This is a genomic window from Microbacterium allomyrinae, from assembly GCF_020682705.1.
Classification (GTDB): Bacteria; Actinomycetota; Actinomycetes; order Actinomycetales; family Microbacteriaceae; genus Microbacterium; species Microbacterium allomyrinae.
In genome coordinates, this window is sequence record NZ_JAGTTN010000001.1 from 1024833 (window position 1) to 1140175 (window position 115343).

At 68.4% G+C, this 115343-nt stretch carries 90 protein-coding genes (2 of these 90 cut by a window edge); 38 read left to right on the plus strand and 52 right to left on the minus strand.

The genetic code is table 11. The features are described 5' to 3' along the window. Positions 1 to 153, plus strand: the 3' end of a protein-coding gene (locus tag KEC57_RS04820; protein WP_229383382.1) for a GNAT family N-acetyltransferase. It extends 456 nt beyond the left edge of the window; only the last 153 of its 609 coding nucleotides appear in the window; the start codon falls outside the window, past its left edge; it ends in the stop codon at positions 151 to 153. A 79-nt stretch (positions 154 to 232) separates the two neighbouring features. Then, entirely contained in the window at positions 233 to 1312 is a 1080-nt protein-coding gene (locus KEC57_RS04825) for a DNA polymerase IV (protein ID WP_443676947.1), read from the plus strand. 65 nt (positions 1313 to 1377) lie between these two features. Here the strand turns inward: KEC57_RS04825 and KEC57_RS04830 are convergent, their stop codons facing one another. The 4 genes from KEC57_RS04830 to KEC57_RS04845 are packed head-to-tail and all read right to left on the minus strand — an operon-like array spanning position 1378 to position 10702. After that, complete coding sequence (locus tag KEC57_RS04830) at positions 1378 to 2553, minus strand: serine hydrolase domain-containing protein (protein ID WP_229383383.1); 1176 nt, start codon at positions 2551 to 2553, stop codon at positions 1378 to 1380. Positions 2554 to 2566: 13 nt separating this feature from the next. After that, positions 2567 to 5203: a family 78 glycoside hydrolase catalytic domain gene (locus KEC57_RS04835; RefSeq protein WP_229383384.1), complete on the minus strand. Its 2637-nt coding sequence runs from the start codon at positions 5201 to 5203 to the stop codon at positions 2567 to 2569. Beyond that, on the minus strand, positions 5203 to 7509 hold the full coding sequence (locus tag KEC57_RS04840) for a beta-galactosidase (RefSeq protein ID WP_229383385.1): 2307 nt from the start codon (positions 7507 to 7509) through the stop codon (positions 5203 to 5205). The genes KEC57_RS04835 and KEC57_RS04840 overlap by 1 nt, the downstream gene beginning before the upstream one ends. A gap of 37 nt (positions 7510 to 7546) precedes the next feature. Beyond that, positions 7547 to 10702, minus strand: a complete 3156-nt coding sequence (locus KEC57_RS04845; protein ID WP_229383386.1) for a family 78 glycoside hydrolase catalytic domain — start codon at positions 10700 to 10702, stop codon at positions 7547 to 7549. Between the two features lie 242 nt (positions 10703 to 10944). Between KEC57_RS04845 and KEC57_RS04850 the strand changes: the two genes are divergently transcribed. The 4 genes from KEC57_RS04850 to KEC57_RS04865 all read left to right on the plus strand — a co-directional run bounded on the left by KEC57_RS04850 (position 10945) and on the right by KEC57_RS04865 (position 15449). Then, on the plus strand, positions 10945 to 11958 hold the full coding sequence (locus KEC57_RS04850) for a carbohydrate ABC transporter permease (RefSeq protein WP_229383387.1): 1014 nt from the start codon (positions 10945 to 10947) through the stop codon (positions 11956 to 11958). After that, complete coding sequence (locus KEC57_RS04855; RefSeq protein ID WP_229383388.1) at positions 11955 to 12812, plus strand: carbohydrate ABC transporter permease; 858 nt, start codon at positions 11955 to 11957, stop codon at positions 12810 to 12812. The genes KEC57_RS04850 and KEC57_RS04855 overlap by 4 nt, the downstream gene beginning before the upstream one ends. 60 nt (positions 12813 to 12872) lie before the next feature. Continuing rightward, complete coding sequence (locus KEC57_RS04860) at positions 12873 to 14315, plus strand: ABC transporter substrate-binding protein (protein WP_229383389.1); 1443 nt, start codon at positions 12873 to 12875, stop codon at positions 14313 to 14315. Between the two features lie 120 nt (positions 14316 to 14435). After that, on the plus strand, positions 14436 to 15449 hold the full coding sequence (locus tag KEC57_RS04865; RefSeq protein ID WP_229383390.1) for a LacI family DNA-binding transcriptional regulator: 1014 nt from the start codon (positions 14436 to 14438) through the stop codon (positions 15447 to 15449). Positions 15450 to 15537: 88 nt separating this feature from the next. Here the strand turns inward: KEC57_RS04865 and hxlA are convergent, their stop codons facing one another. Together hxlA and hxlB are read right to left on the minus strand one after the other, a co-directional pair. Continuing rightward, positions 15538 to 16164 (minus strand): 3-hexulose-6-phosphate synthase, encoded by a 627-nt coding sequence (hxlA, locus tag KEC57_RS04870; RefSeq protein ID WP_229383391.1) that lies wholly within the window; start codon positions 16162 to 16164, stop codon positions 15538 to 15540. Between the two features lie 46 nt (positions 16165 to 16210). Beyond that, positions 16211 to 16792, minus strand: a complete 582-nt coding sequence (gene hxlB, locus KEC57_RS04875; RefSeq protein ID WP_229383392.1) for a 6-phospho-3-hexuloisomerase — start codon at positions 16790 to 16792, stop codon at positions 16211 to 16213. A gap of 91 nt (positions 16793 to 16883) precedes the next feature. Here hxlB and KEC57_RS04880 point away from each other — a divergent pair, with 91 nt between their 5' ends. Beyond that, on the plus strand, positions 16884 to 17765 hold the full coding sequence (locus tag KEC57_RS04880; RefSeq protein ID WP_229383393.1) for a LuxR C-terminal-related transcriptional regulator: 882 nt from the start codon (positions 16884 to 16886) through the stop codon (positions 17763 to 17765). Between the two features lie 273 nt (positions 17766 to 18038). On the opposite strand, the gene KEC57_RS04885 is transcribed toward KEC57_RS04880, so the two are convergent. Next, on the minus strand, positions 18039 to 20975 hold the full coding sequence (locus KEC57_RS04885) for a beta-xylosidase family glycoside hydrolase (RefSeq protein ID WP_229383394.1): 2937 nt from the start codon (positions 20973 to 20975) through the stop codon (positions 18039 to 18041). 95 nt (positions 20976 to 21070) lie between these two features. Beyond that, positions 21071 to 23494: a family 43 glycosylhydrolase gene (locus tag KEC57_RS04890; RefSeq protein ID WP_229383395.1), complete on the minus strand. Its 2424-nt coding sequence runs from the start codon at positions 23492 to 23494 to the stop codon at positions 21071 to 21073. A 502-nt stretch (positions 23495 to 23996) separates the two neighbouring features. Between KEC57_RS04890 and KEC57_RS04895 the strand changes: the two genes are divergently transcribed. Genes KEC57_RS04895 through KEC57_RS04905 form a run of 3 tightly spaced genes read left to right on the plus strand, consistent with a single transcriptional unit; the run spans position 23997 to position 26986 of the window. Next, a complete protein-coding gene (locus KEC57_RS04895; RefSeq protein WP_229383396.1) occupies positions 23997 to 25235 on the plus strand; it encodes an ABC transporter substrate-binding protein in 1239 nt (412 codons plus the stop codon). A gap of 21 nt (positions 25236 to 25256) precedes the next feature. Beyond that, positions 25257 to 26153, plus strand: a complete 897-nt coding sequence (locus KEC57_RS04900; protein WP_229383397.1) for a carbohydrate ABC transporter permease — start codon at positions 25257 to 25259, stop codon at positions 26151 to 26153. After that, complete coding sequence (locus tag KEC57_RS04905) at positions 26150 to 26986, plus strand: carbohydrate ABC transporter permease (protein ID WP_229383398.1); 837 nt, start codon at positions 26150 to 26152, stop codon at positions 26984 to 26986. Before KEC57_RS04900 ends, KEC57_RS04905 begins: the two co-directional genes overlap by 4 nt. 59 nt (positions 26987 to 27045) lie before the next feature. On the opposite strand, the gene KEC57_RS04910 is transcribed toward KEC57_RS04905, so the two are convergent. After that, positions 27046 to 28101, minus strand: a complete 1056-nt coding sequence (locus KEC57_RS04910; RefSeq protein WP_229383399.1) for a LacI family DNA-binding transcriptional regulator — start codon at positions 28099 to 28101, stop codon at positions 27046 to 27048. 156 nt (positions 28102 to 28257) lie between these two features. On the opposite strand from KEC57_RS04910, the gene KEC57_RS04915 reads away from it, so the two are divergent. From KEC57_RS04915 to KEC57_RS04925, 3 genes are all read left to right on the plus strand, one after another. After that, entirely contained in the window at positions 28258 to 29322 is a 1065-nt protein-coding gene (locus tag KEC57_RS04915) for a LacI family DNA-binding transcriptional regulator (RefSeq protein ID WP_229383400.1), read from the plus strand. 76 nt (positions 29323 to 29398) lie between these two features. Then, positions 29399 to 29989 (plus strand): carboxymuconolactone decarboxylase family protein, encoded by a 591-nt coding sequence (locus KEC57_RS04920; protein WP_229383401.1) that lies wholly within the window; start codon positions 29399 to 29401, stop codon positions 29987 to 29989. Between the two features lie 9 nt (positions 29990 to 29998). Next, the gene (locus tag KEC57_RS04925) at positions 29999 to 30892 is read left to right on the plus strand and encodes an RNA polymerase sigma-70 factor (protein WP_229383402.1); all 894 of its coding nucleotides are present in this window, start codon (positions 29999 to 30001) and stop codon (positions 30890 to 30892) included. A 13-nt stretch (positions 30893 to 30905) separates the two neighbouring features. On the opposite strand, the gene KEC57_RS04930 is transcribed toward KEC57_RS04925, so the two are convergent. From KEC57_RS04930 to KEC57_RS04955, 6 genes are read right to left on the minus strand one after another with little or no spacing between them, the layout of a single operon-like run. Further along, positions 30906 to 32078 carry an enterochelin esterase domain-containing protein gene (locus KEC57_RS04930; protein WP_229383403.1) on the minus strand — a complete coding sequence of 391 codons (1173 nt, stop codon included), beginning with the start codon at positions 32076 to 32078 and terminating at the stop codon, positions 30906 to 30908. Beyond that, entirely contained in the window at positions 32075 to 32875 is an 801-nt protein-coding gene (locus KEC57_RS04935) for an ABC transporter ATP-binding protein (RefSeq protein WP_229383404.1), read from the minus strand. The genes KEC57_RS04930 and KEC57_RS04935 overlap by 4 nt, the downstream gene beginning before the upstream one ends. Before the next feature lie 19 nt (positions 32876 to 32894). Continuing rightward, the gene (locus KEC57_RS04940) at positions 32895 to 33929 is read right to left on the minus strand and encodes a FecCD family ABC transporter permease (RefSeq protein WP_229383405.1); all 1035 of its coding nucleotides are present in this window, start codon (positions 33927 to 33929) and stop codon (positions 32895 to 32897) included. Next, on the minus strand, positions 33926 to 34966 hold the full coding sequence (locus tag KEC57_RS04945; protein WP_229383406.1) for a FecCD family ABC transporter permease: 1041 nt from the start codon (positions 34964 to 34966) through the stop codon (positions 33926 to 33928). The genes KEC57_RS04940 and KEC57_RS04945 overlap by 4 nt, the downstream gene beginning before the upstream one ends. Beyond that, positions 34963 to 35952: a Fe2+-enterobactin ABC transporter substrate-binding protein gene (fepB, locus tag KEC57_RS04950; RefSeq protein ID WP_229383407.1), complete on the minus strand. Its 990-nt coding sequence runs from the start codon at positions 35950 to 35952 to the stop codon at positions 34963 to 34965. Before fepB ends, KEC57_RS04945 begins: the two co-directional genes overlap by 4 nt. A gap of 47 nt (positions 35953 to 35999) precedes the next feature. Then, the gene (locus KEC57_RS04955) at positions 36000 to 36812 is read right to left on the minus strand and encodes a siderophore-interacting protein (RefSeq protein ID WP_229383408.1); all 813 of its coding nucleotides are present in this window, start codon (positions 36810 to 36812) and stop codon (positions 36000 to 36002) included. 118 nt (positions 36813 to 36930) lie between these two features. On the opposite strand from KEC57_RS04955, the gene KEC57_RS04960 reads away from it, so the two are divergent. Then, complete coding sequence (locus KEC57_RS04960) at positions 36931 to 37644, plus strand: AraC family transcriptional regulator (RefSeq protein WP_229383409.1); 714 nt, start codon at positions 36931 to 36933, stop codon at positions 37642 to 37644. An 83-nt stretch (positions 37645 to 37727) separates the two neighbouring features. Here the strand turns inward: KEC57_RS04960 and KEC57_RS04965 are convergent, their stop codons facing one another. The 4 genes from KEC57_RS04965 to KEC57_RS04980 form a co-directional block, all read right to left on the minus strand. Continuing rightward, entirely contained in the window at positions 37728 to 38702 is a 975-nt protein-coding gene (locus KEC57_RS04965) for a DUF4862 family protein (protein WP_229383410.1), read from the minus strand. Between the two features lie 156 nt (positions 38703 to 38858). Continuing rightward, positions 38859 to 39866: a 1-phosphofructokinase family hexose kinase gene (locus tag KEC57_RS04970; protein ID WP_229383411.1), complete on the minus strand. Its 1008-nt coding sequence runs from the start codon at positions 39864 to 39866 to the stop codon at positions 38859 to 38861. A gap of 3 nt (positions 39867 to 39869) precedes the next feature. After that, the gene (locus KEC57_RS04975; protein ID WP_229383412.1) at positions 39870 to 40805 is read right to left on the minus strand and encodes a transketolase family protein; all 936 of its coding nucleotides are present in this window, start codon (positions 40803 to 40805) and stop codon (positions 39870 to 39872) included. Further along, entirely contained in the window at positions 40802 to 41701 is a 900-nt protein-coding gene (locus KEC57_RS04980; protein WP_229383413.1) for a transketolase, read from the minus strand. Before KEC57_RS04980 ends, KEC57_RS04975 begins: the two co-directional genes overlap by 4 nt. Positions 41702 to 41821: 120 nt before the next feature. Here KEC57_RS04980 and KEC57_RS04985 point away from each other — a divergent pair, with 120 nt between their 5' ends. Both KEC57_RS04985 and KEC57_RS04990 read left to right on the plus strand, forming a co-directional pair. Continuing rightward, positions 41822 to 42607 carry an IclR family transcriptional regulator gene (locus tag KEC57_RS04985; protein ID WP_229383414.1) on the plus strand — a complete coding sequence of 262 codons (786 nt, stop codon included), beginning with the start codon at positions 41822 to 41824 and terminating at the stop codon, positions 42605 to 42607. Next, positions 42604 to 43344 carry an IclR family transcriptional regulator gene (locus KEC57_RS04990; RefSeq protein ID WP_229383415.1) on the plus strand — a complete coding sequence of 247 codons (741 nt, stop codon included), beginning with the start codon at positions 42604 to 42606 and terminating at the stop codon, positions 43342 to 43344. The genes KEC57_RS04985 and KEC57_RS04990 overlap by 4 nt, the downstream gene beginning before the upstream one ends. A gap of 58 nt (positions 43345 to 43402) precedes the next feature. On the opposite strand, the gene KEC57_RS04995 is transcribed toward KEC57_RS04990, so the two are convergent. The 8 genes from KEC57_RS04995 to KEC57_RS05030 all read right to left on the minus strand — a co-directional run bounded on the left by KEC57_RS04995 (position 43403) and on the right by KEC57_RS05030 (position 53609). Continuing rightward, positions 43403 to 44878: an NAD-dependent succinate-semialdehyde dehydrogenase gene (locus KEC57_RS04995; RefSeq protein ID WP_229383416.1), complete on the minus strand. Its 1476-nt coding sequence runs from the start codon at positions 44876 to 44878 to the stop codon at positions 43403 to 43405. Positions 44879 to 44946: 68 nt separating this feature from the next. After that, a complete protein-coding gene (gene iolD, locus KEC57_RS05000; RefSeq protein WP_229383417.1) occupies positions 44947 to 46827 on the minus strand; it encodes a 3D-(3,5/4)-trihydroxycyclohexane-1,2-dione acylhydrolase (decyclizing) in 1881 nt (626 codons plus the stop codon). 4 nt (positions 46828 to 46831) lie between these two features. Further along, entirely contained in the window at positions 46832 to 47698 is an 867-nt protein-coding gene (iolB, locus tag KEC57_RS05005) for a 5-deoxy-glucuronate isomerase (RefSeq protein ID WP_229383418.1), read from the minus strand. Positions 47699 to 47835: 137 nt separating this feature from the next. Further along, positions 47836 to 48816 (minus strand): sugar ABC transporter substrate-binding protein, encoded by a 981-nt coding sequence (locus KEC57_RS05010; protein ID WP_229383419.1) that lies wholly within the window; start codon positions 48814 to 48816, stop codon positions 47836 to 47838. Positions 48817 to 48845: 29 nt separating this feature from the next. Further along, positions 48846 to 49868, minus strand: coding sequence for an ABC transporter permease (locus KEC57_RS05015; protein WP_229383420.1), 1023 nt, complete (start codon positions 49866 to 49868; stop codon positions 48846 to 48848). An 8-nt stretch (positions 49869 to 49876) separates the two neighbouring features. Beyond that, on the minus strand, positions 49877 to 50902 hold the full coding sequence (locus KEC57_RS05020; RefSeq protein WP_229383421.1) for an ABC transporter permease: 1026 nt from the start codon (positions 50900 to 50902) through the stop codon (positions 49877 to 49879). Next, complete coding sequence (locus KEC57_RS19060; protein WP_229383422.1) at positions 50899 to 52422, minus strand: sugar ABC transporter ATP-binding protein; 1524 nt, start codon at positions 52420 to 52422, stop codon at positions 50899 to 50901. Before KEC57_RS19060 ends, KEC57_RS05020 begins: the two co-directional genes overlap by 4 nt. Before the next feature lie 155 nt (positions 52423 to 52577). Next, positions 52578 to 53609: a LacI family DNA-binding transcriptional regulator gene (locus tag KEC57_RS05030; RefSeq protein ID WP_229383423.1), complete on the minus strand. Its 1032-nt coding sequence runs from the start codon at positions 53607 to 53609 to the stop codon at positions 52578 to 52580. A 257-nt stretch (positions 53610 to 53866) separates the two neighbouring features. Here KEC57_RS05030 and KEC57_RS05035 point away from each other — a divergent pair, with 257 nt between their 5' ends. Genes KEC57_RS05035 through KEC57_RS05055 form a run of 5 tightly spaced genes read left to right on the plus strand, consistent with a single transcriptional unit; the run spans position 53867 to position 58935 of the window. Then, on the plus strand, positions 53867 to 55084 hold the full coding sequence (locus tag KEC57_RS05035; RefSeq protein ID WP_229383424.1) for a Gfo/Idh/MocA family protein: 1218 nt from the start codon (positions 53867 to 53869) through the stop codon (positions 55082 to 55084). Further along, a complete protein-coding gene (locus tag KEC57_RS05040; protein WP_229383425.1) occupies positions 55081 to 55977 on the plus strand; it encodes a sugar phosphate isomerase/epimerase family protein in 897 nt (298 codons plus the stop codon). Before KEC57_RS05035 ends, KEC57_RS05040 begins: the two co-directional genes overlap by 4 nt. Positions 55978 to 55982: 5 nt before the next feature. Continuing rightward, the gene (locus tag KEC57_RS05045) at positions 55983 to 57035 is read left to right on the plus strand and encodes a Gfo/Idh/MocA family protein (protein ID WP_229383426.1); all 1053 of its coding nucleotides are present in this window, start codon (positions 55983 to 55985) and stop codon (positions 57033 to 57035) included. Between the two features lie 38 nt (positions 57036 to 57073). Then, positions 57074 to 58084 (plus strand): inositol 2-dehydrogenase, encoded by a 1011-nt coding sequence (gene iolG, locus KEC57_RS05050; RefSeq protein ID WP_229383427.1) that lies wholly within the window; start codon positions 57074 to 57076, stop codon positions 58082 to 58084. Beyond that, a complete protein-coding gene (locus tag KEC57_RS05055; RefSeq protein WP_229383428.1) occupies positions 58081 to 58935 on the plus strand; it encodes a sugar phosphate isomerase/epimerase family protein in 855 nt (284 codons plus the stop codon). Before iolG ends, KEC57_RS05055 begins: the two co-directional genes overlap by 4 nt. A gap of 79 nt (positions 58936 to 59014) precedes the next feature. Here KEC57_RS05055 and KEC57_RS05060 read toward each other — a convergent pair whose 3' ends face one another. Next, positions 59015 to 59491 carry a heme-binding protein gene (locus KEC57_RS05060; RefSeq protein WP_229383429.1) on the minus strand — a complete coding sequence of 159 codons (477 nt, stop codon included), beginning with the start codon at positions 59489 to 59491 and terminating at the stop codon, positions 59015 to 59017. Positions 59492 to 59743: 252 nt separating this feature from the next. Here KEC57_RS05060 and KEC57_RS05065 point away from each other — a divergent pair, with 252 nt between their 5' ends. The 3 genes from KEC57_RS05065 (at position 59744) to KEC57_RS05075 (ending at position 63409) form a co-directional block, all read left to right on the plus strand. After that, on the plus strand, positions 59744 to 60784 hold the full coding sequence (locus KEC57_RS05065; RefSeq protein WP_229383430.1) for an ABC transporter permease: 1041 nt from the start codon (positions 59744 to 59746) through the stop codon (positions 60782 to 60784). 63 nt (positions 60785 to 60847) lie between these two features. Continuing rightward, positions 60848 to 61840, plus strand: a complete 993-nt coding sequence (locus KEC57_RS05070) for a sugar ABC transporter substrate-binding protein (protein WP_229383431.1) — start codon at positions 60848 to 60850, stop codon at positions 61838 to 61840. 93 nt (positions 61841 to 61933) lie between these two features. Further along, positions 61934 to 63409: a sugar ABC transporter ATP-binding protein gene (locus KEC57_RS05075; protein ID WP_229383432.1), complete on the plus strand. Its 1476-nt coding sequence runs from the start codon at positions 61934 to 61936 to the stop codon at positions 63407 to 63409. A 45-nt stretch (positions 63410 to 63454) separates the two neighbouring features. Here the strand turns inward: KEC57_RS05075 and KEC57_RS05080 are convergent, their stop codons facing one another. The 9 genes from KEC57_RS05080 to KEC57_RS05120 form a co-directional block, all read right to left on the minus strand. Continuing rightward, positions 63455 to 64195, minus strand: a complete 741-nt coding sequence (locus tag KEC57_RS05080) for an SDR family oxidoreductase (RefSeq protein WP_229383433.1) — start codon at positions 64193 to 64195, stop codon at positions 63455 to 63457. 173 nt (positions 64196 to 64368) lie between these two features. Then, complete coding sequence (locus KEC57_RS05085; RefSeq protein WP_229383699.1) at positions 64369 to 66381, minus strand: FAD/NAD(P)-binding protein; 2013 nt, start codon at positions 66379 to 66381, stop codon at positions 64369 to 64371. Between the two features lie 53 nt (positions 66382 to 66434). Beyond that, positions 66435 to 66692: a glutaredoxin family protein gene (locus tag KEC57_RS05090; protein WP_229383434.1), complete on the minus strand. Its 258-nt coding sequence runs from the start codon at positions 66690 to 66692 to the stop codon at positions 66435 to 66437. A 31-nt stretch (positions 66693 to 66723) separates the two neighbouring features. Then, entirely contained in the window at positions 66724 to 68427 is a 1704-nt protein-coding gene (locus KEC57_RS05095) for a dipeptide ABC transporter ATP-binding protein (protein WP_229383435.1), read from the minus strand. Further along, complete coding sequence (locus KEC57_RS05100; RefSeq protein ID WP_229383436.1) at positions 68424 to 69395, minus strand: ABC transporter permease; 972 nt, start codon at positions 69393 to 69395, stop codon at positions 68424 to 68426. Before KEC57_RS05100 ends, KEC57_RS05095 begins: the two co-directional genes overlap by 4 nt. Beyond that, complete coding sequence (locus tag KEC57_RS05105) at positions 69392 to 70333, minus strand: ABC transporter permease (protein ID WP_229383437.1); 942 nt, start codon at positions 70331 to 70333, stop codon at positions 69392 to 69394. Before KEC57_RS05105 ends, KEC57_RS05100 begins: the two co-directional genes overlap by 4 nt. Before the next feature lie 96 nt (positions 70334 to 70429). Further along, positions 70430 to 72091: a TIGR04028 family ABC transporter substrate-binding protein gene (locus KEC57_RS05110; protein ID WP_229383438.1), complete on the minus strand. Its 1662-nt coding sequence runs from the start codon at positions 72089 to 72091 to the stop codon at positions 70430 to 70432. A 179-nt stretch (positions 72092 to 72270) separates the two neighbouring features. Further along, positions 72271 to 72945, minus strand: coding sequence for an alkylhydroperoxidase domain protein (locus KEC57_RS05115; protein WP_229383439.1), 675 nt, complete (start codon positions 72943 to 72945; stop codon positions 72271 to 72273). After that, the gene (locus KEC57_RS05120; RefSeq protein ID WP_229383440.1) at positions 72942 to 73550 is read right to left on the minus strand and encodes a CMD domain protein; all 609 of its coding nucleotides are present in this window, start codon (positions 73548 to 73550) and stop codon (positions 72942 to 72944) included. The genes KEC57_RS05115 and KEC57_RS05120 overlap by 4 nt, the downstream gene beginning before the upstream one ends. A 278-nt stretch (positions 73551 to 73828) precedes the next feature. Between KEC57_RS05120 and KEC57_RS05125 the strand changes: the two genes are divergently transcribed. Beyond that, complete coding sequence (locus KEC57_RS05125; RefSeq protein ID WP_229383441.1) at positions 73829 to 74551, plus strand: SDR family oxidoreductase; 723 nt, start codon at positions 73829 to 73831, stop codon at positions 74549 to 74551. Positions 74552 to 74585: 34 nt separating this feature from the next. Here KEC57_RS05125 and KEC57_RS05130 read toward each other — a convergent pair whose 3' ends face one another. Next, a complete protein-coding gene (locus KEC57_RS05130) occupies positions 74586 to 75854 on the minus strand; it encodes a MalY/PatB family protein (RefSeq protein WP_229383442.1) in 1269 nt (422 codons plus the stop codon). Continuing rightward, positions 75847 to 77865: an FAD/NAD(P)-binding protein gene (locus KEC57_RS05135; protein ID WP_229383443.1), complete on the minus strand. Its 2019-nt coding sequence runs from the start codon at positions 77863 to 77865 to the stop codon at positions 75847 to 75849. The genes KEC57_RS05130 and KEC57_RS05135 overlap by 8 nt, the downstream gene beginning before the upstream one ends. Before the next feature lie 148 nt (positions 77866 to 78013). On the opposite strand from KEC57_RS05135, the gene KEC57_RS05140 reads away from it, so the two are divergent. The 3 genes from KEC57_RS05140 (at position 78014) to KEC57_RS05150 (ending at position 81615) form a co-directional block, all read left to right on the plus strand. After that, the gene (locus KEC57_RS05140; RefSeq protein ID WP_229383444.1) at positions 78014 to 78997 is read left to right on the plus strand and encodes a LysR family transcriptional regulator; all 984 of its coding nucleotides are present in this window, start codon (positions 78014 to 78016) and stop codon (positions 78995 to 78997) included. A gap of 105 nt (positions 78998 to 79102) precedes the next feature. Beyond that, positions 79103 to 80254, plus strand: a complete 1152-nt coding sequence (locus tag KEC57_RS05145) for a DUF3500 domain-containing protein (protein WP_229383445.1) — start codon at positions 79103 to 79105, stop codon at positions 80252 to 80254. Beyond that, the gene (locus KEC57_RS05150; RefSeq protein WP_229383446.1) at positions 80254 to 81615 is read left to right on the plus strand and encodes a HupE/UreJ family protein; all 1362 of its coding nucleotides are present in this window, start codon (positions 80254 to 80256) and stop codon (positions 81613 to 81615) included. Before KEC57_RS05145 ends, KEC57_RS05150 begins: the two co-directional genes overlap by 1 nt. Positions 81616 to 81648: 33 nt before the next feature. Here the strand turns inward: KEC57_RS05150 and KEC57_RS05155 are convergent, their stop codons facing one another. Continuing rightward, a complete protein-coding gene (locus tag KEC57_RS05155; protein ID WP_229383447.1) occupies positions 81649 to 82392 on the minus strand; it encodes an SDR family NAD(P)-dependent oxidoreductase in 744 nt (247 codons plus the stop codon). A gap of 150 nt (positions 82393 to 82542) precedes the next feature. On the opposite strand from KEC57_RS05155, the gene KEC57_RS05160 reads away from it, so the two are divergent. Further along, the gene (locus tag KEC57_RS05160; RefSeq protein ID WP_229383448.1) at positions 82543 to 83667 is read left to right on the plus strand and encodes a PucR family transcriptional regulator; all 1125 of its coding nucleotides are present in this window, start codon (positions 82543 to 82545) and stop codon (positions 83665 to 83667) included. Between the two features lie 77 nt (positions 83668 to 83744). Beyond that, positions 83745 to 84539, plus strand: coding sequence for an HpcH/HpaI aldolase family protein (locus tag KEC57_RS05165; RefSeq protein ID WP_229383449.1), 795 nt, complete (start codon positions 83745 to 83747; stop codon positions 84537 to 84539). An 80-nt stretch (positions 84540 to 84619) separates the two neighbouring features. Here the strand turns inward: KEC57_RS05165 and KEC57_RS05170 are convergent, their stop codons facing one another. The 6 genes from KEC57_RS05170 to KEC57_RS05195 all read right to left on the minus strand — a co-directional run bounded on the left by KEC57_RS05170 (position 84620) and on the right by KEC57_RS05195 (position 92342). Then, entirely contained in the window at positions 84620 to 86317 is a 1698-nt protein-coding gene (locus KEC57_RS05170) for an ABC transporter ATP-binding protein (RefSeq protein ID WP_229383450.1), read from the minus strand. A 41-nt stretch (positions 86318 to 86358) separates the two neighbouring features. After that, positions 86359 to 87216, minus strand: coding sequence for a carbohydrate ABC transporter permease (locus tag KEC57_RS05175; protein WP_229383451.1), 858 nt, complete (start codon positions 87214 to 87216; stop codon positions 86359 to 86361). Further along, entirely contained in the window at positions 87216 to 88205 is a 990-nt protein-coding gene (locus tag KEC57_RS05180; protein WP_229383452.1) for a carbohydrate ABC transporter permease, read from the minus strand. The genes KEC57_RS05175 and KEC57_RS05180 overlap by 1 nt, the downstream gene beginning before the upstream one ends. Positions 88206 to 88343: 138 nt before the next feature. Then, entirely contained in the window at positions 88344 to 90446 is a 2103-nt protein-coding gene (locus tag KEC57_RS05185) for a glycoside hydrolase family 36 protein (protein WP_229383453.1), read from the minus strand. Continuing rightward, the gene (locus KEC57_RS05190) at positions 90430 to 91161 is read right to left on the minus strand and encodes a FadR/GntR family transcriptional regulator (RefSeq protein ID WP_229383454.1); all 732 of its coding nucleotides are present in this window, start codon (positions 91159 to 91161) and stop codon (positions 90430 to 90432) included. The genes KEC57_RS05185 and KEC57_RS05190 overlap by 17 nt, the downstream gene beginning before the upstream one ends. Next, complete coding sequence (locus KEC57_RS05195; RefSeq protein WP_229383455.1) at positions 91158 to 92342, minus strand: mandelate racemase/muconate lactonizing enzyme family protein; 1185 nt, start codon at positions 92340 to 92342, stop codon at positions 91158 to 91160. The genes KEC57_RS05190 and KEC57_RS05195 overlap by 4 nt, the downstream gene beginning before the upstream one ends. A 149-nt stretch (positions 92343 to 92491) precedes the next feature. Between KEC57_RS05195 and KEC57_RS05200 the strand changes: the two genes are divergently transcribed. Both KEC57_RS05200 and KEC57_RS05205 read left to right on the plus strand, forming a co-directional pair. Continuing rightward, positions 92492 to 93928 (plus strand): ABC transporter substrate-binding protein, encoded by a 1437-nt coding sequence (locus KEC57_RS05200; protein WP_229383456.1) that lies wholly within the window; start codon positions 92492 to 92494, stop codon positions 93926 to 93928. 94 nt (positions 93929 to 94022) lie between these two features. Further along, positions 94023 to 94931, plus strand: coding sequence for an aldose epimerase family protein (locus tag KEC57_RS05205; protein ID WP_229383457.1), 909 nt, complete (start codon positions 94023 to 94025; stop codon positions 94929 to 94931). 2 nt (positions 94932 to 94933) lie between these two features. Here KEC57_RS05205 and KEC57_RS05210 read toward each other — a convergent pair whose 3' ends face one another. Continuing rightward, entirely contained in the window at positions 94934 to 96802 is a 1869-nt protein-coding gene (locus KEC57_RS05210; protein WP_229383458.1) for a penicillin acylase family protein, read from the minus strand. 254 nt (positions 96803 to 97056) lie between these two features. On the opposite strand from KEC57_RS05210, the gene KEC57_RS05215 reads away from it, so the two are divergent. Beyond that, the gene (locus KEC57_RS05215) at positions 97057 to 100869 is read left to right on the plus strand and encodes a hypothetical protein (protein ID WP_229383459.1); all 3813 of its coding nucleotides are present in this window, start codon (positions 97057 to 97059) and stop codon (positions 100867 to 100869) included. 89 nt (positions 100870 to 100958) lie between these two features. Here KEC57_RS05215 and KEC57_RS05220 read toward each other — a convergent pair whose 3' ends face one another. From KEC57_RS05220 to KEC57_RS05240, 5 genes are all read right to left on the minus strand, one after another. Next, positions 100959 to 101804, minus strand: coding sequence for a YhjD/YihY/BrkB family envelope integrity protein (locus tag KEC57_RS05220; RefSeq protein ID WP_229383460.1), 846 nt, complete (start codon positions 101802 to 101804; stop codon positions 100959 to 100961). Positions 101805 to 101923: 119 nt separating this feature from the next. Further along, complete coding sequence (locus KEC57_RS05225) at positions 101924 to 102373, minus strand: MarR family winged helix-turn-helix transcriptional regulator (protein WP_229383461.1); 450 nt, start codon at positions 102371 to 102373, stop codon at positions 101924 to 101926. Between the two features lie 148 nt (positions 102374 to 102521). After that, entirely contained in the window at positions 102522 to 104288 is a 1767-nt protein-coding gene (locus KEC57_RS05230) for a hypothetical protein (protein ID WP_229383462.1), read from the minus strand. Between the two features lie 118 nt (positions 104289 to 104406). Beyond that, positions 104407 to 107697: a right-handed parallel beta-helix repeat-containing protein gene (locus KEC57_RS05235; protein ID WP_229383463.1), complete on the minus strand. Its 3291-nt coding sequence runs from the start codon at positions 107695 to 107697 to the stop codon at positions 104407 to 104409. A gap of 313 nt (positions 107698 to 108010) precedes the next feature. Further along, entirely contained in the window at positions 108011 to 108967 is a 957-nt protein-coding gene (locus tag KEC57_RS05240; protein WP_229383464.1) for a ketopantoate reductase family protein, read from the minus strand. Positions 108968 to 109057: 90 nt separating this feature from the next. Here KEC57_RS05240 and KEC57_RS05245 point away from each other — a divergent pair, with 90 nt between their 5' ends. The 5 genes from KEC57_RS05245 to KEC57_RS05265 all read left to right on the plus strand — a co-directional run. Beyond that, on the plus strand, positions 109058 to 109606 hold the full coding sequence (locus tag KEC57_RS05245; RefSeq protein WP_229383465.1) for a TetR/AcrR family transcriptional regulator: 549 nt from the start codon (positions 109058 to 109060) through the stop codon (positions 109604 to 109606). Positions 109607 to 109786: 180 nt separating this feature from the next. Next, positions 109787 to 110779, plus strand: coding sequence for a LacI family DNA-binding transcriptional regulator (locus tag KEC57_RS05250; protein ID WP_229383466.1), 993 nt, complete (start codon positions 109787 to 109789; stop codon positions 110777 to 110779). 95 nt (positions 110780 to 110874) lie between these two features. Then, positions 110875 to 113307 carry a glycoside hydrolase family 32 protein gene (locus tag KEC57_RS05255; RefSeq protein WP_229383467.1) on the plus strand — a complete coding sequence of 811 codons (2433 nt, stop codon included), beginning with the start codon at positions 110875 to 110877 and terminating at the stop codon, positions 113305 to 113307. 245 nt (positions 113308 to 113552) lie between these two features. Then, the gene (locus KEC57_RS05260; RefSeq protein ID WP_229383468.1) at positions 113553 to 114575 is read left to right on the plus strand and encodes a LacI family DNA-binding transcriptional regulator; all 1023 of its coding nucleotides are present in this window, start codon (positions 113553 to 113555) and stop codon (positions 114573 to 114575) included. Between the two features lie 88 nt (positions 114576 to 114663). Further along, on the plus strand, positions 114664 to 115343 hold the 5' end (the start) of the coding sequence (locus KEC57_RS05265; protein ID WP_229383469.1) for an ABC transporter substrate-binding protein. 970 nt of this gene lie beyond the right edge of the window; the window shows 680 of its 1650 coding nt (coding positions 1-680); it begins with the start codon at positions 114664 to 114666; its stop codon lies off the right edge, out of view.

Consider the following 115343-nt stretch of genomic DNA (forward strand, 5'->3'; position numbering starts at 1 on the left):
ATCGAGCCCGATGTCGACAACGACCGGGCGCTCGCGCGAGTGCGGCTCTTCGGCTTCGAGCACGGCCCGCACGTCGACCTGCCCGGCAAGACCGGCCAGCTCGCGTTCCTCACTCGCCAGCGCTGGGAGACGCTGAGCGCCGCGCTGGGGTAGCGCCGCTCAGCCCGACCGGCACACCGTCGGGGACCCGCACTATCCTCGTCGTCATGCGCAGTCGACGGGGCGTGCGGCGGTGAGCGGCGAGGCCGCCCGCTGGGTGCTGCACGTCGACCTCGACCAGTTCATCGCCGCAGTCGAGGTGCTGCGGCATCCGGAGCTTGCAGGCCGGCCCGTGATCGTGGGCGGGCGAGGCGACCCCACCGAGCGCGCGGTCGTCTCGACGGCGTCGTACGAGGCGCGAGAGTTCGGAGTCGGCTCTGGGATGCCGCTGCGCATCGCCGCGCGGAAGATCCCGGATGCCGTCATCCTGCCGGTCGACGCCGAGACGTATCTCGCGGCATCCGAGCAGGTCTTCGCGACAGTGCGCGCACAGCCCGGAGCCGTGGTGCAGGTTCTCGGCTGGGACGAGGCGTTCGTCGGCATCGTGAGCGACGATCCGGAAGGCTACGCGCGGCGACTCCAGCGCGCGGTGCTCGACGAGACCGCGCTGCACTGCAGCGTCGGGATCGGCGACACCCTCGTGCGCGCCAAGGTCGCGACCGGGTTCGGGAAGCCTCGCGGGGTCTTCCGGCTCACCCGCGGGAACTGGCTCGCCGTGATGGGAGACCGGCCCACCATCGAGCTGTGGGGCGTGGGCTCGAAGGTGTCGAAGCGACTCGTCGGGCTCGGCATCCGCACGGTCGCCGAACTGGCGAGCGCCGACGAGGCTGCGCTCGTGACCGAATTCGGGCCGAAGATGGGCCTCTGGTATCGCCAGCTCGGTCGCGGCGACGGATCATCCGAGGTCGACGACACCCCATGGGTGGCGCGAGGGCACAGCAAGGAGACGACGTTCCAGGTCGACCTCGCCGATCGCGGCGACATCGAGCAGGCGGTGCGCGACCTGCTCGCCCAGGTGCTCGCCGACGTCGCGTCCGATGACCGGCCCGTCGTCGGACTCGGACTCAAGGTGCGCTACGCACCGTTTCTCACCAAGACGTTCACGAAGCGGATCCCCGCAACCCGCGACCACGACGCGGTGCTCGCTCGCGTCATGGAGATGGTCGCCAGGATCGAACCCGACCGTCCGATCCGCCTCCTCGGCATCCGCGCAGAGATGGCGATGCCCGATGACGCTCGCGAAGGACATACGCCCACGCGCGGCGGGTGGTGACGGCAGGCTCCGCGGCGGGCGTCTTCGAGTTGCCCTCGACGTCGGTCACGCTCGCGCTAAGCGTGTCAGTGCCGGGTGCGAGCGTGCACTCGTCCGTACTCGCGCAGCGCGACCTGCTCCAGTTCGCGCGAGGGCGCAGACCCCGCACCGCCGATGTCGCTGCGGTTCACCATCAGCACGAGCGTGGTCCGGTTCACGGAATCGATGACCAGATGGCTGCCCCATGCACCGCTCCAGCCCCAGGCACCCGGCGCCTTCACGTCGTTTCCGACGACCTCGACGATGACTCCCAGTCCCCACTCGAGACCATGCCCCATCGCTCGGGCACCCGCGGACCGCTCGGCTGACATCGCCTCGACGCTGGAGCGTTTCAGGATTCGGGTCCCCTCCAGTTCACCGCCGCCGCCGAGCATCCGGGCGAAGCGATCGAAATCCCAGGCCGTGCCGTAGAGCCCGGCCGCACCGGACGCGAGGCCGACCGGGGTCATCGACAGCGCGTCAGGGGATGCGCTCTCGTCACGCAGCACCCCGTCGACGAGCCCGTACAGCGTGACCAGACGGCGATGCTGCTCTGCGGTGAGGACGAACGTGGTGTCGGTCATTCCCAACGGGTCCAGGATGCCCGCCCGCAGCGCGCTGTGCAGGTCGACGCCGGTGCACACCTCGACGACGCGGCCGAGCACGTCGAATCCCACCTGCGGGCTGTAGCCGGCGCTCTCGCCGGGCTGGGCATCCGCCGGGATCGTCGTGTACGCATCGACCCGCTCGGCGAGAGTCTGGCCTGGCATGCGGACGGCGTCGATCAGGCCCGCACTGTGCGGGCCGTGCCCCAGACCGCTCGAATGGGTCAGCAGGTCTCGAATGGTCACGGGGCGGATGGCGTCGACGATGCGCATGCCCGCTCCGGCTTCGGACGGCGACGACCAGTTCGTCGGCACGCCTTCGGCGACCATCGTCGACGCGTAAGAGGGGATGAAGACTGCGACCGGGTCGTCCAGCCGCACCAGCCCCGTCTCCACGAGCTGCAGGATCGCGACGGCGACAACCGGCTTGGTCAGGGAGGCCTGGCGGAACACCGATCGAGCGGTGACCTCGCGTCGGCGTTCGATGTCGGCCCAGCCGATCACCGCCTCCTCCACGAGTGCGCCCCGCTGACGGAACCGCAGCGCAGCGCCCGCCACCTCCCCTGCGTCGACGAAGCGCCGGAGGGTCGCCGCGAGCGGGCGGTCGTCCGTGTTCATCGGCGTCCCGATGTCATGGAGCCGGCCGGTACGAGAATCGGTGGGTGCCGGAGCCGACCTGCCGCTCCTCACCGGGGAGCACGACGACCGCCCGGGCCGAGAACGGCACCTCGACCTCGAGGCTCACCACGCCGTCGACCAGGCTCCACGCGGTGGCGGCTGGTCCGTACGGCGTCGCGACACGGGCGGACGCCGATGTGATGCCCCCGCCGATCCGCGGGTCCACACGCATCTCGCTCCATCCCGGAGCGGACGCCGAGAGTCCCGCGACGCCGTGGTACAGCCAGCTCGCGACCGCGCCGAGTGCGTAGTGGTTGTGAGAGGCGAGCGGCCTGCCGTCGGGATCGAACCCGTCCCATCGCTCCCAGATCGTCGTGGCGCCCTTCGCGATCTGCGCCAGCCAGCCGGGCTCGGTCTCCTGGAGAAGGAGCGCGTAGGCGACATCCGATCGGCCATGGGCGCTGAGTGTCGGCAGCAGCATCTTGGTCGACAGGAACCCGGTTCCCAGATGCATCCCCGCGGCCTCGATCTTCGCGACGAGCCGGGCCACAGCCGCGGGTTCGTCGCCCGCTTCGAGCAGTCCGAATGCGAGCGCGCGCACGTAGTCGTCCTGCTCGTCGTCGCCGATCCGCCCGTCGCTCGTCACGAACGCGCGTCGCCAGGCCTGCCTGATCAGCGATGCCTGCTCCTCGTACCGGCGACGGTCATCTTCCTTGCCGAGCACGCCGGCGATCTGTGCGAGCACCGCCGAGGAGTGCGCGAAGTACGCGGTCGCGACGACGGGGCGACCGAACGTCCAGTTGTGCTCCATCTCTTCGTCGCCCTCGCCCGGACGCAGCCATTCGCCCCAGTGGAAGCCGCTGTCGACCACCCAGCGCTCGAGCTCGCCTGCGCCCACGACGTCCTGCCGGCTCCAGTGCCTTCCGTTTCGCGCGAGCGCGTCGAGACTCGCCACCCAGCGCTCCGCCGTCTCGTACTGCCGTTCGAGCACATCCCGGTCGTCGTATGCGAGGTAGAGATCCCACGGTGTGAGCACCGCCACGTCTCCCCAGCCGACGGCGCTCGAGACCTGGTCGAGGGTGGCGAGCAGCGGGCCGCTGAACGCCGAGGTCTCGCTCGGAATGTACGGCGGGATGCGCCCGTCGGGCAGCTGCTCCGCACTGACGTTGCGCAGATAGCGGCGGAGGTACGCCTGCACGTCGACGAAGAGCGTCGCGGTCTCGGCGAAGACCTGGATGTCTCCGGTCCACCCGGCGCGCTCCCGCGTCGGGCAATCGGTGGGCGTATCGGTGAAGTTCGAGCGAAGGCTCCACCGCACGTTCGACTCGAGCTGCTCCAGCCGCGGGTCGGAGCAGTGGAACTCGCCGGTGTACTCCAGCTCGGTCGAGATGACGACCGCGCGGATGTCGTCGGGCTCGAGGGGCTGCGCGCCCACGATCTCGACAAAGCGGAAGCCCTGGATGCTGAACCACGGCTGGAAGACGTGCTCGACCCCCGCGAGCACGACGTCGTCGCGGAAGTAGCGCGGGTTCTCGGGGTCCATGAACATGTACGCGGTCTCGAGCTCGCCCTCCGGACTCACCAGTTCGCTGTACGTGATGCGCACCTCGGGCCCGGCGTCGGCGTCGAGGCGGATGCGCACGACCCCGGCGAGATTCTGCCCGAAGTCCACGATCTGCGCTCCGCTCGGGGCGATCGTGATCGCCACCGGCGCCCGCTCGTCCACCTCGATGACGCGCGCCAGCGACTCGGCGACGAGCTCGCCGCGCGGCGCGGGCACGGCCGCAACGGGGGCGAAGCGCTCCGGCATCCCGTCGGTCAGCCAGTCGTCGAACGGCAGACGCAGATCGCGCCGCTCACCGCGCATCGGATCGGATCGCCGGATCGCGCCTCGTCCGCCGCGCCACGCGCCGTCGGTCACGACCCGGACGGCGCTTCCGTCCGCGAGGTCGAGTTCGAGCTGGACGAACGCGCCGAGCCTGTCGCCGTAGGTGCGGCGACGGTCGAAGGCGCTCAGGCCTCCCCGATAGCGGCCGTCGCCGACGGCCATGCCGAGGATGTTGCCGCCGATGCGGAACTCGTCGGTGACGTCGTAGACCTGGTACTCGACGAGGTGATCCATGGGCGTCCAGCGCGGAACGAGCGAGGTGCCGGTGAGGTCGCGGCCGTTGACGAAGAACTTGTACCAGCCCAGGGCCGAGACGTAGGCGCGCCCGCGTACGACGTGGGCGGGAAGATCAAGGTCTCGCCGGAACGTCACGACACTGGCGTCATCCTCGGTCGGAGTCTCGTCGAGAGCGATCCAGGTGGCGACCAGTTCCTCGGCCGCGAGCTTCGCGGTCTCGAATCCCGCCCAGTCGCTCCATTCGCTGAGCGCTCCGGAGTCGTCGCGAACCGCGACCCGCCACCGGTAGGCCCGCGAAGAGACGAGTGGCTGCCCGGCGTATCGCACTCCGAACGGACGGTGGCCGGCGACCTCGCCGCTGTCCCATACCTCAGTGGCGGATGCCGCGTCCTCGACCTGGATCCGGTACGCGGACTGGAATCCGCCCGGCGCGGCGTCGACGACACGCCAGTCGAAGCACGGGTGCGCCGTGCCGATGCCGAGGGGCGAATCGAGAAGCTCGGTGCGCAGAGCGACCGGTCGCATCAGACGCGGGCTCCTGCTGCGATACCCGCGACGACGTCCTCGAGCGTTACCGCGGCACTGACGCGCTCCGCGAATGCGAGCCCGTCGATGCGCGCCTCGCCCTCGGTCTGCTCCGCGTGGTCGAGCAGGATGCCCTCGTCGTTGGGCACCTCGACGACGGTCGAGAGCGGCTCGACCCGCAACTGCAGACCTGCGCCGCGCAGGGCCGACTCGAATCGACCGAGCTTCACCCGCCAGGGGATGCCGCGGCTGAAGTCGTCGCCCACCAGCAGACCCGTGTCGGCGTCGAACAGTCGGACGAGATCGCCGGTGTAGGCGATATCGAGCCAGAGTTCGCCGATGTCGGCGGCGACGTCATCCACGGTGAGCAGCACGCGGCTCGGCGAGAGGTGCTCGACCCGCACCGTGGTGTGCGCGACGGTCGGTGCGGGAAGCGTCACGGCGATGTCGTCACCGAATCCCGGACGACGAAGCACTGCGTGAAGCGGTGGAGCCTCGAGCGGCCGGATCGCCGAGAGGACGATGTCGTCGCCGATCCAGCTGAGCTCCGCGTCGCTCGTCAGCAGTCGGCGGCCCGCCGTCGTCGGAACGATGGTGCTGTATTCGGCGTGGGCGGTGGGGATCGTCGTGATCGTGGCCCGCCCCGACCCGCTCGTCACCGTGAAAGTGGCGGGCGCGTCGGCGCGCACGACGACGGTCGCGCCGTCGGTCTCGTCGAACACCTCTCCATCACCGGCGACGGCCGAGGCATCCACCTCTGCGACCGTGTACTCCGCCTCCGCGCCCTCGGCGGCGTGGAAGACGAGGAGCGGCTCGTCCGTCGTGCCGAGCCGTGCCAGCGGCTGCGCGGTCGACGACAGCAGAGTCAGTCCTGCGCCGAGCGAGAGCCCGACCGGGAGTACACCTGTCGCCCCGCTCGCGAGCGCGAGCGTCGACCGGCGGGGGAACGAGACCTCGCGCTCGCTGAGCGCTACAGAGATGCGCACGTCCGTACGGTCCTCGAGTGCGACGTTGTTGCCGTAATTGGCCAGGAACACGAAGGCGGAGCCGCTCGCGGCCCGCACGACGCTTCGCAGTCGTGCGTCCTCGGGGTCGAGCACCGGGTCGCGGGGCTCGATGACCTGGGTGGGGGCGAGATCGGCACCGAACTCGAGCACGAAGCGGTTGAACGGGAGCGAGCGGTGGAACGACTCGCGGCGCTCGCCGAACTCGCTGACCGGCGCCCAGAAGTCGTACGAGCGCTGCGGGAACGCCGGCTCCTTCGTCGTCCACCCGAAGCCGTCGCCGCGCACCGGGTTGGTGCCGCCATGGAACAGGTAGTAGCCGAGGAAGAGCGACTCGACCGACGCGAATCGCGTGAGGGCCGTCGTTGCCATCGAGCCGGCCGGCGTCATGGGGCGATATGCGGCACGCGCGGGAGACCCGGTGCCCAGCTCGCAGAAAGCCGTCGGCAACACCCCGCGGTACGGGTACTCGCCACCCTGGAACGTCGTGAGCACATGGTTGCCGCCGGGCTGCGGATGAAGGTCCATGTAGGCGCCGTATGTGGGGAGGTAGCCGAGATCGGCGACGTCGCCCGGCAGGCCCCACGCCGTCATCGCGAAGAACGGCGGCGTGATGCCCGCCTCCACCGCGCACGCCTGCAGTGCCCGCATGTGCGCGGCGAACTCGTCGCCGTCCGCGGGTCCGCGGTGGTCGGTGGCGGTGTAGCCGAAGAGCGTGCGCCAGTCATTGGGTGCGTGGGCGAGTTCGTTCTCGAGCTGCACCAGCAGGATCGACCCGCCGTCCGACCAGTACAGCCCGTCGAACTCCGCGGCGATGCGCTCGAAGTAGAGACGAACCCGCTCGAGGTAACGCGGGTCGTTGGACCGTTCGACGAGAGGCATGCCGTACAGCCACGGCGGCAGGCCGCCGAGCAGGTACTCGGAGTTGTTGAACGGGCCGATCCGCGGCGCGAAGAGCAGACCGAGCTCGGCGCAGAGCTCGGCCACCCGGCGGATGTCGTTCGGGCCCGTGAAGTCGAATTCGCCCGCGCGCGGCTCGACCAGCCCCCAGAACACATAGGAGGAGACGACCGAGCAACCGCCGTCGCGCATCGCGAGGAGGGCGTCACGCCACTCGGCTTCGGGGTACCGCTGCGGGATGAACTCCCCCGAGACCACGGGAAACGGCGCGCCGTCCAGAGTCAGGTGGTAGTTGTTGGCCCCCAGGCGGCGCCCGTGCGCGTCCGTTGCGCCCCACCCCTCCAGAGTGGTGAAGTCCAGACCCGCCTCGGCGGCGTCGTAGTCGATGAAGTCGTGCGGCATCGGTGCCTCTCGTTCTCTGATGTTCTCGACAGGTGCCTCACCAGGTGCGGTGGGCCTGACTGATCCCGATCTCGCCCAGGTGGAATCCGCCCGGGCTCTCGCCCGCGCCCTGGGGCATGACGTGGTCTTCGGCGGCATCGCCCGGCGGAAGGAGCGATACCTCGAGCGCGGCGATCGATGACCGCCCCTGCCACTCCTCGACATCGACGGCGACGCGATTCCAGCCGGCCGGCCAGCTCGTGCCGGCCGCGAGCAGCTGCGAGCCGTCCGAGGCGATGAGACGGATTGTCGGACGCGAGCCGCGGCTCCACCGGTCGTCGCAGAGGTCCACGAGCGCATAGAGGAAGGTCGCGTCGGAGGCATCGAGCGGATGCAGGAACTCGATCCGCGCGATCGGGGGGTCTACTGCGCGGCCGGACGTCACCTCGACGACGGCACCGGCAGGCTGCGCGTGAGGTATCGGCATGCAGTTGAGGCCCGCCATCGTCTGCAGAGCGCCGAGTCCCTGAGCGTGAAGGGTGCCGTCCGACAGCGCTTCGGCCAGCAGACCGCGAGATCCGGTGACATCGCCGGCGCGGGGGGCGATCGAGGGCGCCGTCCACTTCTCGGAGTCCGCACCGGGGACGAAGATCTCGCGGCGCAGCGCGGCGACGCGGAACTCGTGACGCCCGGCGGCGACTTCGCGCGTCGCGGTGCCGGGCAGGACCACGGTTGCCAGAGACCCCACGGGCACGTCCAGCTCGATCGTGGCGACATCATCGACGATCCGGTACGCGATCCGGATCGTGCCGAGCGGTGTCTGCGTCTGGAGGTGCAGGTCGTCGAGACCGGCGACGAACTGCGGCGCGACGGCGAACGTGCGGTAGCCGGCGGATGTCGGCGCGAGACCTGCCAGCGCGTGCCAGACCCACCCCGCGAACACCCCGCCGAGGCCGACATGGTCGAGCGAGCCGGTGCCGGTGTTGGTCGGGTCGATCCACCAGCACTCCCAGAACGTCCCCGGCCCGGACGCCAGCATCGCGCCGATGCCGGGTTCGGCGGGCTGCTCGAGCATGTCGGCGACCACCTGCGATCGCCCCGTCGCCGTGAGTGCGCGCACGATCGTCCTCGTGGTGGCGAAACCGCCCGAGATGCGGTTGCCGCGCGCCCGCACATCCTGCTCGATGCGCTCTGCGGCCTGTTCGGCGTCGGCTCCGGTGAGGATGCCGGCGTCGATGGCTGCCGCGTACGCGCCCTGCGATCCGTTGGCGAACACCCCGCGATCGGGATCGTGGAACCGTGCGCGAGCGGCCGCGCGCAGACGTTCCACGTGCTCCCACCATGTCGCCGAGGCGGCGGCATCCCCCACCTCCGCCTCCAGGCGGCTCAGGGCGAGCAGGCAGTCGATCGCGGCCGCGGTGTGGTGCACTTCGGGAGGGGTCTGCTCCAGGGCGAGCCAGTCGTGACCGTAGCTGATCGGCGATCGGGCGATGACACCGGTGTCGTCCGCGCAGGACAGCTGGAACGCCGCCCACCGGCGAAGGCCGGGCAGCGCCTCACGCACGAGAAGCTCGTCGCCGTAGTGCAGCCAGTGCCCCAGCAGCACGCGGTGCAGCGCCGCTCCCCACACCGGGTCGGCGGGCAGCCGCGGAGAGCGGACGTCGGGAGCGATCGCGGGCAGGCCGCCGTCTGCGGCCTGGCTGGTGAGCAGGTCGCGGATCCACTTGGCGAAGAAGTTCTCGGTGTCGAAGGCCGCGAGCTCGTACTCGGCGACCGACGCGGTGTCGCCGGTCCAGGCCGACTGCTCCCTGGTCGGGCAGTCCTCGGGCACGCCGTGCACGTTGTTGAGCAGCGTGCGCTCGGCGCGCTCGAGCAGTCGCTCGATCGTCGGGCTCCCCGTGGTGATCCGGCCGCTCCGCTCGAGGTCCGTGTGGAGGATCCCGGCGGTGGCGTGAACATCCGCATCGTCGGGAAGTCCCTGCACCTCTACATAGCGGAACCCGTGGTAGGCGAACCAGGCCTCGACCACGTCACCGGGCTCCCCCGTCGCGAGCCATTCGACGACCTGGCGCTCGCGCCCGTCGTCGAAGGGCATCATCAGGTTCGTCGTGTCGAGACGTCCATCCGCGCCGACGTGCTCGCCGTGTATCGAGCGCACGCGCGTCCCGCGCGGCAGGGCGCCGAGCACCTCGATCCGGCTGCGGCCGGCGATGTTGGTTCCCGCGTCGTAGAGGCGGATGCCGGCGCTGCGCCCGATCTCGACCAGCGGCACACGGGAGACCACGTGCGCCGGCGGCGTCGGATCGGGTTCGACGACCGACGGCGGCAGCGCGGGGTCGTCGGACTCGTCTGCGGGAGCGAGGCGGGCCGACGGCGCGAGGGGAACCCAGCAGGGGTCGGCCTCGACGGCGGCGTCGTGCCGTTCGACATAGAACGGGTCCTCGAGAGTCACGCGGCTCGCCGATACCACCGCCTCGGTGTCGGGGACGATCGTGGTGCGCGTTCCGTCCGGATGCCAGATCACCAGTTCGGCGAGCACGCGCGGCTCGAGTCCGGTGCGACTCCATTCGCCCATCGCCACCACGAGATCGAGGTCGTTGTGCCCCGCAGCGAGGATGTCGCCCACGTCGTAGCAGCGGTAGAGCGCGCGGCCGGCATCCGTGCGGGTGGGGTCGAGGTGGCCGGCGTTGACCGCCTCGCCGTTGATCTCCGATCGGACGAGCCCCTGCCCGGTCAGATAGAGGCGGCCGCGCTGAACCGGCTTGCGCAGTTCGAACGAGCGGCGCAGCCGAGACCGCGCCGGGACGCTGATCCACTCCGCCTGCCAGTCCGCGAGTGTCGATGGACCGGTCTCGAACTCCGAGCGGACCCATGGCGACCACCGGCCGTCCCCGCCCTGCAGGCGAACGGCCACGAGGTAGCGTTGACGAGGACTCAGGGTCGTGTCGACCGTGACCGAGGTGCCGGACGACTCCACGCGCCCCGTCGACCACACACGATCGCCGTCTTCGTCCGCGACCTCCACCTCGTAGGCTGTTCGGCTCTCGTCGACCCGCCAGGAGAGCCGAGGATGGGAACGGATCGCCACGTCGACCCCGCGACTCTCACCTTCGCCTCGATGAGCGCGACCGTCGATGAGGAGCCCGAACGGCGTCGGTGCGCCCGCGTGCACGCCGGCCGACGCATCCGTGCGCGGATCGTTCTGAAGTGTCATGCGTCGTTGCCTCTGCAGCTCGGGTTCACGTTTGGTGTGAATGCTTTCACTTCCGGACGCTCGCCGCAAATGCGTCGGCAAATTCCCGGAAAATCAATGCTGTTTCGACATCCGCTCTCTAGCGTCCCGTCCCCATCGCGAGCGTTCGGCTTGACATCTTCGATGAAAAGGGTCTAAGAATGAATCGATTTACTCGACACGCAACCCAGCGTTCGGATGAAACTCAACGACGAGAGGCCGATGTGACACAGGTGAGGGAACAGCGCGACACAGAGACGCTGGTCGTCGCGGGAAGTCCCCGGCCCGCGGGGCCCGGAGGACGGGTGCGCCGGCGCCGGATCGGCGGCGGGGTGTATCTCGCGCTCCTTCCCGTCTTCATCCTGCTGGGACTGTTCCAGTTCTACCCGGCGCTGAGCGGCATCTGGTTCTCCTTCTGGGACTGGCGCCCCTCGGGCGGTTCGACGTTCACCGGACTCGACAACTACGTCCGGATGCTGGGCGACACGGTGTGGTGGGACTCGTTCAAGAACCTCGGCATCATCTTCGTATTCAACGTGGTGATGTGGGTCTTCCCGCTGCTGGCCGCAGAACTGCTCATCACGCTCAAGCACGAACGCTCCGCGTTCGTGTATCGCACGCTGCTCATCATCCCGATGGCCTTCCCGGGCGTCGTGACGGCACTGGTCTGGCAGTTCTTCTACGACCCCAACAACGGCGTGTTCAACGCCGTCCTCGAGGCGGTCGGACTGGGTGCGCTCGCGCAGAACTGGACCGGAGACCCCGACACCGCCCTGCTCTCGCTCCTGTTCGTCGGCTTCCCGTTCATCGCGGGTCTGCCGTTCCTGATCATCTACTCCAGCCTGCAGAACATCCCCAAAGAGATCTTCGAAGCCGCCGCCCTCGACGGCGTCGGCAGGCTCCGCCGGGTCTGGCTGTTCGACCTGCCGCTGATGGCCAGCCAGGTGCGCATCCTCCTCTTCCTCGGCGTCGTCGGAACCCTGCAGTACGGCTTCACCGCATACGTCCTCACCGGCGGCGGACCCGACAACGCCACGGTCGTGCCCATCCTCCGCGTGCTGAACATGGCCTTCCAGGGCGGCCAATGGGGCTACGCCGCCGCACTGTCGACCACCCTGTTCGCCATCACACTCGCCCTCAGCTGCGTCGTGATGTTCTGGCGCCGACGCGATCCGGTCGATCAACCCATCGATCCCACGCTCGAAGTCGGCGCCGTCGAGATCCGGAGCACACAATGACCACCCTCGTCCAGCCCACCACAGTCGCCTCCGCTCGCCGCAGCCCCCGCCAATGGGGCGTTCACATCGCCCTGCTGATCTTCGTCGTCCTCAGCCTCGCGCCGTACGTTTTCATGCTGATCACGTCGCTCAAGACGAACCAGCAGTACAACGAGAGCTTCTGGGCCATCGCGCTGCCCTTCCACTGGGAGAACTTCGGCACGGCCTGGGTGCAGATCCAGCCCTACCTCATCGCCTCCGTCGCGGTTGCCGCGGCATCCGTGATCGGGATCGTCGCCGTCTCGCTCCTCGCAGGCTTCGTCTTCGCCCGCTTCACCTTCCGGGGCCGCGGCCTGCTCTACACCCTGATCGCCGCACTCCTGATGGTTCCCAGCATCGCCAGCCTCATTCCGCTGTTCCTGATGATGCGCGATTTCAACCTGCTCAACACCATGGCGGTGCTGATCATCCCTCAGATCGCCGGCGGCGCCGTGCTCGGCACCATCCTGATGCGCGCCTATATCGAGGGCATCCCGCAGACGATCTTCGAGGCCGCCCAGATCGATGGCGCCGGACCCTTCCGCGTGTTCCGCTCGATCATGCTCCCGCTCTCGCTCCCCGTGATCGGAACCGTCAGCCTCGTCACCGTCCAAGCCGTGTGGAACGACTTCTTCTGGCCGCTGCTGACCGTCACCGACAACAGCCTGAAGACCGTCTCCGTCGGCCTGCTGTTCTTCCAGGGCCAATCCGCCACCGCGTTCGGCCCCATGTTCGCCGGCTACTTCCTCGCGAGCATCCCCCTCTTGATCCTCTTCGTCTTCTTCTCCCGGTACTTCCTCGCCGGGGTCCAAGGCGGCCTTCCCGGATCGCACTGACCCGGCTCACACCGAAGCCGCGGCACCCACCCAGCACCACAGCACGATCAAAGGAGAGAAATGCTCACACCACACAGGGCGGCGACGAGGCGGACCACTGCGGTCCTGGCCGCTGCGGCCATCACGGGTCTCACGCTCGCGGGCTGCTCCGCCAGCGGCGAATCGAGCGACAAGGTCGTCATCACCCTCGCCGGGCCGAACCAGTGGAACTCCCAGTCCGACAGTTTCGGACAGGAGTGGGAGGACCTCATCGCCGCGTTCGAGGAGGCCGAAACCGGCATCGAGGTCAAGACCACGGTGCTGCCCCTCGCCAGCTTCGCAGACACGCTGACGACCCAGCTCGCCGCCGGCACCGCGCCCGAGCTCATCTTCAACCAGCCGCAGCCGGCGCCCGATCAGGTCGTCGCGCTGGACGACTACCTGGCCGAGCCCAACCCCTACAACGCCGACGCCGATTCCTGGCTCGACGAGTTCAACCCGAACGCCTACGGCGACGCACAGCGCGATGCGAAGGGCCAGCTCTACTGGGTTCCCTTCAACCTCGTGATCGCCGGGCTGTTCTACAACCAGGAAGCACTCGACGACGCCGGGGTCGAGGCGCCGATCGCGAGCATCGGCGACCTGATCGACGCCTGCTCCGCACTCAAAGACGCCGGATACACGCCCCTGGCGATGGACAACGGCTCGCTGGGCACCGGCTGGACGTCGGAGACGCTCCTGTCGAGCCTGCTCAACAAGTACGGCGCCGAATGGAACGTCTTCGATGCCGCAGGCGAGCCGGGAACCGCGACGAGCGTCACGAACAAGAGCCTCGTCAAGGCGATCCTGACCGGTGAACTCGACGCCACGAAGACCCCCGAGGTTCGCGAGGCGGTGTCGCTCCTGAAGGAGATCTTCGACAACTGCGCCACCGAGAACTGGTCGGGCGTGGCCGCGTCGGGGCAGTTCGTGGGCGGTCAGGAGTTCCTCGCGGGCGACGCGGCGATGGCGTGGGGCACCAACTTCGCCATCAGCAACCTCGCCGATGTCGACTGGGAGTGGTCCAGCATGCCGTTCCCGAGCGTGACCAAGACCGACACTCCGCTCTCGGACGGCAGCGAGGCGCGCTTCGGCGCCGTCGCGGGCGGTACGAGCTACATGATTCCGGCAACGACCAAGGGCGAGAAGCTCGAGGCCGCGGTCAAGTTCCTCCAGTTCGCCTCGAGCCCGGCCACGAACGGCGACTGGGTGGCAGCGACCGACACGATTCCCGCGACGTCGGATGCGTCGACCGCGTCCGAGGGCGTCGGCGGGCTCGTGACGGGCGAGTGGGCGAAGCCGCGCCTGATCAGCATCGGGTCCAACTCCCCGAAGGCGGACTCCGGCTCTAACCTGTGGGAGGGGTACCTCCTGGGCACCCGCACTCTCGATGAGCAGCTCGCGTACATCCAGACCGGATGGGTGGGCTGGGCCGAAGAGGCCGTGGCCGAGGCCGGCATCACCGAGGACTGGGCGACCCAGTAACACCGCGGGTGCCCCCGGCGGCCGCTATGGTCGCCGGGGGCACCTGTCTCTCACTCGACAATCCGTCGATCGTCGCAGCCGAGTTCTGCGAAGATCGACTACCGCCAACGAAGGAGTCGCATGGCTGTCGGCATCCGCGATGTCGCCGAACTGGCGAAAGTCTCAGCCGGGACCGTCTCGAAGTATCTGAACACGCCCACGCGCGTGGCGCCGGCGACCTCGAAGCGCATCAAGGACGCGATCGCCGCCCTCGGATACGTGCGCAACGATGCCGCACGGCAGCTGCGCGCGGGACGAAGCCGCACCGTGGGCCTGCTCGCGTTCGACATCGCCAACCCGTTCTTCATCGACCTCGCCCACGGCGTCGAGCAGCGAGCCACCACTCACGGCCTCTCGGTGCTCCTCGGCAACAGCGATGAGGACGAGGAACGGGAGGGACGCTACCTCGACCTGTTCGAAGAGCAGCGCGTGCACGGCGTGCTCGTGTCGCCCATCGGATCGATCGACCACCGCATCGAGCGCTTCCACCGACAGGGCATCCCTGTGGTGCTCCTCGACAAGATGGGTGATCCCGCACTGAGCCCGTCGGTCTCGATCGACGATGTGGCCGGCGGGTACATGGCGGCTGCGCATCTGGTGTCCCGCGGCCGCACGCGCATCGCCTTCGTCGGCGGTCCGGAAGGGCTTCGCCAGGTCGACGACCGGCTCACCGGAGCACGTCGAGCCGTCGCCGACCATCCGGGCGTGACTCTCGAGGTCATCCCGGTGCACAACCGCGACGTCGAGGAGGGCAGCCGCGTCGGCGAGTCCCTGCTCCTGCGGCCTCCCCATCAGCGTCCCGACGGCATCTTCGCGATGAACGACCGCCTGGCCTTCGGGCTCCTGCAGACGATCGTCACCGAGGGACGCGTGCGGGTTCCCGACGAGATGGCCATCATCGGCTACGACGACATCGAGTTCGCCGCCGCCGCGGTGGTCCCGCTGAGCTCTATCCGGCAGCCGCGCGAGGAGTTCGCCTCCGCAGCGGTCGACCTGCTCGTCTCCGAGGACATGTCGCTCGACGTCCCCCGGCATCCGCAGATCGTCCTGCAGCCCGCCCTCGTGGTCCGCGCGAGCACGAGTCAGGCACGCTAGGTCTGCCCGCCCCGGGACGGCATCTCTCCAGGACGCGCAGAAGGGGCGGGCAGGCGCACGCGCTTGCCCGCCCCTTCACGTCATTGCGTCAGACGACGATTGCGTCGCGCAGGAGCGCGGCGGCGGCACCCACGTCGGAGGCGCTGTAGATCGCGCTGCCGGCGACCGCGATGCGGGCGCCCGAACTCTGCACGGCGCCGATGCTCGACGCGTTCACGCCCCCGGCGACGGAGAACGGCACACCGGATGCCTCGCCGTCGCGCAGCAGGGTCTCGAACGTGAAGCCCTCCTCGGCCTGCTCGTCGAGACCGGCGTGCATCTCGACGAACTCGGCGCCGAGCGCGACGACCTCCTTGGCACGGGCGGGCTTGTCGGCGACCCCGATGAGGTCGACGACGACGCCCTTGCCGTGCTTCGTGGCGGCCTTGACGGCGCCCACGATCGTGCTGTCGCCGGCAGTGCCGAGCACTGTGACGAGGTCGGCGCCGGCGGCGAATGCGATCTCGGCCTCGAGCTCACCGGCATCCATCGTCTTGAGGTCGGCGAAGACGATCTTGTCGGGGTGGGCGTTCTTGATCGCGGTGACGGCCGAGAGCCCCTCGCTCTTGATGAGCGGGGTGCCGAGCTCGAGGATGTCGACGTGCGGCGCCGCTGCGGCGGCGAGCGCGAGCGCGTGCTCGGTGGTCAGGGTGTCGATGGCGAACTGCAGCTTCATACTGTTCCTTCTGTTGTGGCGGGGTATTCGAAGGGGTGGGGAGGAGTCACTCGATGTTCGCGTGGCGGGGCCACAGGTCGTCCGCATCGAGCCCGCTCCGGCGCCAGAGCGCGTGGAAGATGCCGTCGCCGATCACGACGACCGCCTGCTCGAACAGGCTTCCCGCGTACTGGCCCGATACGCTCGCCGATCGGTCGAGCTTGGCCGCCGCGGGCACCACGATGGTCGCCCGGCCCGCGAGCTGCGCCAACGGAGAAGCGGGATCGGTGGTGATCGCGGCGACCCGTGCTCCCGCGGCCACCGCGGTGGTCGCGGCGCGCACGATGCCGCCCGTCGTTCCCGATCCGCTCGCGGTGAGCAGCAGGTCGCCGGCGGAAATCGCCGGTGTGGTGACCTCTCCGACGACATGCACGTCGAGCCCGAGGTGCATGAGGCGCATCGCGGTCATCCGCAGCGCCAGGCCCGACCGGCCTGCACCGAGCACGAACACGCGGGGCGAATCCGAGACCAGGTCGGCGACGCGCGCGAGCGCCAGCGGGTCGTCGTGGACGACGCGGTCGACGACAGCGCCGAGTTCGTCCGAGATACGGGTGAGCGAGTACCCGACGCCTGCTTCGAGAACATCCATGGCCCCATCGTGCCCGTGCGGGTGCGCTGACGTGCGCACCTGACCGAGGAGTCCTGCCTGCCCTTACGGGTAGGGAGGGCATGATGGGTAGGTGCCACCTACTCGCTCCGCCACCGACCTCCCCGACGCCGATCTGCCCGACGCCGACCTCCCCTCTTCCGGCATCCCCTCGCCGGGCACGCGCCGGATGCTGCGCGATCATGCCCGCACCGTCGCCGAGCAGTCCGATCGCCACGCGGTCGTGCTCGAGTCGCTCCTGGCGATCCTCCGCTCCTCGCGGCTCGACGACAGAGCCGCACGCACGATGGCCATCGACGCCGCGGTCGCATCGCTGGTGCGGCTGCGAATGGAGACGGACGAGCAGCGCAGCACGATGCTGGAGCCCGTCGTGGGCGCGTTCGCGCGCTTGCGGACCGACCTTCGGCCGCTGGAGCGATTCGGCGACCTCGATGTGCAGTTCATCGAGCCTCCGACCTCGGGCCGGGCGCTGCCGGGCGAGGTCGCGCACGCGGCGCGCGCGATCGTGCGCAATGCGGTGCTCGCGCTCGTCGACGACGGCGACGCGCGGCGCGTGCGCATCCAGTGGGACTGCGACGGGCTGAATCTGCTGATCGCGATCCGGGACGACGGCCGAGGAGACCTCTCGGTCCACGACGACGCGCTCCGCCCGATCGGGGAGCGCGTGAGCGCCCTCAACGGCGAGTTCCACGTGGAGTCCACGACGGGGTGGGGATCCTCGCTCGAGGTGCGCCTGCCCCTCGATCCGCCGAACGATCCCGAACCGCTCGTCGACGTGGTGTCGCTGTCCGCCCGCGAGCGCGAGGTGCTCCGGCTCGTCGCCACGGGGGCGCGCAATCAGGAGGTCGCGTCGAGCCTGGGCATCAGCGGCAACACCGTGAAGTTCCACGTGTCGAATCTGCTGCGCAAGACCGGAGCGCGCACGCGTTCCGAACTCGGCTCGCTCGCACGCTGAGGGCGCAGCGTGCAGGCGCCGGCTGATGGGTCGCGGGGACTGAAGCGGGCACCGCTGGAGTCGCCCCTCATCGAGCACCGCGCCTTCGTAACCCGCCGCAACGGCGCCGTCTCCCCCGGCGACGGCGCAGTTCATGCGACTCGCGCACCGGATCCTGCAGCGCATCACCGGAGACGCGCCGCTCGAGCAGGGCGATGCGGCGGCGGCGCACTCACTCGGCGCGGACATCCGGGGGGCCGATCGAGACCGGCCGCCCGGATGCATGCGGAGGCACTAGCCGCAGGGCTGCGCCGCGTACTCCGCTTCGACGACCTGCTCGACGGTCTCGCCGCCGATGCGGGCGCTCGCCACGACTTCCGCCGTGCCCGCAGGTGTGGACGCGACCCTCGTCGTGAACACGGACGTTGCCGACTTGCCGGCCGCGATCGACGCCACGGTCTTGGAGCCGTATGCGGTCGAGATCGATGACGCGATCGCGACGTCGTCCTCATTCGTGACCTTGACGGTCAGGACCGATTTGCCGGCCACGCACCGCGCACTCGCCGTCGCTGAGAACTCGACCGCGGGCGCAGCATCCTCCACCAGCACCGCCAGTTCCGCGATCTGGCGTTCCAGCGCTCGGGCGGGAGCCTCGACCTGGTTGTGAGTGGAGAGCGCTTGCGCGGCTGCTGCCGAACGCGCCTTGTCGAGCGCGGACTCGAACCCGGCCCACGCCTCAGCCGGGTAGTCCGCCTCCTCCAGCACCTCCGCGACCTCGATCGCGGAGTCGAGTCGCTCGCTCGTCACGGGCACGTCGTCGGCGGTGAGGACCTTGCTCAGACTGTAGTAGTCGAAGTCGACGGTGCCACCGGCGGACTGGGTCGCGTAGTTGAAGAGCCCCACGCGGTAGCCCATGAAGTGCGACAGGCTCCAGTCCATGGTGAGCGGGCCGGTGCGCTGACCCAGCTGCGTCCACTGCCGCCCGTCGAGGCTGTAGTAGTAGCGGATCCATAGTTGGCCCGACGTGGAGGCGAAGTCGAGGTCTGCCTTCAGGTGAACCACGCGGTTCGCGCCGAGCGACACCGTAGAGCCCGGCACGAAGCTCTCCACTGCTGCCTGGTCGATCGCCGCGGCGAACGGCTGCCCGCGGTAGACGAGTCCGAGCGTGTACTCGCCGGCCACCTTCTTGACGCCGGCGTAGGCGAAACTCCGGCCGTACGTCGCGAGGCCCGCGACGTCCCCGTCCTTCATGTCCGTCACGTCGATCTTGGTCTCCGCCGACTGCGTGGGACCGAACGTGCGCTGCGACAGGGTGTTGCGCGCCTCCTCGAGCCACGTCAGCTCATCCTTGGTCGACAGCTTGGCGAACTGGTAGGTCCCCGTGACGACCTTTCCGGTCGTCAGGCTCAGCCATCCTTCCCGATCCGTCAGCGACCAGTACCGATTGTCGGGAGCGTGGTTCCACTCCCACGCTGCATCGAGCCTCGATCCGTTGAACGCGATCTCGTCGGGACTCGGCGCTTCGGTCGAGATCGGCCGACCCTTGAGCGAGACGTCGTCGATCGTGAAGTCCATCAGATGTGTGTCGGGCGCAGCCTGCGCCGAAGCGTTGCTCGTCCACGGTGTCTCGAAGAAGATCCGCGTCGACGCGAGCGCCTGGGTGTCGGGCACCGTGAAGATGCCCGAGATCTTGGCCCACTGCCCCTTGGTGGCGGTGACGTTCGCCAGGTTCGTGTACGTGCTCGACCCGTAGCGCGCGGTCATGATGAACTGCTTGGTCGCGGGGCTCGCGGCATTGTCGTACTTCACCCATGCAGACAGGTCATAGGTGACCCCGTGCTGCACCTTGCCCGTCAGGTCCTGGGCGGCGCCCGATCCGGTGGTGGTGCGCCCGGTCACCTGCACCGCGCCGGCACCGCCGTGAGAGCCGGATGTCGAGATCAGCGTCGCCGAATCGTTGACGATCCAGCTGGCGGTCCCGCTCTCGAAACCAGGGTTCGCGAAGAGTTCGACACCGAGCAGAGACTCGTCGATGTCGGGAGCGTTCGGGATGGCCCATTCCTCGTCCATCCACGCCTTGTGCGGCGCATCGTTGTCGAAGTCGTCGGACGCGACGATCGACTTCTGGCGTTCGAGCGCCTCCTGCGCGTCGGTCAACTCGATCGGCTTGTCGAAGCTGCCGCCGTAGGGGACCGAGCCGTTGACTCCGAACGTCGGCCATCCGTCGGTCCACACGGCGGGGATCAACGCCGGGATGCGGCCGATCGGATACGTGTCGCGGAAGAAGAAGCCGTACCAGTCGGACGCGGCGCCCTCGCGAGTGATCTCGACGAGCCCGCCCTGGGCGAAGCCGTTGGAATTCAGCGCGCTCCGCGCCTCGTACGTGTTGGCGCCACCCGGCGCCTGATGCCGCCCCAGAAGATGCGGAGAGCGGAATACGACCTCTTGGCGGCCCTGACCGCTCGGCCACGTGATGATGAAGATGTAGTAGTAGTCGCCGATCTTGTAGACCTGTGCGCCCTCGAAGAGGCCGCCGATGTACGGCTGACCGGCGTAGTCGCCGGAGGTGAAGATGTTCGGGAACTCGGCGACGATCTGGGTGAGGTCCTCACTCAGCTGCACCGCGCTCGTGGCCCCCGACCCGTAGAAGATGTAGGGCGTGCCGCCGTTGGCGTCGTCGAAGAAGAGCGACGGATCGTGGAAGCCGCGGCCGTACGCGGTCTTGTCCCACGAACCGTTGTCGATGTCGTCGGTGGTGTAGAGATACGCGCCACCGAGGTTGTTGGTGTTGAACAGCACATAGAACTTGCCGTCGTGGAAGCGGATCGACGACGCCCACTGCCCCTGACCGTAGGACTCCTTGCCGTTGCGCAGCGACGACGCGTCCGAGATGCTGATCCGGTCGTAGACGTAGTTGACCGTCTCCCAGTTGACCATGTCGTACGACTTCATGATCGGTGCGCCCGGGCTCAGATGCATGGTCGTGGAGATCATGTAGTAGATGTCACGCCCCTCATCGTTCTCGGTCGCGGGCACGAGGGTGACGCTCACGTCGGGAACGTCGGAGTTCAGCACGGGCACCGTATACGTGCCGTCGCCACTGTCGGTCGAGGTGTAGGAGCCGTCGGGCGGGGTATACACCTCTGCGGTGGCGGTGTTCGCACCGGCCACGAGTCCTACGGCGAGCAGCGCGGTGGCCGTGACCATCGAAAGCGCACGTCTGGTCTTCATCTGTTTCCTCTTCGTCGAAAGGGTCGAGCGCTCCGGCGCGCGACACGGATGGGTGGCGGCCGCCGGCCGATCGGCGGCCGCCACCCGGTCTCTCATCAGCCGCAGCTGTGTGCCGCGTAGGGCGCCTCGACCGTGGTCGAGACCGGCTGTCCCTGGACGGTGGCTGTGACGATCACTTCCGCGATCCCGGCGGTGGTGGCCGCCAGACGTGTCGTGAACGCGTACGACGACGACTTGCCCACCGCGATCGAGGCGACGGCCTTCGACCCGAAGGCCGTCGCGACGGTCGCCGCCACCGCGACCTCGTCCTCATTCGTCACCTTCACCGTCAGAACCGACTTGCCGGCGACGCAGCGCGAGGTCGCGTCGACGGATACATCGAGCGACGGAACGGCGGTCGCCTCGGCGAACGACCACGTGTCCAGTTCGAACAGGTCGCCGCTGCCACCGGTGTAGGTGAAGAAGACGTCCTGCGCTCCCGCCGCACCCGACAGCTCGGCCGTCAGCTCGGTCCACTCGCCTACGGCACCCGTCACCGGGAGCGTGCCGATGACGGCGCCGGTCTCACTGCCGGTGCGGATCTGGATCGCGCCGCCGGCCTGCAGCGGCTTGACCTTCACTGTCAGCGACTCGGCGCCCGGCTCTCCGAAGGCGACCGACGACAGGGCCGTCCAGTCACCGGCGTCGATGTCCTTCACGACGAGGTTGGGTGAGGAGGATCCGAACTGCGCCGACCCGCCGTCGACCTTCGCGGTGGCGATGCCCTTGCTCCAGCCGAAGGTCTCGGCCTCGAACACGCGGTACGGATCGAAGTCCCGCACCTGGTCGACACCGGCGTACGTTCCCACCACCTGCTGGATGGCGCCGTCCGCATTGAACGTCATCTCCTGGATGTGCGGGCTGCGGTATCCCTGTGTGGTGTTGCCGTTGATCCGCTTGTTCAGGGTCGGCGCGTGGTAGGTGAAGTAGTACTTGCCCTCGAACTCGAACGCGGACTGGTGGTTGTTGCCGCCGGTGCCCGTGCCGAAGAACTGCGACTGGTTCGGGAACAGAACGCCGGCGTACTTCTCCTTGGGGAAGTCGGTCGGGCTGTCGGAGATCATGTATCCGATCACACCGCCGCCGGGATAGCCGGGCACCGGCGTCTGTGCGCCGCCGAAGTCGGCGCCGCCGAAGTGCGACGAGTACGAGAGGTAGTACTTGCCCTCGCGCTCGAAAACGTGGCCGGCCTCGAACGAGACGGGGGTGTCGACGACCATCGCCGAGCCCTTCGTGGTGACCATGTCATCCTCGAGCTCGATCACGCGGATGTTCTTCGGGTTGTTGTAGCGCTCCGCCGCCGGCATGCTCGTCGACGCGGGTCCGCCTCCGAAGTAGAGGTAGGACTTCCCGTCCTTGTCCACCAGCGGCGCCGGGTCGAACTTCCATGCCACGTCTTCAGCACCCGGCGTCGTGCCGTTGATCAGCGTGCTGCTTCGCTCGCTCTCCCAGGGCCCCAGCGGGCTCGCACCGGTGACCACGTTGCTCGAGCCGCCGCCGTTGGCGTAGTAGAGGAAGTACTTCTCCTCGCCGTTGACGATCTTCTTGGTGAAGCCGGGCGCCCACGAGTTGCTCGTGAACGGCGCGATCCCCTGAGGGCCTGCGACCTGGATCTCACCGTGATCGGTCCAGTTCACGAGGTCCTCGGAGGAGATCAGCGTGATCTGGTTGATGTTGCCGTAGTTGATCGCAGGCGAAATCCCGGTGACGGGGTCGGGCGCGTAGCCCTGCGTGTCGTTCGTCATGTACATGTACACACGGCCGTCTTCGGCATAGCCGAAGCCGTCCGCGCCGAACTTGTGGCCGATGAGGGGGTTGTGCTCGCCCGGCAGTTTGCCGACGACCTCGATGGTCTTCGAGGGCGGCGGGGGCGGGGGTGCGCCCACGAGCGACACGTCGTCGACCGTGATGTCCATCAAGTGGGTGTCGGGCGCCCCGGTCGCCGTCGCGGCATTCACCCACGGCGTTTCGATGAAGATGCGGGTGGTCGCGGCGCTCTGGCTGGCCGGGATCGTGAACGTGGTGTTCACGTAGCCCCACTGGCCCCTGGCAGGAGTCACGGTGCCGAGGTTGGTGTAGGTCGAGCCCCCGTAGTGCATGGTGACGAAGAACTGCTTGGTGGCGGGGGCATTCGGATTGTCGTACTTGATACGGGCCTTCAGCGCGTATGTGGATCCGGACTGCAGCTTTCCGCTCAGGTCCTGCATCGGGCCCGCCTGGGTTCCGGTGCGGCCGGTCGAGATCACCGCGCTCGAGCCGGCATATGCGTCTGTCGTGGTGGCAAGCGTGGTCGTCCCATTGGCGAACCAGCCCTCCATCCCGTTCTCGAACCCTCCGTTGACGATGAGCTCTTCGTCGGCCGCGGTCGCCGGAACGGCGACGCCGCTGACGATGAGCGCGGTCGCGGCGAACGCGACTCCGATCGCCGCGGTGAGCCGCCTCCGGCGGCTCACATCTTGTTGGGGCAGTTGCCTCGTCACGAATCCTCCTTGATCGATAAACCTTCTCCACCGAACGAACCGCGGCGAGGCGGTTGGGATGGAGACCGCGAGGGCGTCATTTGTCGGAGACATCTGTCGAGCACTGCTTCGTGCGCTCGGCCTCATCGTCGGTGGGCCTGATGTTAGCGGTCACAGGCGCCACGGTGCAAGCATCCTTCCCGCACCACCCCGGAGCGACCTCCGATCAGGGATCGTGCAAGCGCTCTCCCGCCCACCGTGGATCAGGCTCGGAGATCGGCTGGGGACATCCGCAATTGTTCGCGGTATCAGGATGGGGCATGATCGGGGCGGAGCGACTCGGATCCCTGGCAGCGGGGACGGTCACTTCGCGATGCGCAAAGGAGCGTGGATGAGAGCGGCTGCAGTCACCGACCCGACGCCGACCCGGTGGCCGGCGGGCGAGATCGACTCGTCCCGTCCCCCTCGATCGGGGCATCGGAGCCGGGCGGGCCTCCGCACCCGGCGGAGAACGCCGCCCCGTGTGGCACTCGCGATCTGCGCGCTCGCCGCGACAGGACTCACCGCGTGCGCTCCCGCCGACGACTCGACCGGGCCGGTGCGCTTCTGGGCCTTCAGCGGCATCGAGCAGGTGAGCCAGGTCGAGAAGTACCTCGACGAGAACCCCGGCGTCGCGATCGAGCTCGCCGAACAGGGCACATCGGCCGAGACGGCGGATGCCCTGACCGCCGCCTTGGCCGCGGGCGCTCCCCCCGATCTCGTCCTGATCCAGGCGGACGACATGCCGCGGTTCCTGGCTTCCCCAGAGCGATTCACCGATCTGCGTTCTCTCGGCGCGGACGCGAACTCGGGAGACTACCTTCCCTGGGCCTGGGAGGCGGGACTGGGGCCAGCCGGCGAGGTGATCGGCATCCCGACAGACGTGGGCGGCATGTCGATCGCCTACCGTGCCGACCTGTTCGAAGCCGCCGACCTCCCCACGGACCCCGAGGCGGTGGCCGCGCTGTGGCCGACCTGGCAGGACTTCATCCACGTCGGCGAACGGTTCACCGAGGCCACCGGCATCCCCTTCGTCGACAACGTCAGCACCACGCTCTTCGCCAACGCGTCGAATCAGCTCGCGACGAAGTTCTACTCGCCCGATGGGAAGCCGGTGCACGACGCGAATCCCGATCTGGAGGAGTCGTTCGATCTGGCCCTCCAGGCCCATGGCGCGGGAATCAGCGCGGGCATGGAGTCGTTCTCGGCCGGCTGGTCGGCCGGACTCGCCCGAGGGGCGTTCGCCGTGGTCGCCGCGCCGTCATGGATGCTCCGAGTCATCACGGCCGCCGCTCCCGACACCGAGGGGCTGTGGAGGATCGCCGCTGTTCCCGGGGTCGCGGGCAACTGGGGCGGGAGCTACCTCGCGATCCCCGCGACATCCGATCACCAGACGCAGGCCTGGGACTACATCGCCCAGACCCAGACGCCTGATGCACAGCTCGCGCTTTTCGAATCGGGCGGGCCGCTGCCGGCCGCACGCGCTCCCTACGAAGACGACGTGCTCGCCTCGTTCGCCGATCCGTTCTTCGGGCAGTCCCGGGTCGGGGCGGTGCTCACCGAGGCGCTGACTCGGATGCCGGTGGTCGCGCAAGGACCGGCATCGACGCTGATGAACACCGCATTCACGCAGTCGCTGATGGCGGTCGAACAGGGATCGCTGTCGGCCGAAGTCGCATGGGACTCGGCGATCGAATCGATAGACCTCTCGCTCGATCGCTGAACGCGCGCAGAGGATTCCGAGATGACACGACGTACGGCGCTCCGCGACGCATCCGCGCCGTACCTGATGATCGCCCCCTTCTTCGTGCTGTTCTTCGTGTTCGGGCTCTTTCCCGTGCTCGCGACGTTCTGGCTGTCGCTGTGGGAGTGGAATCCCATCGGCGAGCAGCGCTGGATCGGCGGCGCGAACTTCGTGCGGATGTCGGCGGACCCGCGGTTCTGGACGGCGATGCGCAACACCCTCGGGATCTTCGCTCTGGCCACGATTCCGCAGATCGCTCTCGCGCTGGTCCTCGCGCATGCCCTGAACCAGGCGCGCCTGCGGTTCGCGGCGCTGTTGCGCGTCACCCTCCTCGTGCCGTACGTGACCTCGGCCGCCGCGATCGCCATCGTCGTCGCCCAGGTGGTCGACCGCGACTACGGACTGCTGACGCGCCTGGTCCAGTCCTTCGGCGGGGACCCGGTCGACGTACTCTCGTCGACGCTCGGGTCGTGGATCACCGTGGCGGCCATGGTGACGTGGCGCTGGTTCGGATTCACCACGCTGCTCTTCCTCACGGTGCTCCAGTCTGTCCCGCGCGATGTGTTCGCCGCCGCCGAGGTCGACGGCGCCGGAGCGCTCACGCAGCTGCGATATATCTCGGTTCCGCTGCTGGGTCCGGCGATCCTGTTCACCACGGTGACGTCCGTCGTCGGCACGCTTCAGCTGTTCGCCGAGCCGCTCCTCGTGCAGCCCGGGAGCACGACCTGCGGTCCCGCACGCCAGTGCCAGACGCTCGCTCTGTTCATCTACGAGCTGGGCTTCCGCGAGTTCCAGTCCGGCTACGGCGCTGCGGTCGCCGTGACGGTCTTCCTGGTCACCGCCGTCCTGGTGGGCGGCGCGGCCGGCCTCTCGTCGCGCGTCCGGCGGCGCTCATGAGCCGCCGGACGCCGCGACGCCCCCGCTGGCCGTACATCCTGCTCGTCCCCGCGGCGCTGCTGGCCTGGGCACCGATCTACTACATGTTCGTCGTCGCCTCGCGGGATGCCGCGGCGGCGACCGCGATGCCGCCGCCGATCCTGCCGGGCACGGAGTTCGCGTCGAATGTCGCACAGGTGCTCGAGATCGTGCCGTTCCTTCAGACTGCGGGCAACTCGCTCGTCGTGAGCCTGTCGGTCGCGGCAGGTCATGCCGTGCTGTGCGCGCTCGCGGGTTACGCGTTCGCCACCCTCGCGTTCCGCGGGCGGACCGTACTCTCCGTCCTGGTGATCGTCGCGCTGACGCTGCCCACTCAGCTCGCCGTGATCCCGAGCTACATGCTCGTCGGCTGGCTGGGATGGCTGGACTCGCTCCAGGCGCTCATCGTGCCGGGGCTCGTGAGCGCGTTCGGAATCCTGTGGATGCGGGTGCAGATCGGGCTCGCTCTTCCGGGCGAAGTGCTGGACGCGGCGGCGTTGGACGGATGCGGCCCGTGGCGCACGTTCTGGTTCGTCGCGTTCCCGCTGATCCGCCCGGCGTCGCTGGTGCTCGGTGCCATCGTCTTCGTGTCGACCTGGAGCGACTTCATGTGGCCGTTCATCGTGCTCCGCTCCCCCGAGGCGCAGACGGTGCAGGTCGCCCTGCGTGCACTGCAGAGCGACCATTGGGTCGACCAGTCCCTCGCATTCGCGGGCGCGCTGCTGGCCACGCTCCCGATGATCGCGCTCCTGCTCGCGGGCGCGCGCTGGGCGCTCACCCGAGTCTTCGCCAGCCCGCCGACGAGCGATTCCTGACACGGTCGGCTGGCCGCGGCCTTCACGATTCAAACCGGATGCAGCGCTAGGTTTATCGATCAACCTGGCGCTGCGCGCACGGCTGTCGACGAACGCACGACCAGGGTGGGCTGCACGGTACGACGAGACGACGGCTGCCGCTCCTCGATGAGATCCGAGAGGTACCTCACCGCGAGTTCTCCGAGTCCCGCGAAGTCCTGGCGCACCGTGGTCAATGGCGGCAGCACGTGGCGGGCATCCCGCGCGTCGTCGAATCCGACCACGCTGAACTCCTCGGGCACGCGCACCCCGCGACTCGTCAGGCCGTGGATGAGCCCCGCGGCGACGGAGTCGTTCGACGCGATGACGGCCGTGCGCCCCGTCAGCAGCGACGGATCGGCACCGATGAAGCAGCCGAACCCCGAGGTTCCGTCGCCGACGATCGGCGCGTGCGGCACGAGCCCCGCCCGATCCAGGCCGACGCGTCCGGCCTCTGTCCGGCAATGGGCATCGACCCATCCCTCGGGACCGACGATCTGCTGGATGTCGCGGTGGCCCAGGGAGACGAGATGCTCCACCGCCAGCGAGATGCCCCTGACCTGATCGATGCCCAGAGTGGGCAGATCGATGACAGGTTCCGACGAGAGTGCGACCGTCGGCATCCCCCTCGGCGATCCGCCGATCTGCGCCGACTCCAGCCGCCACGGCGCGATCAGGCACAGTCCGTCGACGCCGTGCTGCAGCAGCTGCGCGATGGCACCTCCGACGGATGCCCCACCGCCGTCGCCCACGGCGACGGCGAGCACGGATGAACCCCGGTTGCGCGCCGCATCCTCGAAGGCGTGCAGAGTGGTCCGCTGCCCGTACTGATCTCCTCCGCCGAGCACGACGCCGAGCCGCATCAGCCGCTCTCCCGCCGCTACTGCGCTGCGGGCGGCGAGCGCCCGCGCGAACGCGTTCGGCGCGTATCCCATGGCCGATGCGACCGCGACGACGTGCGCCCGGGTCGCCTCCGTCATTCCCGACCGCCCGCTCAGTGCGCGCGACACCGTGGCGTGCGACACTCCGGCGCGCGCCGCGACGTCGTAGAGATTCGGGCGCCGCCACGGCCGGTCCGGTGGCGAGTCTGAGGTCACGGCGGTCCCTTCGCGAGCATGCGTCGGACCGGAGACCCCGGCACCGCTGCTGCATCCGAGGCGATGGTACATGCCGCTCCGTTCACCCTTCCGGGTCGCCGCACGGCTGGACGCCGATAGAGTCTGCGAGAGAACGCCACCTATCCCACGGACCCGATGCCAGAATCGCCGACCTCGAAGGCTCGCGCGCACGTCACCATGCAGGACGTCGCGCGCCAGACCGGCGTCTCCGCTCAGACCGTTTCGAACGTGATCAACGGGCGGACCGATCGCGTCGGCACCGAGACCACGCAGCGCGTCATCGACGCCATCGACGAACTCGGGTACCGCCTGAACCAGAGCGCCCGATCGCTGCGCAAGGGACGGACGGGGATGGTCGGCCTCGGGCTTCCCGTCCTCGCCTCCGAGTACTACGGCGAGCTGGCGGAACGGCTGGCGCATCGATTCGCCGACCGGGGCATCCGGCTGGTGACCGAGAAGACCGGTGGCGCGCTGAGCGCCGAGGTGGAGTCGCTCGCCGCGTCCCACCTCGAGACCTACGACGGCTTCATCCTCGCGATCGCGGCGAGCGAGTCGACCGACCTGAACAAGATCCTCCCCACCAAGCCGATCGTTCTCTTGGGCGAACGGGCGCTCTCGACCCGGTTCGATCACGTGCTCATGGACAACGTCGAGGGAGGGCGCGCCGCCACCGCTCACCTCCTCGATCGCGGCGCCCGATCGATCATCGCGCTCGGCGGCTCCGCCGCCGACGGTGACTCGGTGCAGACGCTGCGCGCACGCGGCTTCGTTCAGGCGCACCGGGATCGCTCTCTGCCCGCGCCGGACTCCCGCATCGTGGCGAGCGGTCTCGACATCGCCGACGGCTATCAGACAGTTCGGCGCCTGCTGACTGAGGGGCGCCCCTTCGACGCGATCTTCGCGCTCACCGATTCGTGCGCGTTCGGCGCGATGCGGGCACTGCACGAGTCCGATCTCCGAGTCCCGGACGACGTGCAGATCGTGGGGTTCGACAACGTGCGAGCCGGCGCCTTCAGCACCCCCAGCCTCACATCGATCGAACCCGGCAACGACGAGATGGCCGACGCCATCGTCGAGGTGATGATGGCGCGGCTGTCGAGCCCGCTCCGACCTCGGGATCCACAGCGTGTCATGCCGGCGATCACACTCGTCGAGCGCGAGACGACGCTCTCGCGCGAGGTCGATTCCGTCGCATCCTGAATCGGATGTCACATGCGGCCGCCGGCCGGTGTCTTCATGTCGAAGGATCACATCCATCGACGACATCGGAGCAGACATGACCAGCCAGACCCGCGTTCCCCCGGCCGACGTCACCGGCGTGTACGGCACGCTCGTGAAGTTCGCCGCCCGCAAGATGGTGGGCCGCGTTCCCGACTCGCTGGGCGTGCTGTGGCACAACCAGCGCGTCATGAAGGACGCCATGGGCATCGGCCGCAAGATCGAACGCTGGCACGAGCTCGAACCCGACCTCGCCTCGTACGCCGCGATGGCGTCGGCGGCGACGGTCGGCTGCAGCTTCTGCCTCGACCTCAACTACTTCACGGCCCACAACCACGGCCTCGACGAAGTGAAGGTCCGCGAGGTGCCGCGCTGGCGGGAGTCCTCGGTGTTCAGTCCGCGCGAGCGCAGGGTCATGGAGTACGCCGAGGCCGCGAGCCAGACACCCCCGGCCGTGACGGACGAGCTCTCGGACGCACTCCTGGCCGATATCGGACCGGCCGCACTCGTCGAGCTCGCCGCCCGCGTGGCGTTCATGAACATGTCGGCGCGCATGAACGTCGCGCTCGGCATCCGCTCGGAGGAGTTCGCCGCCGCATGCGGCCTGCCTCCGCTCGCCGCACGGTCGAGCGTCTCCGGGTCCGCGTAGGCTCGCGCCATGACCAGCGTCGGAGGCGCCGGCGACGATCCGTTCGTCGCCCACCGGGGCCTGCTCTTCACCGTCGCGTACGAGATGCTCGGCTCGGCCGCCGACGCGGAGGACGTCCTGCAGGAGTCATGGCTGCGCTGGGCGTCTATCGATCGGTCCGAGATCCGGGAACCCCGCGCGTACCTCGTGCGCATCGTCACCCGGCAGGCGCTCAATCATCTGCGCACCACGGCGCGCCGACGCGAGGACTACGTCGGCGAGTGGCTTCCGGAGCCCCTGCTGACCAGCCCCGACGTGGCCGAGGACGTCGAGTTCGCCGAGAACGTGTCGATCGCGATGCTCACGGTGCTCGAGACCCTCGGTCCCGCCGAGCGCGTGGTGTTCGTCCTGCGCGAGGTGTTCGACGTGCCGTACGAGGAGATCGCGGATGCCGTGGGCAAGTCGCCCGCGGCGGTGCGGCAGATCGCGCATCGCGCGAAGGAGCACGTCTCGGCGCGCCGTCCGGCGGTGAGTCTCGTCCGATCGGAGCAGGCGGACGTCGTCGAACGGCTGGTGAGCGCCCTCAACTCCGGCGATCTGCAGGGACTCATCGACGTGCTCGCGCCCGACGTCGTCTCGGTGGCCGATGGTGGCGGCAAGGCGCGCGGCGCGGCGCGGCGTCCGATCATCGGGGCCGAGAAGCTCGCCCGCTACCTCGTGGGCGGCATGGCGAAGGTCCAGGGCGTGCTGCGCGCGGCGGTGACCTGGATCAACGGCCAGCCGGGCATCCGGATGGAGCTGGACGGCCGCCTCGTCGGCGTCGTGAGCATCACCGTCGTCGACGGACTCGTGACGCGGATCTACTCGATGGCGAACCCCGACAAGCTCGGCGCACTCGATCAGGAGGCGGCGCTCACCCGGTGAGGTGCAACGACGATCAGGCGTCGCCGGCGCCCACCGCGTCGAGGGCGTCGAAGAGGCCGGTGCGCCACCACGCGTAGTCGTGGCCGCCGCGGTAGCGCCGCGCCTCGACGTGCGCCCCACGCGCTCGCACGGCACCCGAGAACGCGTCGGCGAGCTCCCCCATCCCCGATTCCTCGGTCCCGGCGGTCACGACGAAGCGCGAGCCCGTGATCGACGGCGGCAGCGCGTCGACGAGGTCGCCGGTCTCGCCGCTCGGATGCCGCGGCACGGCTCCGGCGCGGAAGTGGAAAGACCCGGATTGCACGATCGCCGTGGCGGCGACGTCGGGCCGGAGAGCGGCGACGCTCGCCGCCGCGAGCCCGCCGTAGCTCTCGCCCGCGAAAACCACGCGGTCCGGTCGCAGGATGCCGAGCACCTCGGCCGCCGCCGGGAGAACGGCTCGATCGAGGTGCTCGAACAGCCGATCCGGATGCGGCAGCAGTGCCGACCGCCGCTCCAGCGACCCCGACGGCACGAGCACCACCGACCATTCGGCATCCGCTCGCCGCGAGAGCGCGCCCGCGATCCCGTGCTCGGCCCAGAGATCCCCGTCGAACAGGAACAGCACCCGCGATGCCCGAGGACGACGAAGGATCGTGAGCGGCGGGCCGTCGCCGATCGGGATCGTGAACTCGTCGAAGGCCGCGGCTGTCGCCGACTCCACCGCCTCCGCGCTCGTGTCCCACGCGGGGTGGATGCGACCGCCCGGCAGGACGAGCACGGAGGATTCACGACCCAGCGGGTTGCGCAGCGATCGCCCATTGCGGGCATCCGGACGCCCGGCCTCGTGGATCCGCAGCCAGCCTTCGCGGGTGCTGCCCGCTCGACGGTCGAGATGAGCGCCGGCGACGAACCGGTAGCTCACGACGAGGTCGTCCGGAAGCAGATAGCTGATGACGTGCCGGTCGGTGCCGGGCACGCGCTCCAGCAGCGCGGGCGAGATGTCGGTGCGGTGGCTGTCGGTGATCCCGTTGAGGTGGATCATGACTTCGTCGCCGGGGGCGGCATCCGTCACGAACGTCACCTCGCGCATGCCGTCGCCGCCGCGCCGGCCGAACGCCGGCCACGTCGCCGAGACGTCGACGGGCGGCGCGCCGGCCATGAGGCGCCGATAGGCGTCGGCGTCGGCGCGACGCGGCCCGGTCACCGCACCGCCTCCCAGCCGGCGAGCGGGACGACCAGCGGCGTGCCGGTGATCGGATCGGCGATGACCTGCGCGCGGAGCCCGAACACCCGCTCGACGAGTTCGGCGGTGATCAGCTCGGACGGCGGCCCCTCGGCGACGATCTCACCGTCGCGCATCGCGACGAGATGCGTCGCGTAGCGACAGGCCTGGTTGATGTCGTGCAGGACCGCCACGATCGTGCGTCCCTCGCCGTGCAGTTCGCGGCAGAGTTCCAGCACCTCGATCTGGTGGGTCATGTCGAGGAACGTCGTGGGTTCGTCCAGGAGCAGGATGTCGGTCTCCTGGGCGAGCGTCATCGCCAGGAGCACCCGCTGTCGCTGCCCGCCGGAAAGCTCGTCCACGCGCCGATCGGCGAGATCCGCGACGCCGGTCGCCGCGAGTGCCCGCTGCACGGCCTCGGCGTCGGACGTCGTCCACTGACGCAGCAGCCGCTGATGCGGGAAGCGCCCGCGCGCCACCAGGTCCATCACCGCGATCCCGTCGGGGGCGACGACCGCCTGCGGCAGCAGCGCGAGGGCGCGCGCCACCTCTTTGCTGCGGTATTCGCTCAGCGCACGCTCGTCCAGCAGCACGGTGCCGCGCTCCGGAGTCAGCAGGCGCGCGAGGGCGCGTAGCAGCGTCGACTTGCCGCAGGCATTGGGTCCGACGATGACGGTGAACCCGCCGTCGGGGATGCGGACGTCGAGGTCGGGCACGACGACACGGCCCTCGTACGCGAGTCGGATGGATGCGGCGACCAGCCGGGAAGGGGGGTTCATGGGACTCATTCCGTATCGTTCAGCGGCCCCGCGAGAGCAGCCACAGCAGGTAGACGCCGCCGAGCACCCCGGTCACCAGCCCGACGGGTGCCATCAGCGAGAGGGGCAGGTGCTGCGAGAGCAGGTCGGCGCTCACGAGCAGCGCCGCGCCCATCGCCGCCGATCCCACGAGCGGTACCGAGGCAGCACGCCCGACCCGCGCGACCAGCTGGGGGGCGGCCAGCGCCACGAAGGCGATGGGGCCGGCAGTCGCGGTGGCGAAGGCCGCGAGCCCGACCGCCATCGCGATCGTCGCGAGCCGCACCACGGTGACGGGGGCGCCGACCTGGCGGGCCATGCCGTCGCCGAGTTCGAGGGCGGCGAGCCCGCGCCGCATCAGCAGCAGTGCGGGGATCAGGATGACCACCGCGATGACGGTCGGCAGGACCTCGGGCCACCCGCGGCCGTTGAGGGTGCCCACGAGCCAGATCTGCGCGACGATCGCGTCGTCGCGCTGGCTGCGGGTCAGCAGCAGATCGTTGACCGCGCCGAGCAGGGCGCCGACGCCGATGCCGACCAGGACGAGCCGGTAGCCGCCCGCCGTTCCGCCGCGCAGCGAGAGGGCCCCGACGACCACGGCGGTCAGCATCCCGCTGCAGACCGCGGCCAGCGACACGATCCCCGGCGGCGCGTCGAAGACGAGGATCGCGACGACCGCGCCGGTCGCGGCCCCGGTGACGAATCCGATGATGTCGGGCGAGCCCAGCGGGTTCCTCGAGATCGTCTGGAAGACGGCGCCGCTCACTCCCAGCGCCGCACCCACGACGATGCCGCCGACGTAGCGCGGCATCCGGATCGACCCGAGCACTCGCGCGACCGACGGCTCGCCCTGACCGGTCAGCGCACCCCACAGATCGGCCGGGGTGATGTCGAACGAGCCGGTGAGGAGGGCGAGGATGCCCAGCGGCACGAGCAGCAGGATCAGGACACCCGCCGTCGCGACCGGACGGCGGTGCCAGCGCAGCGCGATGCGCTCGTTCCTGCTGCGCCAGACGCGCACGGTGCCGGTCGTCATAGCCGCATCAGCCTCCGGCGGCGCGCGAGGGCGATGAAGACCGGGGCGCCGATGATGGCGGTGACGATGGATGTCTCCAGTTCGGCCGGGGGAAGCAGCACCCGGCCGATGATGTCGGCGCCGAGCACGAGCACGGCGGCGAACAGGGCCGACAGCGGAACGATCCAGCGATAGTCGGGACCGACGAGCAGACGCACCGCGAGAGGGGCGGTCAGCCCGACGAAGCCGATCGGTCCGGCCACGGCGGTCGCCGCCCCCGCGAGGAGCACGACGAGCACGGCTCCCACACCGAGCACGCTTCGCGGGTTCGCGCCGACCGAGCGCGCGACATCCTGCCCCATGGCCACCGCGTTGAGCGAGCGGCCGAGGAGGGCCGCGAGCACGATAGCCGGCACGATGATCGCCACCGCGGGGAGCACGAGCTCGCCTCCTCGCCCCTGGACCGAGCCGACCGCCCAGTGCCGGAAGGTGTCGAACACCGACGGGAAGTTGATGAGGAGCGTCTGGGTGTAGGCACTGAGCGTCACCCCGAAGGCCACGCCGGCCAGGGTCAGTCGCACCGGGTCCGCTCCGCGGCGGAAGATGCCGCCGAGCGCCGCGACGGCGAGTGCCGCGACCGCGGCGCCGGCGAACGAGAAGCCGAACAGCCCGAGCGTGCCGAACGCGCCCCCGGTGACCGCGATGCCGGTGGCCACGGCAGCGGCCGCGCCCGCGTTCACCCCCAGGATCCCCGGCTCCGCGAGCGGATTGCGTGTCAGCGCCTGCATGATCGCGCCCGCGACACCCAGCGCCGCTCCCACCACGATCGCAAGCGCCGTCCGCGGCAGTCGCAGCTCGGTCACGACGAGGTGGGCGTCATTCGTGGCGTCTGGGCGGGTGACCGCCGCCCACACCACCGCCGGGTCGATGGGGCGCGAGCCCACCAGCACGCTCAACACCGTGAGGACGACCAGGATCGCCACCCCCGCGATGACGGCGACCGCACGCCTCGAGCCCCGCCGGCGGATCGCCGACGGGGCCTCGAGCAGGGTGGTCACGCGAAGGTCGACTCGATGTAGTCGACGATCTGCGACGCGCTGTAGTAGTCGATCCGGAACGATGTCGGGCCGAGCGGGTACACCTGACCCGAGACGATCGCCGGCGCGGTGGCCAGGACCGGGGTCGTCAGCAGGTCGGACTCGGCCACGTCTCCCCCGTTGACGAGGAACACGGTCGAACCGGTGAGCGCCGTGGTGACGTTCTCGATCGCGAGGAACGCGAAGTCCTGGCGGGCCTGCTCGCTCGTGTCGAGCTCGTCCGGTGCGCCTTCGATCGTGAAGCCGAGCGACTCGAGCAGGTCGGCGTGGGCGCTTCCCTCCTTGGCGAAGGCGGTCGGGTTCTCGGTCCCGTTCCAGACGATCGCGTTGGCCGTGCCCTCGGGCACGGTGATGGCTGCCGCCACCTCCGCGGTGCGCGCGTCGAAGTCCGCGACGACGGCATCCGCCTCGTCCTCGTGGCCGGTGGCCTCGCCGAGGATCGCGGCGAGCTCCTGCCAGGTCGTGTCGCCGTAGTTCAGCACGATGGTCGGCGCGATCGCCGACAGCTTCTCGTACTGGTCGGCCGTCGAGTCCGCCCCGCTGGAGGAGACCACGATCAGGTCGGGGGCTGCGGCGATGACCGCCTCCTCGTCGAACTCGAGGTTCGGGTAGAGCTCTTCCACGCCGGCCGCGGTCGCGACATCCGCCCACTGCGAGAAGAAGCCGTTCTCGTCGGTGACGTCGCTCACCGTGGTGGTGGCCGTCGCTGTGAGGGGCGCCTCGATGGCGAGCAGCGTGCCGGTGAGGGTGAGCGAGGTCGACACGATGTTCTCGGGCTGGGCGGGGATCTCGGTGGTGCCCGCTTCGTGCACGATCGTGCGCGGCCAGTCGCCGGAGGCGGCATCGGCGGTGGATTCGGCCGGCACCGGGGAGGCGGCGCAGCCGCTCACCGCCAGGACCAGGGATGCCGCGGCGGCGGCGAGTGCGAGTTTCGAACGTGACGTCATGCTGTGTCTTCTTTCATGGGTGGAGCGTGGGAGACGAGGCGGTCGGGTCAGTCCTCGTCGAGCAGGTGGTGGTCGAGGCCCGCCACTCCGCTTCGCCAGTAGCCGTCGATGTCGAACTGGTCGCGCGGGAATCCTCGGTCGCGCAGCGCGCGGCGCAGGGGCTTGAGCGTGTCGGCCTCGCCCGCGGCCCACACGAAGACATCGTCGGTAGCCGAGATCCCGGCGGCCGCGGCGGTGATCGCCGCGGCGCGGGCGGGTCCGACCGGTTCCTCGATCCAGTGCACGCGCGCATCGGATCGTTCGGGCAGCGGGTACTCGTCGCGGCTCTGGACGAGCGCGAAGACGTCGACGGCGGCCGTCAAGCCCGGCTCGTCGAGCCAGCGACCGACGGCGGGCAGTGCGGTCTCGTCGGCGATGAGGACGTAGCGGGCGTAGTCCCGCGGGTAGATGTGCGAGCCGCGGGGTCCGAGCACGCCGATCGGGTCTCCCACCGACGCGTTGATGGCCCACCGCCCGGCGGGACCGTGATCGTGCAGCACGAAGTCCACCACGAGACGCGAATCGTCGACCTCGCGCACGGTGTAGTCGCGCAACACCGGGCGCGGCCCCGCGCCCCGCGTGAGCCGGTCGTCCTCGATGACGGGCAACGGGATCTCACCGGTGACGGCATCCGGGATCACGAGCTTGACGTGGTCGGCGGGTGCGAACTCGGGCGCGGGGAATCCTCCGGAGAGGTCCGCTCCGCCGAGCGAGATGCGCTGCATCCGCGGTCCGATCCGCTCCGAGGACACGACCTGGAGGAGGCGTGCGCGCAGGGGATGCATGACGGTCTGAACGTTTCGTGGGGAGGCGATATCCATGGGGCTCCTTCGGATCTGGCGTGGTGTCACACGCCGCAGCCGCGAGCCAGCTTAGGATTGCCTAACCTCATTGGATGGCTACTATGAGACAACCGATGTCGCTGAACGGACACCCTCGATGACCCTCTCCACCGCCTCGTCAGTCGACATGTCCCACGTGCGCCTGCTCTCCGAAGCCGTCCATCGCCACGATGTGGACGAGCTCACCTGGGTGGTGAGCGGATCGTGCACGATCGACGCGGATGGGCGCTCATGGCGGATCGACGAGCAGACCGCGCTGGTGATCCCCGCCGGGCTCGAGCACCGGGTCGTGCCGCGGCCCGACTCCATCGTCTTCCCGATCCTCTTTCCCGACGGGCTGACCTCCGAGCTCTCCCTCGTGCGCCGCTCCCCCTCGCTCGAGGCGTGCGCGCGCGTGCTCCTGCAGCCGGGACTGACGACACCCGCGGCTCTCGACGCGGCGCGGCTCGCCGCATCCGAGTTGATCGGCACCAAGGGCGCGCTACGACGATTGAACGTGCCCGTCGACCCGCGCGCCGAGCATGTGGCTCAGGCCATCCTCGCCGCACCGGCGAGCCCCACGGGCCTGGACGAATGGGGCCGGCGCGTGCACGCGAGCGGGCGCACCCTGCAGCGCTGCTTCGTCCGCGAGACCGGGCTCACGTTCGCCCAGTGGCGCACCGCGGCGCGGCTCGCCGACGCGTGCGAGCGGATCGACCAAGGGCAGAGCGTCGCCACCGTCGCCACGGCGGTCGGCTATCGCAGCTCGAGCGCGTTCATCGCGGCCTTCCGCCGGCATTACGGGGTCACCCCCGGGCGCAGGGCGAGCTGAGCCGCGCCGGGCGAGCTGGGCCGCGCCGGGCGAGCTGAGCCGCGTCAGGCGGCCGCGTCGGCCGGTCTCGTCGGGCGGCCTCGTCAGGCGGCGGCGCGCAGTCGCATCATCACGGCGACCGCTTCCTGCACCAGCGCCACGCGTTCCGCGACGGGCGCGTCCTCGCGCGCACAGCCGACCTTGACACCCGCCCAGGCGAGCGGACCCGCCGCACGCAGCACATCCCTCACGTCCGAGGTCGTCATCAGCGAGCCGGGAGTCGTATGAGCCAGGCCGGGCTCGGGGGCGAACGGCAGATGCGCGTCGATCCACGCCGGCCCGAAATCGGTGGGCGTCGCCGCCGCACCGGAAGCCATGAATCCTCGGAGGAGTCCCCGCCCCGCGGATGCCCGAGCGTGCGCCACCGCCGTCGCGGGCGTCCGCCCCTCGATGACCGACCTGCCCCAGTTGAGCGAGACGCCCAGGTCTGCGCCGGATCGCTCGATCGCATCCAGCTCCTCGTCCAGCGACAGGAACCCCTTCTCGGGAATCTGGCCTTCCCGCCACGCATCGCAGTGCTCGATGACGAGCTCCGCGCCGTCCCAGTCCCATCCGGCGATCTCGGTGAGCGACTTCGCCAGCGCATCCGACGCGCCGCGCACGCCGCGCGGTGCGCTGTGCAGCTCGACCACGCCGACCACTCGGCGACCCTGTGCGTCGTCGAGGCCGCGCACGCCGTCGCGCACTCGCCCGACATCCGCGACAGCCCGCTCACGCCCGCCCTCCTCCACCGACGCAAGTCCGTAGCCCGGGTCGCCGGCGATGCGCCCCATCGTGTACGGGATGTCGGTGACGACCGCCCCGAGTGCCGTCGGGAAATGGCGGTGCAGCCACGCGTCGTCGTGCGGATGGATGCTGCCGAGCCACGGCAGCTCGAACGCGCCGACATCGGGGATCTGCGCCAGCTGTTCGAAGAACTCCTCCTCGGCGGCGGGGTCCCATCGTCTGTGCGCGGGAGAGGCGGCATAGGCGCCGACGACGAGGCCGGTGAACGGGGTACGGGCGGGACGGCGTGACATCAGGATGCTTCTTCCTTCGTGCAAGGGGCACTGACGGAGACATTAGACATCAGATGTCCTCGCGTCAATCGCGGCCGGGCCGGATCGCGCCTGAATCCTCGACACCGTCACCGCGACGCCGACCCCCGCAGGACCCAGTCGTGGCCGACCCGCGGGTCAGTGCAGCGAAAGGCTGCGGAGCGGTGACTCGAGGCGGACCTCGACGTCCTCCACGTCGTTCGGGGTGATCGTCGGCGTGATGAGCCCGACCGCGGCGCGCCCCCAACGCGTCGCACGGGTCATGGCCTGCTCCAACGACGACCCCTCGTCGCCATGCCACTGCGCCATCAGACCGGCGAGCGCGGCATCCCCCGCTCCGGTGGTGTTCACGACGCGCGTCGGCGGAGTGTGTGCCCAGAGCTGCTGAGTCGGAGTCACCATGACCGCTCCCAGGTGTCCGAGACTCACCATCACCGCACCCACGCCGCGGTCCACCACCCGCCGTGCCGCGTCGACCGCCTCCCCCAGCGTGCGGATCGGAGCGCGGTGCAGCTCTTCGAGTTCGTGGATGTTGGGCGAGATGAGATCGAGCTTCGCCCCGCGCCGCAGCCAATCCCCGACGACGGCACCGGGCGAGTCGAGACAGAGCCGGGCGCCGTTCAGATGCGCAGCGCCGAACAGATCCGCGGGGTCGATCCCGTCGCTCGCAGACACGGCGGGCAGGCTGCCGCCCACCACGATCCAATCCGCGTCGATCCGCAGCGCCTCATAGCCCACCGTTGCGCGCAAGGCGCGCCAGTCGAGGCCCGTGAGTTCGTGTGCGGCCTGATTGATGTTGGTCGTCACACCGTCGGCGCCGATGAGCACCGTGTTGACGCGAATGGCTCGGGGAACCGACACCACGCGAAAGATGTCGTCACCCTCGGTCAGGGCGGCGGCGTCCTCGAAGCTGATCGGAACCACGGCCCGCACCACGTTTCCGGATGCGTGCAGGTCGCGGGCGAGGTTGACCCCGTTGCCCGCGACGTGGGCCTCGATATGACGCGCGCGATTGACACGACCCGCCTGCAGCCCGTCGATCATGTACACCCGGTCGATGGCAGGAGCGGGAGTCAGGGTGACGACGCGTGTTCGCGTTGCCGTGCCTTCAGCGATCTCTTGCACCGTGGTTGCCGTCAGCGACATGGTTCACCTCGCGGTGGCGAACAGGCTCGCCTTCACGCTCTCCGCGACCCGCTCGGGCGAGAGTCCGTACTTGTCGAGGAGGAAGTCGTTGGGAGCGGATTCCGACCACCGGTCGTCCAGGCCGATCCGGGTCAAGGCCACGCGTCCGCCGGCCGACACCAGTTCGGCGACGAGGCCGCCGAGACCGCCGATGCGGCTGTGCTCTTCGACGGTGATGATGTGGTCGGCATCGCCGATCAGCCCGAGCAGTGCCGGCTCGTCGAGCGGCTTGAGTGTCGCGAGGTGGATCACGCGAGCGTCGATGCCGTCCTGGGCGAGCAGGTTCGCCGCGTCGACGGTGCGGGATGTCTGCACCCCGGTCGAGATGAGCGTGATGCCCGTGCCCTCGCGCACGACGACCGGCTTGCCCGGCTCGAAGACGAAGTCCTCGGAGAAGACGGGCGTGACGGCATCTCGCGCGAAGCGCGCGTACACGGGGCCCGGGTGCTCCGCAGCCCACCGGATCACGGCGGCGGCCTCGTACTCGTCGGCCGGTGCGATGACGGTGATGTTCGGCATCGCACGCATGATGGCGAAGTCCTCGATGTCCTGGTGCGTCTTGCCGCTCGAGCCGTTCAGCAGGCCGCTGTACGCCGCGGCGATCCGCACCGGCGCTTTGGTCTGCGACACGAGCATCCGGATCTGATCGATCGCGCGGTGCGTCAGGAACACGCCGAACGTCGACAGCCACGGGCGGTAGCCGAGGGTGCTCATGCCGAAGGCCATGCCGACCATGTTCTGCTCGGCGATGCCGATCTCGATGAACGCATCGGGCTGCGCGTCTGCGACGATGTCGGCGCGGGTCGAGGTGGCCAGGTCGCCGTCGAGCACGACCAGGGTGGGGTCGACGGCAGCGATCTCGGCGAGAGTCTCGCCCCAGACGACGCGTTGAGCCTTCATCGGTTCTGTCCTTCCTCAGCGAGCTCGGCGACGAGCTCTGCGCGGGCCACGTCGAGTTGCTCGGACGTGGCGATTCCGTTGTGCCACTTGTAGGTGCCGCTGGTGAAGGAGATGCCCTGCCCCTTCGTGGTGTTGGCGATGATCACGGTCGGCTTGCCCGAGACGCCGCGCGCCTCGGTGACCGTCTGGTACGCCCCGAGAATCGCGTCCCAGTCGTGGCCGTCGATGGAAAGGGTGTTCCACCCGAAACCGCGGAAGACCGCGTCGAGATCGACGTGCCCCATCGGTTCGCTGCGATCGAACCGGTCGCTCTCGGCGGCGGGCCATCCGTACTGCTGCAGGCCGTTCAGGTCGATGATCAGCGTCAGGTTGTCGAGGTGGAATCGGGGCGCCGAGATGACGGTCTCCCACACCATGCCCTCTTCGATCTCGCCGTCGCCGACCATGACCCAGGTGTGGAAGTCCTTGCCGAGGCGCTTCGCGGCCAGCGCCATGCCGGCTCCGGCGGACAGCCCCTGCCCCAGCGACCCGGTGGACGAGTCGACGCCGGGCGTGATGAGCATGTCGGGGTGGCCCTGCAGACGGGAGTCCCCGTGATCGAAGGTGGCGAGCTCGTCCTCGGGGAAGTAGCCGCGCAGCGCGAGCACCGTATAGAGCCCGATCGCCGAGTGGCCCTTGGAGAGGATGAAGCGGTCGCGATCCGGGTCCGACGGGTTGGTCGGATCGATGTTCAGCTGACGGAAGTACAGCGCGATCAGCAGGTCGGTGGCCGACAGCGGCCCCCCGATGTGGCCGGCCTTGCTCATTGCGACGGTGTTCAGGATGTGCCAGCGCGCGCGTCGAGCCAGAGCATCCAGCTCAGCCGACTCAACGGTGAGGTTCTCGACGATGGACATTGTTCCCCTTGCCTTGGACTGTAGGAAGTGAGTGCAAAGCTACCATGCAACGAACGTCGTGTCTACCTCGTGATATTTTCTGAATTGACTTCTTTGCGTCCGCCCCATGAGAATGAGGCCATGACCGTGCCCACTGACGCCGCCGGAATGGAGATTCTCCAGAAGTCCGGCGCCGTGATCTCCGCGCTCGAGGAACTCGGCGAAGAGACGGCACAGGCGCTGGCCGCGCACGTCGGCGAACCCGTCAGCTCGACATACCGCCTACTCGCGTCGCTGACGAGCATCGGCTGGGTCGACGCCACGACACGTCGGGGCTACTTCCGGCTCGGCGTGCGCTTCGTACGCGTCGGCAGCCTGCTCGAGGACCAGCTCAGTGTCCGCGATGCGTGCCGGCCCGCCCTGGAGGCCCTGCGCTCGCACACCAACGCCACCACCTTCCTCTGCTTCCTGCGCAACGATGCGGCCGTCTGCGTGGAACGACTCGCGGGCCGCGACGTCCAATCGCTCGCGATGCGCCTCGGCGATTCACTCCCGCTCTTCCGGGGCGCCGCCCCGCTCGCGCTCTTCGCGTTCCTCCCCGATGGCGAACGAGACGCGACTCTGAAGCGATTCGCCGAACGGCGACGGCAGGGCGAGGCCATCCCGTCCGACAAATCGTTGCGGTCGACCTTGCAGCTCGTCCGCGATCGCGGCTACTCGCTCTCGGACCAGGACGTGACCCCGGGCATCGCCGGCATCGGGGCGCCGGTCTTCAACCATCGCGGCGAGCTGGAGGGAGCGATCTCGGTGAGCGGATTGCGCAACCAGATCCTCTCCGGTGAGAACGACGTCGCCGAAGCGACCGTGCACGCGGCGGCCGAGGCGAGCCGAGCGCTCGGTGCGCAGATCCAGGGGGTGCGTGCATGAAACCCATCAAGGTGCTCGTCAATGCCGATGACGTGATCGGACTGCTCAGCACGCAGGGGCCGCTGACACCCGCCGAGATCGCAGAGCGCGTGCAGATCCCCCGCCCGAGCGTCTACCGTCTCCTCGACGGCTTGAACGCGATCGGTCTCACCGAGCCTCTCCCCGATTCACGAACACAGCTGAGCCTGCGGTGGCTTCACCTGGCCGACCGCGCACGCGCATCGATGCGCGAATGGCGCGACGCGCACGGCGTGCTGGTCGACCTCGTCGATCGCACCGGTCAGACGGCCTACCTCTCTGTGCTGCGCAAAGACGAAGCCGTCTGCATGGACTGGGAGCAGGGTCGCGGGATCGGCGTGCTCGTGCTCAAGCCCGGACGCACCCTCCCGTTGAACGCCGGTGCGGCCGGTCGCACCCTGCTCGCCTTCAGCGCCGACATCGACGCGTACCTCGAGAACTCCGACCGCCGGCGCTTCACGACGAAGACCCTGGTCGACGATGCCGAACTGCGAGCGGATGCCGCGGCCACCCGCGCGCGCGGCTTCGCGATCTCGGATGAGGACGTCACCGACGGGATCGGCGCGGTGGGCATTCCCGTCAGAAGCGGCTCGGGCGCCGTCATCGGCGCACTGTCCCTCGCCGGGCTGGCTGACGACATCACCGCGGAGCGCGATCGACTCGTCGCCGAACTGCGCCGCTCCGCGGATCAGCTGGAGCGCAACGTCGCCGACGCGTGAACGGCGGCCCCGGCGCTTTCACGTCGGGGCCGCCGTCAATCCGCTGACCGGCTGGGCGCTACGCCCACGACACGGCGATGTACTGGCTCTCCATGTACTCCAGGAGTCCTTCCGCGCCGCCTTCGCGTCCGATGCCGCTCTGCTTCATGCCGCCGAAGGGAGCTGCGGGATCGGAGACCAGACCCCGGTTGATGCCCACCATGCCGGATTCGATCTGCTCGCTGACCCGCAGGGCCCGACTCAAGTCCCCGCTGTACACGTAGGAGACCAGGCCGAAGGGTGTGCCGTTGGCCAGGTCGATCGCCTCCCGCTCGGTGCGGAAGGTGACGATCGGGGCGACGGGGCCGAACACCTCGTGCGCCAGGATGTCGGCATCCGCCCGTACTCCGGTGAGCACCGTCGCCGGGTAGAAGAAGCCGTCCCCCTCGGGCACCGTGCCGCCGACCAGCAGCGTCGCGCCCTCGTCGAGGGCGCCGGAGACCAGTCCGTGGATGTCTTCGCGGGCGCGCTCGTTGATGAGGGGCCCGAGCTTCGTCTCGGGATCGAGACCGTTGCCGAGCTGAAGTGCGCCCATCTGCGCAGCGAGCGCTGCGCTGAACTGCTCGGCAACCGCCTCCTGCACGTAGAAGCGGTTGGCCGCGGTGCACGCCTCGCCGCCGTTGCGCATCTTCGCGATCATCGCTCCGGCGACGGCCGCCTCGATGTCGGCGTCGTCGAACACGACGAACGGCGCGTTCCCGCCGAGCTCCATCGATGTCTTGAGCACCGTGTCTGCGGCGAGCCTCATCAGATCCACTCCCACCTCGGTCGATCCGGTGAAGGAGAGCTTGCGGACGCGGGGGTCGTGGATCATCGCGCTGACCACGGGCCCGGAGCGCCGGCTCGGCACGACATTGATGACCCCGGCGGGCACGCCGGCCTGCTCGAAGATCGTCGCCAGGGCCAGCGCCGTGAGAGGAGTGTCGCTCGCGGGTTTCAGGATCACCGTGCAGCCGGCCGCCAATGCGGGACCGATCTTGCGCGTTGCCATCGCGGCGGGGAAGTTCCACGGCGTCACCAGGATGGCGATGCCGACCGGGCGGTGAGTGACCAGGATGCGGTTGGCCCCTGAGGGCGCCGTCTGCAGTGCGCCCGGAATGCGCACCGCCTCTTCGGAGTACCAGCGCAGGAATTCCGCCGCATAGACGACCTCGCCGCGCGCATCGGAGAAGACCTTTCCGTTCTCCGCGGTGATGAGCGCCGCCAGATCGTCGGCAGCGTCGATGATCAGCTGATACGCGCGCAGGAGGATCGTGGCGCGCACGCGCGGCGGCGTGGCCGCCCAGTCGGCAGCGGCAGCGTCGGCCGCATCGACCGCCGCGATCGCGTCGTCGACGCTCGCACTCGCCACGGTCGCCAGCACGGCGTTCGTGGACGGATCGCGCACGTCGAAAGACTCGCCGTCGCTCGAGGGGCGCTCCACCCCGCCGATGATCAGGCCGGTCGGAACGCTCTGGAGGAAGGTCGCCACGGAGTCGGCGGAGGGAATCGTCATGAGTTCTCTTTCACAGGTGAGGCAGGCGAAGGCGCCGGGGAGGCGACTGGTCCGCCTCCCCGTGCGACTCAGAGATAGAGGTGCTGCGCGGCGCGCTTGTCTTCGTAGACCTTGCGGGCGATCTGCGTCGATTCGAGGGTGGAGACCTCCGCCACCGGCACATCCCACCACGCTCCCGATCCGCCGAAGCGGGCCTGGGCATCCACCTGCACGTAGACCACGCTGGTGCCGTCGTAGGCCTTCGCCTCTTCGAGCGCGCGCGTGAAGTCCGCGGCGTTGTCGGCAGTCCAGACCTTGGCCCCATAGCTGGCGGCGTTCGCCGCGAAGTCCACTTCGAGGCGGGCGCCGTTGTGCATAGAGCCGTCGCCGCGCTCATTGAAGCGTGTTCCGAACGTCTGCGATCCGAGGGTGTCCGAGAGGGCCGCGATCGACCCGTAGCCGTAGTTGTCGACGACCACGAAGGTGATCTTCAGGTGCTCCTGAACCGCCGTGAGGATCTCCTGCGAGAGCATCAGGTAGGTGCCGTCGCCGATCAGGCCGAAGACGTGGCGCGAGCGGTCTGCGAGAGCGTTTCCGATGGCTCCCGGGATCTCGTAGCCCATGCAGGAGTTGCCGTACTCGATGTCGTAGCCCTTGCTCGAGCCCGGCCGCCACAGCCGGTGCAGGTCGCCGGGCATCGATCCGGCGGCGTTGACGATGACGTCGCGCTCGCCCGACGCGGCGTTCAGGATGCCGAGCATCTGCGCCTGAGACAGGGTGCCGGAATCATCGACCTCGATGATGCGGTCGATCTCGGCACGCCACTCCGAGGCGTTGCCGACGGCGGCCGCACGCGTCTCGTCGTCGACGCTCCAGCCGCCCAGTGCCTCGAGCAGGTCGCCCAGCGTCTCGCGCGCGTCTCCGACGAGCGCGGTGGCCGCCTCTTTGAGCGCATCGATCTCAGCCACGTTGATGTTGACGAACTTCACGTCGGGGTTGTGGAAGAGCGTGTTGGACGCGGTCGTGAAGTCGGTGTAGCGGGTGCCGATGCCGATCACGACGTCCGCGTCACCGGCGATGTCGTTGGCGAAGCGCGAGCCGCTCGCGCCCAGCGCGCCCAGGGCGAGCGGGTGCTCATGGGGCATGGCGGCCTTTCCGGCCTGCGTCACTCCGACGCCGATACCGGTCGCATCCGCGAACTGCACGAGCTCGTCGATCGCGTCCGAGTAGATGACGCCGCCACCGGCGATGATCACCGGCTTGCGGGACGCCTTGATGATCTCGGCGGCACGCCCGATCGCCGCGCGATCGGCGCGATTGCGTGCGACGTGCCAGACCCGGTCGGCGAACAGCTCCTCGGGGAAGTCGAACGCCTCGGCCTGCACGTCCTGGGGCAGCGCGATGGTCACGGCCCCCGTGTCGGCGGGGCTGGTGAGCACCCGCATTCCCTCCAGCAGCGCGGAGGCGAGCTGCTCGGGACGCATCACCCGGTCGAAGTAGCGCGACACGGCACGGAACGAGTCGTTCGCCGTCACATCCATCGAATAGGGCATCTCCTGCTGCTGCAGCACAGCGCCTGTCGCGCGCGTGGCGAACACGTCCGCCGGCAGGAGCAGAACGGGCAGGTGATTGACCGTCGCGGTGCCGGCGCCGGTCACCATGTTCGTCGCGCCGGGTCCGATCGAGGTCGACACCACGAGCGCGCCGAGCCTGTTGCGCATTTTCGCGTAGCCGATGCCGATATGCACCATGCCCTGTTCGTTGCGGCCCTGGTAGTACGGGAACTCGTCCTCGTACTGGAGCATCGCCTGGCCGAGGCCGGCGACGTTGCCGTGGCCGAAGATCCCGAAGCCGCCTCCGAAGAACTTCTCGGTGACGCCATCGCGCTCGACGTACTGCGCCTGCAGGAAGCGGACGACGGCCTGGCCGACGGTGAGGCGGACGGTGGGGTGAGAGGTGTTCTGCGTCATTGCTTCAGTCCAGTTCGCTCGCGGCGGAGGTCTCGGGGTATCGGGGGATGAACGGCACCCGCGCATCGAGACCGAGCTCGGGCCATTCGTTCTGCAGCGGTGCGAGCGCGGGGTCCTGGAATGCCTGGAGGGTGCGCTCGGGCGCCGGCCCGGCGAGCACGTTCAGGTAGTAGAGGTCGTGACCGTGCGCGGCGACCGTCGTGTGGTACGACCAGGGAAGGACGCAGATGTCGCCGTCTCGGACCGTCTCGACGAGGTCGAAGTCGCGCTCGGGCGAATAAGCCCGCTGCACCGCCCAACCCTTCTCGGGGTCGCGCAGACGGTAGTAGTACGTCTCTTCCAGCTCTGCTTCGCCATCGTGATCGTGCTCATGCTTGTGAGGGGGAAAGCTCGACCAGTTGCCGCCCGGGGTCCACACCTCGACGACGAGCAGCCGGTCGGCGGGGAAGCCGGGAGGAATCGGGGTCGCGACCTGACGGGTCGCGTTTCCGCCACCTCGAGCCTCGACACCGAGATCGTCGGGAGTGACGAGTCGCACCGCGTGCTTGGTCGTCGCGAGAGCCGAGGCGATCGCGACCTCGGCACCGTCGGCCGAGGTGATGGTGACCTCGGTGTCTCGCGGGACGTAGAGGGTGTATCCGAGTCCGTCGAACACGCTCGCGCGCCCGCCGAAGACGATCTCCTCGCCGTCGACGATCGCTGTCACGATGCCCGAGAGCGGTGTGAACGATCGCTCCTGGTCGTCCGCGGCGATGACGATCGTCTCGCCCGCGGCGAACTGCTTCACCGAGAAGCTGACGTACGTCCAGCCGGCCAGCTCGGGCGTGATGGTGTCCCACTCGCCGGCCTTGAAAATGCGAGGCTGCGCCATTGCGTACCCTTTCGTTGTTGTCTTGAATATTACCAGGTGGACGATGCGTCTGCTAGACGCGAACTTCGCAACGTTCGGTCGATCAGGAACGGGCGCCGCTCTTGCGAGCGGCGCCCACCCGAATCAGTCCTCGGACGTCACCACTCCGGGGTGACGTCCGGGTCGCTCGCGTTCTCGGCAGTGACCTTGATGGACGGCATCAGCAGGTCATCCACCGCGTCGCCCGCGAGCACCTGCTCTGCGAAGACCATCGAGTTCTCGCCATCCCATGACGACGACTGGAAGATCGTTCCGTCCAGCTCGCCCGAGATCACCAGCGGGTTGCCCAGCTTGGTGTTGCCGATCGACGTGATGAACAGCGACGCGGGATCGATGTCGCGCGCCTTCAGGGCGTCGATGGCACCGGCGACCATCGTGTCGTCGGCGGCGTAGATGCCCTTCACGTTGGCAGCGCCCACCGACGTCAGCATCTCAGATACCGCGATCTGCGAGTCGTCCTTGCTCCAGTTGCCCGGCTGCTCGGCGAGGATCGTGACGTTGGGGCAGCTCTCCTCGATGGTGTCGACGAACCCGCCACGGCGCGTCGTCGCGGTCGAGTTGCCGGTCAGACCGTTCACCATCAGGATCCCGACCTCTTCGTCACCGGCGAGCTCGCACATGATCTCGGCCGAAGCCACGCCCTGGCCGTAGGTGTCGGGACCGGAGAAGCCCGCGGTCAGATCCTTGTCCTCCGGGTTGACGTCCGAGTTCGTGACCGTGACGGGGATGCCGGCGGCCTGCGCGGCCGCCAGGCACGGACGCACGGTGTCGCCGACGGCGGGCCACAGCACGATGAGATCCGGCTGCGCGGCGACGGCGACCTCGCACTCGCTCGCCTGCTGATCGGCGTCGTACTTCGAGTTCGTGATGGTCAGCTCGATGCCGAGTTCATCGGCCTTGGCCTGCATGGCGGGCAGGTACGACGTGCCGTACGGCTGGTCGGTGCCCTGGGGAAGAAGCGCGTAGATCTGGTATGACGCTTCGTCGCCGCCCGAGTCGCTCCCCGCCCCACAGCCGGTGAAGGCGAGGGTGGCCACGGCGAGTGCTCCGACGAGCGTCAGTGCTCGAGATGATCGCATTTTCTACTCTTTCGTTCGGGTGATGGTGGTCAGGATGCGGATGCGGGGGGCCGGGCTCTGTCGCGCCCTTGGAAGGACAGCCGGAGCCCGTTGATGGCGGCACGGAGATTCGCCGGATCGGTGATGATCGCGAGGAACAGCACGACGCCGACGAAGATGTCCTGCACGTCGACCTGCACGCCCGACAGGGTGAGCGTGACCTGCAGCATCCCGAGTGCGAACGCCCCGATCAGGGTGCCGAGGATCGAGCCGCGCCCGCCGGTGAGTGCGACGCCGCCGATGATGGCGGCCGCGATGCTCGCCAGGAGCACAGTCGAGCCGGCGGTCGGGTCGGCCGCGGTGCGCTCGAGCGTGTTGATCACGCCGGCGAGAGCCGCCACGAAGCCCGAGATCACGAATGCCGTGACCAGGCGTCGTTTGACGGGGATGCCGGCATCCACCGCCGCCTGACGATTGCCGCCGACCGCATAGAACTCACGGCCGGACTTGACACGGGTCAAGAACAGCTGCAGCACGACGAATGCGAGGAAGAAGAGCAGCACCCGAGGAGTCAGCGGCCCGAGGATCGGAGTGCCGAAGGCCAGGCCGAAGTCGATGTTGGTGAGCCGGACCGGTTCCTCGTTCGACAGCACGAACGCCAGACCGCGCAGGGCGAAGAGCATGCCGAGGGTCGCGATGAAGGAGTTGATTCCGACGACGACCACGAAGAACGCGTTGATCAGTCCGATGACCACCCCGGTCACCAGGGCGGCGACGATGCCGAGCCCGATGTCGGGGATGGATGCCATCACGACTCCCGAGACGGCGAGCGTGCTCGCCACGCTCAGGTCGAGCTCGCCGACGAGGATCACCACCGTCAGGCCCAGTGCGACGAGGCCGACGAGCGCCACACGGCCCAGGGTCACCTGGAACGACGTGAAGACGACGGGCTCGACGATCGCCGCGAACGTGCCGACGAGAACGAGGAGGATGACTGCGCGGCCCTCCGTGCGGCGCGCGATGAACACGCGGACACGGTCGAGCAGGGTTACCGGCTGGGTGTCCAGCCTCATTGTCTGCGTCACCGCTGTGCCGCCCTTCGTGCGATTACGTCGATGGAGACGGCGAAGACGATCAGTGCGCCGATGGCCATCTGCTGGAAGCCGAATCCGATGCCGGACAGGACGAGGATGTTCGTGAGCACGCTGACGAAGATGACGCCCAGGAGGGTGCGCATCACGCTCCCCTTGCCGCCGAAGACGCTCGTGCCGCCGATGATCACCGCGGCCAACGCCCGGAAGTCGTAGCCGACCGACATGGACGACACCGCGGTGTTGGAGAACGCCGCCAGCGCGAATCCCGCGATCGTGGCGGTGACCGCCGTGATCAGGAACGCGCCGATGACCACTCGTCCGGTCGCGACGCCGGCGAGCCTGGTCGCCTCCTTGTTCGAGCCGAATGCGCGGACGGTGAATCCGAACGGGGTGCGGCTCATGATGAACCAGAGGATGACCGCGATCACGAGCATCAGAAGCGCGGAGAGCGGGATCGGTCCGAGCTTGGCCTGGCCGAATGCCCGGATCGGGCCCCCGTCGGGGCCGAACACGATGCTGCCGCCCGAGAGCCAGCGCAGCACGCCGAGCCCGATGAAGGTCGTCGAGAGCGTGACGATCACGGCGTTGGCCTTGAAGAAGCCGACGGCCAGGCCGTTGACGAGGCCGTAGACGAGGGCCACCAGCAGGGCGAGCCCGATCGCCGGGATCAGCCCGATCTGGTTGCTCACCCCGATCAGGATCACGGCGGATGTCGCGACCTGGGCGACGACCGAGAGGTCGAGGTAGTTGCCGCTGACGACGACGAACGTCATGCCGAGGGCCACGATGCCGATGGGAGCCGCGCGGTAGAACACATCGGTGATGTTCTCCAACGAGGCGAATCCGTCGACGAAGATCACCGCTCCGAGGATCAGCAGGATCGTGAAGACGATCACTCCCTGCTGGGACAGCCAGAGGAGTGCGCGCAGGCCCGGCTTCCTCGGCGTGACATCCGGCGTCGTGGCCTCGGTCTTCACCAGCTCGGTGTGCGTGGGGGTGGGTGTCGACATCATGCGCCTACCATCCGTTCTCCTGATGCCAGTGACATGACCGACTTCTCCGTCGCTTCCTCCGGGGAAAGCGTTCCGACGATGCGACCGTCACGGATGACGTGGATCAGATCCGAGAGCTCGAGGAGTTCGGGCAGGTCCGAGCTCACGACCAGCACCGCCGCGCCGTCGTCGGCGAGAGCGCGGACGAGCCGGTGGATCTCCGCCTTCGCACCGACGTCGACGCCGCGCGTGGGCTCGTCGAGGATGATCAGCTTGGGATTGCGGCCCAGCCACTTCGCGATGACGACCTTCTGCTGATTGCCGCCCGAGAACTCCCCGACCTCGCGGGTGATCCTCGGGGGTCGGAGACCGACGTCGCCGGCGAGCTGCCGCACGTACTCGACGATGCGCTTCTTCTGGAGGACTCCCCACCGGGACAGTTCCCACCGGTTGGGCAGGGCGACGTTGTCGATGACGGTCATGGTCAGCGCGGCGCCATCCGTTCGACGCTCCTCGGGGACGTAGCCGATGCCCGCGTTCACGGCGGATCGGTAGCTGCCGATGCGGCGTGTGCGGTCGCCCGCTGTCATCGTGACCGTGCCGCCCGTTCGCGTGTCGGCACCGACGATGGCGCGGACCAGTTCGGTGCGACCCGCCCCGACCAGGCCGCCGAGTCCTACGATCTCGCCTTCGCGTACGGTGAGGTCGACATCGTGGACCTTCTTGGCGCGGATGCCGCGAGCATCGAGGACCACGTTGCCGGGGTGCGCCTCGCGGCGGATCGCCAAGTCCTTGGCGAGTTCCCGCCCTACCATCGCGTCGATGACGGCGCCGGGCGTGGTCTGGTCGAGCCGCCCGCTGGTGACGAGGCGACCGTCGCGGAGGATCGTGACATTCGTTCCGATCCGGAAGACTTCGGGGATGCGGTGCGAGATGTAGATGATGGCCATTCCCGCAGCCGCCAGCCGCTGAAGCATGTCCAGCAGGTAATCGGTCTCGGCCGGCGTGAGGGTCGCCGTCGGCTCATCGAGGATCAAGACCTTCGGCTTGCGGGCGACCGCGCGAGCGATCTCGACGAATTGGCGCAGCGACACCGAGAGCCGCGCGACGCGCTCGTCGAGGTCGACCTCGACGCCGATCTCCGCCAGCGCGCTGCCGGCGATCCGCGCCATCTCGCGTCGGTCGATGAATCCTGCATTCGACGGGGTCGTGCCCAGGACGATGTTCTCGGCGACGGTCATCTCGGGAACGAGGCTGAGTTCCTGATGCACGAGCGCGACACCCGCTTCGAGTGCGGCGCGCGGGCCGCCGCTGAGTGGCGCGCCCTCCACGAGCACTTCTCCGCCGTCCGGTGTGAGCACTCCGGCGAGCATGCGCATGAGCGTCGACTTGCCGGCCCCGTTCTCGCCCACGACCGCGTGGATCTCGCCTCGCTGGACATCGACAGAGACCCGATCGACGGCGATCGCGCCGCCGAAGCGCTTCACGACCTCGACCGCGCGGATGACCGGAGCGGATGCTGGATCTGCGGCGTTTGTCACCGTAACCACCTAAACGTCGTTGTTGTACTGGCTTGCTCGGACAAAGCAGCGCGTCTGTGCGCCTGCGGCCCAATTTGGACCGGTCCATTTTGTGGAGTGACTAAACCGTAGGCGACCATCGCTGACAGTGTCAAGTGCCAGAGGACGATCTGCCCTCAGGGACGGCTGGACCGCCGGACGACCAGACGGGGCTCGATCAACTGGGATTCCTCGTCGGCCCGGTCGGCGTTCAGGAGGAATTTCACGGCGGTCGCACCGATCTCGCGATTGTGGGGATCGATCGAGGTGAGCGAGATCCGGTGGAACGCCGCCAGGAACGTGTTGTCGTAGCCGGTGAGGGCGAGGTCCTCCGGCACCGACAGCCGAAGATCGTCCGCGGCCGCCAGTGCACCCAGAGCCGCGAGGTCGTTGACCGCCGTGATGGCGGTCGGTTTCTGTCCCGGCCGGGTCAAGAGGTTCCGGGCGGCCGTATAGCCGCTCGCCTCGCTGAAGTCCGCGCTCTCGACGCGCACCTCGGCGTCGAGTCCGTGCGCCTTCATCGCCGCTCGATAGGCCTCGGCCCGCTTCGTCGAGACCGGACCGCCGAGGCCTCCGATATGGGCGATCCGGGAATGGCCCTGCTCGACCAGGTGATCGACGACCAGCGCCATCCCGAGCATCTCGTTGCTTCGCACCGAGCGCGCCAGAGGAAGATCCTCGGCGATCGCGCTCGCGACCACGATGGGGAGCTGGTACGCGAGCTGCGACAGGGATGCCATCTCGGGCACCGACCCGACCAGGAGGACGCTGCTCGGCCTCAGGTCGCCGAACGCGGCGAGGATGCGGGTGTCGAGCTGGGCGACGCCGCCGTCACTGGGAAGGACGGCGCTGGTCATCAGGCTGAAGCGTCCTGCTCGCGCGAGCTCGAGTCGGGCGGCGTCGACCACCTCGGCGAGGACGGGGTTGTGAAGGTCGGCCACGAGGATGCCGATGAAGTTGCCGTCATCGGCGGCAAGGGACCTCGCCACCCAGTTCGGGCGGAAGTCGAGCGTGGCGGCGGCGGCGAGCACGCGCTCCCGCCGGACAGCGCTCACGCTGTCGGGGTTGCTGAAGACGAGTGAGACCAAGGACTTCGATACCCCCGCTGCCGCGGCGACATCCCTGATCGTGGGCCGCTTGGGCCCCGCGTTCGCGCCGTTGCTGGGCAATCTCTGTACCACCTATCTGCCGGAGTCAGACTAGCGGAACGGGCCTGGACCGGTCCCGATCCCGTTTTACGGCGCCTCGAATTCGCATGCGGCTTCGTGATCTGCACTTGACAGCGGTGGTCGCCGCGGCATATTTTGGACCGGTCCAGACCAGAGAACACGGTTGGTGGGCGCAGTGTTGCGCAGAGAACGCACGCGGTTCTCCGTCACCCTGCGGCTGCGCAGCAACGGCGTTCGCAACTCAGCCAGGAGACGACATGACCGACTCCCCCACGTCCGCACGCTCGATCGGCATCGGTCTTGTCAGCGTCGGCTGGATGGGGCGGCTCCACAGCCGCGCTTACAGCAACCTTCCGATCGTGTATCCCGAGCTGGGCATCGCGCCCCGGCTCGTACACGCCGCAGACACCGCCGAAGCAGGGCGCGACTTCGCTCGCGATGTGCTCGGCTACGAGCGCGCGAGCGCCGACTATCGCGCCGTCCTCGCCGACCCCGAGGTCGACGTCGTCTCGATCTGCGCTCCGAACTTCCTGCACGCCGAGATCGGGATCGCGGCGGCCCAGGCCGGAAAGCCGTTCTGGATCGAAAAGCCCGTCGGGCGCTCCGCGGTCGACACCGCCGCCGTGCGCGACGCCGCGATCGCGGCGGGGGTCGCGACATCCATCGGGTTCAACTATCGGCAGCCGCCCGCGATCCAGCTGGCCCGCCAGCTGATCCTCGACGGCTCGCTCGGGACCATCACCAACGTTCGCGGCCGCTTCTTCGGCGGCTTCAACGCCGACCCCGAAGCGCCTCTCGCGTGGCGATTCATCCGCGAACTCGGAGGAAGCGGAGTGCTGGGCGACCTCATGGGTCACCTCGTGGACCTCGTGCAGTTCCTGCTCGGCCCGATCGGCTCCGTCACCGCGACCACCGGCACCTACATCACCGAGCGTCCCGCACTGCCGGGCAGCCCGGACGCGGGTCGGAAGCTCCCGGTCGAGAACGAGGACTACGCCAACATGCTCATCCGCTTCGACGATTCGGCTCTCGCGTCGGGCGCCCTCGGCACGCTGGACGCCTCATGGATCGCGGTCGGACCGAAGGCGGAGTACGCACTCGAGATCTTCGGCACCGAGGGCTCCCTCCGCTGGAACTTCGAGCACCTCAACGACCTCGAACTCGCCACCCGAGGTGCCGGCGGGCGCGTCGGCTACACCCGCCTCGTCGCCGATGACACCTTCCCCGAGTACGCCCGCTTCCAGCCCGGGTCCGGCACCCCGATGGGCTACGACGACCTGAAGACGATCGAGGCGAAGAAGTTCCTCCTCGCCGTGCTCGGGGAATCGTCCGAGAACTCCAACATCCACGACGCGCTCGCCTCGGCCCAGGTACTCACCGCTGCAGAAGAGTCCGCGATCACCGGAGAATGGGTCGCACTACCCGTCATCCCCGGCCACACAGGCAACACCCGAGTCACGGAGGTAGTCCGATGAGCGTTCCCAAGATCGCAGGCGCACCCATCAGCTGGGGGATCAGCGAAGTTCCCGATTGGGGCTACCAGTTCACGCCGGAGCGCGTCCTCGGTGAGATGCGAGAGCTCGGATACACCGCGACAGAACTCGGACCCGACGGATTCCTTCCGCCCGAGCCCGCGGCGAAGGCGACGGAACTCGCGAAGTTCGGGCTCTCCGCCATCGGCAGCTTCGTGCCCGTCGTCCTCCACGACGCCGACAGCGACCCGCTCCCCCGGCTCGCCCGAGAGCTCGACGACTACGAGGCTGCCGGCGCAGACGTCCTGGTGGTCGCTGCGGTGACCGGCCAGGACGGCTATGACGTCCAGCGCGAGGAGCTGACCGAGCAGCAGTGGGCGACGTTGTTCCAGAACCTCGACGCCATCCGCGAGCTGGCCGCGTCCCGCGGCGTGACCGCTGCGCTGCACCCGCACGTGGGTACGGTCGTCGAGACCGCATCCGACGTGCAGCGCGTCGTGGACGGCTCGTCCGCGCTGTTCTGCTTCGACACCGGTCACCTCATGATCGGCGGCACGGATCCCGTCGCCTTCGCCCGTGACAACGCCGACCGGATCGCCCACACCCACCTCAAGGACGTGTCGCTCGCCGGGATGCACCGCGTCAAGGACGGCGAGATCAGCTACTTCGATGCCATCGTGGCCGACAGCCTCTACCGGCCGCTCGGGCAGGGCGACGTGGACGTCAAGGCGATCGTGAAGAGCCTCGTCGACTCCGGGTACACCGGCTGGTTCGTCCTCGAGCAGGACAAGGTCGTATTCGACGAGCCGGGCGCCGGAAAGGGACCGATCGAGGATGCGCGCGCGAGTGTCACGTTCCTGCGAGCCGTCCTGGACGAACTCGACGGCGAAGGCTGACGCGGATGCGTGTCGGTGTCGCCGGCCTCGGCCGGATCGGGATGATGCACGCTCGCAATCTGGCGCAGTCCGAGGGCGTGAGCGAGGTCGTCCTGCTCAGCCGCGACAGCTCTCGGCTGAAGCCGGCGCAGGTCCTCCTCGAAGAGGCGCTCGCCCCCGACGCACCGGTCGAGGTCGCCGGCGAGTTCGCTCCGCGCGGGCGCACCGCGGACGTTCGGATCGGTGCCGGGTGGGACGCCGAGATCGAAGCGCTCGACGGTGTGATCATCTCCACGATCACGAGCACTCATCCCGAACTGACCCGAAGCGCTGCTCGGGCCGGAGTGCCCGCGCTCGTGGAGAAGCCGCTCGCGCTCGACCTCGGTGAGCTCGAGCGGCTCGCGGATGAACTCGACGACCTCGGCACCGAGGTGATGGTCGCCTTCCATCGACGCTACGATCCCGCGCATCAGGAACTGCACCGTCTCATTCAGGCGGGCGAGGCGGGAACCGTCCGGGCGATCACGGCGACCAACCACGATCGCCTCCCGCTCTCGACGGCGTACATCCCCGTGTCGGGCGGCATCTGGCTCGACATGCTGATCCACGACTTCGACATGATTCCGTGGGTGAGCGGGCAGCGCGTCAAGAGCGTCTGGGCCACCGGGTCGGTGCTGGATGCCCCGGCGCACGCCGAGTACGGAGACGTCGACTCGGCGCTGGCGGTGTTGACCCTGGAATCGGGAGCCGTCGCGACCGTCAGCGGGCTGCGTCGCAACGGCGCGGGGCAGGATTCCCGCCTCGAGGTGTTCGGATCGCTCAACTCCTACGGCGCAGGCCTCGAGGAGCGCACTCCGATGACCTCGACCGAGCCCGACGCCTCCGCACCGGCGGCGCCCTATCAGCAGTTCATCGAGAGGTTCGAGCGCGCATTCCGCGCCGAGATCTCCGCTTTCATCGACGTGGCGAAGGGAACGGGTGAGAATCTCACCCCGCCCCGCGAAGGCCTCGCCGCCATTCGCATCGCCCTCGCCGCAGACGAGTCCCGGCGCACGGGCGAGACCGTCGATCTGTTCTGACCCACCGGCATCCCTTCATCCATCGAAAAGGAAAACCCATGACCTCCCCCGCGAAAATCGGCCTCATCGGCACGGGCCGCATCGGCAAAGTACACGCGGCCAGCATCGCTGCGCTTCCGGAGACGACCCTCCAATGGGTGTGCGACCCGTTCATCGAGGGTGCCGAGGCGACCGCGCAGCTCTTCGGCGGCGTGCACGTCACCGCCGACCCGAGAGACGTCATCTCATCAGGCGACGTGGACGCCGTGGTCATCGCGGCGCCGACACCGACGCACGTCGACCTGATCGACCTCGCCATCGACGCCGGCGTGCCGGTGCTGTGCGAGAAGCCCATCGACCTCGACATCCTGCGGGTGGATGCCCTCCGCGAAAAGGCGCGCGCGGCATCCACTCTCATCTCCCTCGGGTTCAACCGCCGATTCGATCCTCATTTCGCGGAGCTGCACCGACGCGTGAGCGCCGGCGAGATCGGCGCACTGGAGCAGCTGATCATCACGAGCCGCGACCCCGAGCCTCCGCCCGCGGCGTATGTCGCCGTCTCGGGGGGAATCTTCCGCGACATGACGATCCACGACTTCGACATGGCCCGCTTCTTCGTGCCGAACATCGTGGAGGTCACCGCCCACGGCGGGAACCAGTTCAGCGGGATGATCGCGGATGCCGACGACTACGACTCCGCTGTCGTGGTGCTCCGGGGCGCCGACGGAGAGTTCGTGACGATCACCAACTCGCGGCACAGCGTGTACGGCTACGACCAGCGCCTCGAGGCGTTCGGCGACGAGGGGCTGCTGCAGGTCGGCAACATCGGGCCGTCGAACGTGCGGTCCTCCACGTCGGCGGGAATCGACACCGGTTCCGAGATCTACGGCAACATCGTGCGCTACACCGACGCGTACCGGCTCGAGCTCGCGGCATTCGTCGAGGCGCTGCGCGGCGGCGAGGACCGTACTCCCGGATTCGAAGACGGTCGCGCCGCACTGATCCTCGCCGATGCCGCTCTCCTGTCGGCCAAGGAGAACATCACCGTCGCCGTGGACCTGAGCGCATGAGCACGCCCGAACTCGTCGCCACGTGCTGGACGAGTGCCGGCGATGTGGCTCCGCTGGACGTGCCCGAGGTGAGCCCGTTCCCGATCGAGGAGCGGGTGCGCGCCATCGCCGATGCCGGGTGGGTGGGAATCGGACTCGGTCAGGACGACCTCCGGCACGTGCGCGACACCATCGGGTTCGCGGCCCTGCGGTCCTTGATCGATGACGTGGGACTTCGCCATGTCGAGGTCGAGCTGGCCTCGGGATGGTGGCGCTCCGACCTGAAGTGGCGGGGCACGTGGGAGCTGCTGCTGGATGCCTCGACGCAGCTGAAGGCCGAGTTCATCAAGATCGGCGCCGCGATCGAGACCCCGCTCGACGACATCACGCCTCTCGTCGAACCGCTTCGCCGGCTCGCCGATGAAGCGGCCGCCGTCGGCGCCCGGGTCGCACTCGAACCCCTGCCCTTCGGGCTCGTGGGGACGATCCCGAAGGGAGCGGAGCTGATCCGCGCGGTCGCGCACCCGGCCGCCGGGCTCCTGGTCGACTACTGGCACGTCTTCCGCGCCGACACCACGCTGCCCGAACTGGTGGCGTCGCTCGATGCCGGCATCGTCTTCGGCGTCGAGCTCAGCGATGCTGCGACCGACATCTCGGGCACGCTCTTCGAGGACACGATCCACAATCGGCGGTTGATCGGTCGCGGCGATCAGGACGTCGAAGGGTTCATCCGCGCGATGCGAGAGGTCGGCTTCGACGGCCCGTGGGGAGTGGAGATCATCTCCGCCGAGCATCGTCAGCGGTCGCTCGTCGATGCCCTGACGGCCGCGCACGACTCGACGCTCGAGACGTTCGCGCGGGCGGAGTCCTGACAGCCGCCCGGTGAGACCGGTAAGCGTGAGCCGAGACCCGAACAGGGTCTCGGCTCACGCTTTTTGCTCAGGGACCAGGTCAGGCTCGGCCTCGGGCGTAGAGCTCTATCGCCTCGGCAGCCGTCGCGTGATCGACGACGTCCGGCTCGCCCGACATGGTCAGGGTTCCCACGACCGCATCGCCGACCATGAGCGGGATCGCGCCGCCGGCCGCGCGCAGGGTCACCCCTTCCACCTCTCGCTCTACGAAGTCGACGCCCTCTTCTTCGAATCTCAGCCGCACGAGCAGCGAGGGCACGCCGTACTCGCGCGCGGTCGCCGCCTTGCCCGCGAGCCACGGATCGTTGCCGGGTCCCGTCGATCCGAGCTTTGCCCGGAACACGAGGTCCTCGCCCACCGTGATGTCCACGGCGAGGTTCAATCCCCGTTGCTTGATGAGCTCGACTGCGAGGAGTCCCAGCTCTACCGCGTCGTCGTTGGAGAACGAGTCGAACTGCGGATTGGGTGTCGCGTCCAGGTCGGCGAGCACGTCGCGGATGTCGGCGTTGTCAGGCATGGGACTCCTCTTCGTATGGATCGATCAGGGGTGCGGGGTGAAGCTCGGCGCCGCATGAATCGGCGGAGCGGCGTCGACCTCGACGTCGACGGGGGCGACTGCCCCGGAGTCGGCCCAGGCCGTGCAGCTCCCCATGGCATGCCGCCGCGAGTATTCGAGGGATGCCGCCTATATTTCCACACAGCAGACGATTTGTCTGTTCTGTAGGACATGCGTTACAGTCGCTCCCGAACGGATGAGCGAGGAGAAGCCGTGGCCCTCAATGGCGAGAACACCGACTCGATGGTTCAGGCAACAGCCGAACCTCCAGCGACAGCTGTGGTGCGGGTGCGGCCGACCGCGAGCCCGACGGCGCTCGGCCGCATCCGGTCATTCGCGATTCACAACGCCCTATGGTTCGGTCTCGCCGGCCTGGTGCTGGCGATGTGCATCGCCTCGCCGACATTCCGATCGCTGGTCAATCTCCAGAACGTGCTGTCGCAGAACGCGGTCATCGGCGTGGTCGCTTGCGGAATGCTCGTCGTGATGATCTCGGGCGGTTTCGACATGTCCGTCGGAGCATCCGGCGGTCTGATCGTCGTGACCGTCGCCTTCCTGTCCGGGGTGATCGGCATCGTTCCCGCCATACTCGCCGGCATCGTGATCGGACTCATCGTCGGTGTTCTGAACGGCCTGATCGTCGCGAAGCTGGGCATCAACTCGTTCATATCGACCCTGGCCGTGGGCAGCGTCATCACCGGTGTCACGCTGGTTCTGACCAACGCCGCTCCCGCGCAGGGCGACATCGGCTTTCTCACCGGCATCGCGTTCGGCAAGATCATGGGCGTCCCGTGGCTGTTCGTCATCTTCCTGTCCTTCGCCGCGATCACGCACCTCACCCTTCGGCGCACCAAGCTCGGCCACTGGATCTTCGCCACCGGAGCGAACGCCAGCGCGTCGTATCTCTCCGGCGTGCCGACCAGCCTCGTTCGCGTCGCCGCCTTCACGTTCGGCGGACTCGCAGTGGCGATCGCCGCAGTCATGCTCCTCAGCCAGAGCGCCGTGGGTCAGCCTTCCGCCGGCACCGCCTGGCCGCTCAACGCCATCGCCATCTGCGTCATCGGCGGCACGTCGCTCTCCGGCGGAGTCGGGCGCGTGTCCAACGTCATCGCCGCCGCGCTGATCCTGGGCGTCGTCTCGAACGCCCTCAATCAATTGGGCATCTCGCCGTATTGGCAGCCGGCGGTCAGCGGTCTGGTGATCCTCATCGCCGTGATCGTCGACCGGACCACCTCCGGGCGTCAGCTGCGCTGACTCGACCCGATCCCGCGCATCCTTGTGCACCCCCACAGCTCACTTCAAAGAATGGAATGAACAATGTCGTTGACTTCACGCACCCGCCGTGCCGGCACTTTCGCCGCTGCCGCCATCACGCTGGGGCTCGCCGCCGGCGCACTGACCGCGTGCAGCTCGGATGCCTCCGCCACAGGCGACGATGACGGCTCGTTGTCGATCGCTCTGCTCGCCTTCGACACCACCAACCCCTGGGTCGCGACGCTGGTCTCGGGCGCAGAGAGCAAGGCCGACGAGCTCGACATCGACCTGACCGTCTCGAACGCGAACTACGACAACGCTGCACAGATCGCACAGGTGCAGGATGCGGTTGCGAAGGGTGTCGACGCGATCATCATCCAAGCCGCGGACGCCGACGGCATCGTCCCGGCCGTCAACCAGGCGACCGAGGCGGGCATCGCCGTCTTCGCGGTGAACGCGAACGTCGGCGACGGCGCCGAGGTGGTCAGCTTCGTGGGCGCTGATCAGTCGCAGATGGGCGTCGGGGCGGCCGAGCTGGTCAAGGAGGCGGTTCCCGACGGAGGCGCGGTCGCCCTGATCCAGGGCGCGGTCGGCAACCCCATCTCGACCGTCCGCACCGAGGGCTTCACCGAGACGCTGGGCGAATGGCCCGAGTACGAGATCGTCGCAACGGTGACCGACAACTTCACCAGCGACGAGAATCTCGCTGTCGTGCAGGATCTGCTGGCCAAGTACCCGGCAGGACAGCTCGACGCGATCGTCGCGCAGGGCGGGCAGCTGTACGTGGGAGCCGAGTACGCCGCGAGCATCGGCCGGGACGATGTGGCATTCATCGCCAACGACTATCCGATCCAGGTGCGCGACGCGATCGTGGCCGGGCAGATCTTCGGAACGGTCAATCAGGACGGCGCCCTGCAGGGCTCGTCGGCGGTGGAGGCCGCCTTCAACTGGCTCACCGGCAACCAGGATGCGGTCCAGCGCCCGACGCAGTACATCGACCTCCCGCTGGTCACGCAGGACAACGTCGCCGACTTCGACACGACCTGGCGCAGCTGATCACTCAGAGCCGGGGTCTGCGGCCCCGGCTCTGCCGAACGCCAGGAAAGGGCGACACGGATGACACATGCAGCTTCGGCGCACCGCTTGCGCATGAGGGAGATCAGCAAGTCCTTCGGACCGGCGACGGTCCTTGACCGAGTGAGCCTGGAACTCGCTCCCGGAGAGATCCACGGCCTGGTCGGTCAGAACGGCGCAGGCAAGTCGACACTCATGAAGGTGCTCGGCGGGGTCTACCCCGACCACGGGGGCACGATCGAGATCGACGACGAGAGCATCGTCATGTCGACCCCCCGTGCGGCGCTTGCCGCGGGGATCGCAGTCATCTATCAGGAACTGAGCCTCATCCCGTCGATGACGGTCGCCGAGAACATCGTTCTCGGCATCGAGCCGGGGCGCGTGGGTTATGACCGAAGCCGCAGCGAGGACCTCGCCCGAGAGGTGATCTCCCGTTCCTCGGCCCTGAGCGCACTACCGCTGAACCGTCTGGTCGGCTCACTCGGTGCCGGGACGCAGCAGATGGTGGAGATCGCCAAGGCGCTCGCGCGGAATGCGAAGGTGCTCGTCCTGGATGAGCCGACTGCGCGACTGTCCGGCCCCGAGCGAGATCAGCTGCACGCACTCACGCGCGAACTGGCCTCCCACGGCACCTCCGTGGTCTACATCTCGCACTTTCTGGAAGATGTTCTCGATGTCACGTCCCGTCTTACCGTCCTTCGAAACGGCGCGGTCGTGACCACAGCCGACACAGCGACGTTCACCCGCGACTCCCTCGTCCGTGCGCTGCTCAGCAGGGCGTTGCTCGAAGACGAGTTCTCGGCACGGGACGTGCCGCCGCGCGCATCCGCCATCGCGCTCCGCGCCGAATCCATCAGCGCACCGGGTTTCACCGACATCGATATCGACCTGCGCGAGGGAGAGATTTTCGCCATCGCCGGCCTCGTCGGTTCCGGGCGCACGCGCCTGGCTCGCGCGCTTTCGGGGGCTGCGCGCATACGCCAGGGTCGACTCGAGGTCGGCGGACGCCGCGCCGCATTCCGCTCACCGCGCGCTGCGGCCGCCGCGGGAGTCGTGCTCGTTCCCGAAGACCGCAAGTCGGACGGCATCATCGCGAGCGCGACCGCGCAGGAGAACCTGCTTCTGCGGGCGCTCGATTCGTCGCTCGCCCCCGGTGGCATCGTCCGCATCGGCGCAGCTCGTCGAATCGCTCAGGAACGCATCGAGGAACTGCAGGTGCACCCTCCTCTGCCTCAGCTTCTGGGCTCCGGCTTCTCCGGCGGAAACCAGCAGAAGCTGCTGATCGGCCGAGCACTGCTCGCCCGGCCGAAGGTGCTGATCACCGACCAGCCCACCGCGGGCGTCGACGTCGGAGCGAAGGCGCAGATTCACGCCCTCATCCGGGATGCTGCCGCCGCCGGCACCGCCGTGATCGTCATCTCGGACGACCTCGACGAGTTGCTTGCGCTGGCGCACACCGTGGCGATCGTGGACCACGGGCGTATCACGAGCGTCTTGCGCCGCGACCAGATCGACCACGACCAGTTGGTGGAGCGCATCTCTGCGGCGTAGGGAGCCCTCGGTGCACGGGACTCAGGGCTCCCCACCGTTCTGGGGTCAGGGCGCGCTCGAGATCTCCGAACGAGGGCGCACGTGAAGGTGCGTGAGCTGGGCGTCGGGTGAAGCATCCACCACCGCCCGGATCGCTGCCGCGATACTCGCCGGCTCTATGTAGCGCTCGGGCTCCCACACCGCGCCTCGGGCCGCACGATCGCTGTGCAGCATCGGCGTTGCCGTCTCACCCGGGTACACCGTCGCGACCCGCACGCCCGACGCCCCCTCTTCACCACGGAATGCGTCCGCGAGCCCGTTGAGCGCGAACTTCGACGCGGTGTAGACGCTCGTGGTCGGAACGGCGCGCACTCCGGCGCCGCTGTTCACGAACACCACCTGCCCACGGACGTCGCGGAGGCGGCCGAGGAGCGTCTGGGTGAGCATGGCCGGCGCGATCACGTTGATGTCGAGATGGCTGCGCCATGCGTCGAGGGGTGCGGCCTCGAGCGTGAAACGCTCCGAGACCGCAGCGGCGTGCACGAGGACGTCCACACGGTCGAGGTGCGCAAGCGCGGCGGCGTACCGGTCGAAGTCGGCGAGGTCGAGCTCGACGCACTCCACGCCGGCGACGTCCCGCAGCCGCTCGGCGAGGCGCTCGGCGTTCCTGCCGATCGCCACGACGCGATGCGTCCGAGCGAGATCGCGCACCACCGAGGTGCCGATGCCGCCGGCTGCCGCTCCTGTCACGACGGCGACCCGCTCGGGGCCGGATGCCGTACCTCTCGTCGTCGACTGCTCGTTCATCACTGGGTCCTCTCGGGAGTATGGGTAGTAATAGCGGTGCCCCGGGGCGGATTTGTCACGCTGGGACGGGGATATCCCGCCCCACCGTGGGCTGGGTGCCCCGGGGCGGATTTGTCACGTTTCGGCCGGGATATCCCACCCCGCGGTGGGGGCGGTGCCCCGGGGCGGATTTGTCACGCTGGGACGGGGATATCCCGCCCCACCGTGGGCTGGGCGCCCCGGGGCGGATCTGTCACGCGGATGAAGGCGAGTGCGGCGCGCGTCGCGGCATCCGCTTCGCGCAGGAAGGTTCCCCCGCTGCCGGGGATCGGACTCGCCGTGCCGTTTCCGCGCACCTCTTCGGCGGGAATGCCGAGGAGGAAGACGGGGGCGCGAACGGAACCGTCCGCAGCCACGATGCGACTCTCGGCCTCGGTGATCTCCACCCCGCCGGTGATGTGGTCCGTGCCGTCGCGGCCAGACACGCGGAAGGGTCGGGCCATTCCGGTCTCGATCAGCGAGCGGAGCAGCGGACTGGTCGTGCCGGTCGCGCGCGGCATCTGCATCCATGCGTCGACGAGCACGGTGGCTTCGACGCGCGAGCCGGGCACCGCGGGGGATTCGGCCACGATCACACCCGATGACTCACGCGATTCGACGTGCACCCGCATCCGCGGCCCGACGAGGTTCACGACGCCGGCCGCGATGAGAGCGCGCAGCTGCTGCATCCGGAACGCGGGCGGACCGCTCCCGAGCATGTTGCCGAGCGCGACGAACTCCAGAAAGTCGCGCGCGTGCGACTCGCCCCAGAGGCCCCCGAACCCGGCGACGTCCCACGCGAGACCGCGAGCGCAGCCGATCGACCAGGCGGCGGCCTTGAGCGCGCTGGCACTTCCTCGATGTCCCTCGGCGAGATCCTCATCGATGTACTCGGTCACCCAGTCTCGCCAGGCACCCGCATCGATGTACTCCCCGTCCGGCCGTGCCGGATCGAGAAGTCGTTTCAGATCCAAGCGACTGCGCGGGTCCGGGACATGACGCGCGAGGGAATCCAGCCATTCGTCCGAGTCGAGGTCGTGCGTCCACAGCAATCCGAGAAGGTCCTCGACCCGACCTCGCACGGCGCCGGGCGACTCTCGTGCCAGCGTCGTGTAGTACGCACTCACGGCATCTTTCCGAATCAGCGGCATCGCGTCGGCGGCGAAGTCGATCCTGCGCGCGGCAGCGAGCGTGCGCAGTCCACCGAGATGCGCCTGGGGCGTCGACGGAGCGAATCCGGCGTACAGCGGCTTGGAGCGGAAGGGAACGCCGCGGCGTGAACCCACGTGCAGTCGCGGCTCGCGACCGGACGGCTCATACCGCAGCCCGCCCTTCGGGTCGGCCTCGATGAATCGGCCACCGCGACCGACCGTCACCAGCGCCATCATGTCGAAGAAGCCCATGCCGAGGCCGCGCACGACGACGTGCTCACCGGCGCCGATCGCATCGAGGTCCTGTTCGATCGGGCTCGCCGGTTCGATCCACGTGAGGCCACGATTCCGGATGCCGCGCCCGAGTTCGACGTCGGCCGACGGCGCCTGCGAGCCGAGCCACCCCAGCGCGAGGATCGCCGCATCGACATCCAGGCGGACGCCGTCGCCGAGCTCCACCGTCAGGGCGGGATGCCCGTCCGCGGCCTCTTCGGCGGTCGCCTCCGCCAGGGCGACGGCGGCGCACTCGTGGCGATGAACGGTGACGCCGGCGGGCAGCGTGCGGATCGCGCGCTGCAGGCACCACTCGAGGTAGCGGCCGTAGAGCACTCGGGTGGGGTGCGACCAGGGCCGCAGCTGCGCGATCTCGGCTCGAAGTTCGGGGTCGAGCGCCGTGCCGGCGTCGTGCTCGGCGAGCACGGCGGCGACCGGGGCGCTCACGGCGAGGTCGCCGGATCTGCCTCCGGCGTGAAGACTCCACTCGTACAGGTTCGGGCCCACGACGATGGGCCCGTCGATGGTCGAGGTCGCATCGGTGAAGAGTCCGATCTCGCCCGCGACCGTGTTCATCACCAGTTCGCGTGACTGCGCATCATGCCAGATCCGTCCTGGGCCGTGCGGGTGAGGATCGATCAGGTGCAGTTCCCACTCCCGATCGTCCGCCGACCCGAGATTCGCGGCCATGCGCTCGACCACCGCAGTGCCGCGCGGACCCATCCCGATCACGGCGATGCGCATCACGTGCGCTCACCCGTCGATCGGTCCGCGCGAAGCGGCAGCGGCGTCATCGATCAGGCCCGCAGTTCCAGGACTTTCGTGCGGAGCGCGAGCTCGCTAGGCTCCACGAGGTGTTCGCCGTCGGGGAAGACGATCACGGGGATCCGCTTGGCACCGCTGATCTCCTGCGCTCGGACGGATGCCGCGTCGTCGGCCTCGATGTCGATGTAGACGAAGTCCTCGCCGAGGCGGCGAAGAGCCGCTTTGGAGCGCGTGCAGTCCCCGCACCAGCCGGTGCCGTACATGATGATGGCGTTCGCGTCGGTTGTCATGATCTTGTTCCTGTTCGTGTTCCTGCGGCGGCTATCGCTGCAGTCCGATGGACGGCGTCAGCGCGCGATGGCCCGGGATCGCATCGAGCAGCGCCCGGGTATAGGGATGCTGCGGCGACGCGAAGACCTCCTCGGTGATGCCCGACTCGACTGCGCAGCCGCGCTGCAGGACGGTCACCGTCTGGGCCACCTGCCGGACGACGGCCAGATCGTGCGAGATGAAGAGGTAGCTCGTGCCCGACTCGCGCTGGATATCGGACAACAGCTGCAGGATGCTCGCCTGCACGGTGACGTCGAGAGCGGACACCGCTTCGTCCAGCACCACGACGGCCGGGTCGAGCACGAGTGCGCGCGCGATCGCGACACGCTGGCGCTGCCCTCCCGACATCTCGCGTGGCCGCTTCGCCGCAGCAGACGCGGGCAGGCTCACGCGCTCGAGCGCCTCGCGAGCCTTCGCGGCGCGTTCCCGTCGCGAGCCGAGCCCGTAGTTGCGCAGCGGTTCTTCGATGATCTCCGCGACGCTCTGGCGGGGATCGAGGCTTCCGAACGGGTTCTGGTAGACCATCTGCAGATGGCGACGGGCCGCGCGCAGCGCCGCACCGCGTTGCGCGCCGATGTCGTCCGTGCCGACCGTCACGCGACCGGATGTCGGGCGCTGGAAGCCCATCACGGCGCGCGCAGTGGTCGACTTCCCCGACCCGGACTCGCCCACGATCGCGTGTGTCATTCCGGCTCCGACCGTGAACGACACGTCGTCGACGGCCCGGAATCCCTCGGTCCTGCCCCCTCGGGAGAAGGCGACCACGAGGTTCTCGACCGCGACGACGGGTGGCCGTCGCGCCGCAACGGCGAGTTGCGAGCGCACGTCCTCGGCGTCGCGCACCGAGGTGCTCAGAGCGGGCGCGTTCGCCACGAGGGAGCGCGTGTACTCGGATGCCGGGGTCTGGAGGACCGCGGCGCTCTCGCCGTGCTCCTGGACGCTGCCGTCCTTGAGCACGACCACATGGGTCGCGCGATCGGCGGCTACGGCGAGGTCGTGCGTGACCAGCAGCACAGCGGTGCCGCTCTCGGCGCGGAGCTCGTCGATCAGGTCGAGGATGGTCTTCTGGACGGTGACGTCGAGGGCGCTCGTCGCTTCGTCGGCGATGATCAGCGCCGGCCGGAGTGCGATCGCGCTCGCGATCAGCACGCGCTGCTTCATCCCTCCGGACAGCTGATGCGGGTACTGCCGCGCCCGTACCTCGGGCTCGGGGATGTCGACGCGCTCGAGGAGTTCGATCACCCGGCGGCGGATCGCCGGGGCGTCGCCCGCGCGATGGATGCGAAGCACCTCGGCGAGGCTCTCACCGATGCGCTTGACCGGGTTGAGCGAGTTGTGCGGGTCCTGGGGGACGAGGCCCACGTGGCTGCCGCGGACGCGCCGCCATTCATCGGGCGTCCAGTCGGTGACATCGAGACCGCCGAGCCGGATCCGGCCTCCGGTGATTCGCCCGTTGGCGGCCAGCAGCCCGATCAGCGATTGGGCGGTGGTGGTCTTGCCCGACCCGGACTCCCCCACCAGTGCGATCGTGTCGCCGCGGTCGAGCGAGAAGGACACGCCGTGCACGACCGGCACTTCGCCGGAACGCGTGCCGTACGCGATCGAGAGCTGGTCCGCCTCGACGACCGGAGCGGAGGCATCCCATCCGATGGCTGGCTGCGTGCGTCCTGCTCGGGATGAACGGAAGAGATTCATGCGTTGCTCCGCTCTGCGATCGCGCTCGAGAACCGGTTGGCGGCGAGCACGGTGAAGACGACGATCAGTCCCGGGATGGTCGTGAGCCACCACGCGGTCGCGACGTAGTTGCGTCCCTCGGCGATCATGAGACCCCACTCCGGGGTGGGCGGGGGTGCGCCGTACCCGAGGAATCCGAGCGCGGAGATCGCGAGGATCGCCGTACCGAACTGCAGTGCGCCGAGCGCGACGACCGGCGTGAGCGAATTGGGGAGCACGTGCCGGAACATCACCGAGAAGAAGGTCCCCCCGCTCGCGAACGCCGCTTCGACGTAGTCGGTCGAGCGCACGCGCAGCACCTCGGCGCGTGCCAGCCGCGAGAACGCGGCGATGCTGGTGACGCCGACGGCGATGGCGATCTGCGCGGTTCCGAAGCCGAGGATGATGACGATCGAGAGCGACAGCAGAAGGCTCGGGATCGCGAGCAGGACGTCGACGATGCGCATCGCACCGGCGTCGATCCAGCCGCCCAGCGAACCGGCGATGAGGCCGATGAACGTGCCGATCACCAGGCCGAGCCCGACGGCGATCAGCGCACTCGAGAGCGTGTGCACCGACCCGTGGACGACGCGGCTGTACACGTCGCGTCCGGTGGCGTCCGTGCCGAACCAATGGATCGCGCTCGGCCCCTGGAGGGCGTCGCTCGCGATGCCCACCGTCGGATCGAGGGGTGCGAAGACCTGCGGGATGATCGCCCAGGCGATCACGAGAAGCAGGAACAGCCCGGCGAGCAGCAGCCCCGGTCGCACCCGCCACCGCGGCCCGGATCGTCCGGTCCTGCGGCGTGGCCGGACCGCGCCGGGAGTGAGCGCCGCGCCGGCGTCAGAAGACACGCCCGGGGAGGCTGCCGCGGCGGCGGCCAGGCTTGCGGTGGCGGCGGATTCCGCCTCGGCGTAGGGAGCGAGCGGGGCAATCGTGGTCTCGGTCATGATCTCGCCTTCGCGGTCGGGGAGAGCCGGGGGTCCAGGAGCGGGTATACGAGGTCGACGATGAGGTTCACGAGCACGAACACGGCGGCCGAGACGATGACCACGGCGAGGAGCACCGGGGTGTCCTGGTTGGTGACGGCCTGTTCGGTGACGCGGCCGATGCCCGTGCGTCCGAAGACCGTTTCAGTGATCACCGCCCCGCCGATCAGCTCTCCGAAGAGCAGTCCCGCGATCGTCAGCGCAGGAAGGACGGCGTTGCGGGCCACATTGCGGGTGAGGATCCATCCCTCGGTGGCGCCCTTGGCCCTCACCACCGTGATGAACGGCTGGAGCGTGACGTCGTCGATGGAGCGGATGAGGATCTGGGCGATCGGCGCCGCGATCGGGAGTGCGAGCGCGATCACCGGCAGGATCAGGCCCTGGATCGGTCCTGGATTGACGACCGGAACCCATCCGAGGCGGAAGGAGAACACCTGGATCAACACGATTCCGAGCCAGAAGACCGGAATCGACACGAACAGTGAAGGAAGCGACCGAAGCGCGTTGCGCAGCCACGTCAGGCGGCGGAACTGCGAGAGGCCTGCGAGTGCCACGGCGAGCACGACAGCCGAGACGAAGCCGGCCGCGGCGAGGACGAGGGTCTCGGGAAGAGCCGTGGCCAGCACTTCCCGCACCGGCGTCCCCGATTGGATCGAGTGCCCGAAGTTGCCGACGAGGAACCCGCCGAGGACGTCGAAATACTGTGTGAGGGCCGGGACGTCGGCCCCCAGGGTGTCGCGCAGGAGGGCGATCTCGGCCGGACTCAGGCCCGCTTCGGGATTCTCGAACTTGATGAGGAGGGCATCGCCGGGAAGTGCCTGAAGGAGGGTGTATGCGGCGGTGAAAGCGATCAGCAGAACGATGGCCGCTTGGGCGATTCGCCCGAGAACGTATCTCACGATGCACTTCCTTTCTGTTCTCCGGTGACGGATGTCCGTACCGGTCGACGGCGGGATGCCGGTCGGGGCCCGCGAGCGAACCCCGACCGGCACGCGTTACTTCGAGGTCCAGACCTCGTAGAAGGACGGACGCGCGACCGACTCGTAGGACATGTCGTGGATGTACGGGGCGATGCCGTACACCTGCGGGTCCTCGTAGAACGGAACGACGTAGGCCTGTTCCGCGATGTACTGCTGGGCTGCCTGGCTGGCGAGAACGCGAGCCTCGGGATCGGGGGTCGACGCGACGGCGGCGAGAAGCTCCTCGAGCTTCGGGTCCCCGATGCTCGAGTCCTCGCGGTCGAGGTTCAGCACGATGTTGCGATTGGTCGAGTAGTACTGCGACTTGATCACGTCCATGTCGGCGCGACCGACAAGGGAGTGCTGAACCTGGATCCGGTCCGAGTCGAGGATCGCGGCGGCGTAGTCACCGGTCCCTTCACGCATGATCGTCATCTCGATGCCGACCTCGCCCAGCTGCTGACTGACGAGCGTGAGCGTGTCGAACGAGCGGGTCTGGGCGGATGCCTCACTCGCGACGAGTGAGAGCCTGACTCCGTCCTTGCTCCGCACCCCGTCCGCCCCGAGGGTCCAGCCGGCCTCGTCGAGCAGATCGGCCGCCTTCTCCGGGTCGTAGACGTAGTACTCCGACGTGTCGATGTACCCCGGGGCGGTGCTGGCGATGGTCGAGGTGGCGATCGGATAGTTCTCGCCGAACAGGGCATCCACCAGACCCTCGCGGTCGACCGCTGCGACGATCGCCTGGCGAACCCGGATGTCGGAGAGGAGCTCGTTGCGGAAGCGGAGGTTGAGAGCGTTGTTCACGCCGTTCGTCTTCGGAGCGTCGAGCGTGTAGCCCGCGGATGTGACGAGCGCTTCGTCCTGCGGCTCGATCACGCGCGCGACATCGCCCTGACCCGAGACGAGGGACCCGGCGCGCACCGCGGACTCGGGTGTCACGACGATCTGCACCGTGTCGATCCGCGCACGGCCGGAGTGGTCCATGCTCTCGGGGGCCCAATCGTAGTCCTCACGTGCGGTGAGCGTGAGCTGGGAGCCCAGCTCCTCGGCGGTCACCGTGAAGGGGCCGGATCCGATGATCTCCTGCGCCGACCCGGCGCCGAATCCCTCGAGATTCTTGTCCAGGGTCTCGGAGGAGAGCAGACCCGAGTTGATCGTCGAGGTCGCCTGGAGGAAGCCCGGCGCGGGTGCAGAGAAGTGGAAGATCACCGTGTCGTCGTCCACGACCTCGCTCGAGGCGTAGTTGTTGACCGCCTCGGAGACGGTGAGGGATCGATCGGCGTCGCCGAGTCCGAAGAGGTCGAAGTTCTTCGCCACGACCTCTGCATCCAGCGGCGATCCGTCGGAGAAGGTCACGTCATCCCGGAGTTCGAATGTGTACTGCGTCGCGTCCGCGTTGACCTCCCACGAGGTCGCGACCCACGGCTCGAACTCGAGGGTCTCGGGATTCTGGTAGACCAGGCGATCCGCGACGTTGTTGATGATGGCGCCGTTCGGATAGAAGCCGGCAGCAGGCGGGTAGAGGTTCGTGAACGGCTGGTGCTCGAGGTAGACGAGCGTGCCGCCCTCAACAGGCTCTCCGGTCGCGGCCGACTCGGTCGCCGCCGGCGACGCGCAGGCGGACAGCAGCAATGCGCCGGCGAGGCCGATCGCGCCTACCGCGAGCGCTCGCCGCGGGATGGGGGTGTGCAGGATCATCAGGTTCTCTTCCTTCGACTGAAGCTCTCGGGTGGGGCGTACAGGGGACGTGGAGCGAGATGGAGGGTGATGGCCGATCGCTTTGGACCGGTCCATCGTCAGGATATGTCGAGCGCTATTTCCTCCGCATTTCATGACGCTGGGTTGCGGGATGCTGAATCAGTGGGGGTGCGGGCTCATCACGCGGATGCCGCCGACAGTGCCGCTTCCGCCTCCATCGCCGCTCGTGCGCGAGGGGGCACGGTCGGCTCGCCGAGCGACAGCATGAGCCGATTGGCCCAGTTGAAGAAGGCCGCGCCGGCGATCGCGTCGGCGATGTCGAGGTCGTTCAGACCGGCATCCGACAGCGCTCGCACGTGCTCGATCGAGAACTCCGACGGCGTGACGGTGAGAGCCCGCGCCGCCTCGACGATCGCATCCCAGCGCTCATCGACCGGCGCGGAGACTCCTTCATCGAGCAGGCGCTGCACGTCCGCCGTGCGCTCCGACATCCGCGACGCATTCTTGGCGTGCACCGACGCGCAGAAGACGCACCCGTTGACTCTCGAGGCGGCCGTGGCGGCAAGCTCGCGCTCCCACTGCGGAAGGCCGCCTTCGGTGTTCTGGAAGACGTCGAAGTCGGTGAGAGTCCGCGCCCGCAGAATCTCGGGCTCTCGCACGAGGAGCGCGAAGTACGGCATCTTCGCCCGCTCTGCTTCGACGAGGCCGTCGTAGTGACGGTCGGTCATCTGCTCGATCGGCAGCGGGGGCAGCCAGGGCTGCCAGCCCAATCCGATCTGCGTGAAGCTGAAGGGTTCGTGGACGTCGGGCCGCAGCACCTGCTCGGTGTCGAGAGGGCTCATCTGGCTGTTCATGCGTGTACATCCCAACTTGCTCGCAGCACGGAGAGCCCGGCTGCCAGGCGGATCTGGAAGGTCAGGAATGCGACGAGCTGCGACACGGTCACGACGTCGTCTACGCTCCATCCCTCGTCGAGCAGGACCTGCAGCGCGTCGGCATTCGCTTCGCGAGGCCGGAAGACGAGGAGATGCACATACTCGAAGAGCGCAGCAAGCTCGTCGCCCAAGACCTCGCGGGCAGCGTGAGGAACGCGAAAGCGCGGGCCCTCGACGGACTGGCCGCTCAGACCGGTCTCGCGGTACACGCCATACGGTCCACTGGTCGTTCCCGCCAGCGCGACCTCACGGAGCGCGTCGATGACCGCGGGACGGGTCTCGCTTCCGGCAAACGCGGCCTCGTAGTGCGCCGAAAGGAGATTCTCACCGTGAAAGCGGGTCGCGACCACGGCGAGACCGAAGCGCTCCGCGACAGAGAGGTTGGTCGGGTGCGTGGGCTCGAACACCGCCTCGTAGCTGAGCTGGGCGTTGGCCTTGGTGCCGGGGCGGGCCTCACGCACGGCGTCGAGACGATCACCCGGCTGCACCCCCAGCGCGTGGTCGAGAATGTCGGGTCGGGACACGATTCCTCCGGTCTGTGGTCGGTCTGAGATGGGGCGAACCGCCGGGCGGTTCTCGAGGCGACAGGTCGGGTCCCGCCGTCACGACTGATGCTGACAGCCGGGGATTACCCCACTGTTACGTCTCATCCGCTCACCTCATGAAGAGGGATGCGAGAGGTTATGCCTCTCATCCCGGCGCACGCTCCCGCGGTCTGGACGGGTATACCTGTCACATGCCGAGCGCGGGCGTTGCCCGCGCCCGCAGCATCCTTCCGATCCCCGCACCGAGAGAAGTCCCCATGCCTGACACCACACGTACGTCGCCGCCGCTGTCCAGCGATCGCCCCGTCGCGATCGTCGCCGGGGCGACGAGCGGCATGGGGCTCGCGATCGCGCTGGACCTCTCGACAACGCACGATGTCCTCGCCGTCGGCCGCACGGCCGCGACCCTTCCCGAACTGCGCGTGCCCGGCATCCGTCCTGTCGCGGCCGACCTCACCGACCCGCAGGCACGCGCGATGATCGCCGCCCAGGCCGAACGGGTCGATGTCGTGGTGCATGCCGCCGCGCTCGGACAGGCGCGGGCGATCGATGACACCACTCCCGACGTCTGGCAGGACTACCTCGCCCTCAACCTCGTCGCGCCCAGCGACCTCACCCGGCTCCTGCTGCCCCAGCTTCGCCTCGCGCGCGGCACGGTCGTCTTCATCGGCTCGGGAGCCAGCACGAAGCCCGTCCCGGGGAGCGCGGTGTACACCGCGACGAAGCACGCGCTGCGCGGGTTCGCGGATGTGCTGCGAATCGACGAGGCGGCCCACGGCATCCGTGTCGCGACCGTCGCACCCGGGCAGACCGATACGCCGATGCTGCGCCAGTCGATCAATCGCAGCGGCACCCCGTACGAACCCGAGCGCTACATCACGGTGCAGTCGGTGGCACGCGCGGTGCGCTTCGTCGTCGATGCGGGCGAAGACGTCCACCTCACCGACGTCGCCGTCCGCCCGCGAACCGAACTCGGCTGACGGGCCGCGGTCTCGGGAAGCGCTGGCGGAGCGCTCAGCGCTCCGCCAGCGGCCGCGACGCCAGCGCACGCCCGAGCGACTCGACCGCGCGCGTCAGGAGTTCGGGCGCCATCGCGAAGTTGAATCGCACCCACTTCTCATATCCGACGCCGGAGTCCGCGCCCTCCGACGTCACGACGCGTGCGTGCTGCGCGAGGTACTCGGCCGGCCGCGACGGCAGGTCGTAGGCGCTGAGGTCGATCCAGGCGAGGTAGGTCGCCTCCGGCTCGTGGTAGCGCGCGTGCGGGGCGTGCACGCGCAGGAGCTCGGTCAGCAGACGTCGGTTGCGGTCGAAGCGCTGGATCGTCTCATCGAGCCACTCCGCGCTGTCGCGATACGCCGCGATCGCACCGATGGCGCCGAGAATGCTCCCGTTCTGCGACGGGACGATGTCGCGTTCCACCCATAGCTGCTGGTCCGCGTCGGACGTCAGGATCAGCTGCGCCGCCTTCAGCCCCGGGATGTTCCATCCCTTCGACGTCGCCGTCGCCGTGACGGTGTGCTGCGCGGCGATCTCGGATGTCGACGCGTAGGGGATGTGATGGGCGCCGGCATAGACGACGGGCGCGTGGATCTCGTCGGAGAAGACGCGGGAGCCCGTCCGATCGACCACCTCGGCGAGCAGCACCATCTCGGCCTCCCGCATCACCTGTCCGAGCGGATTGTGCGGATTGCACAGCACCAGGACGCCGCCTCCCGACAGCGCGCGCTCGATCCCGTCGAGATCGAGCTGCCACCGGCCGTCCGCCTGGACGGAGGGCACCTCGATGACCGCGCGGCCCAGCTTGCGCGGCGTCGACAGGAAGGGTGCATAGCACGGGGTGGGAACGACCACCGGCTGACCGGGAGCCGCGAAGTTGCGCAGCATCACGCGCAGGCCCTCCACGACATCGGCGACCAGATGCACGCGTTCCACCGGCACATCCCATGCGAATCGCCGCTTCAGGAAGGCCGCGCACTCGCGCTCCGCCTCGGCCGCGGTGTGCTGCGGCAGGTAGGTCAGGAACCCCGCATCGACGGCGTCGTGCAGCGCCCGCGTCACGGCGGGGGCCGTGCCGAAATCGGACTCGGCGATCCAGGCGCCCACGTGGTCCGGGGCGACCTCCCACTTTCGCGTGGTCCAGCGGTGATCGTGGCGCGAGGTGGGAGACCCGACGGACGCGGTGAGCGCTGCGCTCCCGGTGCGCAGGAGCATCCCCTGATCGGTGGCGTTCACGATCTGGGCCGTCGCGGCGTGCGTGCTCAGCGGCGTGTACTCAGACATGGCTCACTGCACTCTCAGACGGCTGGCGCCGCGCGCTGACGCTCGATCGACGAAGCGTGTCGAGGGCGGCACGGGCGACGCCGTCGGCCTCCTGCAGGAAAGTCGCATCGGCGCGCGGCATCGGGCTGATGATCGTGTCGCCGCGGTTGTCGCTCACCGGGATGCCCACCAGCTGGATGCAGTCGACGGCGGTACCCGACGCATCGATCACGCGACTCGTGCCTCGCTCGATGTCGACGCCCATGCCGGGGGTCGGCTCACCGGCCACCGAGACACGATGGTGCGAGCGGATCACGCCGTCGTCGCGCAGACCCCGGATGACCGGATCGGCGCTGCGGGCGACGTCGTGCATGTGCATCCACGCGTCGATCAGAGCGTGCGCCCGCACTTCGGACCCTTCCACGTTCGCAGATGCCGACACGAACTCACCGGAACGCAGATCGACCTCCAGCGAGGCGGACGGACCGATGAAGTGAACGATGCCCGCCTCGGTCAATGCGAGCAGCTGCGCGCTTCGGAACGCGGGAGGTCCGCTGCCGACCATTCCTCCGAATGCCATGAAATCGCGATGCGCACGGCCGAGGTAGCTGTCGGCCGTCGTTCCGTCGAACGCGAGGAGCTTCGAGACGGCCTTGCGGGCGGAGCCGAAGACCCACAACGCCGCCTTGAGCGGACTCCGCTCCCCGCGCGCGGATTCGTGCAGGTCGCGCCGGAGGTAGTCCGCGACCCACGCGTCGAAGTGCTCGGGCGAGTCGTGGAAGCCTCCGACGGGGTTCATCGCGGCTGCCAGATCGAAGCGATGTTCGGGCGCCGGCACGAGCGAGCGCAGCCGCGCGTCGATGCCGGCCAGATCCTCGCACTCGTCCAGCGCCGCCGAGAGCTCGTCCAGCGATACGTCGAACACCTCGGGTGACTGCGCGTGGAGGCAGCGGTACCAGGCCTCGTGAGCGTCGAGCACGATCGGGCGCCACAACTGACGCTCGAAATCGACAGGCGCGGTGTCGCCGGCGGCCGCACGATCCGCGACGAACGCGTCGAGGCGCGGCATCCGAGCCTGCGGCGGCAGTCCGCCATAGAGCGACTTGGCTCGAAACGGCACACCCCGGCGCGAGGTGACGTGCAGGATGGGCTCGGATCCCGAGGGGTGGTAGCGGAGCCCGTCCTCGACGCTCTCGAAGCGGCCGCCCCGCCCGACGGTCAGCAGCGCCATCGTGTCGAAGAAGCCCATGCCCATTCCGCGTACGATCGCGTGCCGGCCCGCCGGCACCGCCGACAGAACCTGATCCACCGGGCTGTCCGCGCGCACCCAGGCGAAACGACTGTCGCCCTCGATGAGGCGCGAGATCGCCGCATCCGTCTCGGTGTCCTGGCGTGCGAGCCATCCCGGCGACAGCACCACGTCGTCGACGGACAGTGTGCGGCCGTCGCTGAGATCGACCTGCGGCGCTCCATCGACGAGGCGGACACCCGTCGCCCGGGCGCGATGGAACCGGACCGACACGTTCGGAGGAAGCCGGGTGAGGGCGTGCGCGAGCACCCACGTCGAGTAGGCACCGTACAGCGCGCGACTCGGATGGCTCTCAGGACGCACGCGCACCAGCTCGTCGACGAGCGCGGGACGCTCGTGAAGGACCTGCGGGAGGTCCGCTGCCTGGAAGACGGCCCGCCGCACGGCGGCCACCTTTTCCGCATCCTCGCTGCGTTCGCCGCGCAGCGCATGGGCGGCCAGCACGCACCACTCGTAGAGGTCGGGCCCCTCGTGAACAGGCCCGGCCATCGTGACGTACGGGTCGGTGAAGAGGGTGACAGCACCGGCGAGTGTGTTCATGCACAGTTCGAGCGTCTGATCGGTTCGCCAGACCCGGCCGGCTCCGAATTCGGAGTCGTCGACGAGGTGCAGCGTCCATTCCACGCCGCCATCCAGCGACGCGTTCGCTCCGAGTCGCTCGACGATGGAGGTTCCACGCGGACCGACGCCGACGAGGCAGATGGCAGACGTTGGGTATGGCATTTCATGTTTCTACCGCGGCCACCGCCCGCCGCTGGCATCGCATCAACCCCCGTTATGCACGGGATAACCGCAGCCGCTCGAGTGCCGAACCGCGGGCGAGGTTCGTAGACTGAACGCATCTACGTGGCAGCGAGCGGGAGGTCAGGCGATGAGCGAGCTCCCCTCGCCCGCGAGCGGGCCCGCACCGGGACCCGACCTCAACATCGACGTTCAGACGCTGCGGATCGTGAAGGCCATCCACGAGTCCGGGTCGATCACGGGCGCCGCCAAAGCCCTGGGAACGACGCAGCCGGCGATCAGCCAGTACCTGCAGCGCGCCGAACGGCGACTGGCGATCTCACTCATCGTCCACCGCGGCAGGACGATCGAGCTCACCGAGGCGGGGCAGGTGCTCAGCCAGCACGCTCAGGGCGTCCTCGACGCGCTGGCGGTGGCGGGGAGCGAGCTGGCGGGCCTGGCGAGCCTGCGCTCAGGGCGCATCCGCATCGCCGGGTTCCCCTCCGTATCGGCGACGATCGTGCCTCACCTGATCGCGCGGATTCAGGACCGTCACCAAGGGCTGAGCGTCAACTACACCGAGGCGGAGCCGCCCGAGGCGACCGAGATGGTCGTATCGGGGCAGTGCGACCTGGCATTCGTCTTCAGCTATCAAGGAGAGGCGAACGGGGCCCACCACCCCGACGCGATGGCGGGCCTCACTCTGATCCCGCTCTTCATCGACCCCCTCTTCCTTCTGGTCCCGGCCGATCACCCTCTGGCGGCCGAAGAGAGCATCGACGTCGACACGCTCGAGGACGATCAGTGGATCGCCGGATGCCCGCGGTGCCGCACCCACCTGCTTCGCCTCTGCGAGGAGTACGGCTACGCTCCCGAGATCACGTACGAGACCGACAACTTCGCCGCCACCGTCGGGATGGTGGACGCCGGGCTCGGGATCTCGCTCATCCCGCGGCTGGCGCTCGGCACCGCGGCGCTTCCGTCGGGCGTCGCCGTGAAGAAGCTCAGCACCGACGCGAGCCGATTGATCAGCATCCTCGTCCCGACCGAGAAGCACGATCTGCCGGCCATCGCTGCCGCCGTCTCCACCATCCGCGCCATCGACGGCACGCGCTGGCGTCTCCGGCAGGCGTAGCGCAGGCTCCGGGCGCCGCGGCTCGCCGATGCCGACCCGACGGGTCATATCCGATGCATAAGCGACGCCGTGTTCTCGCATCGACAGGCTGCCTAAGTTCGCCCTATGAACACGATCCGATCCGGCACTCTGCGCCGCAAGCGCAGGACCCTCACCTGGCTCGGTGCGTCGAGCGTCCTCGCGCTCAGCATCACGCTCGCCAGCTGCGCCGGCACCCCGACCACCACCGCGACAGAAGAGCCTGCCGCGTCGTCATCCACCTCCACATCCACGACCGGCTCCAGTAGCGAGGTCGTCGCTCTCGCAGAAGCGTTCGCCGCAACGCTGTCCGACGATCAGAAGGCGTCGCTGTACCAGGACTACTCGCTGGAGAACGCCGAGAACTGGTCGAACTTCCCGAATGCACTGCTGGCCGGCGGCGGCCCCGGCGCGCAGAGCAGCGGCGGCGGCCGTGTCGGCCTGCAGACCGATTCCCTCACCGACGAGCAGTGGACGGCGTTGGAAGCGCTGCTGAGCGCGGTGACCGGCTCCGCCGAGAACGAAGGCTTCGACGAGATCATGCAGCATCTCGCCGCGGACGACTACCTCGCCGACAACGGCGGCGGGTCCGACTACGGCACCGGGAACTTCTTCATCGCCTTCCTCGGCACCCCCTCCGACTCCGGCACCTGGGAACTCCAGTTCGGCGGCCACCACCTCGCCCTGGCGAACACGTACGTCGACGGCGCTCTCGCCGGAGCGACTCCGTCGTTCCGCGGCATCGAGCCCTTCGAGACGGTCGAGCAGGACGGCACGACCGTCCAGGCCGAGCAGCAGGAGCAGGAGGCGTTCGCGGCGCTGCTCGCGTCGTTGACCACCGAACAGCTCGCGACGGCGGAGCTCTCCGAATCGTTCAACGACATCCTTCTCGGACCGGGCAACGACTGGGCGTTCCCCACCACGTCCGAAGGCATCAAGGGCTCGGACCTGACCGACGAGCAGAAGGCGCTCGTCCTCGCGGCGATTGCGACCTACGTCGGTGATGTCGACGATGCGGATGCCGCTGCCATCCTCGCCGAGTACGAGAGCGAACTCGACGAGACGTACATCTCCTTCAGCGGCTCGACATCGATGGCTGAGGAGGGCGACTACATCCGCATCGACGGTCCCTCCGTCTGGATCGAGTCCTCGATGCAGCACGGCATCGTCCTTTCCGGCGCGCACCCGCACTCGGTGTGGCGCGACAAGCAGAACGACTACGGCGGCACGACCTCCTGATGCGCCGGGCTCTCCTCGCCGCGCTCGCTGTGCTCCTCGCGTGCGCGGCGAGCCTGCTCGTCGCGGCCCCTGCGTCCGCGCACGTCGTGCCATCGACGGTGATCGCTCTGGATGTCCACGAAAGCGACATCACCGCGTCGATGACCCTGCCGGCCTCCGATCTGTCCATCGCCAGCGGAATCGAGATCACGGATGCCGTCGACGCGACGACCGCGGAGGAGATCGAGCAGTATCTCGAGGAGCATTTCGCCGTGACCTCCGACAACGCAGGCTGGACGGTCGCGGTCGATGACGTCTCGGTCGCCGACACCGAGCAGTGGGGCACCGGCGAGTTCGCCGCGGTGACGGCGACCGCCACGTTGACGCCACCCGCCACGGCTGATCTGCGGGCGTTCACGCTGGACTACGACGCGATCATCCATCAGGTGGTCACGGCCGACATCTACGTGACGCTTCACACCGACTGGGCGTCGGGCGAACTCGAGTCGGCTCGCGACCTCGGCACGATAACGACCGACACGGTGTCGGGCGCCGTTGCTCCGCTGAGCATCGACCTCGACGACGGCAGCCTGTGGCAGGGGTTCGCCGGCATGGTCGGGCTGGGCATCTCGCACATCGCCGAGGGAACGGACCACCAGCTGTTCCTGCTGACCCTGCTGCTTCCGGCTCCGCTGATCGCGCTGCGCGGGCGCTGGCGAGGCGTCGCGCGTCCTCGCACCACGATCCGGCGGATCCTTACGATCACACTGGCGTTCACGATCGGGCACTCGGCGACCCTCGCGCTGGGTACTCTCGGACTGCCGGTTCCCCAGCAAGCGGTCGAGGCGCTCATCGCGGTGAGCATCCTCGTCGCGGCGGCACACGCCATCCGCCCGCTCTTCCCCGGTCGCGAAGCGCTCGTAGCCGGACTGTTCGGGCTGATCCACGGCATGGCCTTCTCGACCACGCTCACGGCGCTCGACCTGAACGGCGGTCAGCTCGCGCTGAGCCTGCTCGGGTTCAACATCGGCATCGAGCTCATGCAGCTGCTGGTCGTCGCGCTGGTGCTGCCACCGCTCGTGCTGCTGGCGCGAACGCGCATCTACACGCCGCTGCGGATCATCGCCGCGTCGATCACGGCCCTCGCGGCCGTGGGGTGGCTGGTCGATCGCCTCGGGGTGCCGAATGCGATCGGCGAGGCAGCAGATGCTCTCGGGGTCATCGGGCCCGCTCTGGTTCTCGCTCTGTGGCTCGCCGGGATCGTCGTCGCCGTGCGGCGGCTGGTACCGCGAACCGGGCGGTCGTCGGCACGCGACGACCCGCGGGCGCTCGCGCCGCTGGTCGACGGCACCAGCGAGAGGGAATCGGTCGTCAGGCTCTGAGGTGGCCAGGTGCACGACGCACGATCTGCCGGCTCAGAAGGTCGCGAGGAGCCCGCCGTCCACGGGCAGCACCGCACCGGTGATGTAGGTGTTCGCCTCGGACACCAGGAAGGACGCAGCCACGGCGATCTCCTCAGGGCGCGCGGGGCGGCGCAGCGGGATGCGGGCATGCTCCACGTAGACGGTCTGAAACCAGTCGGTGTCATACTCGCTGCGCCCGTCGGCGAGCAGCGCCATGGGTGTGTCGACGAATCCCGGCGCCAACGCGTTGACGAGGATTCCTGATGCCGCGAGATCGACGGCGAGAGCACGGGTGAGGGCGTGCACCGCTCCCTTGCTCGTCGCATACGCCGAACCGCCGGCGCCGGCCGCAAGGCCCTGCACCGAGCCGATGTTGAGGATCCTCGCGGACGGAGACCGCCGCAGGTGCGGCAGGAAGCACGCGACGACCCGCGAGATCCCGATGACGTTGACATCCAGCACCCGGCTCATCGTGACCCCGATGTCGACGGCGTCGGGTGGGACGTCGGCCGGCACCGCGGCGGAGTTCACCAGCACGTCCACTCGCTCGATCTCGGCGGCACGGTCGAGATCGCGCTGGTTCCCGACGTCGAGCAGCATCGGCTCGGCCCCCAGCCGCTCCGCCACGGCGACGACGCTCGCACTGCGATCGGCGATCACGACCCGCAGCCCCTGATCGATGAGGCGCGCGGCGATCGCTGCGCCGATCCCACTGGCACCGCCGGTCACCACCGCGGTGCGCTCCGATGACGTCATTTCTCTCCGCTCGCGTAGGGGTTTCATAAATCGATTCAGTAGCCTGCATACCCGACCTACACGCCTCAGAATCAAGATTCACATCGTTTTGAATGAAACCATTCACTAGGCTATCCCCCAACGGCGAGACTCAGATCGGAGAATCGGATAGTGGATGCCTCCGGACCCGACATCTCGCCGTTCGGCGACATCACCACGACGATGAACATGCTCGCCGGCTGGCTCGGGCATCCGGTCGCGCTCGTCGACACGGAGTGGCGGGTGCTCGCGTTCTCGGCGATCGACCCCGCGACCGCGGATGATCTGCAGCGCGACGCGATCCTCTCCCAGTCCGTGCCGGCGGTCCATGCGCGCACCGACTCCCGCGACCGGATCCTCCGCTCACCGGGCCCGGTCGCCTTCCCGGCCGGACGCACCGCGACGGGCGAGGAGGTGTCCGCGCGCATCGGGATCCGGGTGAGGCACGCCGATCGCCCTCTCGGCATGCTCTGGATCCTCGGAGACGCCGACGCGCTCACCCTCGGCGGCCAGGCGCACCTGCGACGCGTCTCCGACGCGGTCGCAGCCCATCTGGAATGGGAACGGATCTCACGCACGGCCGATCGTGCACGCTCGGCGGCACTCGTGCGCGCGGCCGTGGACGGCAGCGATGCGAGCGCGAGTGGTCGCCTCGGCTTCTCCCCGGAGCGAGGGATGCGTATCGCCGCCATCGTCGGTGAAGGATCGATCGTCGATCTTCGCGACACGTTCGATCGTGAGCTGACCGGATTGGGGGTCGCGGCCGCCACCACGGTGATCGGCGACCGGATGATCGTGCTCGGCGATTCAGGACTGCACGGCGCACTCTCACGCCTGATGTGCACACTGCCGGTCCTCGCGGGTACGCGTGCCGGGGTGGGCGGTACCGTCCGTCGAGCGGCCGACCTCCCCGAGTCCGCTCGCGAGGCGGGGGCCGCCCTGACGGCCAATGCTCACGCCGGTACCGCACGCGAGATCGACGAAGTGCTGGTCGAGGCCGCGGTGCGCGAGATCGCCGGTCTCGTAAAATCCGACCCCGGGCTGCTCGTGCACCGCCTGAGCCCGGCCCTGGACGACGGAGTCCGCGCCTACGTCGATTCGGGCGCGGATGCGCGCCGCGCGGCCGAGGTGCTGCACGTCCACCCGAACACCGTGCGGTACCGGGTGCGTGCGCTGCGCGATCGCGGGACGGATCTCGATGACGCGGATACGCGCCTGCTCCTCGCCCTGCTCGTCCGTGCGACGGCGGAGGGGTGACCGCGTTCGCGGGTATGGTGTGAATGGCGTTGTGAAACGATTCACTGACGCGATCCGCCTGGGGAAGAGAGGCTCTCATGACAGACGCACACGACCCGATCGGACCCTCACCGTCGTGGCACGCCTGGCGTGACAGCGCGGGTCTCGGGCTCTGGAGCTGCCTGGACTCGGAGTCGGCGGTCGCGTCCTTCACCGCTGCCGGCTTCGACTACCTCGCGATCGATCTGCAGCACGGGATGCTTCCGCCCAGTGCCGTGCACCGGATCGCGCGGGTCCTGCGCGCGACACCGACGACGTGCGTGGTGCGCGTCGCGTGGAACCGCCCCGAGCTGGTGATGCAGGCGCTGGACTTCGGTGCGGAGCTCGTCGTGGTGCCCATGGTGGAGTCCGCCGCCGAAGCAGCGGCCGCGGTGCATGCCGCGTCGTACCCGCCCGACGGCGCGCGGAGCTGGGGACCGTTGTGGCCCGACACGGCGCGCCGGCCCGGCGATGCGAACGCGATCGTCGGATGCCTCGCCATGGTCGAGACCCGGAGGGGCCTCGATCGAGTCGAGGAGATCGCCGCGACGCCCGGGCTCGCGGGAATCTACGTCGGGCCGAACGATCTGGCGCTCGGGCTCGGCCGAGGACGGGCGACCTACTCGGACGACGACGTCGTGCACGATGCCCTTCAGTCCGTGGCGAACGTCTGCGACCGCCACGGCATCCTCGCCGGACTGCACTGCTCCTCGCTCGAGATGGCCCGCTACTGGCAGCCGCGCGGCTTCCAGATGCTGACCATCGGCACCGACACGTCGCTGCTCTCGGATGCCGCCCTCGCACTCGCCGCGCGCTCCCGGGCTGAACCCGCCCCCGTGGTGCGCGGGTACTGATCCGCCCGGGATCGGGATCTTCGCGGGTCAGTCGCCGCGCGGTAGATCGGCGCCGGCTCGGCGCGTGCAGGCCCCGGTGCTCACCGCGTCTGGGCGGCGTGGAGGCGCGCGTACGAACCTCCGTCGGCCAGAAGGCGCCCGTGCGTACCGATCTCGACGATCCGCCCCCGCTCCATGACGACGATCCGATCGGCATCCCGCACGGTCGAGAGGCGGTGGGCCACGACGAGCGACGTCCGGCCTCGCCGCAACACCGCGAGCGCGGTCTGGATCTGGGCCTCGGACGTACTGTCGAGGGCGCTGGTCGCCTCGTCGAGCAGCAGGATCCGCGGGTCTCGGATCAGCGCGCGCGCGATCGCCAGTCGCTGTCGTTGCCCACCCGAGAGCCGCGCGCCGCGCGGGCCGACGCGCGTATGCCAGCCATCGGGGAGGTTCTCGACGATCTCCATCGCCTGCGCGTCGCGGAGGGCGGCCTCGACCCGTTCGTCGGTCACATCGACGAGACCGAACGTGACGTTGTCGCGAATACTCCCCTCGAACAGGACCGATTCCTGCGGCACGACCGACATGAAGCGCCGCACCGTCCGCATGTCCAAGGTCTCGGCATCCGCACCGTCGATCAGGAGCCGTCCGGTCGTCGGACGGATGAAGCCCAGCACGAGGTTGAGCGTCGTCGACTTGCCCGACCCGGAAGGTCCGACGAACGCGATGGTCTCGCCCGGCTCGATCTCGAGGTCGAGACCGTCGAGCGCGACTCGGTCGTCGTCGGGGAACGAGTACGTGACCCCCTCGAAGCGGATCGTGCCGCTCACCGAATCCACGCCGCGCTTTCCGTCGTTGCGCTCGATGTCGGGGTCCTCGACGATCTCTGCGATCGACTTCATCGACTCGAGGCCTTTGCTCAGGACGGGCGTGAGGCCGACGAGCTGCGAGACGGCTGTCGTGAGCGTGGCGAAGTAGGTGCTCAGCAGCACGACCTGACCGGGGCTGATGGGCAGGATGCCCGACATCGCGGCGTACCCCGCGAAGCCGAGGCACAGCATCGAGAGGATGTTGAAGGCGACCCACGAGGTCGTCTCGAATCGGCCGTTCAGACGGTCCAGCGCCATCCCCGCCGTCTTCACCCGTTGCGCCGTCGCTGAGACCCTTTCGGTCGCGGTCCGTTCGAGGCCGTGGGCCCGGGTGATCGGGATGAGACTCGCCATCTCGCTGACGGTCGACGACAACTGCTCGACCTCCGCACGGAAGCGTTCGTTGCGCCGCGCCGCGCGCGTGCGCATCCCGGCGACGAGGCCCGCGGCGATCGGCACGGTCAGCGCGTAGACGAGCAGGAACGCCGGCGCCTGCACCGCGGTCACCGCGATCGACCCGATCAGGATGCTGCCGGCCACCGCGACGACCGGGAACACCTGCTGCATCAGCAGCTCGATGTTCTCGACGTCACGCACCATCTTCGTCTGGATGATCGAGGCGCTGCGCCGCGAGTGGTAGCCGATCGAGAGCCCCTGCAGACGTTCGGTGAGGGCGTTGCGGATGTCCGCGCCCACGGATCGGTAGACCCGGCTGTAGAGGCGGACGTAGATCAGATGATTGGGGTAGTTCTGAAGGAGCACGAGGCTCGCGGCGGCGACCAGGATCATCAGCCTCGGGATGTCGTCGCCGGCCACGACGGTATCGATGATCATCGCCGTGAATACCGGGATGACCCACAGCGGCGCATCCTTGAGGACGTGGAAGAACGCGGCTGCGATCACCCTGCCCCGGTAGGGACGGAGCATCGCGAACAGCGACCGGACGGGCGCGGCGGCGCGAACCTCCATCAATGCGAACCGGGCATGCCGCCCTGCATTCCCGCAAGGAAGTACCGCGAGAAGAAGACGAAGAGGATCACCAGGGGCAGGCTCGCCAGCAGATAGCCGGCGAACATCGGGCCGAACTGCGTGGCCGACTGCCCTTGGAAGAAGAGCAGGCCGATCGACACGGTGCGAAGGCTGTTGTCGGTCACGGTGAGCAGCGGCCAGAAGAAGTCGTTCCACACCGCCTGCACCGTGATCAACGCGACCGTGCCGATGACCGGCAGCGCCAGCGGCAGCATGAGCGAGACGAACAGGCGGAAGGGTCCGGCGCCGTCGAGCTGAGCGGCCTCGAACAGCGTCTCGGGGATGCCGTCGATATAGCTGCGCATCAGGATGATGCCGAGGATCGCGCCACCCGCGATCTGCGGGAGGATCAGCACCGCGTAGGTGTTGAGGATCCCGAGATCGCGCATCATCAGGAAGAGCGGGATGAGGCTCGCGATGCTCGGAACCATCATCAGCGCCGCGACGCAGGCATAGAGCGCATTGCGGCCCGGGAAGCGGAAGCGCGAGAAGACGAACCCGGCCACCAGCGACACGATGACGATGCCCGCCACGGATGCGATGGCGACCACGATCGAGGCGATCAGGTACGGCGCGATCTGCGCCAACGCGGTGCCGTAGTTCTCCCAGTGCAGCGGCCACGCCGGTGCCCAGAAGCTCTCGGCGTACTGCTGGTTCGTCTTCAGCGAGGTCACGATCATGAACAGGTACGGCGCCAGGCTGAGGAACACGAACGTGATCAGACCGACGTGCAGGCCGATCTGAGGGCGCCGCCCGGTGCGGCGGCGGATCGGCGGGGCTTCTACGGTGGCGATCATCAGTGCTTCTCCTCGACGGCGACGGACTTGGCGGGGCGGGAACGGCCGACGAAGACGACCAGGACGCTGATGAAGAGGGTGATGGCGAACAGCGTGGTCGACAGCGCCGCGGCATAACCCCAGTTCTGTGTCTGGAAAGCCACCGTCAGCACACGCAGGATGGGCACGACCGTGGCGTTGTCGGGACCGCCGCCCGTGAGGATGTAGGCGGTGAATCCGTACTGCAGGGTGCCGACGACGGCGAGGAAGAACAGGATGCGGAACTGCGACGCCATGAGGGGCAGATCGATCTGCAGGATGCGCCGGATGCCGGTCGCGCCGTCGAGCGCTGCGGCCTCGAACAGTTCCTTGGGGATGTTCTGCAGCGCCGAGTACATGATGAGGAAGGGAAGTCCGGCGATGAAGGGGAAGCCGACGAAGAGCAGCGAGATCAGCGCCCAGTTCGGATCCCCCGTCCAGTTGTGTGCGAGATCGCCCAACCCGACCGCCTTCAGCACCTCATTGATGACACCGTTGTTGGGGTCGTAGAAGAACTGCCAGACGAGAGCGGTGACCACTCCGGGAAAGGCCATGGGGATGATGAGGAGCGTGCGATAGGCGAAGGCGGATCGTGCACCGCGCAGGGCGATCAGCATCTCGGCGGCGATGAGCGGGAAGACCCACATGACGACGCCGAAGACGAAGATGATGCCGAGATTGCGGAACGACGACCACCAGACCTCATCGCCGAACATCCGCACGTAGTTGTCGAACCCGAGGAACTCGCTCTGCCCCGACGGCTTCCAGTTCCAGAACGAGAACCAGATCCCGCTGATGGCCGGCCAGTACTGGAAGATGCCGAGGAACGCGAACACCGGCAGGAGTGCGAGAAGCGGAGCCCACCATCGACGACGCAGACGGCGCGGCGCGGCCGCGGCGCCAGCAGGGATCTCGGTCTGCGACCGAACGGGCGGGCTCTCCACGACCTCGCGGTCTTTTACGACTGTCAACGCTTCTCCTTGACGGCAAGATGAGGAGTAAATCGATTCACTTGCCGGATGAGTATTCTCCCGAACCAGGTACGCTTCGACTCTTTCACGTGTTGATTTCACGGGGATTTCAGGTCGCGTCCATTGCGGTGAATTGATTCACTCTTGCAGGCGAAAGACAACGGCATCCGGGCCATCCAGACGCACAACGAGGTCACCGCCGTCGATGCGCCACGACGCCGGCCGCGGAGGGAAGAGCTGCTCGACGATCACGGGTGCATCTGCGCTCACGCGCAACCGGGTCAACGGGATGCGCTGCTCGGCGACCGTCTCCTCGAAGCGATGCACGATACTCACCAGCGTCGACGACGCGCAGCACAGCGCCCAGGTGACCCACGGGTCGTCCCATCCCGGCAGCCCTGTCGGCCAGACCGGCTCTGCGGTCGCGATCTCGTCGCGCAGACCCCGGTGCACATCGACGAAGGTCGCTACCAGGGCGAGCTCCTTCTCGTCCATGCGATCGAGGTGGCCCGAGAGGATGGGCCGGCGGAGCAGGCTGTTCACCAGCGTCGTGTGCACAGCGCCGGGACTCATCCCCGCCTGGGGGTAGGACCACACTCCCGCGATCTCTGGCGGAACGACCAGCGGTGCATTGGCCGAGATCGGCGGCACTCTCGATTCGTCCTGCTGATCGCTCGTGGCCAGCAGGGCGAAATGAGAGAGCGTCTGCCAATCGCAGCGCATACCGCCGGAGGCGCAGTTCTCGATGATGAGATCCGGATGCCGGGCGTGAAGCGCGTCGATCCAGTCCAGCCACGCCACCGCGGTGCGTCGCAGACCTTCGATGGGATTCAGCCCGCCGACATCGGTGCCCGGCGTGGGATTGAGGTTCGCGTCGAACTTCACGTAGCGCAGACCGTAATCCGCGATCAGGCGATCCATGACGGCGTCCATGTGCGCGACGGCGGCAGGGTGCCGGAAGTCGAGGACGTGGCGGCCGTCTTCGACGAGTCGTACGCCGCCGCGCTGCAGGAAGGCCTCGGCCGGGAGCTCCTCGCAGATCGGGCTCCTTACTCCCACCGCCTCCGGTTCCAGCCACAGCCCCGGGAGCATGCCCGCGGCACGAATCGCGTCGAACACCTCGCGGAATCCGCCGGGGAAGCGGGTGGCGGACTCCTGCCACTCCCCCACCGTGTGCCACCAGCCCGGCTCGCCGCTGTACCAGCCGGCGTCGACGCAGAAGACGTCCGCGCGCACGCGACCGACTGCGGCGATGAGCGGCAGAAGCCGGTCGGTCGTCGGCTCGGCCATCAGCGTGTTCATGTAGTCGTTGTAGACGACGGCGACCGGCCGGTCCGTGCGATAGACGGCTCGCTCGCGGCGTCTATGCGCCGTGAGCGCAGCGACAGCCGGTTCGAGTCCGGAGGTGCTCCACGCGAAGGTCGCGTCGGGGGCTGCATGGCTCTCTCCGGGCGCCAGGACGCGAGACCAGCCATGCGTGAGCGCGTCCGCACCGGCCAGGACGAGGCGCAGGGCGCCACCGTCCCGCGTGGGCGATTCGGCCACCCGCCACGACCACCCCGCGTTCGCCTCGAGCTGCCACAGCAGAGTGCCGCCGCCCGGAGCCTCGAATGCTCCCATCGGCAGGTTCTCCGACGTCGACCAGGTGCCCGTTCCGACGATGCACTGCGCGCTGCGGGTGGACGCGCCGCCATGGGCCCGCATCGCGACGTCCACGCCGCCGCGCTCGCGATAGGTCAAGGTCTGCCAGCGGAACTCCGACAGCCACGTGTTCGCTGCGCTGTGGACGGTGGTGTCATCGGCGTCCCAGCGCGCGTCGCCCAGCGCGACGGAACTGACGAACAGCAGCTCGTGCCGACGAGTCGGGTGCTCGTTGACGACGGTGGTCGACACCGTCACCACCTCGCTGCCGGGTACGGTGCTCCAGGTGACGGTCGCGGCGAGGCCGGTCTCGGCATCCGCCAGATCCACCTCGAACACATCCCGTTCGCCCTCGGCACGGTGCCGGTGCGAGCGGTAGCGCAGCCGTGCGCCCAGCTCGGTATCGTCGAAGCGGGTGCCCGCGCGCTTGCTGCATGTCGTGGTGACGATCTCCACGAGCGGCAGCGCGATCGCCACATCTGCAGCGCGATCCCCGAGCATCCGAGTGAGGCGTGGTCGGCCGGCATCGTCGACGTCCACCCGCAGGGCGAAGGGCGCCGCGTGCCATTCCAGCGTGTGCGGCTCAGTCATCGTGCTCATCGCCCGCATCCGCACCGTCGAGCACGACCGCGCGCATGGCGCGCGCGGCCGCGGCGCCATCCCTCGCGCGCATCGCCGCGACGACCGCATCATGGCGTCGCGCGTCGGCGGCGAGATCCTCGTGCGCCGAACGTGCGCGAACCTGCTGGTCGTCGAAGACCCGCAGCATGACGCCCGCGACGAGATCGCCGAACTGCGCCAGCACCGGATTGCCGGTCGAACGGTACACCGCGACGTGGAACGCGACGTCGGCGTGCGCGTAGGCGTCCTCGTCGAGTCGGGCATGCATGTCGGCGACGGCGCCCTCCATGGCGTCGAGGTCATCGGGAGTCGCTCGCAGCGCGGCGAGACGCGCCGCATCGGGCTCGACGATCAACCGGAGCTCCAGGAATGCGGTCGCCAGCGCGGCGCCTTCCGCGCCGTCCAGCGACCAGCGCAGCACCGCCGGGTCGAACGATGCCCACTCCGAGGCGGCGAGTACGCGCGTTCCCACCTTGGGTCTCATCTCGATCAATCCCTTGGCTGCCAGCACGGTCAGAGCGCTGCGCAGCGTCGTGCGGCTCACGCGATAGCGATCGATCAGGTCCTCCTCGCGAGGCAGGGCCTCGCCGGCCTGCAGCTCGCCGACGACGATGGACCGGCCGAGCTCCTCGACGATCCGCTCCGTCAGACCTCGCCCGACGTAGCCCGACGCGGGCGTCCGGTGCGCGGTCATGCCGCCACCTCGACCGACGCGCTCGTGTAGACCGGCTGCCCGTCGATCACGATCTCGACGACACGCTCGTAGCGGCCAATCGCATCCAGGTCGACGCGGATGCCCAAGCCGGGCGCATCGCCGAGCGTCACCCGCCCATCCACCAGGGGGAGGTGATCCGCGGTGATGTCGTGGGCGACGGACTTCGGCTCGGCAGGGAACTCCGACAGATCGAACTGCGCGATTCCCGCGTAGGGCGCGAGCGAGGCCGCGAGGGCGAGATGCGAGGTGAACGTGTGGTTCACGTAGGTCACTCCGCGGCTCAGCGCACGTTGCGCCACGCGCGCGGACGGCCCGATTCCTCCGATTCGCCCGGCATCGATCTGCACGAACGAGACGGCGGCGTGCTCCATCAGCAGGTAGGCCATCTCTTCGCTGTGCGACGCCTCGCCTGCCGCGACGCCCACGGTGCTCAGGGCGCCCGCGAGCCGCGCGGATTCGGCGAACTGGAGCGGTCCGAACGGCTCCTCGATCCACTCCGCGTTCATCTTCTCGAGGGCCGCCACCCGCGAGAGCGCTGCCGCGGGATCATCGGCCCAGATCTGACCGGCATCGACGAACAGGCGGCTCCCCCACCCGATCGCCTCTCGGGCAGCGGCGAGCTGTTCGACGTCATCTGCCGTGGTCCCCGCACCGAACGGCCCCCAGCCGAACTTGACTGCCCGAAAGCCTCTCTCGGCGAACGCACGCCCCTTGCGGAAGGTCTCCTGCGGGTCGGCACCGAACAGTGCCGACGCGTATGCGGTCTTCGCGTGCGGCCGGTCGAATCCGAGAAGGCGCCACACCGGTTCCCCGCGTGCGATTCCGAGCAGATCCCACAGTGCGATCTCGATGCCCGAGAACGTGTGCGGCGCCTGGAGAAGGTCCATGCTCATCCGCTTCACCCGTGTCGAGATCGCGGAGATGTCTTCGGGAGAGTCGATGCGCTCGCCGAGCACCGCGGCTGAGACCGGCTGACATGCTCCGTGCGATGGAGGCGTCACGAAGGCCGCGATGGAGGTGAGCGGCGAAGCCTCGCATTCACCCCAGCCCTCGTATCCACCGGCGCGGACCCGGACCAGGAGCGCATCCTGGCTGCCGTCCCCCTCCAGGGTGATGACGGGCATGCTCACGTAGAAGAAGTCGACGGATTCGACGCGCATGCGTGCTCCTCGGGGGGTCGGAGTCACCTCGGCGAGGCAACATTCGTGAATCAAGCATATGGTATGACTAATGCATTCGCCTCCCCGGGCGATGAGCAGCACCCGATCCACTACTCCCTTCCAGCCCCACCGAGCTCACAAGGAGCACCATGTCGCGCACCACCACGCGTCGCCGCCACCTCCGAGCGGCCGCAGTCGCCGCCACCTCCGTCCTCCTCCTCTCCGGCTGCGCGAGCGGCACGGCGGCCGACGGAAAGACCGTCATCACTCTCGCCGGGCCCAACCAGTGGAACTCGAACACCACGTCGTTCGGACCCGCATGGGAAGAGCTCGTCGCCGCGTTCGAAAAGGCCGAGCCCGACATCGAGGTGCAGACGACGGTTCTGCCTATCGGGAGCGCCTACGACACCCTCTCCACTCAGCTGGCGGCCGGAACGGCGCCGGCGCTCGTCTTCAATCAGGCGTCGTACACACCCGAGCAGATCGTCCCGCTGGACCCCTATCTGGCCGAGCCCAACCCCTACGTCGAAGGCAATGAGCGCTGGCTCGACCTCTTCAATCCCGACTCATACGGCGATGCGCAGCGCAACGGCAATGGCGAACTGGAGTTCATCCCCTTGAACCTGGTGCTGCCGGGTCTCTTCTTCAACGAAGACGCCTTCGCCGAGGCCGGCGTCTCGGCACCCATCGAGTCGGTCGGCGATCTGCTCGACGCGTGCGCGGCGCTCAGCGAAGCGGGATACACGCCGTTGGCGATGGACAGCAACCAGCTGGGGAGCAGCTGGACGAGCACCACGCTGCTCAGCATGTTGATGAACCCGCTCGCCGAGGAGATCAACGTGTACGCCGTCGACGGCACCGAGGGCACTGCGCCGGTCGTCACCCCCAAGTCGATGACCAGGGCCATCATGACCGGCCAGATCGACATGACCGAGACGCCCGCGGTCGCCGAAGGCGCCGAACTCCTCAAGTCGATCTTCGACGAGTGCGCGACCCCGAACTGGTCGGGCGTCGCCGCCTCGTCGTCCTTCATCGGCGGCGAGGAGTTCCTCGCCGGGGATGCCGCGATGGCGTGGGGCACCACCTTCGCGATCGGCAACCTCGACGATGTCGACTGGGCATGGTCGAGCATGCCTTTCCCGACCGTCACTCGCGGTGACACCCCCCTGTCGGACGGAACTCCGGCACGATTCGGCGCGGTAGCGGGCGGCACGAGCTACATGATCCCCGCGACGACATCAGGAGATGAACTCGAGGCGGCGGTCAAGTTCCTGCAGTTCGCCACGAGCATCGACGGCGGCGGGCCCTGGGTGCAGGCGACCGGCGCCATCCCGTCCATCCAGGGAGTCGAGGCCGAGCCGACCGTACTGGATCTCGCCGTCGGCGAATGGGCGCAGCCGCGCGTCTTCGAGGCCGGCATGCTGGGCTCGGCCGAGTACGCCAACACCAACATCTGGGAGGGGTACCTTCTGGGAACCAAGACGCTCGACGAGCAGCTGGAGTTCCTCCAGGGCATCGCGGTGACCGGAGCGCACGAGGCGATCACGTACTTCGACTGGAGCGAGGAGTCCTGGGCCACCGAGTGATCCCAGCAGGGCCCGGCACGCACGTGCCGGGCCCTGCTGCCGCGGGGATCCGCCCGAGTGCCGGGCGGATCCCCGCTCATCGAGAGGATCGGGGATGTCCGATCACCGACTCCGGGCGCATGCGTACACGGCCGACGTCGACACGCGCGGCGCGTCGCTGCGCACCTTCGCCCATGACGGGCGACCGCTGGTGCTCCCGTACCCGAACGGGGCACCGCGTCCCTCCTACCGCGGCGCCACGCTCGCGCCCTGGACGAATCTGCTGTGCGGAGACGGATACCGCACTGCCGAGACGGTCGTCCGCTTCGGCGATGACCGCGAGCGCCTGCACGGCCTGGTCGCCGATGCCGATTTCGCGCTGGCACGGCGCACGCCATCCCGAATCGACCTCGTCACCGAGGTCACGCCGTCCGACGACTACCCGTGGCGGCTCGCGGTGACCGTGCGCTACCGACTCCACGTCGGCGGGCTGACGCAGACGGTCACCGCGACGAACACCGGCGACGGCCGCGCCCCCTGGGGCTGCGGGGGCCACCCGTATGTCGTGGCCGGCCCGTCGCCGCTCGAGGAGTGGACGCTCCGGCTTCCCGCCGCCCAGGTGCTGCTGGTCGACCCCGACCTCGTTCCTCAGCGCCTCCTCGACGTCGCGCACGACTCGGGACGCTTCGACTTCCGGCGTGGACGCCCCATCGGCGACACCCTCCTCGATCACGCCTTCACGGGCCTGGAGACACCCGACGCGAGAATTCCGACCGTGCAGGTGCGCGACCCGAGCGGCTGCGGTGTCGAGATCGAGATGAGCGAGGCCTGTGGCTGGGTGCAGCTCTACACGAGCGACGACGAGCCCGGCGACGACCGGCGCCGCGCGCTCGCGGTCGAGCCGATGACATGCGCTCCGGATGCGTTCCGCAACGCGGAACATGCTCACGACACCGGAATCGTGCTGCTCCCGCCGGGAGCCTCCGCCTCGGCGACGTGGACCATCCGAGCCATCGGCGAGTGAGGTCAGCCCACCTCCGCGAGCGCCAGGTCGAACTCCGCCACGACGGGCGCATCGGCTGCGCTCCAGGGGGTGCGGTGCACCGTCCCCGTGACGAAGGCCTCGGCATCCCGCGGCAACGACGCACTCCACCCCCTCATACCGTCGCTGCCGAAGGCGACGACGCGCAGAGCCGGCCCCCCGGCGTAGGCCTCGCCCCCGCGGTAGTAGGTGGCACGCAGAGGCACCTCCAGCTCACCCGCGGTCGTCATGAACGCGCCGGCGCGCCCGGGCAGTCCCGTCATCGTGTGCAGGTCGCCGTAGCGGTCACCGCTGTCGGCAAGGCGCTCGACCGCATCCAGCAGCGCCGCGGCTTCGGGCTGCGGGACACCGGTGCCGACGGCCGTCACCAGCGTCTCGTGCCAGCGCAGCCAGAGGAGGGCGTCGCGCGAGTCGGCAACCGCCCGCCCATCGAAGTGCAGCAGACGCCGCAGCCGCGAGCGGATCGGACGCGGCCAGGCCGCCACTCGTTCCGGGTGCCGCGCCGCGGCATCCGCGAGCGCCGATTGCCAGGCGGGAGTCGCCGGCCACAGCGCTTCCGCCGTCCATTCGATGATCTCGTCGACGGTGAGCGCATACCCGCGCGCGAACAGATCGAGGCTGCGCCGACCGCGCGAGCCGAGCCGGCCGGGCATGTCATTGAACGCATCCTCGCTGAATGCGCGGAGATCCACGCCCGACGAGACGGTGTCTGGCGCGTCATTGCAGTTCTGGAGGAACCCGGCCGCGGGGTTGCGCACCGTGATCAGCTCATCGACGTCGAGGAAGCCGTCCCACTTCTCGTCCAGCTCACGCACCCGCGCACCCGGCTCGGGGCGACGCGGTACTCGCCCCGTACGTGCGTACAGCACGTCGCCCGCGCTGTCGGCGACGATCAGATTCTGAGGCGGGAACGCCCGGCGCTGCAGCACCCGCTCGAACTCGGCCACGCTGACCGCTCGCACCATCTCGAAGAGCTGCAGCTCGGTCTCGGCGGCCAGCGCCGCGTACGGCGTGCAGACGGCGAATGCCCAGCCGTCCCGGCGAGACACGATCGGAGAACGCAGGCCGTTGATCGCGACCGCGGCCTCGCTCGTGTCGGGCACGCGGTAGAGGTCGGAGGCACGCGGGCCCCCGGTCGTGACCGCCCAGGCCAGGGTGGCATTTCCGCCGAGCGCGGGGACGGCTGCGCCGAGAAAGCAGAAGCCGGTGAACGAGAGCTCACCCGCATGGACGGTGGCTTCGAAGAGTCCGAACGGCGCGCCGAACGGCAGATGAGGGTCGCTCACCAGCACCGTCGAGCCGTCAGCGGTGCGCCACGGTCGGATCGCCCACGCGTTCGAGCCGGGGAGCATCGGCGTGCGATGGAGCTCCGATGGGACGGGGGGAACATCCAGCCCCTCGGCGACAGCGACCGCGATCGCGTCGGCGATCCCCCAGTAGAGCATGAGAGTGATGTCTACGCCGATCGGAAGCGCCGGCTCGAGGGGAGGCGGGTCGGCAGGGACGGCGTCCGGATGATCGGCCATCCAGCGCCGGATCCCGGCGATGAACGCCCGGTACCAGGCGCGGCGGTCCTCGGGAAGCTCGTCGTACGCCTGCCGAGCCGATTCCAGCACGTTCCACCGTCGCTGGTTGGCGTTGCGGTCTGCCGCGTCGGGGGCCGCATCGGGCAGCTCTGCTCGCACCAGCCGGTACTGATCGAGCAGGTCGGCGATCCCGGCATCCGCCTGCGTCCAGCCGAGCCCGAACGCCCCCGCCGTTTCGTGGGGCGCCTCGATGATCGGGGTCCCTCTCTCGTCGCGGCGGACGATCACTGTCGTCGCGCCCATCACCTCGCCGATCTGCACGCTCATGACTCGATTCTGACCGGGCGCCCTGCCGGTCGCTTTGTTCTGCGGAACCAATCAGTGGTGCGCACGCTGGCGCATTCGACATTGACATCTCCGTTGCGACGCCATCGCTGAATCGTTATCACACCACACAGCACTTCTATACTGAAACGATTCATCCGATTTGCCGGAATCGCTTGACAGCACCGAAGTCGGCCCACTACGAACGGTATAACGTTTCACTCTTCCTGGGCACCGCCTCACAAAAGGACGCACGCATGCGATCATCCCCGAAGTCTCCCCTCGCGGCCATTAGCGCAGCAGTCATCGCCGGCCTGCTCCTGGGAGGACTCGCGGTGACGCCCCCCGCCGTGGCGGCCGATTCCTCCTACTACGTGGACAACCGCACCTCCGCGGACTGCTCCGACACGGGTCCGGGGACGAGCCCCGACGCCCCGTGGTGCACGTTCGCGCCGGCGGCGGCGCTCACCCTCGGGCCCGGCGAAAGCCTCCTGCTCGCGCGCGGCGCCGCCTGGTCGGAACAGCTGAGCGTGGGACTGCACGGCAGCGCGACGCAGCCGGCGACGATCGGCGCCTACGGCACCGGCGACGACCCCCGCATCCTCGACAACAGCACCGGCATCGGCATCAACCTCACCGACCCGAACCACGCCGTCGTCACCGGCTTGGAGATCGGCGAAGAGCCGGCAGCCGGCGAGCGCAAGCTCGCGTATGGATTGATGGCGACCTTCACGACCGTCGGCAACGAGGACTTCACGCTGACGGGGCTGAACGTGCACGACACGTGGCAGATCGGCATGCTCGTCCGCTCGACCGCCACGCAGTCGGTCGCGCAGACCGCGTTGACCGGACTCACCTTCTCCGACATCCGCACGACGGGCAATGCCCAGGGCATCGCGATCACGGGTCAGGGGACGATCACCGATCTCCCCGCGAACCCCACGCCCGAGACAGACATTTCGAAGGTCTTCCGCGACGTGCTCGTGGACCGGTACTACTCGATCGACGATGACGCCAACCAGGAGCTCGATCGCGTCTCGGAGTTGGGTGTTCCCTGCGTCGCGCTCACCATCCAGGTCTCGAGCGACGTGGTGGTGCGCAATTCCGTCCTCGACAATGCTGCTGCGTGCCGCACGGCCGTCGGCACTACGGCGCTGTTCCTCGGCGTCGTCGACGACGTCCTGCTGGCCAACAACGTGATCGTGAACACGCCCAACACCATGAATCCCGACATGGTGGCGATCGACTTCGAGGCGCGCACGAGCGATGTGACCCTCGCCGGCAACTACTTCGCCGACAACTACGGCGGCGCCGTCGAGTACCTCGCGATCCACGGGTCCAACGACTACTCGCTCGGGCACCTCACCACCGGCAACGTGTTCGTCCGCAACGGTCGCACCCACCTCATCCCGAATCCCGGCGGCGGCGCGATCAGCCAGCTCGGCAACGGCCCCATCGTGGAGGCGACCATCACCGACAATCTCTCGTACGAGCCGTTCGGGTTCCTGAGCGCCCACGCCGGCGGCAGCCTGTCGGGCTTCACCTCCAGCAACAACATCCCCGTCGACACCGCCGAGGACCTCTTCCCCGCGCTGGCGCAGTTCGGCGGCGACGCCTGGGGCTACCAGTCCGGCGCGGGTGCGACCTGGACCGACCTGTCGTACGACGCGGACAGCGCGACCTACACCGGCGCCGGGACGACGATCGACCGGTTCACGCTGACACCCTCGACGGCCACCGGCGCAGGTCTCACGTGGACAGCGCCCGTCGACGGCGTCGTGAGTCTGCGCGGCTACCCGCTCGCGTACGAGGGGACCGCGGCCGTCGCCGTGACCCATAACGGCGCGACCGTGACGGCGGCCGACGTGGGGACCTCCGGCGTCGCGGTCACGACCGATGGGCTGACCGTCGCCGCCGGCGACGTCCTCCGCTTCTCCGTCGCCCCTGGTGCGGGCACCGTCAGCTGGGCACCGTCGATCGCGTACACCTCGAAGTCCGCGACGACCGACGCCGCGGGCCAGTGGACGTTCTCGGTCGCGGACGATGCGCAGGGATGGTCGTCCGACGCGCCTGCGACGATCGCGCGAGGCTACGCCGCACTGACGACAACGGCAGCGACCACGACGCTGGACTCCCCCGCCGGCCTCGCTCTCTCTCCCGCCGGAAGCGCGGTGCGCCTCAGCTACAACAACGGCACCGCAGCCACATCGGGCCGGGTGTATTTCACCACGAGCGCATCGCAGTCCTTCACCGAAGCCCGATCGGTGGAGTTCGAGGTCAACCCTCGCTCTGTCACCGGGATCCTCGAAGGATTCCAGAGCGTCGTGGTGCCGCTGTCGGACAACGCCGAATGGAGTGGCAGCGTCGACCGCGTGCGAATCGTGCTCGACAGCGAGCCGGGCGCCTTCCTCATCGACAGTGTGGAGCTGATAACCCCGGCCGCTGCAGGCTGGGAGTTCGACACCTCCGACGGATGGATCGCGAACGGTGACGTGCGCTGCTCGTCGCCCGGCACCCCATCGGCAGCGCCCGCCATCGACGTGGACAACACCGCCGGCGACTTCACCTCGCACGCCGACATCAACTGGAATTTCAGTCGGATGCAGCAGTTCACGGTGAGCACGCCGCGCCTCGCGCAGATCGACTTCTGGGCGTTGAAGACCGGTGATCCGCAGGGATGCCTCTACTTCCGCGTCGTGAAGATCACCGATCCCGCCGCCCACACGGGCACACTTCTGTTCACGGGAGCCGTTCCCGCGTCTGCGGTGACCGAGTCCGGCGGATTCGTCAGCATCTATCCGGGGCTGTCGGACCTCGACACTGGGGCGACCTACGCGCTGCAGATCTTCAACCCGTACGCCATCCCCGGCGCCGGCACCTACGGGGTGGCATTCAGTGATGACCCGGCAAAGCCCGCGGCATCCTTCGGCGAGCTCTACTCGCCCGACAGCCGAGGCACGTGGGCCGGACCGGAGACGAACCGCAGCCTGAAGTTCCGCACGTACACCGCATCGTCGATCGCGCCGCAGGACACGACCGCGGGCTTCTCGCCGGTGACCGTATCGGACGGCGTCGTGCAGGGCAGCGGCGGCTACGAGCCCGCGCTCCTGTCGCCCGACGACCTCGGCCTGGACGCGTCCCAGACCCGGTACATCCACCTGCGAATGAGCAACCCCGACGGCCGCTCCACCGGCTACCTGCTGTTCACGACCGAGGCGGAGCCGGAGTTCGATCAGCCGGGCGACGGGTGGCCGGTGCCGAACGAGGCCGGCTACAAGGGCATCGCGTTCTCGCTCGAGCCCGGCGCCGAACTGCACGAGTACGTACTCGACATGTCGACCATTCCCGGCTGGACGGGCACGATCGAGCAGATCCTGCTCGAGCCCGCCACGCGCTGGAGCTACCGCATCGCCGACCTGAACCAGACGTGGGCGGGAAAGATCGACTACGTCCGGTTCGCACCCGACGGGCTGGGCGTGCCCGTCGAGCCCGAGGCGCCTGAGCCCGACACGCACAAGCCGACCGCGACGCTCGTCTCGCCCACGACGGCCGGCCCGTACTCCGCCCTTCAGGTGCAGGTCGATGCGAGCGACGACCAGGGGCTGAAGCGCATCGTCGCCAATGTCTACAAGGACGGCGTCCTCGTCAAGAGCACCCAATCGGCAATCGCCGACGGCGCGACGACCGGATCCCACACCGCGACCGTTGCCCTTGCCGACGGCGGCTACACCGTCAAGTACAACGCGCAGGATCTCGCCGGCAACATCTCGGCCACGGGCACCTTCGCCTTCACCATCGATGCGAACGCGCCGACGGCAACGGTGAAGGATGGCGCGGCCTTCACCGTCAAGACCGGCGATACCTACGACGTCGTGAGCTTCAAGCTCTACGACGCCAGCAAGGTGGACAAGGTCACGATCAACGGCGAGGTCAAGGACCTCACGAACAACACCTGGTCCGATGTCAACTACATCAAGCCCGGCGTCTTCGGAGCCGTCAGCGGCCAGAACACCCTCGTCGTCTACGACGTGGCGGGCAACACGCGGACAGTCGCCTTCACCCTGAACTGACCGATGTCGCGGGAGGCTCCGGTCGATGCCGGGGCCTCCCGTTCGTGTGCGTCCCGCAGGAGACGAGAATGCGGATGCTCAGCGAGGGTTCACGCGGAGGGTCGTGCTCCGACAGACCGACGCCACGCGCGCCCGGTGCGGGTGAGATGAACGATTCGACCGGCCGTCGACGCGACCAGCAGAAGGCACGACAGCACCAACAGCCATCCGATGTAGGTGAATGCCATGCCCAGCACGCCGAATCGCGCTGCCGAGTCGGCGAGGAGCGGCGGGAGAAGCACGCGGGCGAACAATCCGGCGACCGCGAAACCGATCCCGGCGAGCACGGCTCCCGGCAAGAGCTCTCGAAGACTGACACCTCGGTTGATCACGATCCACGACGCGATCCACCACAACGCGCCCCAGAGAACGACCTCCGCGAGGAATTCGGCCACGGGGATCAGACCCTCGCCGTGCACGACGATGCGGGTAGCGACGACCAGCGCGAGCCCGACGACGACTGCGATGAGCGCCGCGAGCCAGCGCCAGGCGAACTTGACGCTCACGGTCGACGTGCGCCAGATCATCCGAATACTCCGCTCGAGAGCGCGCGCGAACGATGTGGCGGCGATCACGAGAACCACCAGTCCGATCACGCCGGTCGCGCGCAACTCCTGCGCCCCGCCCGGCAGCGACTTCTCGAGGATCTCTGCGGTCGCTGCATCCAACCCGAGATGCTCGGCGAAGATCGGGCCGCTTCGCGCGTCGAGACTTGCACGCAGCGCGCCGGCGACGATCAGGATCGGGATGATCGAGGTGAAGACGTGCGCGGCGAGGGTCATTCCACGATCGATGAGCCCGAGGTCGCCGAGATCGCGAGCGAGCCGCAACATGAAGCGCCCTGGATCCGACCGCGCGCCCGCGCGCACCAGGCGATGCATGGTCCACCCAGCCATGACACACCTCACGAACGTGATCGATCAGGACGACATCGTCAGGCCGTGATGCCGGCCGCACCGTCTGCGAACATGATCTCGCAGATCGTTCGCAAGATGGCCTCTCCCGCTGTAGACGGTCAGCTGCCCGACGACAGGTTGACCGTCGACGCCAGGACAACGCGGAGAAGTCGCCGGAACTCCGTTCGTTCGTCCGGCGTCAGTGCGGCGGTGAGCGCCCGCTCGACGTCGTCGACGTGCGGCCGTAGTCGGGCGATCTCGTCCCGACCCGCATCCGTGAGTCGAAGCGTGTTGCGTCGCTTGTCGTCGACATGCCGTTCACGTTCGATCCAGCCGCGATGTTCGAGCCGCACCACCAGGGATGCGATGGTCGACCGATCCAGGTCGAGCTCATCGCAGAGCTCCCTTTGGCTTGCACCGGGCCTGCGCGCGAGCACGGACAGCACGCCGAACTGCACGCTCGTGATGTCGCTGGACACTTCGCGACTCCACACCGCCACATGCGCCTGCTGTGCACGGCGGATCAGAAAGCCGGTGAACTTCATGGGCTCGAGTTGTTCCGCATCCATCTGTCCATCCTGGGGCCTTCGCACGCTCACAGCCATCGCTGCGATCGGGCGCCCGCGGGCAGACGGAGGGACGTGAACCGCCCCAGGGCGTAAGGACACGGGCGAGCCATGGGCTGACCGAGAGTCCGACCCACGGCTCGCACCGCCATCACGAGGTGTACGCCACCGATGGCGCCCAGCTCACGGTGGTCGCGCCTGCCGGCACGACGAAGCGCAGAACATCGCCCGCCGCCACGGTGATCCCGTCGGCTGCGATCGGCACGCCCGACGTGCTTGCCGCGGTGGATGTCACGGTCGTGCCGTTGCGGCTGACGATCACGGTGGGCATCCCGGCTGTCGCGACGGCGTAGCCTCGCACGCTCACTGTGCCCGCCGTCGGCGCCGTCCACGTCAGCGCGGCTGTACTCGTCGACGAGGGCGTCAGGGTGAACCGTCCGATGGCCACGCCGGACCCGGCGTAGGTCGCAGTGGACGAGTCATAGGCGAGTGCCGACCAGGTCGATCCGGTACCGCTCTGATATCCCCACGGCGCCGTTCCGAATTGCGCCGCGGACTGCGATGCTCTCGAGCCATCCGTCACGACGACGTTGTCTGCTGCGACCGTGAACCCTGTTGTCGTACCGCCTGCGCCGGCGACGATGGTGCCGGCCGGCTGGTAGACCACGTTCTTCGTCACGCTGACCTGCACCGCGCTGTCGCCCCCGAGCTGGGCGATGGCGCCGTGGCCGTTCGAACCGTTGGCATAGAAGGCGTTCGACGAGACGACATGGTTCGTCGAGAAGTCGCCGCTTCCATGAATCGCGAGGTACTCGATGGCGGCTCCGTAGTTGTCGCCGAAGTAGGTCCCGGCGATGGTGACATCGTTCGTCATCGACTCGAGGTCGATCCCGCACATGTCGGGGCTGCCCGTGTTGGGGGTGTTGACGACGATGTTGTTCAGGAACCGCACATGATTCACCCTGCCGAGGAAGACGGCCGTCGTGCCGACGGCGGTGTAGCAGGACCCTTCGGTGTCGAAGACGGAATCACGCACCACGACGTTGCTGGCGTACTGCAGGGTCAGTCCCGCACACGGAACGCCGTTGCCGGGGTTTCCGAGCGGCACGTTGGCATCGTCGTGCGTTTCGATGACCGCGTCGAGGAGCACGTTGGTGAACGTCTTCGATCCCTCGGAGCCCGAGGTCGGCGACGACGGCATGTCGGTGAAGACTCCCTGACCGACCGTGGCGATTCCCTGGGCGTTGTGCGTCGTCGTCACACGCACGAAGCTGAGTCCGTCGAGCGCGGTCTGGCTCACCGACTGGGTCGCGGTCGAGCGCACGAGGATGCCGATCTGCACGCTGTCGTGCACCGAGAGGTCGGAGAAGGTCAGCGAATGGCGCTCCAGCGATGTGTAGGTCGCCATGATGCCGTACGAGAGCGCACCGAGTCCTGCCGACGTCTTCGCGCCGATGTCGAGGTTCGAGATCACGGCGTACTCGGGATCGGTGAGCGCCAGGCCGATGCCCGTTGACGTGGCGAGGATTCGGGGTGCCGCCCCCTCGCCATAAGCTCCGATCGTCGCGATCCCGTTGGCGGTGCCGGCAAGGGTGGGGTTCAGCTGCTGCGACCACGAATCGCCTCTCGCGAGAAGCAGGCTGTCGCCCGCACCGAGGGTCAACGCGTTCGCGGGAGTGAAGGTGCACCACGGCGACGACTCGCTCGTTCCGGGGCCGGAGTCCGAGCAGTTCGATCCGGCCGCGTTGTCGACGTAGTACGTCGTGTCGGATGCTGCCGCTCGGGCTGGTGCCTCGTCGACGCCGGATGACTGGGCGAACGCCGGCATCGACCCGCCCGCCATCCCCACGGTGATGACGCAGCCGGCTGCGGCGAGCGCGAGCGCGAGCGCGCGCGTGATCGTTCGGGACAGGCTCATTTCGAACTCCTTCATGGGAACGGACTTCATGGGTGATTCCGGGAAGTGGTGCGGCGCCGGAATGCTCGCGCACCGCCTGAGTGCCGGCGCGAATACCCCGGCTGGCGCTGCGGGTGATCTAACGTCGCGAAGCGTCGATCGTGCCCGGGTCGAGCCGGACGTAGTCGATCTTCCCGGTCCATACGGCGCCGAGGTCGCCGTTGGTTCGGTAGCTCCACCGGAATCCGGGTTCGATCATGAGTTGCTCGATCGTGCCCTTCCATCCCGCCACCTTCGACATGTCGAGGGTGTAGTCGTGGAAGCTCGCGCCCGGTTCCAGGGCGAAGACGACGCCCTTGCCGCCTGTTTCCTCGGGCACCGGCCACCCGTCGCCGGGTCGGTCGAAGGTCGGATCCGCCGCAGAGGTGAACAGCAGGTAGGCGACCTGACGGTTGTCGGGGTTGTTCATCCGGATGTGGATGTATCGCGTGGACGCCGCGGTGATCTCCAGCGACGAGGGCGACCGCAGCGCCGGCTCGTATCCTCCGTCGCTCCCGGCGAGGCCGTCGGCGACGGCGACGGGGGTGAAGCCCGCATTCGCGTCCTGCTCTGCGATGCGCGGTGCGCTGTACGTCCTGAACTTCAGGCTTCGCGACGTCTCCGGTCCGTGCCAGATACCGCCGTTGTCGACCGAGTAGTACTCGCCGGATCCGGATGCCGGCTTGGAGGCGTCGTCGCTGTACCCGACGCCGTACGTTCCCGCTCCGGGGATGACGTACGGGTTGAGGATCTGAAGCCCGTACGTGGCCGACGTGTCCAGGCCGGTGAGGCCGGGATAGACGCTGACGAAGCCGCCCGCGGCGCTGACCGCCGACGGCGGGACCGCTCCGGTGAACAGTGTCGTTCCCTTGTGGGTGGTCTCATCGGTGATCTTCACGACGCGGAAGTAGAGGCATCCCTTCGGGTCTCCCTCCTGGTAGGCCCAGAAGTCGACCTGCGCGAGACGCGATGTGCTCACCGTGAACGTCTGCATCCGGGTGCTCAGCCAGTTGATGTCGGCATACGTGCTGAACGCGCCCGTGGTGTTGTCGACGTCGACGACGGGATCGGCGGATGCCGTCCCTCCGGAAGCGCATTCGGCGTTCGGGTTCTGGGTCCATCCGGCGGCCGAGTCGAACTCCCACCCAGATTCAGAGGGCTTCGCGAGTTCGATGCTGTCGATCTGGAAGGAACCGGTCGCGTCGGCGAGCGAGATGCGCAGCTGCTGGATCTTGCCCTTCCAGTCCTTGTTTCCTGAGAGGGGGATGAGGACGCTGTGGTAACCGGCGGTTCTGCCTGTGTCGCTCTTGGGGTTGATCGAGAACGCCACCGAATCCTTCGCGCTGAACGATCCGCCGTTGTTCGTGGCGAAGTAGATCCGTCCCTCCGTCGCGTCGGTCCCGTTGTAGTACGTCAGTCGCAGGCTCGAACTCGCCGTCGCCGAGAGCCCCAGCTTGGAAGCCGAGTCCAGCGTGGTCGTCCCGCCGTTCGTCGTCAGATCGACGACGCCGCGGCGGACGCTCGTGGGCACGGTGCTGGTCCAGCCTCCGGCGTCGCCCGCGACGGAGAACGACCACTGCCCGACCACGTCGGTGGAGTCGGACTGCGACGTGTAGGCGATGGCGGGTGCGAGGCTGATCTCGCCGCCGCCGGCGGCCACGGCGAACCGTACGACGTCGCCGTCGCGCACGCTCACGTCGTCGGCCGTCAGGTTCGCGCCGGCGGTGCCGACCTCCGCTTCGGCGACGACCTCGTCGTTCACGGTGACGGTCACCGTCGCGCCGTCCGTGTGGGCAACGGGGAATGCGCGCAGGCTGATGACCCCGGAGCTCGGTGCGGTCCATGTGATCCCGGCGGAAGCCGTCGGGGACGGCGTGACGTCGAAGCGGTCGATCGAGACTCCGTCCCGACCGTACGAGGATGTCGAGGGGTCATACGGCAGCGACGACCAGGTGGTGCCCGCAGTGTGCTCGTAGCCCCATCGAGAGTCCTTCGCGTCATACTGTGCGGCGGCATGGAAGATGTCGTCGGCAGCCGTGGTCAGCACGTTGTTCGAAGTCGTGAGGCCGGCGGTGCTTCCGCTCAGATGCGCGTTCAGCAGACCGTTCGGTTCGTAGGCGAGGTTGTCGGCGACGCTGCCCCGCACGATGGGGCCGTTCCCGATCTGCGCGATCGCGCCGTCACCGGGATACGGGATGGCATTGGAGGTGCCGTTGTTCACGAAGACGTTCGACGTGAGGGCGTTGTCGACGGAGAAGTCCAACTCGCCATGGATCGCCAGATACTCGACTGCGCCACCGTAGTTGTCGGCGAAGTAGTTGCCGGCGATGGTGACGTCGCTCGTGTACGCCTCGTGGTCGATCGCGACCATGTCGGAGTTCTGCGTGTTCGGTGTGTTGACGATCATGTTGTTGGCGATCAGGACGTGCTGCAGTCGTCCGAGGAAGACAGCGGCCGTTCCGTAGGTGGTACGGCACCCCGCGGACCCATCCAGGATCGAGTCGCGTACGACCACGTCGGTCGCGTTGATCAGGGCGAGGCTGTCCGGGCATCCGACGCCGATCTGCACGGGCACGTCTGCCGGCGATGGCTGGTTGCCGTCGTCATGGAGCTGGTGGATGCCGTCGACCAGGATGTGCCGGAACACCTTCTCCCCCGCCTGTCCAGGAGCCGGCGAGAGGCCGCCGATGTCAGCGTCCTGCGCGACGCGGATGCCATGCGCGTTGTGCGTCGTGCGGATACCCGAGAACGTGAGCCCATCGAGCACCGTCTGGTCGACCATCGTGGCGACGATCGAATGAACGTCGATGCCGGAGGTTCGACTGTCATGCACCGAGAGATCCTCGAGCACGAGGTTCTCGTGACCGATGGAGGTGTATTCCACCAGCACGCCGTACTCGAGTGCTCCAGCGCCGGACTCGGTCTTCGCACCGATGTCCAGCCCTGTGACGACGGCGTTGTCGGGGTCCGTCAGCCAGATTCCCCTGCCGCTGTCATTGCCCAGGATGCGCGGCGCTGCGCCCACTCCATATGCGCCGATGGTCGCGGGATGCTCCGACGCGCCCTCCATCTTCACAGCGAGCTGTTGAGACCAGGCCGAGCCCCGCGCCAGCAGCAGGCTGTCGCCCTCCCCGAGCGTCAACGCCGCCGCGGGCGTGAACGTGCACCATGGCCCGGCGGGGTCCGTTCCCGTGCCCGAATCGGAGCAGTTCGATCCGCTCGAGTTGTCGACGTAGTACGTGTCGCCCACCGACGGAGCCGCCGGAAGCATCGATGACGCGGATGCCGCGACCGGCTGCGCAGCGGCCTCGACCGGCTGCGCGGCACCGAGAATGCCGACCACGAGGCCGCTGGTGAGCGCGATCGCCGTGATCTTGAGAGACAGATGCATGTCGTTTGCTACCTAACTGGAGCAGAGCGGACGAGTACGGCGACACCAGTGCTGATGAATCAGAACTGGAGGTCCGAGCGCGATAAAACGATTCATTCGTACGCGGTTGCAAAGCATCGTGTCAAGGACGAACTTCCCATCTGCGAGGTCACACATGCCGTGAAAGGACTCCCCAACAGGCGATAACGCCCCGTATTCAAGGGTGCCGCCGACCGGTCGCAATGAATAAATCCATTCATTCGTGTCATCGATCCAGGCAAGGGGAGCATTGCCGCACGGGCGTCGAGAACGGGTCGCGGTGGCCTGTTCGTTGCTACACGGCTGGCAGTCGCCGGGATCGCGTGAGGGCTGCTGCGAGGCGCGGGGTCGGAATGCCGAGTCTGCGGGCTTCCTGCAGTGCGTCTCGGAGAACGGCCCGCGGTTCGGCGGCATCCGGATCGGTGTGTGTCGACAGGCTGACCTGAGCGATCGGGAAGCGGGCGGTCGCCCATGCCATGGCGGCCGACGTCTGCGTCGGCAGTCGGTAAGGAAGCACGGTGCGCCGGTGTCGACGGAGATCGACGCCGCGCGCCTCGAGAACGGGCAGCAGCTCTCGGCTGGTCAGCAGCGCTTCACGGAACGCACGGCGGTTCCCGATCATGCCTGCCAGCCCGCCATATCGATGACCTTGGACATGCATGCCGACGTCGGAGATGAAGTGCAGCCACAGCCACCCGCGCATGTCTCTCTCCTCTCGGACGGTGAGACCCGCCTGCCCGAACGCCTTCTTCACGGCGAGTTCCCGCGTGTCGGGCAACGTGCCGGACATGCCCAGGATCACGGCGCCGAACAGTGCGCCGTGCAGGACATCAGCGTCGTCGAAGCCGCCGCCGGCCTGCGGGAATCCGAACACGACCTGAGCTGCCGAAAGCGGTGCGATCGCAGCGAGGGGCTCTTGCCACACGTTGCCGAACACGAGCACGGTCGCATCCCCCACTCGGGGAGCGAGGAAGGCGGCCGCCTCTGCGAGGCGATGATGGGCGACGCTGAGAATGACCAGATCGAACCCGTCCCCAGGCTCGAGGGATTCCTTGAACCAGATCGGGACCGCCTCGCGCACCGGCCTGCCGAGAGGTGAGCGGCGTGCGTCGATGAGGTCCGTCGTGACCCCTTCGCCGTACAAGGCGGCGCGGCCGGGGCGGACGTAGAACTCGACGTCGTGTCCGGCGACCTGCAGCGCCCGACCGTAGATCGTCGCGATCACTCCACGGCCGAACATGAGGATTCGCATCTCAGCCCTTCTTCTCACCATCGATAAAATGGAGATAATCTCCGGATGATACGATATGGAAATCATCTCCGATTGTCAAAGGGAGGGCGAATGCCCGAAGAGAGGGCGATGCGGGCAGACGCCCGCCGCAACCGGGACGCCATCGTGGCCGCCGCGCGCGCGGTATTCGACCGCGACGAGCAGCTGCGGTTCGACGATTTCGCGAGTCGCGCGGGCGTCGGAGTCGGAACCCTCTACCGCCATTTCCCCACCCGGGAAGCGCTGGCCGCAGCGGTGTACCACGACGAAGTCACCGCGCTCTGCGAACACGCGCGCGCGTCGGCCCGACCGGCCGGTGAGACCCTCGAGGCTTTCCTGCGCGGCTTCGCGGACTACGTCATCGCGCACGCCGCGCTGGCACGAACACTCGCTGCCCTCGTGGCTCCCGATGTCCAAGCCGACGGCGGAGGCGAGCTGGAGCGCACGGTGTCGGAGCTGATGGCCCGGGCTGCCGCCGACGGAGCCATCCGCGACGACGTCCCGCCGGGCGCGGTGATGGTCGTCCTTCACGGCATCGGCTCCACCGCCGATCGACCGCTCTGGCCGGCCGAGGCGCGCGCAGCCGTGGAACTGCTGATCGACGGACTCAAGCCCGTCTGATCAGCCGCGTCAGTTCTTCGACGGGCTGATCCGGTTCTACGACCAGACCACGCCGGCAGTGGCCGACACGACCGCGGCGAGCAGGTTCCATCGCATGACATCTCGTCCGCACGAGCATCGACGCAACCTCTGTTGGTCTTGAATCGCTCGATGCCGAGCACCGTGGTGAAAGAATGAAGGATGCCATCTCGTCAGGTGTCGATGGGCGACGTTGCGCGGCACGTGGGCCTCAGCCGCAGCACGATCTCGTTCGTCATCAATGGCCGGACGGATATCAGGATCGCCGAGGAGACCAAGCGTCGGGTCTGGGAGGCCGTTGCCGAGCTGGGGTACCGACCGCACGCGGGGGCTCGTTCACTTGCCTCCAACCGAACGAACCTGCTCGGACTCGTAACCGACATCGCCAGCAGCCCGTTCGGCGGTGGCATCATCACGGGGGCTCAAAGAGCAGCGTGGGAACGGGGTCAGGTTCTGCTCATCGTGAGCATAGACGTGGACGCCTCCGCGGACGCTGCGATGCTCGAGATGCTGCTCGAGCGGCGCATCGAAGGCCTCATCTATGCCACCGCTGGCCACGTCGCAGTCTCTCTGCCGGCGTCGGCGGCTGAAGTGCCCGTGGTGCTGGTGCACTGCGAAGATGTCGACGGACGCTACCCGTCGATCATTCCCGACGAGGAGCACGGTGGCTACACCGCAACCCGGCGTCTGATCGACGGCGGGCATCGACGGATCGGGCTGATCAATCTCGACGCGCCGATTCCCGCGGCCGGGCGCCGGAGTGGCTATGAACGGGCGCTCCGTGAGGCGGACATCGACATCGACCCCACGCTCATCGTCTCCGGTTCTGCGGACGCCGGCGCGGGCTACGAGCTGGCGCGACAGATGTTCCGGCACCCCGACCCGCCGAGCGCGCTCTTCTGCGGCACCGACCGAGTGGCGATGGGTGCCTTCGACGCCATCAGAGAAGCAGGGCTGCGCATCCCTGAAGACGTCGCGGTCGTCGGTTACGACGACCAGGAGATCGTCGCCTCCTACCTCAGGCCGGCTCTGACCACCGTCGCGCTCCCGTTCGAAGAGATGGGCGCCGCGGCGGTGGAAGCCCTCAATGGTGACATCGAGGCCTTCAAGGGCTCGGTCGTGCGGGGCTCGCTCGTCGAGCGCGCGTCCGCCTGATCTCACCGCCACTCTTGTCAAGGGAGCGATGACGGCGCTACGTTAACGCGCGTTAGTATCTCGCTTTAGTTAATGGAGACTATGAAATGACAAGGATGTCCCACGCACTTTCGGTCGGCGTTCTCGCCGGCGTCATGGCTGTCACGGGGCTCAGCCCCGTGGTCGCGCATGCCGACGACCCGGATGCCGAGCAATACCGACCGCAGTACCACTTCTCCGTTCCTGATCACTGGAAGAACGATCCGATCCGTCCTGTCTATCTCGACGGGGAGTACCACCACTACTACCTGTACGACGCCGACTACAACGGCGTTTCGACCCAGACGGCTTGGCGTCATACGACGACGACCGACAACGTCGTGTTTGAGGACGAGGGCATAGCCATCCCCGAGGACACGACCTTCGGCTCGCCGATGGCGGGTTCGATCGTCGTCGACACGAACAACACGGCGGGATTCGGAGCGGGGGCTCTGGTGGCGCTCATCTCCATCGACGAAGGTCCCACCAACGCGACCGATCAGTGGGTGTACTACTCCACCGACGGGGGCGCCACGTTCACGCCGTACTCGACGACGACGCCGGCGATCGCGAACCCCGGCCCGGGGCTCTACGAGTTCCGTGACCCGAAGATCGAGTGGGATGCGGCGAATAATCAGTGGGTTGCCCTGGTCGCCGAGCCCTTGAGCGGGATCGGCTTCTACACGTCTTCGGATCTGAAGAACTGGACGTTCGAGTCCTTCTTCCCCGCCCCGAGCGGCATCACCTTCACCGAGTGCCCGGACTTCTTCCAGATGCGCGCCGACGACAACACGCTGCAGTGGGTCGTGGGCGCCAGCACCGGCGGCAATATGCACACCTTCGCCTACTGGCCCGGCGCCTGGGATGGGAGCACATTCACCCCGGACACCACAGTGCCTCAGTGGCTGGACTACGGCGATGACTTCTACGCCGCCGTCACCTACGCCGACGAATCCTCCACCGATCAGAGCAAGCGGTTCCTGAAAGGCTGGGTGAACTACTGGACACACCCGAACACCGCCAGCAGCTGGACCGTCGACGGCTTCACCGGCACCGACGCCATCACTCGCGAACTGACCTTGAAGGAGACCGACGGCACCTACCGGCTCATCTCCACACCCATCGCAGCGCTCGACGACTACGCGACACGCTCATGGGACCTCGGCGACATCGAGGTGGACGGACAAACCGATCTGGACTACCACGGCACCTCCTATCGACTAGATACGACCGTCTCATGGTCTGATCTCGACAACGTGGCGATCAAGCTCCGGCGATCTCCGGACGGCACCCGCGACTTCAGTGTCGGCAAGTTCGACGACTTCATCTACGTCGACGCCAACGACCCCACGATGTACCGGGAGAATCACGCCCCATATGACCCCGAGGCCACGTCCGTGCACCTCACCATCCTCGTGGACACCACCACCGTCGAGGTATTCGTGAACGGAGGTGAACAGGCGCTGACGATGAAGTCGAACCTCGACCCCACAGACACCGGCCTTCAACTGTTCACCGAGGGCGGGGCAGCCACATTCGGCGATGTCACGATCACCGAGTTCGCGAACGTGACAGGGCAATCGGAAGCCGGGGCTGCGTACCAGGACTTCGACAGCGGCTACGACAGCTGGACGACGACGGGTAGCGCATTCGGCTCCGCACCGGCAACCGGCACGCTCGCCGCGCAGCAGCCCGTTACCGGATGGCTGGGCGCGGGCCTCGTGAACAGCTATCTCGGAGGCGACTCCACGACGGGTACGCTCACGTCGCCGTCGTTCACCGTGTCGAGCCCCTATGTCAGCTTCCTCCTCGGAGGTGGCAATCATCCCACGCCATCGGACCTGTTCAACGGTTTTGAAGGCAGCACCTGGGGGACCGGCTGGACGGCCACGGGCAACTTCTCCGGTCAAGGGCCGAGCACCGCGAGCCTCACCAATCAAGTCGGAGCGAAAGTCGCGGACACCTATGTGAACGGAGGAGATGCGGCAACCGGCACCATCGTCTCCCCCGACTTCACGATCACCCGTGACTACGTCACCTTCAGAATCGCCGGTGGCGATTTCCCGTGGACCGCGAGTGGGAACGCATCCGTGCAACTCGTGATCGACGGCGAGGTCTACTTCACCGCGACGGGCGACGACACAGCGACACTAAGAACCGTCGCATGGGACGTGCACTCGCTGCGCGGCAAGACGGCACATCTCGAGATCGTCGACAACTCAACGTCGACCTCGTTCGGCCACATCATGGTCGACCAGATCGTGCTCGGGAACACACCCACGGCCGTCGTCGGCGAAACCAACGCGCCCACCGCGGTGAACCTCAAGGTTGGCGGCGTCGTCGTCCGGACGGTGACTGGCACCGACAGCGAGCGGTTGCACTGGGAGTCGTGGGACGTCGCCGATTACATCGGGCAGAGCGCACAACTGGAGATTGTCGACCAGAACACGACCGGGTGGGGTCACATCAACGTGGACCAGGTCGTCTTCTCGGACCGGCCGCTCGGATGAGAACGGCGGCGAGCCTCCTGGAGCTCCCGTCGTCGCAACCCGCCGAGGGTCGACGACTGCTGCGACCGGGAGGTTCGCCGGCCGACGAATGTCCGAGAAGGCCGGCGCGACAGCCCCGCAGGACGCGGAAGGGCTCGACGGCGAAGGCACGAGAAGCAGCTTGACACTCTTGCCTAACTCGCGTTAGCATCATTCTCGTTCAAGGCTAACGCGAGTTAGTACCTTCCGATTCCAACGAGGGCTTGATGTCGAAGAAGACCCCGCGCGCGCGAGCCGTGACGATGAAGGACGTGGCTCATCACGCCGGCGTCTCGCGTACGGCCGTGTCGCTCGTGCTCAACGATCGTTACGACGTCACGCTCGCTCAGGACACCCGCCAACGCGTGCTCAGCGCGGCGGCCGAGCTCGGATACCGGCCCAATGCCGGTGCGCGCGCGCTGGCCCAGCAGCGCAGCGACTGGTACGGGCTGGTCACCGAGATCGTGACCGCACCCTTCGCCGTCGACGTCATCAAGGGCGCCCAGGACCGCGCGATGACAGACAGCAAGTATCTGCTCATCGCCTCCACAGAATCAGACCCCGCGGCCGAGACCGCGGCGATCGAACGCTTGCTGGAACAGCGGGTGGAAGGACTCATCTACGCCGCCACCTGGCACCGCGGCGTCACCGTCCCGGAGATCGCCCGCGAAGTGCCCACGGTGCTGGTGAACTGCTTCGACATCGAAGGCCGCTATCCCGCCGTCGTCCCCGATGAGCGGGTCGGAGGCTATCGCGCGACCGAACGGCTCCTGAGCGCCGATCACCGCCGAATCGGCTTCATCAATCTCGACCCCGGCATCCCTGCGGCGATCGGTCGCCGCGAAGGCTACCTCAGCGCACTGCGAGAGGCCGGCATCGAGCCGGACGAGACTCTCGAAGTCACGGGGCATGCCACCGCCGACGGCGGATTCGCGTCGGCCGAGCAGCTGCTCGATCTGCCAGAACCGCCGACCGCGATCTTCTGCGCCAACGATCGCATGGCCATGGGCGCCTACGACGCGATCAAGGAACGCGGACTGCGCATCCCCCACGATGTCGCCGTCATCGGCTTCGACAATCAGGAGCTCATCGCGGGCTATCTGAGGCCGGGGCTGACGACGGTCGCACTGCCCTTCGAACAGATGGGCGCCCGAGGCGTGGATCTCCTCGCCGCAATCACGGCGGGAGAGTCGACCGCCACGAAGATCGTGACGGTCGACTGCCCGCTCCTCGAACGCTCGTCGGTGTGACTGGACATCCCCGGCGAGCAACAGCCTTCGGCTTCAACGCAGAAGAGAAGAAAGGAACACACCGATCATGACAGTTCACAGAGGACGGATGACCGTTCTGGCGGCGGCCGTCGCAGCAGGAGCACTCCTGCTGTCGGGATGCACCGGGGAAGGCGGTCAGTCAACCGCCGATCTCGACGGGACCCAACTGCTCACCATCCCGCGCGAGGACATGGGCACGTTCGACCGGAACTTCAATCCGTTCTCCAACCCCGACTTCCCGATGACGCAACAGGCGATCTTCGAGTCGATGCTCATCTACAACCCCGCCGACGGCTCCACGACGCCCTGGCTGGCGACCGACTGGGAGGCGGCTCCCGACAGCATGAGCATCACGTACCATCTCCGCGAGGGCGTGGAATGGTCTGACGGCGAACCGTTCGTCGCCGACGACGTCGTGCTCTCGTTCGACCTGCAGCGAGACGTGCGCGGTGGGTTCGACTACATCGAGTCCGTCACGGCGGTCGACCCGCTTACGGTGCAGTTCGACTTCAACCAGCCGTTCTCCCCCGCGCTGCTCGACATCGGCCAGCAGATCATCGCCCCCGCCCACATCTGGAACGATGTCGAGGACCCGACGAAGTTCGCCAACGAGGAGCCGGTCGGCACGGGCCCCTACACCGAGATCACCAACTTCCAGGCCCAGTCGTTCGACCTCGGCAAGAACCCGAACTACTGGCAGCCCGAGAAGCAGAAGATCGAAGGCATCCGGATGCTCGCCTTCGCAGG

Coding starts and splice junctions, on each gene's coding strand:
- iolG (WP_229383427.1), top strand. CDS start 57,074: ATGACCTCCCCCGCGAAAATCGGCCTCATCGGCACGGGCCGCATCGGC.
- KEC57_RS05060 (WP_229383429.1), bottom strand. CDS start 59,491: ATGCCTGACAACGCCGACATCCGCGACGTGCTCGCCGACCTGGACGCG.
- KEC57_RS05190 (WP_229383454.1), bottom strand. CDS start 91,161: ATGACCGCGCACCGGACGCCCGCGTCGGGCTACGTCGGGCGAGGTCTG.
- KEC57_RS05170 (WP_229383450.1), bottom strand. CDS start 86,317: ATGCTCCGTCCCTACCGGGGCAGGGTGATCGCAGCCGCGTTCTTCCAC.
- KEC57_RS05075 (WP_229383432.1), top strand. CDS start 61,934: ATGAGGGAGATCAGCAAGTCCTTCGGACCGGCGACGGTCCTTGACCGA.
- KEC57_RS05255 (WP_229383467.1), top strand. CDS start 110,875: ATGTCCCACGCACTTTCGGTCGGCGTTCTCGCCGGCGTCATGGCTGTC.
- KEC57_RS04940 (WP_229383405.1), bottom strand. CDS start 33,929: ATGACGACCGGCACCGTGCGCGTCTGGCGCAGCAGGAACGAGCGCATC.
- KEC57_RS05250 (WP_229383466.1), top strand. CDS start 109,787: ATGCCATCTCGTCAGGTGTCGATGGGCGACGTTGCGCGGCACGTGGGC.
- KEC57_RS05010 (WP_229383419.1), bottom strand. CDS start 48,816: ATGCGATCATCTCGAGCACTGACGCTCGTCGGAGCACTCGCCGTGGCC.
- KEC57_RS05205 (WP_229383457.1), top strand. CDS start 94,023: ATGTCCGATCACCGACTCCGGGCGCATGCGTACACGGCCGACGTCGAC.
- KEC57_RS05125 (WP_229383441.1), top strand. CDS start 73,829: ATGCCTGACACCACACGTACGTCGCCGCCGCTGTCCAGCGATCGCCCC.
- KEC57_RS05225 (WP_229383461.1), bottom strand. CDS start 102,373: ATGGATGCGGAACAACTCGAGCCCATGAAGTTCACCGGCTTTCTGATC.
- KEC57_RS04935 (WP_229383404.1), bottom strand. CDS start 32,875: ATGAACCCCCCTTCCCGGCTGGTCGCCGCATCCATCCGACTCGCGTAC.
- KEC57_RS04835 (WP_229383384.1), bottom strand. CDS start 5,203: ATGCGACCGGTCGCTCTGCGCACCGAGCTTCTCGATTCGCCCCTCGGC.
- KEC57_RS05020 (WP_229383421.1), bottom strand. CDS start 50,902: ATGATGTCGACACCCACCCCCACGCACACCGAGCTGGTGAAGACCGAG.
- KEC57_RS05055 (WP_229383428.1), top strand. CDS start 58,081: ATGAGCACGCCCGAACTCGTCGCCACGTGCTGGACGAGTGCCGGCGAT.
- KEC57_RS05035 (WP_229383424.1), top strand. CDS start 53,867: ATGACCGACTCCCCCACGTCCGCACGCTCGATCGGCATCGGTCTTGTC.
- KEC57_RS04860 (WP_229383389.1), top strand. CDS start 12,873: ATGCTCACACCACACAGGGCGGCGACGAGGCGGACCACTGCGGTCCTG.
- KEC57_RS05155 (WP_229383447.1), bottom strand. CDS start 82,392: ATGACGTCATCGGAGCGCACCGCGGTGGTGACCGGCGGTGCCAGTGGG.
- KEC57_RS04970 (WP_229383411.1), bottom strand. CDS start 39,866: ATGTCGCTGACGGCAACCACGGTGCAAGAGATCGCTGAAGGCACGGCA.
- KEC57_RS05195 (WP_229383455.1), bottom strand. CDS start 92,342: ATGCGCGTCGAATCCGTCGACTTCTTCTACGTGAGCATGCCCGTCATC.
- KEC57_RS04965 (WP_229383410.1), bottom strand. CDS start 38,702: ATGTCACGCCGTCCCGCCCGTACCCCGTTCACCGGCCTCGTCGTCGGC.
- KEC57_RS05130 (WP_229383442.1), bottom strand. CDS start 75,854: ATGTCTGAGTACACGCCGCTGAGCACGCACGCCGCGACGGCCCAGATC.
- KEC57_RS05115 (WP_229383439.1), bottom strand. CDS start 72,945: ATGAACAGCCAGATGAGCCCTCTCGACACCGAGCAGGTGCTGCGGCCC.
- KEC57_RS05240 (WP_229383464.1), bottom strand. CDS start 108,967: ATGCGAATCCTCATGTTCGGCCGTGGAGTGATCGCGACGATCTACGGT.
- KEC57_RS05015 (WP_229383420.1), bottom strand. CDS start 49,868: ATGAGGCTGGACACCCAGCCGGTAACCCTGCTCGACCGTGTCCGCGTG.
- KEC57_RS04840 (WP_229383385.1), bottom strand. CDS start 7,509: ATGCCGCACGACTTCATCGACTACGACGCCGCCGAGGCGGGTCTGGAC.
- KEC57_RS05175 (WP_229383451.1), bottom strand. CDS start 87,216: ATGATCGCCACCGTAGAAGCCCCGCCGATCCGCCGCCGCACCGGGCGG.
- iolD (WP_229383417.1), bottom strand. CDS start 46,827: ATGACGCAGAACACCTCTCACCCCACCGTCCGCCTCACCGTCGGCCAG.
- KEC57_RS04955 (WP_229383408.1), bottom strand. CDS start 36,812: ATGGATATCGCCTCCCCACGAAACGTTCAGACCGTCATGCATCCCCTG.
- KEC57_RS05095 (WP_229383435.1), bottom strand. CDS start 68,427: ATGAATCTCTTCCGTTCATCCCGAGCAGGACGCACGCAGCCAGCCATC.
- KEC57_RS05090 (WP_229383434.1), bottom strand. CDS start 66,692: ATGACAACCGACGCGAACGCCATCATCATGTACGGCACCGGCTGGTGC.
- KEC57_RS05230 (WP_229383462.1), bottom strand. CDS start 104,288: ATGAGCCTGTCCCGAACGATCACGCGCGCGCTCGCGCTCGCGCTCGCC.
- KEC57_RS04855 (WP_229383388.1), top strand. CDS start 11,955: ATGACCACCCTCGTCCAGCCCACCACAGTCGCCTCCGCTCGCCGCAGC.
- KEC57_RS05210 (WP_229383458.1), bottom strand. CDS start 96,802: ATGAGCGTGCAGATCGGCGAGGTGATGGGCGCGACGACAGTGATCGTC.
- KEC57_RS04920 (WP_229383401.1), top strand. CDS start 29,399: ATGACCAGCCAGACCCGCGTTCCCCCGGCCGACGTCACCGGCGTGTAC.
- KEC57_RS05085 (WP_229383699.1), bottom strand. CDS start 66,381: ATGCGCATCGCCGTGATCGGGATGGGTCCGCGCGGCACTGCGGTGGTC.
- hxlA (WP_229383391.1), bottom strand. CDS start 16,164: ATGAAGCTGCAGTTCGCCATCGACACCCTGACCACCGAGCACGCGCTC.
- KEC57_RS05080 (WP_229383433.1), bottom strand. CDS start 64,195: ATGAACGAGCAGTCGACGACGAGAGGTACGGCATCCGGCCCCGAGCGG.
- KEC57_RS04885 (WP_229383394.1), bottom strand. CDS start 20,975: ATGAAGACCAGACGTGCGCTTTCGATGGTCACGGCCACCGCGCTGCTC.
- KEC57_RS04915 (WP_229383400.1), top strand. CDS start 28,258: ATGCCAGAATCGCCGACCTCGAAGGCTCGCGCGCACGTCACCATGCAG.
- KEC57_RS05215 (WP_229383459.1), top strand. CDS start 97,057: ATGCGATCATCCCCGAAGTCTCCCCTCGCGGCCATTAGCGCAGCAGTC.
- KEC57_RS05045 (WP_229383426.1), top strand. CDS start 55,983: ATGCGTGTCGGTGTCGCCGGCCTCGGCCGGATCGGGATGATGCACGCT.
- KEC57_RS04980 (WP_229383413.1), bottom strand. CDS start 41,701: ATGTCCATCGTCGAGAACCTCACCGTTGAGTCGGCTGAGCTGGATGCT.
- KEC57_RS05140 (WP_229383444.1), top strand. CDS start 78,014: ATGAGCGAGCTCCCCTCGCCCGCGAGCGGGCCCGCACCGGGACCCGAC.
- KEC57_RS04845 (WP_229383386.1), bottom strand. CDS start 10,702: ATGACACTTCAGAACGATCCGCGCACGGATGCGTCGGCCGGCGTGCAC.
- KEC57_RS05150 (WP_229383446.1), top strand. CDS start 80,254: ATGCGCCGGGCTCTCCTCGCCGCGCTCGCTGTGCTCCTCGCGTGCGCG.
- KEC57_RS04865 (WP_229383390.1), top strand. CDS start 14,436: ATGGCTGTCGGCATCCGCGATGTCGCCGAACTGGCGAAAGTCTCAGCC.
- KEC57_RS05145 (WP_229383445.1), top strand. CDS start 79,103: ATGAACACGATCCGATCCGGCACTCTGCGCCGCAAGCGCAGGACCCTC.
- KEC57_RS05070 (WP_229383431.1), top strand. CDS start 60,848: ATGTCGTTGACTTCACGCACCCGCCGTGCCGGCACTTTCGCCGCTGCC.
- hxlB (WP_229383392.1), bottom strand. CDS start 16,792: ATGGATGTTCTCGAAGCAGGCGTCGGGTACTCGCTCACCCGTATCTCG.
- KEC57_RS04975 (WP_229383412.1), bottom strand. CDS start 40,805: ATGAAGGCTCAACGCGTCGTCTGGGGCGAGACTCTCGCCGAGATCGCT.
- KEC57_RS05135 (WP_229383443.1), bottom strand. CDS start 77,865: ATGCCATACCCAACGTCTGCCATCTGCCTCGTCGGCGTCGGTCCGCGT.
- KEC57_RS05165 (WP_229383449.1), top strand. CDS start 83,745: ATGACAGACGCACACGACCCGATCGGACCCTCACCGTCGTGGCACGCC.
- KEC57_RS05245 (WP_229383465.1), top strand. CDS start 109,058: ATGCCCGAAGAGAGGGCGATGCGGGCAGACGCCCGCCGCAACCGGGAC.
- KEC57_RS05235 (WP_229383463.1), bottom strand. CDS start 107,697: ATGCATCTGTCTCTCAAGATCACGGCGATCGCGCTCACCAGCGGCCTC.
- KEC57_RS05040 (WP_229383425.1), top strand. CDS start 55,081: ATGAGCGTTCCCAAGATCGCAGGCGCACCCATCAGCTGGGGGATCAGC.
- KEC57_RS04990 (WP_229383415.1), top strand. CDS start 42,604: ATGAAACCCATCAAGGTGCTCGTCAATGCCGATGACGTGATCGGACTG.
- KEC57_RS04925 (WP_229383402.1), top strand. CDS start 29,999: ATGACCAGCGTCGGAGGCGCCGGCGACGATCCGTTCGTCGCCCACCGG.
- KEC57_RS05100 (WP_229383436.1), bottom strand. CDS start 69,395: ATGACCGAGACCACGATTGCCCCGCTCGCTCCCTACGCCGAGGCGGAA.
- KEC57_RS04960 (WP_229383409.1), top strand. CDS start 36,931: ATGACCCTCTCCACCGCCTCGTCAGTCGACATGTCCCACGTGCGCCTG.
- KEC57_RS05260 (WP_229383468.1), top strand. CDS start 113,553: ATGTCGAAGAAGACCCCGCGCGCGCGAGCCGTGACGATGAAGGACGTG.
- KEC57_RS04995 (WP_229383416.1), bottom strand. CDS start 44,878: ATGACGATTCCCTCCGCCGACTCCGTGGCGACCTTCCTCCAGAGCGTT.
- iolB (WP_229383418.1), bottom strand. CDS start 47,698: ATGGCGCAGCCTCGCATTTTCAAGGCCGGCGAGTGGGACACCATCACG.
- fepB (WP_229383407.1), bottom strand. CDS start 35,952: ATGACGTCACGTTCGAAACTCGCACTCGCCGCCGCCGCGGCATCCCTG.
- KEC57_RS05185 (WP_229383453.1), bottom strand. CDS start 90,446: ATGAGCACGATGACTGAGCCGCACACGCTGGAATGGCACGCGGCGCCC.
- KEC57_RS05220 (WP_229383460.1), bottom strand. CDS start 101,804: ATGGCTGGGTGGACCATGCATCGCCTGGTGCGCGCGGGCGCGCGGTCG.
- KEC57_RS04830 (WP_229383383.1), bottom strand. CDS start 2,553: ATGAACACGGACGACCGCCCGCTCGCGGCGACCCTCCGGCGCTTCGTC.
- KEC57_RS05200 (WP_229383456.1), top strand. CDS start 92,492: ATGTCGCGCACCACCACGCGTCGCCGCCACCTCCGAGCGGCCGCAGTC.
- KEC57_RS04985 (WP_229383414.1), top strand. CDS start 41,822: ATGACCGTGCCCACTGACGCCGCCGGAATGGAGATTCTCCAGAAGTCC.
- KEC57_RS04900 (WP_229383397.1), top strand. CDS start 25,257: ATGACACGACGTACGGCGCTCCGCGACGCATCCGCGCCGTACCTGATG.
- KEC57_RS05110 (WP_229383438.1), bottom strand. CDS start 72,091: ATGATCCTGCACACCCCCATCCCGCGGCGAGCGCTCGCGGTAGGCGCG.
- KEC57_RS04905 (WP_229383398.1), top strand. CDS start 26,150: ATGAGCCGCCGGACGCCGCGACGCCCCCGCTGGCCGTACATCCTGCTC.